90 protein-coding genes, 11 tRNA genes, 3 rRNA genes and 2 other annotated features (2 of these 106 only partly in view) are annotated in these 115,343 nt (G+C 47.8%); of the genes, 9 read left to right on the forward strand and 95 right to left on the reverse strand.

Annotated features, from left to right (window positions below; genetic code table 11):
- The 64 genes from tgt to MKX75_RS23050 form a co-directional block, all read right to left on the reverse strand.
- Positions 1 to 488: the beginning of a tRNA guanosine(34) transglycosylase Tgt gene (gene tgt, locus MKX75_RS22735; protein ID WP_036616872.1), read on the reverse strand. Its footprint begins 649 nt before the window's first position; the window shows 488 of its 1,137 coding nt (coding positions 1–488); it begins with the start codon at positions 486 to 488; its stop codon lies off the left edge, out of view.
- Between the two features lie 83 nt (positions 489 to 571).
- Complete coding sequence (gene queA / locus MKX75_RS22740) at positions 572 to 1,600, reverse strand: tRNA preQ1(34) S-adenosylmethionine ribosyltransferase-isomerase QueA (RefSeq protein WP_339166950.1); 1,029 nt, start codon at positions 1,598 to 1,600, stop codon at positions 572 to 574.
- Positions 1,601 to 1,607: 7 nt separating this feature from the next.
- On the reverse strand, positions 1,608 to 3,692 hold the full coding sequence (locus MKX75_RS22745; protein WP_339166951.1) for a SpoIID/LytB domain-containing protein: 2,085 nt from the start codon (positions 3,690 to 3,692) through the stop codon (positions 1,608 to 1,610).
- Positions 3,693 to 3,799: 107 nt separating this feature from the next.
- Positions 3,800 to 4,810, reverse strand: a complete 1,011-nt coding sequence (gene ruvB / locus MKX75_RS22750; RefSeq protein ID WP_062836164.1) for a Holliday junction branch migration DNA helicase RuvB — start codon at positions 4,808 to 4,810, stop codon at positions 3,800 to 3,802.
- A 54-nt stretch (positions 4,811 to 4,864) separates the two neighbouring features.
- On the reverse strand, positions 4,865 to 5,479 hold the full coding sequence (gene ruvA, locus MKX75_RS22755) for a Holliday junction branch migration protein RuvA (RefSeq protein ID WP_036616866.1): 615 nt from the start codon (positions 5,477 to 5,479) through the stop codon (positions 4,865 to 4,867).
- On the reverse strand, positions 5,476 to 5,979 hold the full coding sequence (gene ruvC, locus MKX75_RS22760) for a crossover junction endodeoxyribonuclease RuvC (RefSeq protein WP_017686765.1): 504 nt from the start codon (positions 5,977 to 5,979) through the stop codon (positions 5,476 to 5,478). Before ruvC ends, ruvA begins: the two co-directional genes overlap by 4 nt.
- A 306-nt stretch (positions 5,980 to 6,285) precedes the next feature.
- The gene (locus MKX75_RS22765; protein WP_339166952.1) at positions 6,286 to 6,978 is read right to left on the reverse strand and encodes a BofC C-terminal domain-containing protein; all 693 of its coding nucleotides are present in this window, start codon (positions 6,976 to 6,978) and stop codon (positions 6,286 to 6,288) included.
- Between the two features lie 202 nt (positions 6,979 to 7,180).
- Positions 7,181 to 7,254, reverse strand: a tRNA-Pro gene (locus MKX75_RS22770).
- A gap of 7 nt (positions 7,255 to 7,261) precedes the next feature.
- Positions 7,262 to 7,340: transfer RNA gene (locus tag MKX75_RS22775), tRNA-Leu, on the reverse strand.
- Between the two features lie 16 nt (positions 7,341 to 7,356).
- A tRNA-Arg gene (locus MKX75_RS22780) sits at positions 7,357 to 7,433 on the reverse strand.
- Positions 7,434 to 7,439: 6 nt separating this feature from the next.
- Positions 7,440 to 7,514 (reverse strand) — tRNA-Gly (locus tag MKX75_RS22785).
- A gap of 24 nt (positions 7,515 to 7,538) precedes the next feature.
- Positions 7,539 to 7,616, reverse strand: a tRNA-Asp gene (locus tag MKX75_RS22790).
- Positions 7,617 to 7,643: 27 nt separating this feature from the next.
- Positions 7,644 to 7,717: transfer RNA gene (locus MKX75_RS22795), tRNA-Met, on the reverse strand.
- Between the two features lie 17 nt (positions 7,718 to 7,734).
- A tRNA-Val gene (locus MKX75_RS22800) sits at positions 7,735 to 7,810 on the reverse strand.
- Positions 7,811 to 7,817: 7 nt separating this feature from the next.
- Positions 7,818 to 7,889: transfer RNA gene (locus MKX75_RS22805), tRNA-Glu, on the reverse strand.
- A 4-nt stretch (positions 7,890 to 7,893) separates the two neighbouring features.
- Positions 7,894 to 7,969, reverse strand: a tRNA-Asn gene (locus MKX75_RS22810).
- A gap of 84 nt (positions 7,970 to 8,053) precedes the next feature.
- Positions 8,054 to 8,170: ribosomal RNA gene (gene rrf, locus MKX75_RS22815) — 5S ribosomal RNA — on the reverse strand.
- Between the two features lie 138 nt (positions 8,171 to 8,308).
- A 23S ribosomal RNA gene (locus MKX75_RS22820) occupies positions 8,309 to 11,234 on the reverse strand.
- A gap of 311 nt (positions 11,235 to 11,545) precedes the next feature.
- Positions 11,546 to 13,098, reverse strand: a 16S ribosomal RNA gene (locus MKX75_RS22825).
- Together the 16S, 23S and 5S rRNA genes with 9 tRNA genes alongside form the textbook arrangement of a ribosomal RNA operon.
- 539 nt (positions 13,099 to 13,637) lie before the next feature.
- Positions 13,638 to 15,266: a LysM peptidoglycan-binding domain-containing protein gene (locus tag MKX75_RS22830; protein ID WP_339166954.1), complete on the reverse strand. Its 1,629-nt coding sequence runs from the start codon at positions 15,264 to 15,266 to the stop codon at positions 13,638 to 13,640.
- 194 nt (positions 15,267 to 15,460) lie between these two features.
- Positions 15,461 to 16,345, reverse strand: coding sequence for a branched-chain-amino-acid transaminase (ilvE, locus tag MKX75_RS22835; protein WP_017692630.1), 885 nt, complete (start codon positions 16,343 to 16,345; stop codon positions 15,461 to 15,463).
- Between the two features lie 148 nt (positions 16,346 to 16,493).
- Positions 16,494 to 17,366 (reverse strand): prephenate dehydratase, encoded by an 873-nt coding sequence (gene pheA / locus MKX75_RS22840; RefSeq protein ID WP_339166955.1) that lies wholly within the window; start codon positions 17,364 to 17,366, stop codon positions 16,494 to 16,496.
- The gene (gene thrB / locus MKX75_RS22845; protein WP_339166956.1) at positions 17,363 to 18,331 is read right to left on the reverse strand and encodes a homoserine kinase; all 969 of its coding nucleotides are present in this window, start codon (positions 18,329 to 18,331) and stop codon (positions 17,363 to 17,365) included. Before thrB ends, pheA begins: the two co-directional genes overlap by 4 nt.
- Positions 18,328 to 19,398: a threonine synthase gene (gene thrC / locus MKX75_RS22850; RefSeq protein ID WP_036605915.1), complete on the reverse strand. Its 1,071-nt coding sequence runs from the start codon at positions 19,396 to 19,398 to the stop codon at positions 18,328 to 18,330. Before thrC ends, thrB begins: the two co-directional genes overlap by 4 nt.
- Before the next feature lie 115 nt (positions 19,399 to 19,513).
- Positions 19,514 to 20,800 (reverse strand): homoserine dehydrogenase, encoded by a 1,287-nt coding sequence (locus MKX75_RS22855; protein ID WP_062837793.1) that lies wholly within the window; start codon positions 20,798 to 20,800, stop codon positions 19,514 to 19,516.
- A 58-nt stretch (positions 20,801 to 20,858) separates the two neighbouring features.
- The gene (locus MKX75_RS22860) at positions 20,859 to 21,296 is read right to left on the reverse strand and encodes an ACT domain-containing protein (RefSeq protein WP_017692625.1); all 438 of its coding nucleotides are present in this window, start codon (positions 21,294 to 21,296) and stop codon (positions 20,859 to 20,861) included.
- A 229-nt stretch (positions 21,297 to 21,525) separates the two neighbouring features.
- Entirely contained in the window at positions 21,526 to 22,836 is a 1,311-nt protein-coding gene (obgE, locus tag MKX75_RS22865; protein WP_062837794.1) for a GTPase ObgE, read from the reverse strand.
- Between the two features lie 17 nt (positions 22,837 to 22,853).
- Positions 22,854 to 23,651 carry a Spo0B domain-containing protein gene (locus tag MKX75_RS22870; RefSeq protein ID WP_339166959.1) on the reverse strand — a complete coding sequence of 266 codons (798 nt, stop codon included), beginning with the start codon at positions 23,649 to 23,651 and terminating at the stop codon, positions 22,854 to 22,856.
- A 90-nt stretch (positions 23,652 to 23,741) separates the two neighbouring features.
- Positions 23,742 to 24,053, reverse strand: coding sequence for a 50S ribosomal protein L27 (gene rpmA, locus MKX75_RS22875; protein ID WP_017692622.1), 312 nt, complete (start codon positions 24,051 to 24,053; stop codon positions 23,742 to 23,744).
- 23 nt (positions 24,054 to 24,076) lie between these two features.
- Positions 24,077 to 24,406 carry a ribosomal-processing cysteine protease Prp gene (locus tag MKX75_RS22880; protein ID WP_036605912.1) on the reverse strand — a complete coding sequence of 110 codons (330 nt, stop codon included), beginning with the start codon at positions 24,404 to 24,406 and terminating at the stop codon, positions 24,077 to 24,079.
- Positions 24,407 to 24,420: 14 nt separating this feature from the next.
- Positions 24,421 to 24,732 carry a 50S ribosomal protein L21 gene (gene rplU / locus MKX75_RS22885; RefSeq protein WP_062837795.1) on the reverse strand — a complete coding sequence of 104 codons (312 nt, stop codon included), beginning with the start codon at positions 24,730 to 24,732 and terminating at the stop codon, positions 24,421 to 24,423.
- 14 nt (positions 24,733 to 24,746) lie between these two features.
- Positions 24,747 to 24,831 (reverse strand) — a sequence feature (ribosomal protein L21 leader region).
- Between the two features lie 56 nt (positions 24,832 to 24,887).
- Positions 24,888 to 26,138, reverse strand: coding sequence for an Rne/Rng family ribonuclease (locus MKX75_RS22890; RefSeq protein ID WP_076333695.1), 1,251 nt, complete (start codon positions 26,136 to 26,138; stop codon positions 24,888 to 24,890).
- A gap of 106 nt (positions 26,139 to 26,244) precedes the next feature.
- Complete coding sequence (locus MKX75_RS22895; protein ID WP_076333696.1) at positions 26,245 to 27,105, reverse strand: M50 family metallopeptidase; 861 nt, start codon at positions 27,103 to 27,105, stop codon at positions 26,245 to 26,247.
- Positions 27,098 to 27,946 (reverse strand): M23 family metallopeptidase, encoded by an 849-nt coding sequence (locus MKX75_RS22900; RefSeq protein ID WP_076333697.1) that lies wholly within the window; start codon positions 27,944 to 27,946, stop codon positions 27,098 to 27,100. Before MKX75_RS22900 ends, MKX75_RS22895 begins: the two co-directional genes overlap by 8 nt.
- 148 nt (positions 27,947 to 28,094) lie before the next feature.
- Positions 28,095 to 28,889: a septum site-determining protein MinD gene (minD, locus tag MKX75_RS22905; RefSeq protein WP_053783092.1), complete on the reverse strand. Its 795-nt coding sequence runs from the start codon at positions 28,887 to 28,889 to the stop codon at positions 28,095 to 28,097.
- Between the two features lie 3 nt (positions 28,890 to 28,892).
- The gene (minC, locus tag MKX75_RS22910; protein ID WP_017692615.1) at positions 28,893 to 29,555 is read right to left on the reverse strand and encodes a septum site-determining protein MinC; all 663 of its coding nucleotides are present in this window, start codon (positions 29,553 to 29,555) and stop codon (positions 28,893 to 28,895) included.
- 74 nt (positions 29,556 to 29,629) lie between these two features.
- Entirely contained in the window at positions 29,630 to 30,163 is a 534-nt protein-coding gene (gene mreD / locus MKX75_RS22915; protein ID WP_062837799.1) for a rod shape-determining protein MreD, read from the reverse strand.
- Complete coding sequence (mreC, locus tag MKX75_RS22920) at positions 30,163 to 31,035, reverse strand: rod shape-determining protein MreC (RefSeq protein WP_076333698.1); 873 nt, start codon at positions 31,033 to 31,035, stop codon at positions 30,163 to 30,165. Before mreC ends, mreD begins: the two co-directional genes overlap by 1 nt.
- Before the next feature lie 186 nt (positions 31,036 to 31,221).
- The gene (locus MKX75_RS22925; RefSeq protein WP_024633969.1) at positions 31,222 to 32,256 is read right to left on the reverse strand and encodes a rod shape-determining protein; all 1,035 of its coding nucleotides are present in this window, start codon (positions 32,254 to 32,256) and stop codon (positions 31,222 to 31,224) included.
- A gap of 183 nt (positions 32,257 to 32,439) precedes the next feature.
- Entirely contained in the window at positions 32,440 to 33,129 is a 690-nt protein-coding gene (gene radC, locus MKX75_RS22930; RefSeq protein WP_036673540.1) for a DNA repair protein RadC, read from the reverse strand.
- A gap of 40 nt (positions 33,130 to 33,169) precedes the next feature.
- Positions 33,170 to 33,781 (reverse strand): Maf family protein, encoded by a 612-nt coding sequence (locus tag MKX75_RS22935; protein ID WP_076333699.1) that lies wholly within the window; start codon positions 33,779 to 33,781, stop codon positions 33,170 to 33,172.
- Positions 33,782 to 33,875: 94 nt separating this feature from the next.
- A complete protein-coding gene (locus MKX75_RS22940) occupies positions 33,876 to 34,118 on the reverse strand; it encodes a DUF4321 domain-containing protein (RefSeq protein WP_047841183.1) in 243 nt (80 codons plus the stop codon).
- 145 nt (positions 34,119 to 34,263) lie between these two features.
- On the reverse strand, positions 34,264 to 35,493 hold the full coding sequence (locus tag MKX75_RS22945; RefSeq protein WP_076333700.1) for an SPOR domain-containing protein: 1,230 nt from the start codon (positions 35,491 to 35,493) through the stop codon (positions 34,264 to 34,266).
- Positions 35,494 to 35,610: 117 nt separating this feature from the next.
- A complete protein-coding gene (gene murC, locus MKX75_RS22950) occupies positions 35,611 to 36,930 on the reverse strand; it encodes a UDP-N-acetylmuramate--L-alanine ligase (RefSeq protein WP_062837803.1) in 1,320 nt (439 codons plus the stop codon).
- Between the two features lie 56 nt (positions 36,931 to 36,986).
- Positions 36,987 to 38,363 (reverse strand): folylpolyglutamate synthase/dihydrofolate synthase family protein, encoded by a 1,377-nt coding sequence (locus MKX75_RS22955; protein ID WP_076333748.1) that lies wholly within the window; start codon positions 38,361 to 38,363, stop codon positions 36,987 to 36,989.
- Positions 38,364 to 38,441: 78 nt separating this feature from the next.
- A complete protein-coding gene (locus tag MKX75_RS22960; RefSeq protein ID WP_076333702.1) occupies positions 38,442 to 41,108 on the reverse strand; it encodes a valine--tRNA ligase in 2,667 nt (888 codons plus the stop codon).
- A 60-nt stretch (positions 41,109 to 41,168) separates the two neighbouring features.
- Positions 41,169 to 41,450: a binding site (T-box leader), on the reverse strand.
- 155 nt (positions 41,451 to 41,605) lie between these two features.
- Positions 41,606 to 43,147 carry a LysM peptidoglycan-binding domain-containing protein gene (locus MKX75_RS22965; RefSeq protein WP_339166963.1) on the reverse strand — a complete coding sequence of 514 codons (1,542 nt, stop codon included), beginning with the start codon at positions 43,145 to 43,147 and terminating at the stop codon, positions 41,606 to 41,608.
- A 364-nt stretch (positions 43,148 to 43,511) separates the two neighbouring features.
- Positions 43,512 to 44,417, reverse strand: coding sequence for an RluA family pseudouridine synthase (locus tag MKX75_RS22970; RefSeq protein WP_339166965.1), 906 nt, complete (start codon positions 44,415 to 44,417; stop codon positions 43,512 to 43,514).
- Entirely contained in the window at positions 44,414 to 45,718 is a 1,305-nt protein-coding gene (gene hemL, locus MKX75_RS22975; RefSeq protein ID WP_076333705.1) for a glutamate-1-semialdehyde 2,1-aminomutase, read from the reverse strand. The genes MKX75_RS22970 and hemL overlap by 4 nt, the downstream gene beginning before the upstream one ends.
- Before the next feature lie 26 nt (positions 45,719 to 45,744).
- Positions 45,745 to 46,746, reverse strand: a complete 1,002-nt coding sequence (hemB, locus tag MKX75_RS22980; RefSeq protein ID WP_076333706.1) for a porphobilinogen synthase — start codon at positions 46,744 to 46,746, stop codon at positions 45,745 to 45,747.
- A gap of 224 nt (positions 46,747 to 46,970) precedes the next feature.
- A complete protein-coding gene (gene cobA / locus MKX75_RS22985; protein WP_062837809.1) occupies positions 46,971 to 48,533 on the reverse strand; it encodes a uroporphyrinogen-III C-methyltransferase in 1,563 nt (520 codons plus the stop codon).
- A gap of 4 nt (positions 48,534 to 48,537) precedes the next feature.
- Entirely contained in the window at positions 48,538 to 49,494 is a 957-nt protein-coding gene (gene hemC / locus MKX75_RS22990) for a hydroxymethylbilane synthase (protein ID WP_062837810.1), read from the reverse strand.
- A 2-nt stretch (positions 49,495 to 49,496) separates the two neighbouring features.
- On the reverse strand, positions 49,497 to 50,147 hold the full coding sequence (locus MKX75_RS22995) for a bifunctional precorrin-2 dehydrogenase/sirohydrochlorin ferrochelatase (RefSeq protein ID WP_076333707.1): 651 nt from the start codon (positions 50,145 to 50,147) through the stop codon (positions 49,497 to 49,499).
- Between the two features lie 5 nt (positions 50,148 to 50,152).
- Positions 50,153 to 50,941, reverse strand: coding sequence for a cytochrome c biogenesis protein CcsA (gene ccsA / locus MKX75_RS23000; RefSeq protein ID WP_062838042.1), 789 nt, complete (start codon positions 50,939 to 50,941; stop codon positions 50,153 to 50,155).
- A 53-nt stretch (positions 50,942 to 50,994) separates the two neighbouring features.
- Positions 50,995 to 52,380, reverse strand: coding sequence for a glutamyl-tRNA reductase (gene hemA / locus MKX75_RS23005; protein ID WP_076333708.1), 1,386 nt, complete (start codon positions 52,378 to 52,380; stop codon positions 50,995 to 50,997).
- 586 nt (positions 52,381 to 52,966) lie between these two features.
- Positions 52,967 to 53,470 (reverse strand): non-ribosomal peptide synthetase module, encoded by a 504-nt coding sequence (locus MKX75_RS23010; protein WP_339166967.1) that lies wholly within the window; start codon positions 53,468 to 53,470, stop codon positions 52,967 to 52,969.
- Between the two features lie 266 nt (positions 53,471 to 53,736).
- Positions 53,737 to 54,396: a ribosome biogenesis GTP-binding protein YihA/YsxC gene (gene yihA, locus MKX75_RS23015; RefSeq protein WP_062837814.1), complete on the reverse strand. Its 660-nt coding sequence runs from the start codon at positions 54,394 to 54,396 to the stop codon at positions 53,737 to 53,739.
- A 156-nt stretch (positions 54,397 to 54,552) separates the two neighbouring features.
- On the reverse strand, positions 54,553 to 56,892 hold the full coding sequence (gene lon, locus MKX75_RS23020; RefSeq protein WP_339166969.1) for an endopeptidase La: 2,340 nt from the start codon (positions 56,890 to 56,892) through the stop codon (positions 54,553 to 54,555).
- Positions 56,893 to 56,978: 86 nt separating this feature from the next.
- Positions 56,979 to 58,733: an ATP-dependent protease LonB gene (gene lonB, locus MKX75_RS23025; protein ID WP_062837816.1), complete on the reverse strand. Its 1,755-nt coding sequence runs from the start codon at positions 58,731 to 58,733 to the stop codon at positions 56,979 to 56,981.
- 167 nt (positions 58,734 to 58,900) lie between these two features.
- On the reverse strand, positions 58,901 to 59,998 hold the full coding sequence (gene ispG, locus MKX75_RS23030) for a flavodoxin-dependent (E)-4-hydroxy-3-methylbut-2-enyl-diphosphate synthase (RefSeq protein WP_017692591.1): 1,098 nt from the start codon (positions 59,996 to 59,998) through the stop codon (positions 58,901 to 58,903).
- 121 nt (positions 59,999 to 60,119) lie between these two features.
- Positions 60,120 to 61,373, reverse strand: a complete 1,254-nt coding sequence (gene clpX / locus MKX75_RS23035) for an ATP-dependent protease ATP-binding subunit ClpX (protein WP_062837817.1) — start codon at positions 61,371 to 61,373, stop codon at positions 60,120 to 60,122.
- A 12-nt stretch (positions 61,374 to 61,385) separates the two neighbouring features.
- Positions 61,386 to 61,976, reverse strand: a complete 591-nt coding sequence (clpP, locus tag MKX75_RS23040) for an ATP-dependent Clp endopeptidase proteolytic subunit ClpP (protein WP_062837818.1) — start codon at positions 61,974 to 61,976, stop codon at positions 61,386 to 61,388.
- A gap of 378 nt (positions 61,977 to 62,354) precedes the next feature.
- Positions 62,355 to 63,695, reverse strand: coding sequence for a trigger factor (tig, locus tag MKX75_RS23045; RefSeq protein ID WP_062837819.1), 1,341 nt, complete (start codon positions 63,693 to 63,695; stop codon positions 62,355 to 62,357).
- A 138-nt stretch (positions 63,696 to 63,833) separates the two neighbouring features.
- Positions 63,834 to 64,673 carry a hypothetical protein gene (locus MKX75_RS23050; protein ID WP_254847978.1) on the reverse strand — a complete coding sequence of 280 codons (840 nt, stop codon included), beginning with the start codon at positions 64,671 to 64,673 and terminating at the stop codon, positions 63,834 to 63,836.
- Positions 64,674 to 65,000: 327 nt separating this feature from the next.
- Here MKX75_RS23050 and MKX75_RS23055 point away from each other — a divergent pair.
- A tRNA-Arg gene (locus MKX75_RS23055) sits at positions 65,001 to 65,074 on the forward strand.
- A 643-nt stretch (positions 65,075 to 65,717) separates the two neighbouring features.
- The gene (locus tag MKX75_RS23060) at positions 65,718 to 66,947 is read left to right on the forward strand and encodes an MFS transporter (RefSeq protein ID WP_339166970.1); all 1,230 of its coding nucleotides are present in this window, start codon (positions 65,718 to 65,720) and stop codon (positions 66,945 to 66,947) included.
- Positions 66,948 to 67,072: 125 nt separating this feature from the next.
- Here the strand turns inward: MKX75_RS23060 and MKX75_RS23065 are convergent, their stop codons facing one another.
- The 3 genes from MKX75_RS23065 to MKX75_RS23075 form a co-directional block, all read right to left on the reverse strand.
- Entirely contained in the window at positions 67,073 to 71,005 is a 3,933-nt protein-coding gene (locus tag MKX75_RS23065; protein ID WP_339166971.1) for a S8 family serine peptidase, read from the reverse strand.
- Between the two features lie 378 nt (positions 71,006 to 71,383).
- Positions 71,384 to 72,157 carry a class I SAM-dependent methyltransferase gene (locus MKX75_RS23070; RefSeq protein ID WP_339166972.1) on the reverse strand — a complete coding sequence of 258 codons (774 nt, stop codon included), beginning with the start codon at positions 72,155 to 72,157 and terminating at the stop codon, positions 71,384 to 71,386.
- A 291-nt stretch (positions 72,158 to 72,448) separates the two neighbouring features.
- Positions 72,449 to 72,522, reverse strand: a tRNA-Arg gene (locus tag MKX75_RS23075).
- A gap of 292 nt (positions 72,523 to 72,814) precedes the next feature.
- Here MKX75_RS23075 and MKX75_RS23080 point away from each other — a divergent pair.
- Positions 72,815 to 73,108: a DUF4870 domain-containing protein gene (locus tag MKX75_RS23080; protein WP_062837822.1), complete on the forward strand. Its 294-nt coding sequence runs from the start codon at positions 72,815 to 72,817 to the stop codon at positions 73,106 to 73,108.
- Positions 73,109 to 73,282: 174 nt separating this feature from the next.
- Here MKX75_RS23080 and MKX75_RS23085 read toward each other — a convergent pair whose 3' ends face one another.
- Both MKX75_RS23085 and MKX75_RS23090 read right to left on the reverse strand, forming a co-directional pair.
- Entirely contained in the window at positions 73,283 to 73,639 is a 357-nt protein-coding gene (locus MKX75_RS23085; protein ID WP_339166973.1) for a hypothetical protein, read from the reverse strand.
- A gap of 31 nt (positions 73,640 to 73,670) precedes the next feature.
- Positions 73,671 to 73,970 (reverse strand): hypothetical protein, encoded by a 300-nt coding sequence (locus tag MKX75_RS23090; protein WP_339166974.1) that lies wholly within the window; start codon positions 73,968 to 73,970, stop codon positions 73,671 to 73,673.
- A 193-nt stretch (positions 73,971 to 74,163) separates the two neighbouring features.
- Between MKX75_RS23090 and asnB the strand changes: the two genes are divergently transcribed.
- The gene (gene asnB, locus MKX75_RS23095; protein WP_339166976.1) at positions 74,164 to 76,008 is read left to right on the forward strand and encodes an asparagine synthase (glutamine-hydrolyzing); all 1,845 of its coding nucleotides are present in this window, start codon (positions 74,164 to 74,166) and stop codon (positions 76,006 to 76,008) included.
- A gap of 124 nt (positions 76,009 to 76,132) precedes the next feature.
- On the opposite strand, the gene MKX75_RS23100 is transcribed toward asnB, so the two are convergent.
- From MKX75_RS23100 to MKX75_RS23140, 9 genes are all read right to left on the reverse strand, one after another.
- Positions 76,133 to 77,827: a methyl-accepting chemotaxis protein gene (locus MKX75_RS23100; protein ID WP_339166978.1), complete on the reverse strand. Its 1,695-nt coding sequence runs from the start codon at positions 77,825 to 77,827 to the stop codon at positions 76,133 to 76,135.
- A gap of 335 nt (positions 77,828 to 78,162) precedes the next feature.
- Positions 78,163 to 79,026 carry an STM4011 family radical SAM protein gene (locus MKX75_RS23105; RefSeq protein ID WP_339166979.1) on the reverse strand — a complete coding sequence of 288 codons (864 nt, stop codon included), beginning with the start codon at positions 79,024 to 79,026 and terminating at the stop codon, positions 78,163 to 78,165.
- Complete coding sequence (locus MKX75_RS23110) at positions 79,023 to 80,411, reverse strand: STM4012 family radical SAM protein (RefSeq protein ID WP_339166980.1); 1,389 nt, start codon at positions 80,409 to 80,411, stop codon at positions 79,023 to 79,025. The genes MKX75_RS23105 and MKX75_RS23110 overlap by 4 nt, the downstream gene beginning before the upstream one ends.
- A 47-nt stretch (positions 80,412 to 80,458) precedes the next feature.
- Entirely contained in the window at positions 80,459 to 81,244 is a 786-nt protein-coding gene (locus MKX75_RS23115) for an STM4013/SEN3800 family hydrolase (protein ID WP_074096266.1), read from the reverse strand.
- Entirely contained in the window at positions 81,237 to 82,511 is a 1,275-nt protein-coding gene (locus tag MKX75_RS23120) for an STM4014 family protein (RefSeq protein ID WP_339166981.1), read from the reverse strand. The genes MKX75_RS23115 and MKX75_RS23120 overlap by 8 nt, the downstream gene beginning before the upstream one ends.
- Positions 82,512 to 82,514: 3 nt before the next feature.
- Positions 82,515 to 83,357 (reverse strand): STM4015 family protein, encoded by an 843-nt coding sequence (locus tag MKX75_RS23125; protein WP_339166983.1) that lies wholly within the window; start codon positions 83,355 to 83,357, stop codon positions 82,515 to 82,517.
- Between the two features lie 317 nt (positions 83,358 to 83,674).
- Positions 83,675 to 84,298: an XTP/dITP diphosphatase gene (locus MKX75_RS23130; RefSeq protein WP_339166985.1), complete on the reverse strand. Its 624-nt coding sequence runs from the start codon at positions 84,296 to 84,298 to the stop codon at positions 83,675 to 83,677.
- A 1-nt stretch (position 84,299) separates the two neighbouring features.
- Positions 84,300 to 85,055, reverse strand: coding sequence for a ribonuclease PH (rph, locus tag MKX75_RS23135; protein WP_339166986.1), 756 nt, complete (start codon positions 85,053 to 85,055; stop codon positions 84,300 to 84,302).
- 300 nt (positions 85,056 to 85,355) lie between these two features.
- Positions 85,356 to 86,411, reverse strand: coding sequence for a GerMN domain-containing protein (locus tag MKX75_RS23140; protein WP_062837832.1), 1,056 nt, complete (start codon positions 86,409 to 86,411; stop codon positions 85,356 to 85,358).
- A 192-nt stretch (positions 86,412 to 86,603) separates the two neighbouring features.
- Here MKX75_RS23140 and MKX75_RS23145 point away from each other — a divergent pair, with 192 nt between their 5' ends.
- On the forward strand, positions 86,604 to 87,170 hold the full coding sequence (locus MKX75_RS23145; RefSeq protein WP_339166987.1) for a phosphatidylglycerophosphatase A: 567 nt from the start codon (positions 86,604 to 86,606) through the stop codon (positions 87,168 to 87,170).
- Positions 87,171 to 87,335: 165 nt separating this feature from the next.
- Here the strand turns inward: MKX75_RS23145 and MKX75_RS23150 are convergent, their stop codons facing one another.
- From MKX75_RS23150 to MKX75_RS23170, 5 genes are all read right to left on the reverse strand, one after another.
- On the reverse strand, positions 87,336 to 87,989 hold the full coding sequence (locus tag MKX75_RS23150) for a ferric reductase-like transmembrane domain-containing protein (RefSeq protein WP_339166989.1): 654 nt from the start codon (positions 87,987 to 87,989) through the stop codon (positions 87,336 to 87,338).
- A 31-nt stretch (positions 87,990 to 88,020) separates the two neighbouring features.
- The gene (locus MKX75_RS23155; RefSeq protein ID WP_076333723.1) at positions 88,021 to 89,064 is read right to left on the reverse strand and encodes an FAD:protein FMN transferase; all 1,044 of its coding nucleotides are present in this window, start codon (positions 89,062 to 89,064) and stop codon (positions 88,021 to 88,023) included.
- Positions 89,061 to 89,477, reverse strand: a complete 417-nt coding sequence (locus MKX75_RS23160) for a hypothetical protein (RefSeq protein WP_062837836.1) — start codon at positions 89,475 to 89,477, stop codon at positions 89,061 to 89,063. Before MKX75_RS23160 ends, MKX75_RS23155 begins: the two co-directional genes overlap by 4 nt.
- A 197-nt stretch (positions 89,478 to 89,674) precedes the next feature.
- On the reverse strand, positions 89,675 to 90,658 hold the full coding sequence (locus MKX75_RS23165; RefSeq protein WP_339166991.1) for an MBL fold metallo-hydrolase: 984 nt from the start codon (positions 90,656 to 90,658) through the stop codon (positions 89,675 to 89,677).
- A 32-nt stretch (positions 90,659 to 90,690) separates the two neighbouring features.
- The gene (locus MKX75_RS23170) at positions 90,691 to 91,434 is read right to left on the reverse strand and encodes a class I SAM-dependent methyltransferase (protein ID WP_145151420.1); all 744 of its coding nucleotides are present in this window, start codon (positions 91,432 to 91,434) and stop codon (positions 90,691 to 90,693) included.
- 240 nt (positions 91,435 to 91,674) lie between these two features.
- Between MKX75_RS23170 and MKX75_RS23175 the strand changes: the two genes are divergently transcribed.
- Positions 91,675 to 92,550, forward strand: coding sequence for a DUF72 domain-containing protein (locus tag MKX75_RS23175; RefSeq protein ID WP_339166992.1), 876 nt, complete (start codon positions 91,675 to 91,677; stop codon positions 92,548 to 92,550).
- Positions 92,551 to 92,736: 186 nt separating this feature from the next.
- On the opposite strand, the gene MKX75_RS23180 is transcribed toward MKX75_RS23175, so the two are convergent.
- The 8 genes from MKX75_RS23180 to MKX75_RS23215 all read right to left on the reverse strand — a co-directional run bounded on the left by MKX75_RS23180 (position 92,737) and on the right by MKX75_RS23215 (position 107,098).
- Positions 92,737 to 94,914 carry a glycoside hydrolase family 88 protein gene (locus tag MKX75_RS23180; RefSeq protein WP_339166993.1) on the reverse strand — a complete coding sequence of 726 codons (2,178 nt, stop codon included), beginning with the start codon at positions 94,912 to 94,914 and terminating at the stop codon, positions 92,737 to 92,739.
- Between the two features lie 57 nt (positions 94,915 to 94,971).
- Positions 94,972 to 95,793 carry a polysaccharide deacetylase family protein gene (locus tag MKX75_RS23185; protein WP_339166995.1) on the reverse strand — a complete coding sequence of 274 codons (822 nt, stop codon included), beginning with the start codon at positions 95,791 to 95,793 and terminating at the stop codon, positions 94,972 to 94,974.
- Between the two features lie 32 nt (positions 95,794 to 95,825).
- Positions 95,826 to 97,442 carry a glycoside hydrolase 43 family protein gene (locus tag MKX75_RS23190; protein WP_339166997.1) on the reverse strand — a complete coding sequence of 539 codons (1,617 nt, stop codon included), beginning with the start codon at positions 97,440 to 97,442 and terminating at the stop codon, positions 95,826 to 95,828.
- 12 nt (positions 97,443 to 97,454) lie between these two features.
- Positions 97,455 to 100,769: a glycosyl hydrolase gene (locus MKX75_RS23195; protein ID WP_076333730.1), complete on the reverse strand. Its 3,315-nt coding sequence runs from the start codon at positions 100,767 to 100,769 to the stop codon at positions 97,455 to 97,457.
- A 237-nt stretch (positions 100,770 to 101,006) separates the two neighbouring features.
- A complete protein-coding gene (locus MKX75_RS23200; RefSeq protein WP_339166998.1) occupies positions 101,007 to 102,512 on the reverse strand; it encodes an extracellular solute-binding protein in 1,506 nt (501 codons plus the stop codon).
- An 18-nt stretch (positions 102,513 to 102,530) separates the two neighbouring features.
- A complete protein-coding gene (locus MKX75_RS23205) occupies positions 102,531 to 103,418 on the reverse strand; it encodes a carbohydrate ABC transporter permease (RefSeq protein WP_017692544.1) in 888 nt (295 codons plus the stop codon).
- A gap of 12 nt (positions 103,419 to 103,430) precedes the next feature.
- Positions 103,431 to 104,345 carry a sugar ABC transporter permease gene (locus MKX75_RS23210; RefSeq protein WP_062838045.1) on the reverse strand — a complete coding sequence of 305 codons (915 nt, stop codon included), beginning with the start codon at positions 104,343 to 104,345 and terminating at the stop codon, positions 103,431 to 103,433.
- Between the two features lie 347 nt (positions 104,346 to 104,692).
- Positions 104,693 to 107,098 (reverse strand): AraC family transcriptional regulator, encoded by a 2,406-nt coding sequence (locus tag MKX75_RS23215; protein WP_339166999.1) that lies wholly within the window; start codon positions 107,096 to 107,098, stop codon positions 104,693 to 104,695.
- Positions 107,099 to 107,338: 240 nt separating this feature from the next.
- Between MKX75_RS23215 and MKX75_RS23220 the strand changes: the two genes are divergently transcribed.
- From MKX75_RS23220 to MKX75_RS23230, 3 genes are all read left to right on the forward strand, one after another.
- On the forward strand, positions 107,339 to 108,694 hold the full coding sequence (locus MKX75_RS23220; RefSeq protein ID WP_339167000.1) for a dipeptidase: 1,356 nt from the start codon (positions 107,339 to 107,341) through the stop codon (positions 108,692 to 108,694).
- Positions 108,695 to 109,679: 985 nt separating this feature from the next.
- Positions 109,680 to 110,315: a TetR/AcrR family transcriptional regulator C-terminal domain-containing protein gene (locus MKX75_RS23225; RefSeq protein WP_339167001.1), complete on the forward strand. Its 636-nt coding sequence runs from the start codon at positions 109,680 to 109,682 to the stop codon at positions 110,313 to 110,315.
- Between the two features lie 154 nt (positions 110,316 to 110,469).
- Positions 110,470 to 112,056, forward strand: a complete 1,587-nt coding sequence (locus MKX75_RS23230; protein ID WP_339167002.1) for an oleate hydratase — start codon at positions 110,470 to 110,472, stop codon at positions 112,054 to 112,056.
- 530 nt (positions 112,057 to 112,586) lie between these two features.
- Here the strand turns inward: MKX75_RS23230 and MKX75_RS23235 are convergent.
- From MKX75_RS23235 to MKX75_RS23250, 4 genes are all read right to left on the reverse strand, one after another.
- Complete coding sequence (locus MKX75_RS23235) at positions 112,587 to 112,958, reverse strand: hypothetical protein (protein WP_076333741.1); 372 nt, start codon at positions 112,956 to 112,958, stop codon at positions 112,587 to 112,589.
- A 164-nt stretch (positions 112,959 to 113,122) separates the two neighbouring features.
- On the reverse strand, positions 113,123 to 114,343 hold the full coding sequence (gene nagA, locus MKX75_RS23240) for an N-acetylglucosamine-6-phosphate deacetylase (RefSeq protein ID WP_339167003.1): 1,221 nt from the start codon (positions 114,341 to 114,343) through the stop codon (positions 113,123 to 113,125).
- Entirely contained in the window at positions 114,340 to 115,068 is a 729-nt protein-coding gene (nagB, locus tag MKX75_RS23245) for a glucosamine-6-phosphate deaminase (RefSeq protein WP_026081489.1), read from the reverse strand. Before nagB ends, nagA begins: the two co-directional genes overlap by 4 nt.
- A gap of 3 nt (positions 115,069 to 115,071) precedes the next feature.
- Positions 115,072 to 115,343 carry the end of a MurR/RpiR family transcriptional regulator gene (locus MKX75_RS23250; protein WP_339167006.1) on the reverse strand. It continues 592 nt past the right edge of the window, so the window shows 272 of its 864 coding nt (coding positions 593–864); its start codon lies beyond the right edge, outside the window; its stop codon occupies positions 115,072 to 115,074.

Genomic DNA, 115,343 nt, shown 5'->3' on the forward strand with positions numbered 1-115,343 from the left:
GATTTTTTGACATATTCATATTCAGCCGGATACGGTGGGCATTCATCAAAAGCCATCATAATATCAGAGCCAAGCGCGTTCTGGATTTCCATGGCCACTTCAGGTGAAAGGAACTTCTTGTCTCCATTCAAATGGGAGCGGAAGTTAACGCCTTCCTCCGTAATTTTGCGCATCTCGCTGAGCGAGAATACTTGGAATCCGCCGCTGTCCGTCAGAATTGGACGATCCCAGTTCATGAACTTGTGCAATCCGCCAGCTTCGCGAATGATTTCATGTCCTGGTCTCAGAAACAGATGATACGTATTACTCAAGATAATCTGAGCATCCATTTCTTTCAACTCTTCAGGGCTCATTGTTTTGACAGTCGCCTGTGTACCTACAGGCATAAAGGTTGGTGTCTCAATAATACCGTGAGGTGTATGTACACGTCCCAGACGTGCACCGGATTGTTTACAAGTTTTGATATGTTCATACGTAATTGCTGCCATTGGTTTTAATCATCCTCTAAAGTTAATCGTTATTCTAATGAGCAATTTTATAATATCTTTAGTAGTGAGTTATAAAATTGCTTCTAATATATCAACATGGCATCGCCGAAGCTGAAGAACCGATATTGCTCTTGGATGGCTTCCTCATATGCCTGCATAATATGTTCCCTGCCTGCTAGTGCACTAACCAACATAACCAACGTGGATTTCGGGAGATGAAAATTCGTAACCATCCCATCGATCACTTTAAAGGAATAGCCTGGATAGATGAAAATGCTGGTCCATCCGCTGCTCGCTTGCAGTATTCCATTTTCAAATTTGCTGCCTACCGTTTCCAAAGTCCGGCAGCTCGTAGTCCCAACCGCAAAAACGCGGTGTCCATTCTCTTTGGTCTGGTTAATCAGATCTGCTGTTTCTTGTGACAAGGAGTAATACTCCTCATGCATGACATGATCTTCTACAACGTCTACCGACATCGGTCTGAACGTGCCCAGTCCTACATGAAGCGTGATGAAGGCGACATTAACGCCCTTTGCACGAATCTGATCCAACAATTCATCCGTAAAATGTAGTCCCGCTGTGGGTGCAGCCGCTGATCCTTCATGCTTGGCATACACGGTCTGATACCGTTCGCGGTCATCCAATGTCTCTTTGATATAAGGTGGCAATGGCATCTCACCCAGACGGTCCAGAATCTCTTGGAAGATTCCATCATACGTAAACGTAAGTGTACGTGCACCCATCTCGCCCTCTTCTTCTATAATCGCCTTCAGTTCATCACCGAATACGATGATCGAACCGGCTTTCAGTTTTTTACCTGGCTTAACGAGTGCTTCCCACTTGTCGCCTTCCACATTTTTAAGCAATAACACTTCTGCTTTTGCTCCGGTATCTTCTTTCGTACCGAACAGACGGGCTGGAAGAACACGTGTATCATTCAGAATCAATATATCGCCAGAATTCAGAAAGTCGATAATGTCAGGAAACGTTTGATGATTAATCTCACCACTATCTTTGTTCAAAGTAAGCAACCGAGATGCCGTGCGATCAAGCAGCGGCGTTTGTGCAATCAATTGCTCTGGTAATTCAAAATCATATAAGTTCACATTCATTTTAGTCTCATTCCTTAACAATAGTCGCATTTTGATAATAGTGTTTCAATATTGCCTGGTAATCATACCCTTCATCTGCCATGCCTTTGGCTCCCCATTGGGACAAGCCTAATCCGTGGCCATTACCCTGACCGATGAACATGTAGGTCTGACCCTGCGTTACCGCTCTCGCTTGACCATCACCACTCATAACCACGAGTGCATTACCGGATGACGTTCCTGTGCCAGAAGAAGACAATACAGAGGCACCATTTGAGCCGGTTTTACTGGCTGTTTTGCCGTCAGCGCCTAATACAGTATAACTTCCGGTCCCTGCAATATCAAATAAAGTGCTCGGTAATCCACCCAGCGCAGAGCGGTAGGTATCAGCATATTTCACCGTCATAGCCTGTCCGTTGGCAGTGACTTCAAGTGCTCTTCCGGAAGGTCCACGCTTGGTTACTTCCAAGGTTGAAATTGAAGCAGGAACAGATGCTGTCGTTTTACCCTGAAGAGATTTAACCAACTGAGCTGAAGTGAAAGGTCCTCTCACCCAGGCGTAGTCATTGGATTGAGCCACTTTTGCCAGTACAACAGCTTCGTTACCTGGATTCATTTTGGCTACGGGTTCAACGGTGGATTGAATTAACGGAATGGCACGTACATTGGTGTTCTGAGCCGTTACCGTCACTTTGGCCAGTCCCGCATTGGTCTTGGTCGTTAATTCTTTGATGTTATCCTCACGAATGTACCCGCTAACGCCTGAACTCAGCAGCACATGGTACCACGTATGTAATCCTGCCTGGGCTGATGTATCCCCTGAGCTAACGACATTGGTGAACACACCTGCTCCGCCGTTCCATACCTCAGAAGGATGAGCCGTCTGTCCGCCCGCATTGGAGGAGAACACAGCTTCGATGATTTTACCACCGCTCTTGACCACTTCTCCAGCCGTTGCATCTACTGCACTGGTTACTTTATCGTTTTCCGAACCAATCCCGTTATAGGCTTGGCTGAGAGTTGTATCCACGACATTGGCAATTTTGAAACGTTCACCCTGTTGAAGCGCGTAGGATCGAGCAGCTACGGCTTGAACTTTAAGAGCCTCAGCAGGCCAAGAGGAATACACCTCTGCCCCTACAACAGAGTACAGGTATTGCTCCAGTGGAACGACGTTGACCAACGCCAGATCACCGCTCACGATACTGATTTCCATATCTCCACGATACGTTCGCTGGGAACGCTCCACTACTTTGATACCATTGCTATTCCCTTGTACCAATGCTTTGGAATCAGTACCTGCAATGGTGTAATGCGGAGCTGTTTTGAGTGCATCCGTACTTAATCCGGCATCCTGACGGATGATGAGCCCTGCACTATTGTTGACAGGTGAAAGGCTTACCCCCGGAGCTTTGGCTTCCACACTTTTCTTCAATGTGGATAATTCCGCATCCGTAGAAGCTTCACCCACCCATACCGCATATGCTTGACTTCCCCCACTTAATTGAAGGACTGGATAGGCACTAACTCCTGTTGATAAAAGGCTGGCTTGTGCTGCCTCTGCTTCCTGAATCGAACCATAGGTTCCAGCAGACAGGCGTTTACTTCCCGTTACAGCTGGCTTTTGACCAGCCAATTGAGCTGCTGCTACCTTTTGTACTCGTGTAACAGCTTGTCCTGCCAGAGCCTCCGTTGCATAGTTACCTGTGTAGAGCTGGTAGATCGCATTTCCATTTAAAGAGGTTGTGAACAGCAACGGCTTATCCGCGGTTGCCTGCAACAATTTTGCTGCTGCGGATGCCGCCTTAAAGTCCGCAGTTTCCAACACCTTCACTCGGAATCCATCTGCACTGAAACGGACTTGCCCTGCCGGGAGACTTACATTTGCGCCACTCTCCGATTGGATGCTCCATTGTCCCGTCGATTCAAGCGTAATGAGTGGTGTAGTTGATTTATACGTACTACCCAGATTCGCAAACATGGCTACCCGGATCGTCTGTCCGTCATTTCCTGCTGCAAATGCAGGCACTTGCAGACAACCCACTGTCAAAAGAGCTGCCGCCAGTACCTTCAATCGACGACTCCACTTCTTCGTTCGTATTGCTTTTCCCACAATCAGACTCCTCTCCATGCATTTCCTTCACTTTTATATCGGGTTAACACGTGATTATTTCAATGTTTACGGTGAATGTTCAAATCATGAATGTTCACCAGGTTTGATTATTTCCCGTCTCTTGGTGGAACAGGCAGACCCAAGTGATGATAGGCGAGGTCTGTTACAATCCTCCCCCTTGGTGTACGCTGAATCATACCAATCTGAAGCAGATACGGTTCATATACATCTTCGATCGTTTGACTTTCTTCACCGATTGTAGCAGCAATGGTATCCAACCCTACCGGGCCTCCCCGGAAGCTGTTGATCATCGATTTGAGCATCTTATGATCAATCTCATCCAAGCCACGTGGATCAATCTGGAGACGTTGCAGCGCTTCTTCCGCCAGTGTCTGCGTTATAATTCCATCACCACGCACCTGTGCAAAGTCACGTACCCGTTTTAGCAAACGGTTCGCGATCCTCGGTGTCCCACGCGAGCGCAATGCAATCTCTTCCGCAGCATCTCCCACAATCTCCACACCCAAAATTTCGGTAGAGCGTGAGACGATATAAGCCAGCTCATCAACCGTATAGAATTCTAATCGACTGATAACACCAAATCGGTCTCGAAGTGGCGCAGACAGCAAACCAGCACGCGTTGTAGCCCCAATCAGAGTGAATGGTGGCAGATCCAGCCGAACGGAACGTGCACTCGGACCTTTACCAATCATAATATCCAATGCCGAATCTTCCATAGCGGGGTACATAACTTCTTCAACCGTACGATGCAAACGATGAATCTCATCAATAAACAGGACGTCACCTTCCTGCAGATTGGTTAACAATGCTGCAAGATCACCCGGGCGTTCAATGGCCGGGCCCGACGTCGTTCGTAAGTTAACGCCCAATTCGTTGGCAATAATATTGGCAAGTGTTGTTTTACCAAGTCCAGGTGGTCCGTATAACAAAACGTGATCCAATGCCTCATTACGAAATTTGGCAGCTTCAATATATATCTTTAAATTTTCCTTCACCTGATTCTGCCCGATATATTCATTTAGATACCGAGGACGAAGGCTCAACTCAACATTCTGGTCCTCCATCATCAGGTTCGCGGAAATAATCCGATCATCCATGTTCATCCCTACCTTTTTTGCAGGCTACAGCTATATTATAATATGCAAATTGTATTATCCCGTAAACAGCATTTGCAGCGCCTTTTTCATTAACACATCAACGGAATCCGCTGTAGTAACATCCTTTTTCAATTTGAGCCATACTTTATCAAGCTCACTGTCAGTATAACCAAGTGCCTTAAGACCTTCACGTGCCTCATCCCAGGCTGAACCACTTCCCGACTCTTCCGATGGAGGAGCGAACAAACCTGTTGCATAGGCAGCCGCGCCAAAACTATCCAGCTTATCCTTGAGATCCAGGATCATGCGTTGTGCAGTCTTCTTGCCGATACCTGGCAATTTGGTCAAGAACGTCAGATTCTCCTGGTAAATCGCCGTAACCACATGTTCTGGTGTACCTCCAGCGAGTATGCCCAGCGCCACTTTGGGACCGATACCAGATACTTCAATCAGTTTACGGAATAAACGCTGTTCATCCCGTGTAACAAATCCAAACAGCAACATCGCATCCTCACGCACATGATGATGAGTGTACACCGTAATTTCGCCTTCTTGCTTCGCAAACGCAAATGGATTGGGACAGAAAACGCGATACCCCACACCATGAACATCCAGCACAATATAATCATTCTCTACATGAATGAACTGTCCTCTTAGAAAATCAATCATTTTCGCAATACCTCATTCAACTTGGAATTTAATGTATAAGAGTGTGCGTGGCACACAGCTACAGCCAATGCATCCGCTACGTCATCCGGCTTAGGTACGACTTGAAGACGCAAGAACATTTTGACCATCTCCTGTACTTGCTTCTTCTCCGCTTTACCGTACCCAACAACGGCCTGCTTGATCTGCATTGGCGTATACTCTGCAATAGGCAAACCCTTCTGCGCGGCAGCGAGTACCATAACTCCTCTGGCCTGACTGACAGACATTGCTGTTGTAACGTTCCGATTGAAAAAAAGTTTCTCCAGAGCTACTGCGTCCGGTTTGTATTTATCAATCAATTGCACCATACCTTCATATACGTGAAGCAACCGTTCCTCTTCAGGGGTATGAGCTTCCGTCTGAATACATCCATATTGTACGGGTACCACCTTACTGCCGATTTTATCCACAAAACCAAAACCAACAATCGCAATCCCCGGGTCAATTCCCAAAAAACGCAAAACCATCTCTCCCTCACAAAAGCGAACATATGTATCGTTCATTTCATTATAACAAAAGATAGACCCTGCGGCAGGAAAAACTTTGTCTAACTGATTACTCGTCTTTATTCGTGAATTTTTTACATGTTTATACGTATTTTCATGTATTTCAGTTTAAACGACAAAAAGGACATCTCTTCGATGTCCTTCATCACATTCCACATATTTTGGGGTTTATCCCTTAGTTTCACAAACCCCCGATGCTAATGCTATACACCATTTTTTCAGTACTACAGTATCTTATTGCTGTAGGTGAGAAGGATTGGATTACCCACCATTGCGGATTAGATGATGGTCCTCATCAACTGCATAGTCACTAAACGTAGAAATTACGCTATCATATTCATCCTTGTCCTGAATCCGAATACCCTGCTGCAATTGCTCCAGTACGCCTTCAGGTAAAGAACTCTCCAACGTCCCAACATCCAATTGAAAGAATGTACGAATGACCTTCTCTTCTGCTGGCTTACCCTCATACAAATTAAGATTACCTACAGCATCTATGCTGATGTACGCCTGCTGTTTACAGAGCGGTGAGAGGTCATCTACACGTTGCTTCAAGTGAAGCTCGTCTTTTGTTCCAACCGTAGCATCCCATTCCGGATGTTGAGTCAGCAGCATCTTCAATTGTGGTCTAGCCATCTTGCCTAACTGCTCTGTTTCCACTCCGCAGATGTACTGTGTTTCCAGAACCACACTCGTTAAATGATTCGGATCAGCATCAAGTTGCTCTACTAGCGCCTGAATCTCCTGTTCAGATCTTGTTTCCTGCGTAACAGGTCCCATCACACTGGTTGCCTCACTGAAATTAGTCGTCAGTAAACGTTCAATCGTAGATGAGATAGGCAACCCGCTATAAGCCAATATGGTAACTGCAAGTAAAGCCGCGGTCATCCATAATGTTCTTTTCCACCGTCGCCAGCGTCTCTTGAATTGTTTTCTGAAGTTAAACGTGTTCACATGAACCCCTTCTATCACTTTTTAACCCTATTGTGACCTAAAGAACGAGGCTTTATGCAATCTAACTCGTTGTCTTGTGAGGGAACTCGCATGTGTTATGTTAAAGCACATAATTTGATAGTATCCGACTTGTATTGATCGTAACTTATAAAGATAAACATAAAAAAAGTACCATCTAATTATAGATAGTACTTTTTCGAGATCGGGATGACACGATTTGAACATGCGACCCCCTGGTCCCAAACCAGGTGCTCTACCAAGCTGAGCTACATCCCGTTATATATACCGGCGAGAGGACTCGAACCTCCACGGTTTCCCACTCGATTTTGAGTCGAGCGCGTCTGCCATTCCGCCACGCCGGCAAATTTGAAGTTATAATGGCGCGCCCTGAGAGATTCGAACTCCCGGCCTTTTGATTCGTAGTCAAACGCTCTATCCAGCTGAGCTAAGGGCGCAAAAATTGGAGCGGAAGACGGGAATCGAACCCGCGACCCTCGCCTTGGCAAGGCGATGCTCTACCGCTGAGCCACTTCCGCATGCGGTACTAATAAGTATAAAAATGGCGGAACCGACGGGATTCGAACCCGCGATCTCCTGCGTGACAGGCAGGCATGTTAGGCCAACTACACCACGGTTCCAGATCACTTTCTCAAAGGAAAGTATAATTGCGGGGGCAGGATTTGAACCTGCGGCCTTCGGGTTATGAGCCCGACGAGCTACCGGGCTGCTCCACCCCGCGTCGTTATAAAAGTTATATGGTGGAGGCTGAGGGGATCGAACCCCCGACCCTCTGCTTGTAAGGCAGATGCTCTCCCAGCTGAGCTAAGCCTCCATCTATATGACCCGTAGGGGATTCGAACCCCTGTTACCTCCGTGAAAGGGAGGTGTCTTAACCCCTTGACCAACGGGCCTTACTGGCTCCCCGAACAGGGCTCGAACCTGTGACAACTCGATTAACAGTCGAGTGCTCTACCAACTGAGCTATCAGGGAATAATATGCATTTGCACTGCAAATGCAATTCATCGTACAACGTCCACATGCAGAGCCTGTTTTCTATGTATGATGAAAGAGTTCGCTTGGCGGCGTCCTACTCTCCCAGGACCCTGCGGTCCAAGTACCATCGGCGCTAGAGGGCTTAACGGTCGTGTTCGGGATGGGTACGTGTGGAACCCCTCCGCCATCGCCACCAAACGAGCATTTGTGTAACAAATGCGTTCGCGTTCCATTCGGTCCGCCACTACTGTGTGGATGAATGGTTCAGCGCATATTCAGAGATCGTTCTCTGAAAACTAGATTCGAAACGAAACACGCGAATTACAACTTGCATATTTGGATAAGCCCTCGACCGATTAGTACTGGTCAGCTCCATGCATTGCTGCACTTCCACCCCCAGCCTATCTACCTCGTCGTCTTCAAGGGGTCTTACATACTGGGAAATCTCATCTTGAGGGGGGCTTCACGCTTAGATGCTTTCAGCGTTTATCCCGTCCGTACATAGCTACCCAGCGGTGCTCCTGGCGGAACAACTGGTACACCAGCGGTACGTCCATCCCGGTCCTCTCGTACTAAGGACAGCTCCTCTCAAATTTCCTACGCCCACGACAGATAGGGACCGAACTGTCTCACGACGTTCTGAACCCAGCTCGCGTACCGCTTTAATGGGCGAACAGCCCAACCCTTGGGACCTACTTCAGCCCCAGGATGCGATGAGCCGACATCGAGGTGCCAAACCTCCCCGTCGATGTGGACTCTTGGGGGAGATAAGCCTGTTATCCCCAGGGTAGCTTTTATCCGTTGAGCGATGGCCCTTCCATGCGGTACCACCGGATCACTAAGCCCGACTTTCGTCCCTGCTCGACTTGTAGGTCTCGCAGTCAAGCTCCCTTATGCCTTTGCACTCTTCGAATGATTTCCAACCATTCTGAGGGAACCTTTGGGCGCCTCCGTTACTCTTTAGGAGGCGACCGCCCCAGTCAAACTGCCCACCTGACACTGTCCCCGCACCGGATTACGGTACCAGGTTAGAACCTAGATACGATCAGGGTGGTATCCCAACGTTGCCTCCACACAAGCTGGCGCTCATGCTTCAAAGGCTCCCACCTATCCTGTACAGATCGTACCCAAATTCAATATCAAGCTGCAGTAAAGCTCCATGGGGTCTTTCCGTCTTGTCGCGGGTAACCTGCATCTTCACAGGTATTAAAATTTCACCGGATCTCTCGTTGAGACAGCGCCCAAGTCGTTACGCCATTCGTGCGGGTCAGAATTTACCTGACAAGGAATTTCGCTACCTTAGGACCGTTATAGTTACGGCCGCCGTTTACTGGGGCTTCGGTTCACAGCTTCGGATTGCTCCTAACCACTCCCCTTAACCTTCCAGCACCGGGCAGGCGTCAGCCCGTATACTTCGCCTTACGGCTTCGCACAGACCTGTGTTTTTGCTAAACAGTCGCTTGGGCCTTTTCACTGCGGCCCCCTCGTGCTATTCACACTACCGGGGCACCCCTTCTCCCGAAGTTACGGGGTCATTTTGCCGAGTTCCTTAACGAGAGTTCTTCCGCGCGCCTTAGAATACTCTTCTCGCCTACCTGTGTCGGTTTGCGGTACGGGCACCATCACCTGGCTAGAGGCTTTTCTTGGCAGTGTGAGATCATGACCTTCGCTACTGTAATTTTCACTCCCCATCACAGCTCAGCCTTACAATGTGCGGATTTGCCTACACATCAGCCTTACTGCTTAGACGGACATCCATCAGTCCGCGTCACTACCCTACTGCGTCCCCCCATTGCTCATAACGGCTTACGGTGGTACAGGAATTTCGACCTGTTGTCCTTCGACTACGCCTTTCGGCCTCGCCTTAGGTCCCGACTTACCCTGAGCGGACGAGCCTTCCTCAGGAACCCTTAGGCTTTCGGCGGATCAGATTCTCACTGATCTTTTCGTTACTCATACCGGCATTCTCACTTGTATAATGTCCAGCGCTCCTTACGGTACACCTTCAACCCTTATACAACGCTCCCCTACCCCTGATGCAAAGCATCAAGCCATAGCTTCGGTGGTGTGTTTAGCCCCGTTACATTTTCGGCGCAGAGTCACTCGACCAGTGAGCTATTACGCACTCTTTCAATGGTGGCTGCTTCTAAGCCAACATCCTGGTTGTCTGTGCAACTCCACATCCTTTCCCACTTAACACACACTTGGGGACCTTAGCTGATGGTCTGGGCTGTTTCCCTTTTGACAATGGATCTTAGCACTCACTGTCTGACTCCCGGAAGTAAGTCTATGGCATTCGGAGTTTGACTGAGCTTGGTAACCCTTGCGGGCCCCGCACCCAATCAGTGCTCTACCTCCACGACTCTGTTTTCCGAGGCTAGCCCTAAAGCTATTTCGGGGAGAACCAGCTATCTCCGAGTTCGATTGGAATTTCTCCGCTACCCCCACCTCATCCCCGCATTTTTCAACATGCGTGGGTTCGGGCCTCCAGTGCGTGTTACCGCACCTTCACCCTGGACAGGGGTAGATCACCCGGTTTCGGGTCTACGTCCACGTACTAAGTCGCCCTATTCAGACTCGCTTTCGCTGCGGCTCCGGCTCTTCACCTTAACCTTGCACGGGAACGTAACTCGCCGGTTCATTCTACAAAAGGCACGCCATCACCCCTAAAACGGGCTCTGACTTTTTGTAAGCACACGGTTTCAGGTTCTATTTCACTCCCCTTCCGGGGTGCTTTTCACCTTTCCCTCACGGTACTGCTTCACTATCGGTCGCTAGGAAGTATTTAGCCTTGGCAGATGGTCCTGCCGGATTCATACGGGGTTTCACGTGCCCCGCACTACTCGGGATCCGTCTCGGAGGGAACAGACTTTCAACTACAGGGCTTTTACCTTCTTTGGCGGGCCTTTCCAGACCTCTTCGCTTAATCGGTTCCTTTGTAACTCCATGTGAGACGTCCCACAACCCCAAAGAGCAAGCTCTCTGGTTTGGGCTTCTCCGCGTTCGCTCGCCGCTACTGACGGAATCACTATTGTTTTCTCTTCCTCAGGGTACTTAGATGTTTCAGTTCCCCTGGTATGCCTCTACATAACCTATGTATTCAGTTATGAGTAACTGGAAATTACCCCAGCTGGGTTTCCCCATTCGGACACCCCCGGATCAAAGCTTGCTTACAGCTCCCCGAGGCAGTTTCGTTGTTCGCCACGTCCTTCATCGGCTCCTAGCGCCTAGGCATCCTCCGTGTGCTCTTAGTAGCTTAACCATATTGCTCCGGTTTTGACTGCTCGCTTCCCTTGTTTTGGACTACGTCCAAAGCCAAAAGTCGCTCCCACCCAATACCATCGCAAAAGCAATTAAGTACCAATTTATTAAACTTGTTTAACACAAGTTCAGCTAAAAAGGAATGTTCTAATTCGCGTTTGTTTCGTTTCGATATCTAGTTTTCAAAGAACAAGCTCCATGCAAAAGCAAGCTGTTTGAGAGTTTGAGCTCTCAAAACTGAGCAACGAGTGAGTGTTTTGTAGCTTAGCTACATATTTGAATGTTTCCGTTGCAGGAAACGATTCTCCATAGAAAGGAGGTGATCCAGCCGCACCTTCCGATACGGCTACCTTGTTACGACTTCACCCCAATCATCTATCCCACCTTCGGCGGCTGGCTCCTTGCGGTTACCCCACCGACTTCGGGTGTTATAAACTCTCGTGGTGTGACGGGCGGTGTGTACAAGACCCGGGAACGTATTCACCGCGGCATGCTGATCCGCGATTACTAGCAATTCCGACTTCATGCAGGCGAGTTGCAGCCTGCAATCCGAACTGAGACCGGCTTTGTTGGGATTGGCTCCATCTCGCGATTTCGCAGCCCGTTGTACCGGCCATTGTAGTACGTGTGTAGCCCAGGTCATAAGGGGCATGATGATTTGACGTCATCCCCACCTTCCTCCGGTTTGTCACCGGCAGTCTATCTAGAGTGCCCACCCGAAGTGCTGGCAACTAAATATAAGGGTTGCGCTCGTTGCGGGACTTAACCCAACATCTCACGACACGAGCTGACGACAACCATGCACCACCTGTCTTGAATGTTCCGAAGAAAAAGTACATCTCTGCACCGGTCATTCAGATGTCAAGACCTGGTAAGGTTCTTCGCGTTGCTTCGAATTAAACCACATACTCCACTGCTTGTGCGGGTCCCCGTCAATTCCTTTGAGTTTCAGTCTTGCGACCGTACTCCCCAGGCGGAGTGCTTAATGTGTTAACTTCGGCACCAAGGGTATCGAAACCCCTAACACCTAGCACTCATCGTTTACGGCGTGGACTACCAGGGTATCTAATCCTGTTTGCTCCCCACGCTTTCGCGCCTCAGCGTCAGTTACAGCCCAGAGAGTCGCCTTCGCCACTGGTGTTCCTCCACATATCTACGCATTTCACCGCTACACGTGGAATTCCACTCTCCTCTTCTGCACTCAAGTCACCCAGTTTCCAGTGCGATCCGGGGTTGAGCCCCGGGATTAAACACCAGACTTAAATGACCGCCTGCGCGCGCTTTACGCCCAATAATTCCGGACAACGCTTGCCCCCTACGTATTACCGCGGCTGCTGGCACGTAGTTAGCCGGGGCTTTCTTCTCAGGTACCGTCACCTTGAGAGCAGTTACTCTCCCAAGCGTTCTTCCCTGGCAACAGAGCTTTACGATCCGAAAACCTTCATCACTCACGCGGCATTGCTCCGTCAGGCTTTCGCCCATTGCGGAAGATTCCCTACTGCTGCCTCCCGTAGGAGTCTGGGCCGTGTCTCAGTCCCAGTGTGGCCGATCACCCTCTCAGGTCGGCTACGCATCGTCGCCTTGGTGAGCCGTTACCTCACCAACTAGCTAATGCGCCGCAGGCCCATCCCCAAGTGACAGATTGCTCCGTCTTTCCAGTTCTCTTCAGGCGAAGAAAACAACTATTCGGTATTAGCTACCGTTTCCGGTAGTTGTCCCAAACTTGAGGGCAGGTTGCCTACGTGTTACTCACCCGTCCGCCGCTAACCATCAGAGAAGCAAGCTTCTCATCAAGTCCGCTCGACTTGCATGTATTAGGCATGCCGCCAGCGTTCGTCCTGAGCCAGGATCAAACTCTCCAATAAAGTATTGAAAAGAGCGATAAGCTCATTTTGAATCTGACGAGATTAAAAATCTCATTTGTGCTTCGAAATCATACAGTCCGAAGACTTGTAAAAACTTCTCAGCGTCGATCTTGCAAGCAAGATCGTTACTCACTCGTTGTTCAGTTTTCAAAGATCAAACTTGTTTCTGTTTCCCGTGTCAGCCGTGTGTTTCAGCGGCGACTTAAATAATATATCATACGGCTGAATCTAATGCAACAGTTTTTTTATTTCTTTTCTTTCGTAGTTTTGCACACCAGCAAAGGCTATCGTATGGGTACCCTAACTTGTCTATCATAAATAGTGTGCTCATAGGGTACAAACATATTAACACAATCATGAAAGGGTTTACAATACTTTAGCAATAAAATGCCTTTATCAATCCTAAACAGCCATATCTCCGTTATGCTTACGTGAGTCAATCTATACTCAAACAAACGATAAGCCAGCTCTCTATTACAGAGCTGGCTTCCCGCTGATATAACAATTCCCCTGCTTCTTCAACAATCGCAAACTCTAAGTTAGTTTTGTATCCATGGATTACGGCGCTTTTTATTGGATTTCCGCTGGTTGGAAGTAGTGGTACTCTCTCTGGATGTTTTCCCAGACACGGATACCTTGGATTTATTCTTCAAAGGAGCCTTGGTTGTTCTACGTTTCGCAGCGGTCGGCTTATTCCCGGCTTGCTTGGACTTCGCCTCTGAATCCGCTCCAGCCTCTTCAAGCCCTACCTGACTTAAGTTAGCGTCGTCACGCCCCCCTTTTTTACCACCCTTACCTTGGCCTTGTGGAGGGTACAATTCACCGAAAGCACCAAGCGGGGACGGTGGGACCATATTCTGGGTAGGGTACGGGTTCTGATAAGCATACTCGATAGGCTGGTTTGGCATCGTTGATGTGGACATTTCAGGCGGCATACCGTACGAAGGACCGTACATATTCCAAGCTGGATCCTGATAACCATGTGAAGGATAAGTATACTGAGGCACATGTGTATGTGAACCACATCCGCATGGAGGGTAAGGAAGCATCGAATATGGGGATATAAAAGGTGGCTGATGATTCATATGACTAGGTGCGACATACGATGGAAATGGACTATTCACATGGCCAGCTGGCGATATTGGAAATGAATTGTTTTGCATTTCTGGGGATAAATTTGGCATAACGTTGTTGTGATTATGGCTCTGCTCCGCCCCAGTCCAAGGACTGTTCGGCAGATCACTGCCACTGTAAGGACTAACTTCCGGAATCCCCGGGAACGGTGCATTGTTGCTCGCTCCTGCCGTGTACGTGTCTTGCTGAACACCATACACCTCTTGTACAGGGACAGGGATTTGAACATAAGGATGCTCTGCTGGCGCATGATGCAACTTATTACCACAACCGCAAGGTTTTTTCGTTGCTGGTGCAACCTCAGCTGGAGATTTTGTATTTGGCATTACAGGCAAGGGCATAATTTCAGGCGAAAGATTGGGCATTGTGTATTTCTTGGATTCTGCTACCGGTTTTACGTTAACTTCAGGTTTAACCTCTTCTTTTTTGTGCGTTTCCTTTTCAGGCTTCACTTCAGGAAGTACAGGCAACTGTGGCAGTGCCTCCAGTTCAGGCTTCACATTTGGCTTTTCCGGATTGGCTGGTGGTGGTACAGGAACTGGGACCGGAACTGGAACCTCTGCTACCGGAGCAGGAGGAACTGGTGCAACTGGCGCCGGTGGTTCCGGTTCTTTGACTCCTGTGTATTCCTTACCTTCTGGCGAAAGCTTTTCATGCGCAGCAATGTTGCTGGCACCCGTATTAGACGTGGTGTTTCCTTGTGTATGCATCGAGGGAATGTAGACCGTTTCCCCCACCAGCAGAGCGTTCGGATTTTTCAACTGCGGATTGGCATTGATCATATCTTTTAAAGGAACTCCCCAAGCTTGTGACAACTTCCATAACGAATCTCCTTGCTGAACCTTGTGACTGTGCAGCACTCCTTCAGGTTTCGGTGTTACTGGCTCTGCAGGGATTTTGACCTTCATGCCAATATCCAACTTGTCGGGATTTGTGATTTGCGGATTAGCCGCGATTAATTTGTCCAGCGCTACATTGTATTTTTGGGACAGCAGATATAATGTGTCGCCTTTTTTCACCATGTGTATTTTCACAGGGAACTAACCTCCTAGACGTCATACTTGGGCAGTACATTCGCCCATACCGTTACTACATCCTATGCAGAAACCGGGCTAATGACATCAACTAAACAAAAAAAATCCTCCTGCCTCTAAAATTCCCATACGCCAGGTATGCTGAATTTTATCGGACAAGAAGGATTCCTGTTCCCTATGCTATTCGCTCAATCTTAAGATTCCCACACTTTATAGCCATCTTTGTCAACAATCTGACGGAATGCTTCAAGCAGTCTCAGCGTTACCGGACCTGCTACACCCGTACCAATTGTTCTTCCATCGACTTCATATGCAGCGATAACTTCTGCAGCTGTCCCGGTGAAAAAGACTTCGTCTGCGATATACACATCATGCAGGGTGAATGGCACTTCTTTTAATTCAAGCTCCAGTTCGCCACATAGATCGATAATCGCTTGACGTGTAATTCCTTCAAGTGCTCCGAGATAACAAGGGGGCGTGTACACTACACCATTTTTGATGATGAAGATGTTATCACTTGAACCCTCAGTTACGTAACCTTGGGAGTTCAGCATAATCGCTTCACCAGCACCTGAATAGTTAGACTGGATTTTAACCAGGATGTTATTCAGGTAGTTCAACGATTTAATTTTCGGATTCAATGCGTCCGGAATGTTTCGGCGTTGGGATACAGACACTGCTTTCAATCCAGTAAGATATGCTTCCTCCGGATAGATCGCCAATTGCTCCACAATGATGATTACAGATGCCTTAGGGCAACGTAGCGGGTCCAACCCCAGATTACCAGGGCCACGCGATACAATAAGACGAATATAACCATTACGCATATCATTACGGCGTACCGTTTCAGCCATGACTTCCAGCATCTCATCAATGGACAGCGGGATGTTCAAACTGATGGATTTCGCTGAATCATACAAACGATCCAAGTGGGCCTTACATCTGAAAATGTTTCCGTTATAGATCCGAATACCCTCGAAAATCCCGTCTCCATACAAAAATCCATGGTCATATACCGAAACGGTTGCGTTCTCCTTGGTCACATACTGACCATCTAAATAGATCCATTGTTCTGCCACCGATGACTGCACCTCCATAAAATATCCATTCCTTAAACTCCGAAACGTTATTAACCCGTCCATTGTACACCAAATGACAAGCGAATACTCGCTCATTCTACCCCGACTTATGACAACCTTCTAACATTCACAACCACCATCAGGTCGATTACCTCGAAGGATATGTATAACAAGGATAGCTACCCAGAACGCGCACCTGACAATTCAATGCTTCAATCTCGGACATGGCTGCGGTCAGCAAAACCGAATCGACCGTTTCTACAACATCAATGTAAAAATAGTAACTGCCCAATCGTTTCTTCGTTGGACGTGATTCAAGACGGGTCAGGTTCAGCTTCCGCCAAGCAAAAGCCGACAATACCTGATGCAACGCACCCGGTGCATCTTCTGGCAACGTCACCAGCAAGCTGGTTTTCACATGATCCGGTTCACGCGGAATGTTCACAGGTTCATGACCGATGAGCACAAAACGCGTATAGTTGTTGTCATGATCTGTAACTCGTTCAGCCATAATGTCCAGGCCATGCTTCTGAGCAGCAAGCTTTGTACCGATCGCCACCCAGCCCTTACCTGGATTTTTTTTCACAATTTCTACAGCTTCGGCTGTACTGTTCACGCCTTCAAGGTCTGCCCCAGGCGAATGCAGGCGAATAAAATTCTGACACTGTGGAATAGCCACAGGATGGGACATGATCTTGGTAATTCTACCGAAATCATACTCGCCGCTCTCCGTCTTAAATTCCGAGCCATGTCCAATCACATTCTGGATGGATGGGTACACCCATTCCGCTTGCATCGGAATGTCCACCTCGTTCACAAGCCAGTCCATATGGAGGCTAACAGAACCTTCAATTGTATTTTCAATTGGGATAACACTGTATTGTGCATTCCCGCTATCCGTTGCTCGAAAAACATCCGAAATCAGCTTGGAGTGAAGCAAATCTAACGATTCACCGTTAAACAGGAAATCAATCGCTTCATGAGAAACTGAGCCTTCAGGTAATACTGCAATTCGTTTCATGCATTAACTTCCCCTTTGATTCTGTCCAAAAATGGACGTTCGTCTTGATCAGGCAGCACGGTTACACCGTCCAAATCCGGATCGAGCCACAGTGCTGAAGCAGATATGCCCTCCCGCTCCATGGTGTCCAGCAAATATTGTTCCAATTCCGCTTTTCGTGTGTCATGACGATCTACCAAAGTCAACACAGTTGGCCCAGCTCCGCTCAGTGCAGCTCCCAAAGCTCCATGATCGACAGCGTGTTCCAATATTTCAGCCATGCCTGGTACCAATGATGCCCGGTATGGTTGGTGAATTCGATCTGACATCGCCTTCTGTATCATATCCAGTCGACCACTTGCCAAAGCTGCAACCAGCAGCGAGGATCTGCTAATGTTATGCACGACATCAGACATGCCAAATTGCTCTGGAATCACATTCCTTGCTTTTGAAGTAGACAGCTGAAATTCAGGTACAATAACCAAACCTTGCAGATCTTGATGTGGCTCAATGCGAATATGATCCACCCGCTCACCATCCCATGCAGCTGTAATAATACCGCCATATAGAGATGCACCCACATTATCAGGATGTTTCTCAAGGGATGTGGCCATATCCAAGAGCTTGGCATCGGATAATGGAGCGCCAATTAATGCATTCGCTGCCGCCAGTGCACCAACGATGGCCGATGCACTGCTCCCGAGTCCCCGTGTAAGCGGAATATCGGAATACATGGAAATCTCCAATTCAGGTACAGACACCCCAGCTTCATTGAATACCATCTGTGCAACTTCGTAAATCAAATTCGATTTATCTGTTGGCAGGCCTGTCAAATGATTGCCATGAAGATGAAATGTCGTCTGCTCGGCAGGTTTCATTTCCAACCAGGCATACAAAGACAATGCCATGCCCAGGGTATCAAACCCCGGACCGAGATTGGCTGTACTTGCAGGTATTTTTACGGTTACCTTTTCACGCAAACTCATACAGATTGCTGCTCCAGTTGTGCAATGGCCGCCATTACTGCTTCTTCCGTATCTTCAACAACAAGTGGCTCAGTCGCTACCGTTTTGATTGCAATATTAGGATCTTTCAGGCCATTACCTGTCAACACACAAACGACAGTCTCTCCGCCTTTAAAGTACCCTTCACTCTTCAGTTTGTATACACCGGCAAGGGAAGCCGCAGAAGCAGGTTCTGCAAAAATCCCTTCACGAGAAGCAAGTGTACGATACGCTGTCAGGATTTGTTCATCAGTTACATAGTTAATCTGTCCGCCAGATTCCTCAGCTGCAGCTACTGCTGTTTTCCAGCTTGCCGGATTACCAATTCGAATCGCTGTTGCCACCGTTTCAGGTTCAAGGATCGGCTCACCTTTGACAATAGCCATCGCACCTTCAGCTTCGAAACCAACCATGCGTGGCAACGTGTTAGATTTACCTGCCTCTTTATATTCTTTGAAACCTTTCCAATAAGCCGAGATATTACCCGCATTACCGACTGGAATAGCCAGAACGTCCGGTGCTTCGCCAAGTTGTTCAATAACTTCAAACGCCGCTGTCTTCTGTCCTTCAATCCGGAACGGATTTACGGAGTTTACAAGTGTGATCGGATGCTTGGCTGTGATCTCACGCACAATCTCCAGTGCTCGGTCAAAGTTACCATTGATCGCAATCACTTTAGCTCCATAGATCATGGCTTGGGCCAGTTTACCCAGTGCAATGTTGTTATTCGGGATCAGCACGATACAATTGAGACCACCACGTGCGGCATAGGCCGCAGCAGCTGCTGATGTGTTACCTGTAGATGCACACATGATCGTACGGCTGCCCTCTTCCATGGCTTTAGCAACAGCCATAACCATTCCGCGGTCTTTGAAAGAACCCGTAGGGTTCAAGCCTTCATACTTGAAGTAAACATTTAAGCCGAGTTCCTCAGACAGATTCTCTGCATGAATCAAAGGTGTGTTTCCTTCCTGAAGCGTAAGCAGGGGTGTATTTTCGTTAACTGGAAGGTGCTCTCTGTATGTTTGCAAAAGTCCTTGATATCTCATTGTGGGTAAACTCCTTTATGTTTTAATAATCTGAAATGATGACCTGTTGTACCGGATATGATTAACTTGTACGTTATAACTGAACTAATTGAGATGCCGTACGGGATACGAACAACTATCCTTCCACCCGATACACACTCTTAATGCGGCGAATGACACTGAGTGATTCAAAGTGTTTCAACACTTTATCCATGCTTGCCTTACTTGCATTATGTGTAACGATAATGATCTCGGCATCCGGGTTGTGCTCATTCGGCTGTTGAACAACCGAGGCCAGACTGACATCATATTCTGCGAAAATTTGTGTGATTTGTGCCAATACACCGGCTTTGTCGTCAACGTGTAGTAAAATAAAGTTTTTCGACACGATCTGCTCGTCGCTTTGCAGTCGCTTCGTCTTATAAGGCACAATCGCTTTTAGACCGTTTACGCCAAGTTTAAGGTTTTTGGTAACCGCCACAATGTCAGCTACAACAGAAGTTGCCGTTGGGAGTTCTCCCGCACCTGCACCGTAGAACATCGTCTCCCCTACAGCTTCGCCGTGTACATATACTGCGTTGAAGACACCGTTGACTGAAGCAATCGGGTGATTCTGTCTAACCATAGTCGGCTGAACGCTAATCGTGATCTCATCGTCAATACGGTCCGCAATACCAAGCAATTTCATCTCATATCCAAGTCTTCTGGCATACGTAATGTCTTCACGGGTTACGGAGGATATGCCTCTGACAGTTACATCCTTCAACTCCACATTGGTGCGGAAACCGAGTGTACTCAAGATCGCCATTTTGCGAGCTGCGTCAAGTCCTTCTACATCGGAGGTTGGATCCGATTCAGCGTATCCCAAAGCCTGCGCCTCGGCCAGCACCTCTTCATAGGATGCACCTTCCTGACTCATTTTCGTCAAAATAAAGTTCGTTGTTCCGTTCACAATACCCATAATGCGGGTAATTCGATCGGAAGAGAAACCTTCAATCAACGTACGAATGATTGGAATACCACCCGCAACACTCGCCTCATAGAAGACATCACATTGTTTTTCCTGTGCCTTCGCCAAAATCTCCGTACCGTGCAGGGCCATAAGATCCTTGTTCGCAGTTACGATATGCTTCCCCCGTTCCAACGCTTCAAGAATATACTCCTTCGTCTGATCAATACCGCCCATGACTTCAACGATGACATCAATATCCGGATGACGAATGACTTCCCAAGGATCTTCCGTAAGTTTGGCACGATCTACAGCAATGACACGGTCTTTCTCTGTATTTTTCACTGCGATCTTCTCGATGACAATCGGCGATCCAACCTGACTGCTCAGATCCTCCTGATTTCCTTCCACAATGCGAACGACTCCCGTTCCGACAGTTCCTAGACCCAACAATCCGACTTTTACCGGTTTCACTAACGATCTACCCCCTAATGTCTATTCTTGTCCGTCAGTCCTGTATGTTAAAGCCTAATTAACCTTGGCCTACAATACGCGTGCGCCTTACTCCAGGCATATCTTGCATTCGATCCAGCATTTCACCAATTTCGCCATGAAGATGTGTTGTTTCCACCGAAATGACCACATTGGCCCTTCCCTGAAGCGGGATACTCTGATTAATGGTAAGTACATTGGCCCCATAACCAGCTACATGTCCAAGCACACGAGACAAGATACCCGACTGATGCTCCAGATCAATGGAGATGGTTACAATTCTCTCGCGCTCAAGCTGGTTGATCAGATGAATTCCATCCTTGTACTTATAAAAGGCACTCCGGCTTAATCCGACCTGCTCAACCGCCTCATGCACTGTTTTAACATCACCGGAAGCCAGTAGCTCTTTTACCTGCATGGTCTTCACTACAGCCTCTGGTAAAATATCTTCCCGTACTAAGTAATAGCGTTCGTTCACAGAACGTCCTCTCCTCAAAGACTCATGTATTCATATAGTGGACATTATATAGGATCTATGCCAAAAGGGCAATACATGACACGCCTATTTTTTGAAATACGTTCCTCACAGTATACAAGTTTATCCCTCTCCCATGTCAGAAAAAACAAAAAAAAACGCAGAGCCGTGGGTCAACTTCCCACTTCTCTGCGTCCATATATTAATCTGTCTCTCCATGGAAGACGGCTACTTAGTAGTAACTGCTGCCTTCCACGAATTCGAATTCAAAGTCTCCGATGCGCACGATGGTTCCTTCTACAGCTCCGCGCTTACGCAACTCAGCATCCACACCCATATAACGCAGTGTACGTGCGAGTTTCAGTATAGCCTCATGCGAGTTCAGTTGCATCCGTTTCATCATGCGGTCAATCTTGGCACTTTCGACAACGAACATTTCATTCTCACGCACAATTTTGAAACCATCGTCTTCTTTTTTGTCCAGACTATATACTTTACGTTCAGATACATCTGCTACCTCTTCAACCACTCGCTCGTCTGGAGCCTGATCCAGCAGATCAGCTGCACGATACAGAAGTTCTTGAATCCCTTTCCGGGTCAAGGATGAAATTGGCATCACTTCAATATCAGGTTGAACTTCACGAACTTGCTGTAAGAATTGCTCCAGGTTCGCTTCAGAGTCTGGCATATCCATTTTGTTAGCTGCGACAACTTGCGTTCTCTCGGCGAGAAGCGGATTGTACAACTTCAATTCGTCATTGATTTTCTGCCAGTCTTCAAAAGGATCACGTCCTTCTGAACCCGACATGTCCACCACATGAATAATAATACGGGTACGCTCGACATGACGTAAAAACTCATGTCCCAGTCCGATTCCTTCATGTGCGCCTTCAATCAGACCAGGCAAATCGGCCATAACGAAGCTACGACCTTCACCTACACCAACCACACCCAGATTCGGTGTAATAGTTGTGAAATGGTATGCACCAATCTTTGGCTTGGCTGACGAAACGACAGAAAGCAATGTGGATTTCCCGACACTTGGGAAACCAACCAAACCTACATCCGCCATAACTTTTAATTCGAGCACGATGTAACGCTCTTGTCCTTCTTCACCGTTCTCAGCAAGTTCAGGCGCAGGATTGTTCGGTGTGGCAAATCGGATGTTACCCCGTCCGCCCCGACCACCACGAGCAATAACAACCTGTTGACCGTGACGTGTCATATCCGCCAGTACTTCTCCACTGTCTTCATCCAAGATGATAGTTCCTGGTGGAATGCGCACAATCATGTTCTCCGCGTTTGCACCATGCTGACTTTTATTACGTCCCTTCTCACCACGTGGGGCCTTGAAGTGACGCTGGTAACGGAAATCCATCAACGTCCGCAGACCTTCATCCACACGGAAAATGATGTCAGCTCCTCTGCCTCCATCGCCCCCGGCAGGTCCGCCGTTTGGTACATACTTCTCACGACGGAACGAAATAATTCCGTCCCCTCCGTCTCCGGCTTTCACATAAATCTTCGCTTTATCTACAAACATTGGTTAACCCCTTCTTCCTATATTCCACACGGCATTCTGAATTGTATAAACGTATCCTCAGACGGAAGCTGCTCCGTTCTGACTTTTTTTCCTTTGAGTACGGCAGTAAGCTGCCGCAGTGTTTCCGGATCGGGTGTTTGATCCCCATCCAGTCGGACAACTACATCTCCATGATCCTGTCCGAAGTTCAAGGTCAGTTTGCGAACCTCTCCCCAAGAAGACCGGCCGCCGCCATATTGATAGGCCCTGATTGCATCCGCAATCGCCCCGGTAAGTGACTCGCCATCCTCGGGAGAGACCAGAGCACTAAGCTGCAACTCATCTTCTATTTCCACATGCAATTCCAGCGCGATTCCACTGGCGCGAAATGACTGAAGATAAAATACGAGGGAAGGAATACCCAATCTGGAGATTCGGCTTTCTTCTGTAACCCGCTCTTTTATTCTTTCCACACATTGCAAGGATTTATCAAGTTTGCCCAGCCGAAGATATCCATATAACACCTGAAGGTCGTTCATCCAGTCGTGTCGATGATGATTTAATGAAGCATTTGCTGTCTTTTCCATGGATTGTATGATGGCTCTGCGTTCCGCCTCCGCCTGTTTCTTCATCGCATTCACAGAAATGAGCAATACTGCGACGGACCACAATGCGCACACAACGCTTGAGATCATCGCCGGATACAACATAACGAAAACCAAAGGAATCAGAAGTGAACATGCCGCAATCCACGGCACTCTTTTCCAAGATTTCATGGCTTCTCCCCGTTCTACAAAACTCGGTTGGTCTACACCCACCGTAACCAAGTATAACATGTCTTTTCTGCCAGTTCATTATCGAATAACCGTTGAATACAAAAAACCTCCGGCAAAAATGCCGAAGGCTCCTTAGGCGGAATGCCGATATTACGCTTCTACTGCAGCTGCTACAGGAGCAACGTTAACAGGATAGATGCTTACTTTTTTACGATCGCGTCCCCAACGTTCGAATTTTACAACGCCGTCGATTTTCGCGAACAAAGTGTCATCTTTACCGATACCAACATTAGTTCCTGGGTGAATTTTCGTTCCGCGTTGGCGAACGAGAATGCTACCACCAGTTACAGTTTGACCATCAGCACGTTTAACACCCAGACGTTGAGCATTACTGTCACGTCCGTTCTTCGTGGAACCTACACCTTTTTTCGATGCGAATAACTGAAGATTTAATTTCAACATGATTGGTTGTCCTCCTTCTTTGCTTATTTGAATTGCTGTATTTTAATATACTTCCCGTATGACTCTGCAATATTAGAGAGCATAACCACCATGGATTCGAGTAACAATTGTACCTGGGACCAGGTTTCCCCTCTCTCCAACAAAGGTAAAGAACCACTTAAAAAGCCATTCTTCATCTTGGCATCCATTTCGACACCGGTCAATGTTTCAATCGAGTTCACCGTACCCACTGTAACAGCGGATACCCCGGCACATACGATGTCTTCTCCCCGCTTGGCAAAATTAGCATGCCCTTCGATGGAAAAGCGTTCGATGTTCCCATCCTCATCACGAAAGATTTGAACGATAATCACTTATCGCACCTTCTTTACGCTTTGATTTTTTCGATAGTTACTTTAGTGTACGGTTGACGGTGACCTTGCTTCACATGGTAGTTCTTTTTAGGTTTGTATTTGTATACGATAACCTTTTGTCCTTTGCCATGTTTCTCCACTTTAGCCGTTACAGTAGCTCCGGAAATCAATGGTGTACCTGCTGTCAAACCTTGTTCGTTAGATACAGCCAGGACACGGTCGAACGTTACGCTTTCGCCATCGTTCGCAGTCAATTTCTCGATGAACAGAACATCGCCCTCTTGGACTTTGTACTGTTTGCCGCCTGTTTCAATAATTGCGTACATTTGCCTTGCACCTCCTCATGTCTCAGACTCGCCCGTTCTCAGGTGACAGTGTCCTTTCGGAACTGTTCTTATACCCGGCCAGTGCGGTTACAGCATGTGCAAGACCATTAGGCTAAACACATACTTGAAGATTATATCACGCAATATATCAAAAATCAATGCAAAGGTGAAATATATCTTTTTCCCGTACCATGACAGGAAGAACACGGCTCCACATAGGGTAACGTGCTCTCTTCCCGCACTTTTTTGCGTGTCAGTTCTAGCAAGCCCAGCTTGGTCCAGCCCATCACGAACGCTTTGGTCCGATCCTTCTTGAGCTCACCCTCCAAGGTCGCCGCCACTTCATGCCGATTCGAAGCTTCCTCCATATCAATGAAGTCGACAATAATCATGCCACCGATATCTCGCAGGCGCATCAGACGGGCAATCTCCACTGCTGCCTGCATGTTCGTCTCTGTCACGGTCTCTTCCAGACTGTCACCGCCAGCTCCCGTATATTTGCCTGTGTTCACATCCACTACAGTCAGAGCTTCGGTATGATCAATGACGATATATCCGCCTCCAGGCAACCACACTTTCCGGGCAAAATCCTTGTTCAACTGCTCCTGCACACCATAAGCAGCAAAGATGGACTCTGTTCCCCGATACACCTGTACTTTGGGTTGATGACCGGGACTTATCTCTTCCAGCAACGCTTTTACCTCGCGGGCTTGTCCTTCACTATCAGTGATGACTTCGTCACTGCCTGGCGTATACACATCTCTGATGATTCGCTGTACCATGCTATGATCCCGATGCAATAGGCTCGGGGAAGGCAAACTGTCCGCTTTTTCGCGAATCAGGTACCACTGCGCACGTAATGTTTCCAAGTCTGCCTGAATGGCTTCATGCTGTTCTTCTGCAGATACGGTTCGGATAATAAGCCCTTCTTCATCCCGTCTCAGTTGCTCTCCAAGCGCCTTAAGGCGGGAACGATCACCCTCCCGGGCAATTTTCTTGGATACCGCCACATAGTCGGCAATAGGCATGTAGACAAGCCAGCGGCCCGGAAGTGAATAATGAGTCGTCACCCGGGCTCCCTTGCCTCCTACCGGTTCCTTCAGAACCTGAACAATGACTTCCTGACCCGGACGAAGCAACTCCGAGATGGAAGGCTTCACCTTGGGCTGCTTCTCCAGATGGGGATGCAACACATCGTCCACATATAGAAACGCATTCTTTTTCTGACCGATATCCACAAAAGCAGCCTGCATACCCGGTAACACATTCACGACCCGTCCCTTGAAAAAGGAACCCAGCAGTCCACGCTCGCGTGTACGTTCTGCCGTGAATTCCACAGCTTTGCCTTCTTCCAGAAGCGCCATTTGCATGAGGTTATGTTCATTATGTACAATCATTTGTTTCATGGCTTCACCTCTAGAAGACAATTCAATTCATCCACATCCATTTCAGTATCTTTACATTTCTCATTGTACATGTATTAACCCATTTCAGAACAGGTCCACCAGAACACTACAACTTATCGCCATTTTGTTGAAAATAGGAACCGATAATGCGTTGTTCAGGCAATACTGCCATAATTCGTCCCTGTCTGTTCATCACGTATACCATATGGTATCTTTCTCTCTTTAATAGACGCAAAATAGTGTCCAAAGGTTTCGCTGGAAATGAGATTATTGGCTGCGCCAAACTGCCAGTAGCCGCATGCCGAGCGAAAGCGCCCTCCCGATTCATGAGAAAACGGATAAAGCGATAGGGCACATTTCGGTAATCCGTCAGGTTAGAATAGAACAAAAAAAGACCGATTAACAGAATGTTGAGCGGTAGGCCGTAATCTCCGGTAAGCCATCGGCTGATGGCAACCAAAATTACCCCTACACTACAGAGGATGCTAATTCTGTAAGTCCACATTAATGTTGTATAGTAGGGTGCCCACAGACTGACAAGCGCCTGCACAATTTTACCGCCGTCCAGAGGCAGTACGGGTAGCAGATTAAAGAGGGCAATGAGCAGATTCCCCTGAATGATGTAGTTCAGAAAAATAGGATCGCCCAGATTGCCATACTGCAGCAGCCATACCACGCCTACCATTAGCATGTTTTGCAATGGACCTGCCAGAGCGATCATGATTTCCCGGAAGGCCGTGATGTTGCCTCCATCTTCAATAACCGCCACCCCTCCAAAAGGCAGCATCTGGATGGATACGACACGACAGCCCAGAAGGGCCGCCGCCGCAGCATGTCCACATTCATGAATGAATACGATGGCAAACAACGTAATGAGTTCAATGAAATGTCCAGTCAGAAGAGAAGCCATCATGATAATTACAAAAAACGGGTGAAACGTAATACGCACTCCCCAGACCCTAATCAAGGGCAACGACTTCCGCTGGGTCTACGTACTCCTCACCCTCTTTGACCGCAAAATAGAGCGTGGCCGGTTGTTCACCACCCGTAGTCTTGAGACTCCCTACTGCATTCCCCGCTTCAACCCAATCGTTCACGTTCACTTCACTTTCGTTCAACCGACCGTATATTGCCGTGACATTGCCTGTATGCTGGATGACAACCGTGAATCCACTTGCTGCATCTCCGATAACCTCCATGACACGCCCTGCATCCGAACTGGCGACCTGTATAAGTTCTGCACCTGCGGCATCCGGAACGATCTCAATTCCCTTCATGCTCAGCGCAAATGGCTGAACCACTGTGCCCGAGATCGGTTTGCCCAGTAACTGCCGAATACCGGAACCATTGACAGCATCCGTTGTATGTCCGAGAACCGGTAGAAACGAAGGCGTTCCTCCAAAGTGCCGTTCATACCAGGCTGCAGCAGAGGCAAAATCCATATCTCGATGGAGTGCATCGGTAATTACTGTTTTGGGTGATGTGGTCCACGAGGTATCCAATTGAAACAGCCCCCATACTCCGCCAAATATCAAAGCACTAATGGCTGTCCGCCTTAAAAGTGACTTGAACAGGTTGAATCTCGAATGCCCGCCTGGAACGAAATGACCATTCTCTTTTTTCCATAACCATTCCGGGTCTCTTTCCTGCATCCCTTCGCTAGACGTAAACGGCTTCCGGTGTATGATCTCATTCTTGTCCAATAGTGAACCTACTTTTTGCTCCTGCAAGACTTCCACAGTCGCACCGTCCATCAGTCGCCGAATGCGTTCTTCTCGTCTCTGCTTGATTCTGAGTTTCGTGTTCATGGAATGTCCTCCCGCCGAGGCTTGTTTACTACATCCTATGAAGAGGCGGTTGATAATATGAACAAGCCTGACGGCAGGCAACAAAAAAAGCCGGGCTATAAGCCACGGCTGTCATGTATTCAGGTGATGAATAAGTTCGTTTAACGAATTAACCCATTCCGAAGAACTTTTTGAAGCGGGTAAAAGCACCCTTTTTCTGCTCCAGCTGCATCAATGGGACCGTATCTCCCAAAATGCGTCGTGCAATATTTCTATACGCAATCGCTGCAAGTGAATCCGGATTCATGACCGTAGGTTCTCCTGAATTGGCCGCTTTGATGACCAGTTCATCATCAGGTACGATACCAATCAGGTCAATATTAAGTACTTGTAAAATACCATCGATATCCAGCATGTCACCCGATTTAACCATATTATTGCGAATTCGATTCACCACCAGCTTCGGTGATTGAATGTGTGAACTCTCCAGCAGCCCGATGACACGATCCGCATCACGTACTGCAGCATTTTCCGGTGTAGTGACCACGATGGCCTGATCTGCTCCTGCTACCGCATTTTTGAAACCCTGCTCTATACCGGCTGGGCAATCAATAATGACGTATTCAAAATCTTTTTTTAGTTCAAGGATAATATCCTTCACCTGTTCTGGCGACACCGAGTTTTTGTCTCTCGTCTGCGCCGCAGGCAACATATATAATTCTTCGAAACGCTTGTCTTTGACCAAAGCCTGATTCAGACGGCAGCGGCCGTCCGCAACGTCGCACAGATCGTAAATAATACGGTTTTCGAGTCCCATCACGACATCCAAATTACGAAGGCCGATATCGGTATCTACCAGACAAACCTTTTTGCCGAGCAGCGCCAGCGCTGTCCCGATGTTTGCCGAGGTGGTTGTTTTACCCACGCCGCCTTTACCCGAAGTGATCACGATCGCCTCTCCCATGAGCTACACTCCTTTAAACACATTAAAATCTCGGCGCAACCGAACGATATTGCTCATCTTGTCTATCTGCATCTGATTGTCCTGTAAGTAAGCAAATTCCATTCCGGTCTCTCGGCTCTCCCATTCATCGGGAGGACGACTGATGATATCCGCAATCCGCAGCTGCGTCGGTGCAAACACCGAAGCGGCAATGATGGCTTCTTCGTCCCCGCCAATTCCGGCATGAGCCATACCTCTGAGTGAACCCAACACATATATATCTCCGGTACACGTCACCGTGCCCCCCGGATTGATATCCCCAAGAAACAGGAGATTTCCTTCATGATGAAGCACCTGGCCTGAACGCACCATACCACACATGGTTACAATCGGCGGCGGTCCTTTAACCTCCGGTTGGAGTGCAGGTGAGTCAATGGATCGAATAAGCAGATTCCCTTTTTGCTTCAATATATCGAGGATCGCTTCTTTCTGGTCCTCTGTCACTTCGCGGGCACCCAACTTGATATCCACATGAACAATCGGTCCGGTCAAAATATTTTGATGGCTGTGTTCCAGCTTATAGCGGAGCTCATAGAGCAATTCCTCGAATTCACATTGATCGTCCAACAGGAAAACCAGGCCGTCTCGGATGCCTTTAATCGTTACGTGATTCGATTTTACCGTCATAAGCCTGTCCCTCCCATCTCATTACATTTCGTGCCCGGGGCCCCAAGTTCCTGCTTTGCGCTCCATAAATGTATTTAAGAAGCTTCTTCTGTCTTGCTCCGTCTCTTGCCGATCCGCTCCAGTTGTTTCCGAAGCGGGACATAAATGATCAAGGCAAACACAAAATGAACGAACAAATTAGGAATCATGTATTCAAGCAACGCCCAGTCAAAGGTCACATGGTTAAGTTGGAAGAGCTTGTACAGGAAGAACAGCATGGTGTCATTAAGCAGACTTCCCAAAATGACAACCGATACCATAACCGGCAGAGGTGCACGCGGTGCTTGAAAAATGAGTCCCATCATGTATGCCGATAATCCCATGGAGAATCCGTAAGGTCCAATCATCTCGCCGTAGAATACGACGTCATGTAATAGTCCAAAAAATATACCGAGCACTAGTGCTGTGTGCCGATGATGATATACAGCGATAAACAAAATTACGATATAAACCAGATTGGCAGAAATACGCATCTGCCAGCCAGAAGGAATGAGCAGCGGTAAAATCGTGCCTTCCGCAATGAACAAAACGAATAACAGCAGGAACAAGACTTGCTTGCGCGTCACCATTATTCTTTTACCTCAGGCGGGATAATGACAATCAGCTCTTTCCAGTCAAGGAAGCTTGCATACGGGTCAATTGTAGCTGTTTGCGTTAAACCATATTCACTTTTCTCTACACTCTTAACTTCGCCAATCCGCATATACTTGGGAAAGTTATTGATGATCCCTGAAGAGATGATCTCATCACCCTTTTGGATGTCAGAATCCTCTGAAATCTTGGTCATTTTGAGCATGCCCGTCTTCGGATCGTAGCTCTCAATCATACCAAACACTTTCTCCTTACCTACTGCCGTTGCTGCGATGGCATTGGATGTTGGATCATTGGCGTCCATGGACGTTAACAGATTAACCGTTGATGTATATGAGCTGACATGACTAATTACGCCGACCAGCCCTTCCTGCGAGGTAACGGCCATCCCAGGCTTAATTCCCGCATTTTCACCGATATCAATGTTAATGGTTCTGCTGTTTGGATCGGAATTGGCACTGATAACCTGAGCAATTCGTGAACCATAATTATACCGATTCTTCTGTTCTTCGGTGAAATTGAGCGCTTTCTGAAGCTGCTCATTCACTTGCTCCATATCATTGTACTTCAGCCGATCTCGGGTATAGTGCCCCATCGCGATACGAAGCTCTTCATTCTCTTCATATACCGTACGCATGTTCGCTACATCTTTGAAAAAGCCCGCTACATAGGAAGCGGGCTTGTAAAATACGTATTGTACAAATCCAACTGAATCCTTCAGGAATTTCTCCGGCCAGGATAGAGTGGTTCGCGGACTGAGCGTAAAGCCCATTAACGCGATAAATGTAACAAGGCCCACCAGCAAAACAAAAAGTCTTTTGTTGCCTAGCAGTTTAAACAGTTCGAACACCCTCTAACATCCATTATTCTCTTCCGAGCCATGCCCGGCGGGGAGACTGTCAGACCTGTAGTCCCTGCGAGAATATCAGCTGATCCTCCCCTGTTAAGCGGGTAATAGCTCATCCCCGGGGTTAACCGGGTACTCTATAACGATACCTTGCCACTTAGTCGCAATGCCAAGTTAGGCAAATACCAATTAACGTTTGGAACGAACTGCCGAACTGCTTCTGCTTTTGAACAAATGAATATTCTCTAGCGCTTTACCTGTTCCGATCGCTACACAATCCAACGGGTTCTCAGCCACAATGACAGGCATTCCTGTCTCACCAGCAAGAAGCTTGTCCAGATTGCGGAGCAGTGCTCCACCACCTGTAAGAACGATACCGCGGTCCATGATATCGGCTGCAAGTTCAGGCGGGCATTTTTCGAGTGTTACTTTTACCGCTTCAACAATCGCATTCACGGTATCAGCCAGCGCTTCGCTGATCTCGTCCGAAGTAATCGTGATCGTCTTCGGCAGACCTGTAACGAGGTCACGTCCACGAATTTCCATCGTTTCTACTTGCTCCAGTGGCATTGCTGATCCGATGTCCATCTTCAATTGCTCTGAAGTACGCTCACCGATCATCAAATTGTATTGGCGTTTGATGTACTGGATAACGGATTCATCCATCTCGTCACCCGCTACACGAACCGAACGGCTCGTTACAATACCGCCAAGAGAGATGACAGCCACTTCCGTTGTACCTCCACCAATATCGACAACCATACTACCCGTTGGTTCCCATACAGGCAGATCTGCACCAATTGCAGCTGCAAAAGGCTCTTCAATCGTATAGGCTTCACGTGCTCCAGCCTGTTTGGTTGCATCTTCAACCGCGCGTTGTTCTACTGCCGTAATCCCGGATGGTACACATACCATCACATTTGGATGACGCTGGAACATGGAGCGTTGTTTTTGCGCCTCACGGATGAAATATTTGATCATCGTTGCCGTTGTATCAAAATCGGCAATAACGCCATCTTTCATTGGACGAATGGCACGAATGTTACCTGGTGTACGACCAATCATTTTTTTGGCGGCTTCACCTACTGCCTCGATGCTTTTTGTATCTGTCCGTATAGCGACAACGGAAGGTTCCCGCACCACAATTCCTTTTCCTCGTACATAAACCAACGTATTTGCTGTCCCCAAGTCAATACCCAAATCTTTCGTAAAACCACCAAACATAACATAATCTCCTTTTCTGCCTCATATAGCCGCTCTATTCTGATCCAGAGCGTAACAATTTCATTCCCACGCAACACGTGGAGCTAATATTCGCATTTGTTTTTTTGCATTTGTAAAGTGAACCTATCTTTTACGGACAACGCCGTTAACATTCATAGGAAAACATCAACGCCAACCATTATATTATACTAAGCCCTTCTCCTTCAAACTTACGTACGTTCCATCTCCGATAATAATATGATCAAGCACGTCAATGCCGACAATAGCACCTGCTTCAATCAGTCGCTTGGTTATTTGGATATCCTCCGGACTCGGCGTAGGATCACCACTGGGATGGTTGTGTGCGCACACAATCGATGCGCTGCTGCATTTGATGGCAGCCCGGAACACTTCACGCGGATGTACAATCGAAGCGTTAAGGCTGCCCATGGAGAGTGTTTCCTGGGCAATAATATGATTTTTGCTATTCAGAAAGAGACACACAAAATGTTCTTTCTGCAAGTAACGCAATTGTTCCATCAGGATGTCAGCTGCATCACGCGGTGTACGGATTGAAGTCGACTGTGTGAGTCTGCTCTTGGCAATCCGATGCCCCAGCTCAATGCCGGCTTTCAATTGCACAGCCTTGGCATTGCCAATCCCTTTCATCGCAGTCAATTCTTCCAGGCTCAGATCCATCAACGAGCGAATGCCACCCGCTTCGGCGAGAATCCGCTGTGCCATATGCACCGCGGATTCCTGTCTTGTGCCTGTTCGAAGTAAAATCGCCAGTAATTCAGCATGGCTTAAGGCGCCCGCCCCGTATTCCATCATGCGTTCTCTCGGGCGTTCTTCCTGGGGGATGTCGCGCATCATGTATTGAGGCGACTCCATATGTTCCCTCTTTTCAGTTCAAAACGTCAGTTGGCTTAACTCAAGTTCGCGGCAACACATGGACGCCAAACCCATCCAACATATCACTCAGCAAGGATAAGGGCAGGCCAACCACATTAAAATAACATCCTTCAATACGGTCGATCAGTGAAGCGCCAATGCCCTGAATGGCATAAGATCCTGCCTTATCCGAAGGCTCTCCTGTCTGCACATAGGCACGGATGGTCGCATCCGACAGTTCTTTCATCGTTACATCGGTTTGACGGTAATGAACAACCGACTGTCCATTGCCTGCATCAATACAAGCTACGCCGGTAAAAACCCGATGTACACGTCCCTGTAGACGGCTTAACATACGTTCAGCATCCGCTTCGTCTACGGGTTTGCCTAGAATCTCACCATCCAGAACGACAACGGTGTCACTACCAACAATAATGGCTTCCTGCTCACGGCCTTCAAGCCCGCGATACACGGCAAGTGCCTTGCGCAAAGCAAGCTCCTGTACCGTCTGTTCAGGAGTCCACTCTGGTGGTGTGTCTTCATCGGCATGACTTGGTATTACATCAAACGCTAAGTGGAGTGATGCGATCAGTTCTTTGCGCCGAGGCGATGTGGAGGCCAGAATAATAGGGCGCTGCTGATTGTTATCCATAATGAACGGCTCCTTATGCTACGGCAACATCCTGTCCGGATCACGATAATAGATGTCACTGATTTAATTTTTTTCGTCATAACTCGTCATTCTCCTACAGTCTGCGATACAGCCACACAGCGGCAATCATACCGATCAGACTAAGAAGGCTCATTTGAAATTGAAGTGAAATATCATAACTGATAATGTCCAGATCAGCCTGTGGCGACCAACGTATGGTCGTGGCTTTCGTAAGAAAGGCTACTGCCTTTACAGGCTGCAGTGCCTTGGCGATCCACGCTCCGGCCATCCAGCCGAGCAGCAGAAACAGCAATAACATGCCGAAGTTTTTTTTCATCGGTAATCTTCCCTCGCCATTTTTTGACACCCACATTATTATACGGGGTTTTGTACGTCAATACAAACACAAATCCGGCAAGGGGAACTATTTCCAGTTCCTTGCCGGATAGGTATTTCCAAGCGTTGTTATGGGAATCAGCGTGTTACTGCTTTATCGCTTCAAGCCATTTCTTCTGCTGCAGTACATATTCCATCAGATCGGATTGTACGGACCACATGTGCACATCATCCGGATTTTTGTTGTACTCTGCGATAGCCGTAATTGCACTGTTCATCGATTTCTCCATACCGCCGATAATAGGTTGTACTTCTGCGGTCAGGCCGGGTGAAAGACTATTCAAACCGGTCATCCATGACTGGTGTTTATTCTGGATCGCGGTCATCGTTTCTGCAGAGACTGCTGCCGGAGCAGACTGTCCCAGCTGCTGAATGGACAAGGTAGACAATTGTTCGACCAATGCAGAACTGTTCGTAAAGAAAAGCTGTACATCCTCTTGCTTGCCACCAAATATAGCCGGATTGACCTCAGGGTTCACGATCTCCTTAACGTACAGTTCAACTCCCTGAGCTTTAAGTCTGGTGCTAAGCAGCTTAGCCTCTTCACGATCAGCCGAAATGCCTGCATATACCCGATTGCCATCTTCAGGATCAGAACCTGCGGCTATACCTGCCTGTGCCAACTCAAGCTTGGCCTGCTCCGCTCGTTCGGGGGAACTGAACACACCGTATTGAAGTGCATAATACGTACTGCCAGTTGCAGCTGTCTGGAGCTGTTGTTCTGTGCCTGTACCGCCTTCCTGACCTGTCGCGGTGGAAACCGCCTGATTGACGGGAAGAAGATCGCCTGGTTTCGCGGCTCCTTCTTTATTGAAAAAGGAAAGAATAACCATGCCAAAGAGTGCTCCTGTAACGAGTGCCCCGGTGATTGAACCAATCATTTTCCAGCCCCTTGGGGGGCGATTGCGCTTATAGGAATAGTTCTCTGAATCTGCAAGCCAGTCGTGGGCTTGATCATCATGCGTATTGGACAGATCACGACGCTCTTCTTCAGGATCTCCTGAATGATTATAAAAACCGTAACCGGATCGGTTCCCAAGATAATGGGCCTCATCCAAGTTCAAGTTCGAATCATGGCTCGCTCGCTCATCAGGTTCAGGTACAGTAGAGCTTGTCAGCACCGTCTCTCCCCAGTCTCCGGGGATATCCTCTGGCGTCCAAGACGGGGTTGTATCCATCCGCTTAGACATTAGCGGTTGATTGTTCTGTAAATCTTCACTCAACGTCACCAATGGACTGGACGCGGACATCCCCTTGTTTTCAGGCTTGTCCGACTCTTGATCCCCGAAGCGAAACGTCATTCTAGCATTGCTCACCCGTACCCTCTCCTTTGTCCCATTTATATCAGCTATATGCAGAGACGGGAGAATACATTCCGTATAACGCAAAAAACCGCCTGCTTCTTATCGAAGACAGGCGGTTTCTCAATTGATTTATTTCAAACCTTTGGCAAGTGTATCGCCAACTTTCCAGATATCACCTGCGCCCATGGTAATCACAAGATCTCCTGGCTGCAGACGATGCTGCAGATCAGCCACAACTTCCTCTTTCGTTGGGAGGTAACGTGCAGAAGCATTACTGTTTTGAACGATCAGTTCAACCAGTCTGGCTGAGGTTACTCCTTCAATCTGTTTTTCGCCCGCAGGAGAATAGATATCCGTAATAAGCACCTCATCCGCTTCCGCAAAAGCACGACTGAACGCATCCAGCAGGAAGAACGTCCGCGTATAACGCTGTGGCTGGAATACTGCAATAATGCGTTTGCCTGTTGCTTTGGCGGCACTAATCGTAGCTTCAATCTCAGTCGGGTGATGAGCATAATCATCAATGATGAGCATATCACGTGCCTCGCCCAACACCTGGAATCTGCGTTTGGCTCCGTGGAACTGGATGATAGCTGCCACAATCTTCTCAAATGGAATGCCTGCTTCCAGACAAGTAATCACCGTAGCCATCGCATTATAAACGTTATGCTTACCCGGCACTGATAATTCCACCGTACCCATAGCAGCACCCTGATGATTCATCGTAAAGGAGATACGGCGATCGCCCAGTACAATATCCGTTGCCGTATAATCCGCAGCACGATCAATACCATACGTTGTAATCCGTGACTTGAGTTCTGGCAAAATCGCTTGAACATTCTCGTCGTCAGAACATACAATCGCTGTTCCTTCCGGACGAATTTGGCTCAAGAACTGCACATAAGCCTTTTTGAGCTCCTCAAAATCACTGTTGTAATTCTCCAGATGATCTGCCTCAATATTGGTTACAATACCGAGCCATGGATGGTACTGCAAAAACGAACCATCGCTCTCGTCCGCTTCAGCGACTACCCAGTCGCCTTGACCGGCCTTCGCGTTGGTACCCACATTCATGATTTCTCCGCCAATGATATATGTCGGGTCCGTATCACATTTATCCATAACAAGTGCAATCATGGATGAAGTGGTTGTTTTACCATGCGCTCCGGCCACAGCCACACCTTTACGTTCGTTCAACAAACGTGCAAGCATCTGCGAACGATGCAGAATCGGAATGTTCAGCTCTGCAGCTGCTACCCGTTCCACATTATCCGCAGGCGCTGCAGTAGAGTAGACAACCAGGTCTGCTCCAGTGACGTGCTCTGCCGTATGTCCGATATATATTTTCGCTCCCTTGGCTGCCAACTTCTCGGTCAACTCTTGTGAAGCGACATCCGATCCGGTAACGGTGTATCCCATTTCCAGCATAACTCTTGCGATGGCACTCATGCCATATCCGCCAATCCCTATAAAATGAACGTGTTCCGATGTATTTAACAAAACTTTCACCAACCTTTTTCAGAATCGGTTTGATGCAAAAGGGCTGCCCGCACATCCGCAATCAGGTACAGTGTGCCGGAGACCACCCCCAGATCTTCCGCTTCCGTCCGTGACTTCAATAGATCAAGTGCCTTTGCCCATTCGGGCTCGACGATGATTTCCAGCTCCTGCTTCGCAATGGCGGAACGTACCCGTTCGACAATTTGCAGCAATTCGGCTGCATCCATTTTGCGTCGGAAATCTGGCTCGGTCAGGATCAGCGTATCCACTAGTGGCAGTATATGCTGCAAATACGCTTCGTGATGCTTATTCGCCAACATACCCATCATCAAAATTAACTTGTTGTAAGGATAAACTTCTCTAATGCTCTTGGCCAGCGACTCAGCCCCCTCCGGATTATGTGCTCCATCGAGCACAATTCGGGGTTCATCGACGACTTTTTCGAATCTCCCTGCCCAGAATGCATTCTCCAGTCCAAGTGCAATATCGTTGTCATCCAGCATAAACGCCATGTATTGTCTGAGCAATTCAAGCACCATCAGTGCAGCCGCTGCATTGTCACATTGGTGTGAGCCCTGCATGCGGATGCGAACGTCCAGGTCACGAAACGGTCCTGTAAAATGGAAAGATTGTCCGCTCTCATTACTGTCCAGTCTATGATAAGAGAATTGATCTCCGGCCAAATACACGGTTGATTGAAGCTGCTGTGCTTTCTCCTGAATCACTTTCACAGCTTCGGGTTGAGTCGCGCAGGTCACCACAGGTACTCCCGGCTTGATAATGCCTGCCTTTTCTCCAGCAATCAGCTCAATCGTATCTCCAAGCACATCCGTGTGATCCATACCAATGTTGGTGATGACGGACACAACAGGTGCAACAATATTCGTTACGTCCATCCTTCCCCCTAGCCCCGTCTCCCATACCACAACGTCAGGGTAGCATTCTTCTGCATAATACAGAAGCGCGAGAGCCGTGGACACCTCAAACATCGTTGGTGATCCAAGCGGAGTGGAGGCCATTTCCATGACCAGTGGACGTAACCGGTTGGAGAGCTTAAGCAGAATCTCTTCGGGAATATCCTCACCGTTGTATTGAAAACGGTTCGTAAACTTGGTGATATAAGGCGACGTAAAGGTGCCCACATCGTATCCAGCCTGAAGAAGCACTGACGTCAAAAAAGCGCAAGTCGAACCTTTGCCGTTCGTTCCCGCGACGTGAATAAATTTGAGACGTTGGTGTGGATTGCCTAACATGGACATCAGACCCTCGATTCGTTCCAATCCAGGTCTTATGCCAAAAGGAATAAGGCCATTGATCCAGTCCACGGCCTCGTCATACGTAAGTAAAGGAGCTGCTGCATCTGTCCCGTCTAATTCCGTCATCTGATTCACCTTCGGTCCCGAGTTTGATTGAAAAAAGCGGCCGGATGGCATACTAGCTCTCCATCCGACCCAGATATATTAACCTTTGAGTTCCTTGATTCGTGCAATCACTTTATCCCGTTTGTCGGAATAATCTGCTTGCTTGGCGCGCTCTTCCTCAATAACCTTGGCAGGAGCTTTGGCAACAAAGCCTTCATTCGCCAGCTTTTTCTCCACACGGAGTACTTCTCCCTCAAGGTTCTGCAACTCTTTCTCCAGGCGAGCCACTTCCTGTTCGATATCAATAAGACCTGCCAGTGGCAAGTAAAGTTCTGCCCCCGTAATGATCGCAGTCATTGCCTTATCCGGTGAGCTTAGATCCAGCCCACTATCGAACTCGGACGTATTACAGAAACGTTTGATGTAATGGCTGTTACGCTGAATGATGCTGGACGTCTCAGCACTATTAGCTTTGACCATCAACTCGATCTTTTTACTCATCGGCACGTTCACTTCTGCACGAATGTTCCGAACTGCACGGATGGTATCCATGAGCAGGTTCATCTCGGCAACAGCCTCTGGGTTCTCAAGAGCAGGATCGTATACCGGCCAAGATGCCAGCGTAATCGTCTCACCTTCATGCGGCAGATGCTGCCAGATCTCTTCGGAGATGTATGGCATGAACGGATGAATCAGGCGCATGGTCTGATCGAGCACATAAGCCAGCACGGATTGTGTCTTCTTCTTGGCAACCGGATCTTCGCCATAGAAGGACAGTTTCGCAAACTCAATATACCAGTCACACAGGTCATCCCAGATAAAGTTATACAGTACACGGCCCGTTTCCCCAAATTCATACGCTTCGATTAGACGCGTAATATCGCGGGAAGTTTCGTTCAGACGGTGCAAAATCCAATAATCGGCTGTACCAAGCTCTCCGCTAATGTCACGTTCCTCATAGGTGAATCCTTCCAGATTCATCAATGCAAAGCGCGAAGCATTCCAGATCTTGTTGGCAAAGTTACGAGCCTGCTCCACCCGTTCCCAACGGAAACGCAGATCCTGACCTGGCGTGCTGCTGGTTGAGATCATGTAACGCATTGCATCTGCGCCGTATTTCTCAATAACATCCAGCGGGTCTACACCGTTGCCCAGTGATTTGGACATTTTACGTCCATCTGCGTCACGAACAAGACCATGCATCAGCACATCCTTGAACGGAATCTCATCGGTGAATTCCAATGCCGTGAAAATCATACGTGCAACCCAGAAATATATGATGTCATACCCTGTCACAAGTACACTTGTCGGATAATAACGTTGCAGGTCTTCCGTATCTTCCGGCCAGCCCAATGTGGAGAACGGCCATAAACCAGAGCTGAACCATGTATCGAGTACGTCTTCGTCCTGTCTCAACTTGCGGCCAGCATTCTCTGGCAGCGTCGTCGGATCTTCAGCAGATACGATGATTTCACCCGTTTCCTCATCATACCAAGCAGGAATACGATGTCCCCACCACAGTTGACGGGAAATACACCAGTCACGAACGTTCTCGATCCAGTTCAGATACGTTTTCTCGAAACGGTCTGGAACAAAATTAACCCCTTCGCCGCTCTGTTGCTTCTGAATCGCTCTCTCCGCAAGTGGCTTCATCTCAACAAACCACTGTGTAGACAGATACGGCTCGACAACAGCTCCGGTACGTTCACTGTGTCCAACCTGATGCGTATGATCCTCGATGTTGATCAATACACCCTGTTCTTTCAAGTCAGCAACAATCTGCTTGCGGCAGTCACTGCGATCCAGCCCTTGATACTTGCCGGCCTCTGCATTCATTGTGCCGCTCTCATCCATTACCGTAATTTGAGGCAGATCATGACGAAGGCCGACTTCAAAGTCATTCGGATCATGCGCAGGCGTGATTTTAACTGCACCACTTCCGAACTCTTTATCCACATAATCATCGGCGATAATTGGAATTTCACGTCCGATGATAGGCAGTACAAGTACTTTACCAATCATATCTGCATAGCGCTCATCCTTCGGATGAACAGCAACCGCGGTATCGCCCAGCATCGTTTCAGGACGTGTCGTTGCCACGGTAACGTAGCCACTTCCGTCTTTAAGCGGATAACGCAGATGGTACAAGTGACCCTGAACCTCTTTATATTCAACCTCAATGTCGGACAGTGCTGTCCGGTTCACCGGGTCCCAGTTAATGATACGTTTGCCTCGATAAATAAGGCCTTTTTCATACAATTGAACAAATACTTTGCGTACCGCTTGGGACAGACCTTCATCCAGCGTGAAACGTTCACGTGAGTAGTCAAGCGACAGTCCCATTTTGCCCCATTGTTGACGAATGGTAGTGGCATACTGATCTTTCCAGTCCCATACCTTCTCCAAAAACTTCTCGCGTCCCAGATCATAACGAGTCAGACCTTCTTCACGCAGCTTCTGCTCTACCTTGGTTTGGGTAGCAATACCTGCATGGTCGGAACCCGGAAGCCACAGCGCATCATAGCCCTGCATCCGTTTCGTGCGGATTAGTATATCCTGCAGTGTAAAGTCGAGCGCATGCCCGATGTGCAGCATCCCGGTCACATTTGGGGGTGGAATTACAATTGTATACGGCTCGGCATCCTTACGTTGACCGGCTTTGAAATAGCCGCGCTCCATCCAGGTGGAGTACCATTTGTCCTCTGCCGCCTTGGGATCGTAAGTGGTCGGCATTTCTGTTGCAGCTGATTTTTTTTCTTCAGACATGTGTCATTCCTCCGTTACTTCATCATCTTCGCCAAAAAAAACAAAAAAACCTTTCATCCATCAAAGGACGAAAGGTTAGCTTTCGCGGTACCACCTTTGTTTCACGTCGACAGCAAGATAGACTTCACCCTCTGTACATAACGTGACACTTCAAGCAGATAACGGCTGCTACCGGCCCATCCTACCTCAGCAATAAATGACGATACATCTCATTCATCCCTTGTATTCAAACAGGCAACTCCCGGGCGACTTCGATCAGTTGGTTCCTGCGGAATCTCACAGCGTTGCAATTCCACTCTCTGAAAGGTCATACTGTCTACTACTCCCGTTCCACGTTGTTCTTCAAAAAACCTACACACATCATACCTTGCTCGTGCGCGATAGTCAACCTGACAACAGCGGATAAAGAGCGCTGGAATGCAGGTTCAGGACGAATCATGCAAAAACCCGCAATCCTCAAGGGGATCACGGGTCGTAACGAAGGCTTTAACTACGGATTAAGGGATGTACAATATCTGACCTTCTTCCACAACCTGTTCAGATAATCGGTTATACAACTGCAGTTCCCTCGTGCTTAATTGATATCGATCAGCAATGGCATCCAGTGTATCTTCGCGCTGAACGATGCACAGTTTCACCTTGCGGAATGGGGTCTGGTCCACGATCGTTCCCAAGAACAAATTCTTCCATTCCACATCATCAGCCGGATACGTTTCTTCCTGTACTACACCAGCAGGAACCTCGTCGCCTCGCTCCACTTCAGCATCCCGTGCTGCTCTGCCAGAGGATAACAAGGAAGAGATACCTACGCCCTCCTCTTGCCGTGGTGCAGATTCTTTCTTGCTGCCAAAAGCAACCTTCAGCTCCGGCTTGTCTTCCGTCTCAGCCACAGGTTCAGGAACAAATGCTTCGTTCTGCACGAACTCGTCTACCCCAGCCGCTTCAAAAGACGGTCGGTCTTCCTCAGCGCTGCCTGGTTCGGACGAAGCGAATACCCCCTGCCAGTTCTCCGCCTGTGGTTCAACTGGAACATCGGCAACTGCCTGATTCTCCTGCTGAGGTACAGATCTCGCGGATTCGAAGCGCCATACGTCCGGTGCGTCCGGTACATCTGGTGCTGCTAACTCATTAGATGATTGAGCAGTAGGCTCTGAGACTGCTTGATCTGAGCTTCTCGGGTTGGCAGGCAATGCATCCACGGAAGGCTCGGACCACGCAGAAGGCTCTTCCTCCAGAGGCAGCAATGGTTCCGACTCAGGGTAAGAAGCTAACCGATCAGCGGTCTCGGCCATAAATGACGAGATGGGAGAAGGTTCGCTGTATTGCTCATGGGATGCCAATTCATCTCCATTCGCTGCCAGAGATGCAAGATCTTCGTTTGCATCAGGTTGTCTGTTTTCATTAGCGTACTCCGCACTTTGCTCCTCGGACTGAAGTGGCTCGGCCGAAGACGCATTCGCATAATCCTGCAGATCAGCGAATTCCGGGGCACCGTATGCAAGTTCTGCTGCATTCGCAAGTCTCTCTTCCTCACTCCGCTGGAGCAGATACTCTTGTGCAAATGCATTGGGATCGATGGCGGGCTGTTCTGATTCCTCGGAACGATTGGATTGCTGAATGTCAGGTGAGTGAACAACTGTAAACTCATCTGCCGACCATACTTGAGGCTCCTCAACAGGAAAGCCCTCGATGCCTCGCAGTGATAACACGCCTGTAATGTTCAGACTGCGATTGGATAACAGATCCACGTCAAAATTTTCGATCTCGATGGAAATATCATCAATCGATCTGACCCGGTTCAGCGGCACCGTGATCTCCACAGGAATGAAATGTTTGAGCTCCTCTGAAGCCTCATTCTCTCCTCTGTACGCACCTGTAAGTAAAAGATGTCCTCTTAACGTAGCATGATCATCCTGTCCTATGACTTGAATGCGCGGGTATAGTTCAATTTCCTCCAATTCCTCAATTCCAGGGACTCCCTCAGACAAATGAACGCGCTCATAAATATCGAACCGCAAACCATAAGGTTGATTCAACAAAGGTGGCGTCCTCCTTTCGGCATATGTTCACCATGATCCTTCTCATGGGACTGATCCATGGTCCAAATCCTTCGTTACCCCATCTATATGCCTTGAATGAGATGAGCATGCCACCTTTTGAAAAACCTTGCTATATATGTTCAACTCATGGTTATTTCCACTGTAACTCCAATGACAGAATAACCTCTGATCGCTGTTATCCCAAGATTTTTTCCATTCCTTTTTATAAAAGGGAAAATCCAGGGATAGCTTATGCTTCCGAAGCAGCTTTCTTTCAGAAAGCTTTAAAGCGAACGCTTTGCTTCTTCTGGTTGTTTCTGTCCTTTGCGTTTTCGTGTAAATAGTTAATCGAACATATAGAGTACTAGTAAGACCCCTCGCGCTCTGCCAATTGTGTAAAATCGGACGGCCAAGGATCATTCACTTCAATCACGGCTCCAGTTAACGGGTGGCTAAACTTAAGCACCTCTCCGTGAAGTGCCTGTCGCCCAATGACATCCGTTCTCCCACCATACAACTCGTCACCAATAAGCGGATGTCCTACATAACTCAGATGTACGCGGATTTGGTGTGTTCGTCCTGTATCCAGCTTTAATCGTACAAGGGTCGCTCGTTCCCACACTTCGCCGATCTCCACATGGGTAACCGCTTCCTGTCCACCTTCCGAGACACGTCTGCGCTGTTTGTGATGTCTATCCTTGCCAATCGGAGCATCAATTTTGTCGAGTTCAGGGGATAATTGTCCCCCAGCAATGGCTATATAATGGCGACCAATCTCTTTGCGGCGCATTGCTTCATCCAGTTTGGCGAGGGCAAACGCATTTTTGGCATACAGGACAGGCCCGGTTGTATCCTCATCCAGTCGATGAACATGGCGTACGCTCGCCTGAATTCCGTTCATTTCATAATACGAGGCAACCGCGTGATCCAGCGTGATGGCCTGATCAGCACGGCTTCCATCCGGATGCAGTTTCATGCCTGCCGGTTTGTGCATAACCAGACAAAAATCATCCTCATACAATACATCTACCTCAGCCCAGCGTGGCTCAACATCGATTGGCTGGGACGCAAAAAGGGCCAGCCGAAGCCGGTCCCCTGCGAGTTGTATTCCTCGGTTTGTTTTAAGCTGACGGAGCAGTTTCTCCGGAAACTGTAGCTCAGACAATAGCCACTGCTCTGCGGCCATCGGTTTGTCCGAACTGCCTGTTACGGCTTTCCCTGGCATCAGCTCAAGCCATTCCCCGCGGCGTTTCCAACTTTTGATAGTCATAGCGATTGAAGAGCCTTCCGGTTCGCCTCGATTGTATCGTCAATGTCCTGCTCCGTGTGCACACCAGAGACAAACATGCCTTCGTATTGCGAAGGCGCAACACTCACACCTTGATCAATCATGGCCGCAAAATAACGACGGAATTGATCCAGATTGCTTTCTTTGGCAATATCATAATTGGTTACGGGAACGGCACTGAAGAATGGACAAACCATGGAACCAACACGGTTAATGGTTATCGCAACACCCGTCTCCGCTGCATTTTTCTCAAAGCCGGCTTGCAGACGTGCAGACAGTGTCTCCAGACGGTCGTAGACCTCTGGTGTTAACAATTTGAGCGTCGTATATCCTGCGGCCATAGCCAACGGGTTCCCGCTCAGTGTACCTGCCTGATAGATCGGACCTGTTGGTGCAATCTGTTCCATCAGATCCCGGCGACCACCATAAGCACCAACAGGGAGTCCGCCACCGATAACTTTACCCAGACAAGTCAGGTCAGGCGTAACCCCAAACCGTCCCTGAGCACAGTTCAACCCTACGCGGAAACCGGTCATCACTTCGTCAAAAATAAGCAGGCTGCCATATTGCGTCGTCAAACTGCGCAAGCCTTCAAGGAAACCGGAAGCCGGAGGCACAACCCCCATGTTACCCGCCACAGGTTCCACAATAACAGCGGCCAGTTCTTCACCATAACGTTCAAAAGCAAGCGTCACGGACTCCAGATCGTTATAAGGTACCGTGATGGTATTTACAGCTACCCCTTCGGGCACTCCCGGACTATCTGGCAGACCCAGCGTTGCAACACCTGAACCCGCCTTGATCAGCAAGCTGTCTGCATGTCCATGATATGATCCTTCAAACTTCAGGATTTTACTGCGTCCAGTTACCCCGCGTGCCAGTCGAATGGCACTCATTGTTGCTTCCGTACCGGAATTCACCATCCGTACGATATCGATAGAAGGTACACGCTCACAGACCAGTTTCGCCATCTCGGTCTCCAGCAGAGTCGGCGCACCAAAGCTTGTTCCTTTCAGAGCTGTCTCACGCAAAGCTTCTACAACATCAGGATGTGCATGTCCCATGATGAGTGGACCCCACGATCCCACATAGTCAATAAAAACATTGCCATCAATATCGTAGATTTTGGACCCTTCACCGCGTTCTGCATAGATCGGGGTAAGTCCCACCGATTTGAATGCGCGTACAGGGCTGTTCACACCCCCGGGTATGTACTGCTTCGCTTCTTCAAACGCGCTGCGTGAGCGCTCATCATTGCGACGATTACCTTGTTGTGCAGTCATGAATATCCTCCTCAATGTAATTTATTTTATTGCTCAGCCAACCAGCGTGAAGCGTCTTTTCCGTAGTAGGTAATGATCATATCTGCACCTGCGCGTTTCATGCTGAGCAGGATTTCCATGGCAACTTTTTTCTCATCGATCCAGCCTTGAATCGCCGCCGCCTTCACCATGGCATACTCGCCACTTACATTATAGGCAACAAGCGGAAGATCAAATTGATCCTTAATGGTGCGCATAACATCCAGATAGGAAAGGGATGGTTTTACCATCAACATGTCCGCTCCTTCGAGCACATCCGTCTCTGCTTCACGCAAGGCTTCACGTGCGTTCGCCGGGTCCATCTGATATGACTTGCGGTCTCCGAATTGTGGTGTGGAATCCGCAGCTTCACGGAATGGACCATAGAATGCGGATGCATATTTAACAGAGTAAGACATAATCGGAATGTGACTGAATCCATTCTCATCCAGCCCCGCGCGGATCGCTTGTACAAATCCATCCATCATGTTGGATGGTGCAATAATGTCCGCTCCTGCTTTGGCTTGAGACACTGCCGTTTGCACGAGCAGATCAAGTGATTCGTCATTTAACACATCTCCGCAGATGTGACCGTCAATCTCCACGGTGTGTACCATACCGCAGTGGCCGTGATCCGTGAATTCACACAGACAAGTATCCGCAACAACCAGCAGCTCCGGGTACCAGGATTTGATCAATCTCGTCGCTTCCTGCACAATGCCATCTTCAGCAAAACCAGATGAACCCACACTGTCCTTAGTCTCCGGAATACCGAACAATAGCACAGCAGGAATTCCCAGCTCAGCAATTTCCGTTACTTCCTCCTGAAGACGATCCAGCGAGAAGCGGAATACGCCAGGCATGGATTTAATTTCAGATTTTACATTTTCTCCATACGTAACATAGATTGGTTGAATAAAATCATCTACGGTGAGATGGGTCTCTCTGACCATATTACGAATACCTGTGGATTGACGTAAACGGCGATGCCGTACAATTGGAAAACTCATACGAGTAAAACCTCCTTGAAAAAGTTAAATAGAGCAAAAAGGGAAGCGCGCTGGTATCCTATCGAATTCAGCACGCTTCATATGTTGACATATTACATGGATCAATTTCATAACTCGCTAAAAATGGATTTCGTAACTAAATATAGACAAATTGAATCGTTTTGATCTATATCTAGCCTTGATTGAAGCAGCTAAAGGTATTATGAAATTGATTCCCATGTGTATTAATTCCGAAGGACACCTTCTTTGGTGCCTGTCCGTTTCCAGTCGCATAGAACGGTGATCAGACTATCCATCGTTGCTTCCTCTGCCATCAGTGTAACATGTAGTCCAGCGGCCTCTGCCGTCTTCGCTGTAACAGGTCCGATACAAGCAACCTCCACATTTTTCAATAAAGGCAGTGGATCCTGCAATCCCATCCGTTTCAACATGTTCATGAAGTTGGTAACCGTCGATGAACTTGTAAAGGTCACCGCGTGAATACCGCCTTCTTCAAGCAGCTTGAGCAGTTCGTCATCATCCTCACCAGCGAGGATCGTATCATAGATGATAGCCTCGGTGACTTGAAGTCCTCGTTCTCTCAGCTGGTCACGTAACCACGTACGGGCAAGATCGCCGTGCGGAAGCAGTACTTTCTGGCCTTCCTTCAGCTCACTTTCAAAAGCCTCAAGCATGCCTTCGGCCTGGAAAGGACCTTTGACAACCTCTGCAACGATGCCATGTTTACGTAAAGCGTCTGCTGTAGACGGTCCTACGGCAGCAATTCTCGCTTGATGAATCGAACGAATGTCCTTGCCTTCCTGTTCCAGATGACGGAAGAAAAACTCCACCCCGTTCACACTTGTGAAAAACACCCAGTCATACGTATTTAAAGCACTAAGGGCGTCTTTGACACTTTGCTGCGCAGATTCACTGGACGGCATAACCGTCTCAATGACCGGAAACTCATACGGTTCCCCGCCGAGTTCCTCAATGCGATTCACAAGTTCACTCGCCTGACTGCGAGCACGTGTCACCAGAATTCGTTTGCCAAACAGCGGCAGCGCTTCTGCCCATTTCAATTGTTCCCGTTGATTCACGACATCCCCCACCACAATAACAGCTGGCGGTTGGAAATTGGCTGCGATCACTTTCGCCTCTATATCTTCAAGGGTACCTGTAATGGTATCCTGTTCCGCTCGTGTTCCCCAACGAATTAGAGCTACTGGTGTTTGCGCTGGACGACCATGACGAATCAATTGTTCGCTGATATATCCAATTTTGGCAACCCCCATCATAAATACAAGTGTGCCCGTTGCATTCGTCACTTTATCCCAATGGATGCTGCGATCAAGCTTGTCCGGACTCTCATGCCCCGTAATGATAGAGATAGAGGACGCATAGTCACGGTGAGTCACAGGAATTCCGGCATACGCAGGCACACTTATTGCAGCTGTAACCCCAGGTACAATCTCAAACGGGATTCCGTTTTTGTGCAGCAAATCCGCCTCTTCGCCCACGCGTCCAAAGATAGTTGGATCGCCACCCTTAAGCCGAACTACAACCTTACCTTCCAAAGCCAGATCAACCAACAGTTGATTGATCTCTTCCTGTTTCATCGTATGCCGATCAGGGCGCTTGCCCACGTAAATCTTGACCGCACCGGGTTTCATCTGTTTTAACAATCTCGGACTTGCCAAACGATCATAGACTACAGCATCGGCTTTACCGATGGATTCCCATCCTTTTACCGTAATTAGCTTCGCATCCCCAGGACCTGCTCCTACCAAAAAGACCTTTCCCACCATGTCTTCATCCCCTAACTTCTGCCAGTATCTGCTCTGCTCCCCGTTCAATCAATCTCCAAGCCACTTCTTCTCCCAGACGAACCGGATCTTTGCCAGTCAGAGCTTCCTTAAGAATCAGTCCACCATCTGGCGTGCCAACCATACCTGTTAATTGTAACGTGTTTTCTCCATTCAGGGAATCCGCATCTTCCTGAGGCAGCCATACCGCATGAGCACCAATTGGAACCTGACAGCCCCCATTCAGTACACTGAGAAAACGGCGTTCCGCCTGTACGGGAAATGCTGTCTCCGGATCGTTATACAGCTGCAACAAGTGCAATAGCTCCTCATCGTCTTCACGACATTCGATACCAAGCGCGCCCTGACCCACGGCCGGAAGACAAGCTGTTTCGGTCAAGTACTCGGTAATCCGGTCTTCCCAGCCCATTCGATACAATCCTGCCGCAGCCAAAATAATTGCGTCGAGTCCTTCAGTCTCCAGCTTCCGCAGACGGGAATCAATATTGCCGCGAAGTGATTCCAATTGTAAATCTGGGCGATAGGCCTTCAATTGACTGGATCGGCGCAAACTGCTTGTGCCGACTCTCGCTCCTTCTGGCAGTTGATCGAGCGTAAGTCCACCATTGGAAATCAATGCATCCCGTGGATCTGCACGCCGGGGAACAGCCCCATTAATTAATCCTTCGGGTAACTCGGAAGGCATATCCTTCATGCTATGCACAGCCATATCAATGGTACGATCAAGCATCGCCTGTTCAATCTCTTTGACGAACAAACCTTTGCCCCCCACTTTTGACAAGGTTACATCCAGAATGAGATCTCCCTTCGTAACAATCTTATGTACTTCAAAGTCAAAAGCTAATCCTTCCCGCTCACAAATATCGCGTAAATCCTGAATAACATGGCCTGTCTGGGTTAGCGCAAGCGCGCTCTGTCTACTACCAACTTTAATTGTACGCATGTCTACACTTCCTCCTGATTACGGGATATCCAGTCCCCGATTTCTTCTTCCGTCCACCACCGGAAATGGCCTGTACGAATATCTTCTAATATGTTCATTTCAGTTAATTGTCGGAGCAACGTGCTTCTGAGACTCGGTGAGGATACACGTAACTTTACCTCAGTCCTCATCTGGTGCAAAAACTCCAGATACGTCTCATACTCATCACCGAACTGTTCTTCAAGTGTAGCACGTATCTCAGCTGCTGCTGTCGGCCCCGCTCCTGCTGTGGATATCGCTATGCTTAATCTCCCACGCCTGACCACGCTTGGCGTAATAAAGTTGCTGTACTCGGAAGACATCGCATCATTCACCAGTATGCCCGCGGCCTCAGCCTCCCGAACCACAGTTGAATTGACCTCTGAACGGTCAGTCGCTGCATATACGAGAAAGGCCCCCCGCAAATCTCCATTGCGGTAGGACCGGTCTATCCATTGAATTCGGGATTCATGATGCAGTTGTTTTAATACGGGAGTAAGCTCCGGACTAATGACCGTAATCTGTGCCTCGGCATGCAGCAATCCCTTTATTTTACGCTCGGCAACACGTCCACCGCCAACCACGCAACACTTCTTGCCAGAAATATTCACAAATATCGGCGTGTAGCGATCCATCCCCTTCACTCTCCCGTCCAACGATGAAACGCTGAATACGCATTGGATAAAAAACTTATTATGACAAATCCGTATCCGATCAGTGTCCATCTTGCCATAATAATCGTTGAGAACTGTTTCCTTCTCTTGGATACGAAGTAACCCACATAGATGGCTATAGCAAGGCCTGTGGCAATAACTTTGAGATCCAGAAGCAGTGTCCAGCGTGTTTCCGCCACAATGGATAATACCGCAAGCATCACAGAAACACCAAGGAGCGGTGTACCAATCAAAGTAGCACCATCCATGTATTTGCCGATCACTTCCAGGCTCGGCATCCGCCGCATTGTATCATTCCACTTTTTTTTCTTCAGCTTGTGATGCAGGAACAGATATAACAAGGCAAATACCGTACCAACGGTTAACGCCGCAAAACCGAGATTTGCCAAGGTAATATGCATAATAAGTAGTCCATGTACGGTTTGCCAATTGTGCAGTGATATCTCTCCAGCCGTGAACCATAGTCGGTTCAATACAGTTACGGAAAAACCAACAACATTCAGCAACAGAATCACAAATTCAGAACGCTGGATGCGAGTCATGGCGAGAGACATCAGCACGATACTGAATGAAAATATAAACAAAAAATCAAAGGTCGTGTAGATTGGGAAATGGCCCTCGGTCCACATCCGCAATATGACATGTGTGACCTGTAGCCCCCAAACAACAACAAGAAACCCTGTGCCTGTCCGCTTCGCCCCCGCATTGCGTCGAATGCAGTCCGAGAAATAGAACAGTAGGCTCAGGGCATACATATAAATTAGAGCTTCATAGACTTGTTCAGCAAGGGTCAAGCTGCCCACCCGCCTTATACGCCTGCCGGAGCATAAGCCGGCACGGGGTCTTGCCGGTTTTCGTTAAGGTGAGCGGCTGGTTTACCCAGAGCCGTGGCATCACTCTGATTTACTTTTTCAGCAGCCGTCTCTACTGCATCTTCCAGAGCAAAAATCTGAGTAAACATGCGCAGAGCTTCATCACCTTGCTTCGTACCTGCCATTTCTTTGATCCGGTTAATCGGATCTGTCGTCATTTGATTCACAATACTCTTGGTCAAACGACGAATGACTTTACGTTGATGTTCATCGAGCTCAGGCAGTTTATTGAACAGGCTATCCATCGTTTCTTCATGAATGGAGACACCTTTTTCCTGCAAAGCACGAATGACGGGACGAACGCCCAACGTTTTGAGCCAATGGTAATAATCCTCCATCTCAAGCTCAATCATTCTCTCAATCTTGGCAGCTTCCACCTTGCGCATCTCCAGGTTGCTCTCCACGATTCCTTCCAGATCATCAATATCGTAGAGGAAGACGTTGGATAATTCAGCAATCGCCGGATCAATATCGCGCGGAACTGCAATATCAATCAGGAACAATGGACGAGATTGACGACGCTTCATACTCTCCCGTACCACTGCTGCATCCATGACATAACGCTCAGCCCCAGTGGAACTAATAACAATGTCAACTTCAGTAAGTCGCTCTAATGCCTGTTCCATGGTACAAGGTGTTCCCCGGAACTTGGCTGCCAATTCTTCGGCTCTTGCGAGCGTACGATTTGCCACGATGACTTCGGATGCTCCGTTGGCATAGAGATGCTTCACGGTCAGTTCACTCATCTTGCCGGCACCCAAAATCAGTACCTTCTTGTCTGTGAACATGCCAAAGATCCGCTTGCCCAGCTCAACAGCAGCATAACTGACGGATACGGCGCTCTCCCCGATGGAAGTCTCCGAATGTGCCCGTTTACCCAACGTAACTGCCTGTTTGAACAGCATATTAAACCAAGTACCTGTTGATTTCTCTTCCTGAGCTTTAAGAAAAGCCTGTTTCACCTGTCCAAGAATCTGAGTCTCACCAATGACCATGGAGTCTAGTCCGCAGATCACACGGAACAAATGGCGCATGGCTTGATCATCTTCATATATATATAAGTGTTGCGTAAATTCTTCCCGTGGTACATTAAACCATTGTTCCATGAATGTTCGAATAAAATAACCACACATGTGAAGACGGTCTACCACAACATACAACTCGGTACGGTTACATGTGGCCACGATTACACCTTCCAATACACTCTTGGTCAGCTTGAGCTGCTGCAGCGCTTCAGACAAGTCCTTTTCTGCAAATGTGAATCGTTCCCTAACCTCTACAGGCGCCGTGCGATAATTCAAACCAACGACAACGATGTGCATTGCAAGTTCACCTGCCTAATAAATTTCCAATCAAAGTGCTTACTGCATATGTCTATCCATTTATGATTGACATGGTTAATTATATCACACATCATAGCCGTGACCGGGTCATTTTTATGAAATGTTTATGAAATCACCATGTTCATCATCATATGCACTGTCATTTATTGTAGTGTCTCACCAAAGTTCACCGTTATGCGTTAAAAAGTGCTTAATATGAATATTCATAACGATTCGGATATTTAAAACAAATAGCCATGGAATTATTCCATGACTATTAAAATTTGGGATGTTATGGGACAGATCGAGATTAAAAATAACATTGAATCAGAGTGAAATCAACCCTTTTCCAGAAGATTGTAAAATAAATATGTCCAATTCGGAATATTCGATCTCTCATCAAAAAATCCCCTGCAAACTCCGCATTGGCGAGTGCCACTACCCGGAAGAAACAAGGGAATCTCATTACATTCATATACGTATATAAGCATACAACTTCAGGTTAATAAGCCTCAAACTCAAACAATCGTTTTTGATAACGTGCAAGGGTCTCATCAATTTGATGGAGCTGATCAGCAGTCGCATCTTATCTAGTGTCCAGCAGTGAATCAATCTCCGCATACACACGGTTAATTTCGCGTTCTACATCTCTGGCCTGGAACAGATGTTGCAATTCAAGCAACGTATTTTTGTATTCATAGATCACTCGGGTGTTCTCCCCGGTTTTCTCCACAATTTTACGGACAGTGCCTTGAGCATAAACATACGTCATGGTGAACCCTTTATAGATCCGATGAACGACCCCGTCGCCCTTAAAAGTCATAAAGAGCTTCCGGACAACGTTAGTCAGATGCAGATTCACCAGGCGGCAAGATAACTCACAGATATAAAACCCTTCTATACGGTCAAAAGGGAAATGAACTTCTTCTCCACTTATATCCCCCAGCACAACCTGCTGACAACCATTGTCCAACACCTTCACCCGATGATGGAGTCTGCCGTCTTCTGTCATGCGCAAAAACTGATGCATCTGGGGTTCTGACAATTTCATAGTGGCCTTGACGTACTCTGTGGCTAACCGCTGAGCCATACAAATCCCTCAATTCTTTCCCGATTGTTTTGCCTTCCTGCACATGTAGCAGTCATCTCAAAATTCTTCAGGCCGGCAAGACCGGTATTTTGGTACTGTTGGCAATATGCACCTATGCTCATTATACACTACCATAACGTTAATTCGCTCCAGACCCACATGATGAATTCTCACGAAATTCCATTAAAAATCGGATCAATCTTGATCTTATCAACAATTCACTTAGCATGCTCACTTTCCTGCACTCAAACGGTATGATATCTCGGTTATCCGTTAATTCCGTTGGTTTCTTTCTCTTCAGAAGCATTCTCTGCATCCAGTACTTCTGGTGCATACTTATCTATGCGGGCATGGCGGGTAATGATGTCCCATAACTCTTCTTTCCCCAATCCCTCTTCGGATGAGAATGGTACAAACAAATCCCCTGAGCGAAGACCCAGTGATTCCTTGATGACTTTGATATGTTTGGCTCTGCGTGTTTTTGGAATCTTGTCCATCTTGGTTGCGACTACAACCAAAGGCAGTCCGTTATGACGAAGCCATTCATTCATCATCTTGTCATCCTTGGATGGCTCATGTCTCATATCCACCATCTGCATAACCAGTTTCAATTCCTCACGTCCGAGCAAATATTTCTCCATCATTTTGCCCCAGGCAAAACGCTGCTCTTTAGAAACTTTGGCGTAGCCATACCCTGGGAAATCGACGAAGTAGAGATCCTGGTTAATTTTATAATAGTTCAGTTGCTGGGTCTTACCCGGTGTTGAGCTTGTCCGAGCCAGATTTTTACGATTGATCAAACGGTTGATCAGGGAAGATTTCCCCACATTGGAGCGTCCCGCCAAAGCAATCTCTGGCAGACCGTCCTCAGGGTATTGTTCAGGCCGAACGGCACTGATAATAAATTCAGATTGATTTACTTTCATAATTGTATCTTTCCTCTCTTGAACGCTGTGCTAAGCATAACCTGTTGATGGTATTATGCCATGGATTGTTCTATCATACCAAAAAAACCGTTCCAGCGGACGCCGAAGCCTCCGCAGAACGGTTTACTCTTCATACGAACCTTTCGGATATGTGGATTACAGGTGAATTCCTGCCTGCTCAACAAGTGCATGCTGCAGCACCTGATCCATATGGGCTACTGGGACAAATTCCACATCTTCCTTGATGCTGTCTGGAATGTCACGCAGATCCCGTTCGTTATCCTTAGGCAATAATATTTTTTTATAGCCGGCACGATGGGCTGCCAGTGATTTTTCTTTCAGACCACCAATCGGCAGTACACGCCCACGCAACGTGATTTCACCAGTCATGGCGATATCCTTCGAAACATGTTTGTTCGTCAAGGCTGAGATTAACGCTGTTGCCATCGTAATCCCCGCAGACGGACCATCCTTCGGAATCGCTCCTTCCGGAACGTGGATGTGGATATCGTTCTTCTCATGGAAGTCTGGTGCAATCCCGAGCTGCGTAGCTTTGGAACGGGTGTAGCTGAATGCGGCTTGAGCCGATTCCTTCATGACATCCCCCAGTTTACCTGTGAGGGTCAATTTACCTGTTCCAGGTACGACAGTCACTTCAATGACAAGAGTATCTCCACCCACTTCAGTCCATGCGAGACCGGTTACGGTACCAATCTGATCTTCCAGCTCGGCCATGCCATAACGGAACTTGCCAGGTCCAAGGTAGTCTTTGACCGCATCTGATGTGATGTTGATCTGACCTTCCACACCGGATACGATGTTCTTGGCCGCTTTCCGGCACAACGAAGCCATCTGCTGTTCCAGATTCCGTACACCGGACTCCCGTGTATATTCACGAATTACACGCAACAGTGCGTCATCCGGGATTTCCAGTTGCTCTTCTTCCAGACCATGGTCCTGCTTCTGTTTGGGCAGCAAATAGTTTTTCGCAATTTGCAGCTTCTCCAGCTCCGTGTAACCAGGGATGTTGAGCATTTCCATCCGATCCAGCAAAGGACGCGGAATGTTGTGTACGGTGTTGGCAGTTGTTATAAACATAACGTTGGATAAGTCAAACGGCAATTCTACAAAGTGATCACTAAACGTATTATTTTGTTCCGGATCAAGCACTTCAAGCAGTGCTGCGGAAGGATCTCCGCGGAAGTCTGAAGCCATCTTATCAATCTCGTCCAGCAGGAATACCGGATTGAGTGAACCTGCCGTTTTCATCCCCTGGATGATACGCCCAGGCATGGCGCCTACATAGGTACGGCGGTGACCACGAATCTCCGCTTCATCCCGCACGCCGCCAAGAGATATTCTTACAAATTCCCGTCCTAGCGATCTCGCGATCGAACGGGCAAGTGATGTTTTACCGACCCCTGGAGGTCCAACCAGACAGAGAATCGGCCCTTTGAGCTTCTTGACGAGCTTCTGGACAGCCAGATATTCAAGCACACGCTCTTTGGGCTTTTCCAACCCGTAATGATCTGCATTGAGCACGTCCTCGGCTTTTTGGATATCCAGATCATCTGCTGTCATCTGACTCCAAGGAAGTCCAAGCAGCCAATCCACGTAGTTACGAATCACTCCACCCTCGGCTGAACTTGCAGGCATTTTCTCCAGTCGATCAATTTCTTTCTCGACCTTTTCTTTCACCTTGTCCGGCAAGCCGAGTTCTTCCATCTGAGTACGAAGTTCCTCGACCTCACCCGCACGGCCTTCTTTTTCACCCAGTTCTTTCTGGATCGCTTTCATCTGCTCGCGCAAATAATATTCCTTCTGCGTTTTCTCCATCTGTTTCTTCACACGTTGGCTGATCTTACGTTCAAGCTCCAGCACTTCGCGTTCGTTGTTCAGGATGTCCAGCAATTTCTCCAGACGTTCCCGAACGTCGATGGTCTCCAGAATTTCCTGTTTATCCTTGATCTTCAAGGACAGGTGACTTGTAATGACATCGGCCAGGCGCCCCGGTTCTTCGATGTCGGACACTGCTGCAAGTGTCTCGGGTGTCACTTTTTTGGACAGATTAATATAATTCTCGAACTGGTTCAGAACGGTACGCATCAAGGCATCCGTCTCCGGATGAGTATTCTCCTCTTCAGGCAGTTCTTGTGCCAGCACTTCGTAATATTCCTCGTTGTCCGTATATTCAATAATTTCAGCCCGTTCCAAGCCTTCCACGAGTACACGAATCGTACCGTTCGGAAGCTTCAGCATCTGTCTGACCTTGGCCACGGTTCCGATTCTGAAAATGTCCTCTTGTGTTGGTTCCTCAATATTTACTTCGGCTTGGGAACATAGGAGAATCAAATGTTCTTCTACCATCGCTTTTTCTAAAGCCTTGACCGATTTCTCCCGGCCCACATCGAGATGCAGTACCATACTCGGGTAGACGAGAAGTCCTCTTAAAGGCAGTAAAGGAAAACGACGACCTTTCGCTTTGCTCGGTCCCATCGCTTTCGCACCTCCAATGGCTCTCAGGTTGTAGTCATTCATTATTCTATCAAATGTTCACATAAAAAACCAATGAAGGGAAGCGCTTAGCAGCTTCCCGAATCTGTAACCTGTCCTGGGCGAGGCACGTCCGCACGCAAATAGGAAGCGGATGCCGGTGGAAAAATCTCCGTTGCAGGTGCAATCGCCTCATCTGCAAGCTTCGTTTGTTCCATCTGTTGCGATTCCGGAACCCAGGCGAACACTTCACGGAATACGTCCTGTACCGTATCTACCGGAATAACGCGCAAGCCCTCCAGATTCTCAAAAATGGACTGCCAGTTCTCCGCCGGAATAATAACGGTCTTCGCTCCTGCCTGAAAAGCAGCCTCCACCTTGGCCAGTACGCCGCCAATGGGCTTCACCCGACCATGGATACTGATCTCGCCAGTCATCGCTGTCTCATGATCCACAGGGCGCCCCTGAATGGCTGATGTAATGGCAGTCGCCATAGCGATCCCGGCGGATGGACCATCAATAGGCGTCCCGCCCGGGAAATTCACGTGTAAATCGTAATCATTCGGACGAATACCCATGGCTTTTAATACGGTTAACACATTTTCAACCGAGCCTTTAGCCATACTTTTTCGCCGGAGTGTACGTGAACCGCCTCCAATCTCTTCTTCATCCACAACTCCTGTAATGTTGATTCGGCCTTGATCTTTGAGAGCCGGAACAGCAGACACTTCAATTTCCAAAATGGTTCCCATATTCGGTCCATATACCGCCAAGCCGTTAACAAACCCCACCTGCGGCTGTGAAGGGACCTTGCGATCAGGCCGTGGCTGAATCTGACTGCTACCCGCCACCCACTCCACATCGGACGCCTGGAGTGTCTCACGTTTCTCTGTTAGCGCAAGCCCAGCAGCGAGCTGGATGATATTGACCGCTTCACGTCCATTGGTTGCATATCGCTTGACCACATCAACGGCATCCGGACATGGACTGAACCCAATTTTCTGCACAGCGTCTTCTGCAATTCGCCCGATCTCCTCAGGCAATAAAGGACGGAAATAGACTTCCATGCAGCGGGAACGTAAAGCTGGTGGCAGTTCATGAGGCGAACGTGTTGTTGCTCCAACAAGGCGGAAATCGGCCGGCAGGCCATTTTGAAAAATATCGTGGATATAAGCAGGAGTATGCGTGTCTTCCGAGTTATAGTACGCACTCTCCAAAAACACCTTGCGATCCTCCAGCACTTTCAACAGCTTATTCATCTGAATCGAATGCAATTCACCAATTTCATCAATAAAAAGCATTCCCCCATGCGCTTTCGTGACAGCGCCCGGTTTCGGTTGGGGAATACCTGCAACGCCCATGGCTCCTGCTCCCTGATATATCGGATCGTGGACCGAACCAATTAAGGGGTCCGCAATTCCACGCTCATCAAAACGGGCTGTTGTTGCATCCAGCTCTGTGAATTTCGCGTCTGGCTTGAAAGGAGAAGACGGATTCTTCTTGGCCTCTTCCAACACAACCCTTGCGGCAGCTGTCTTCCCGACTCCGGGAGGGCCATAAATAATAACATGTTGCGGATTCGCACTGCATAATGCAGCTTTAAGGGCACGCAGCCCGTCTTTTTGCCCAACAATATCGTTAATGGTAGCTGGACGCGTCTTCTCCGACAACGGCTTGGTGAGTGAGATTGAACGCAGCTTGCGCAGCTTCTCCAGTTCCTTGCGAGATTCTCGCTCAACGGCACTGCGGTTCGTTTTCTGACCACGTAGCAGGTTCCAGAAATACAAACCAATCACCACTCCAAAAAATAACTGAATCAACATGATGACCATACCAAATTCCATGTCTTCACATCCTCCTATTTTGTCGCTATTCTCATATGAGATCATGCTAATACTTGGTAGTATAGCCTTTTCAACGCGACGTAAACGGGCGATGCGGAATTTGTATGCTAGAAAATAAAAAGCCCACCATCGCTGGCGGGCTGTTACGAAAACTAGATATGAATCAATCAGTGCGAACGACCAGGAATAACACCTGTCTCTTCATAGGCTTCGACGATTTTGTCGATCTCTTTTTTCAATTCCTCAACCATGATTTCTTCAGGCACTTTACGGATCATCTTACCATGGCGGAATAAGAGACCTTCTCCACGAGCACCGGCAATGCCGATATCCGCTTCTTTGGCTTCACCTGGGCCATTAACTGCGCAACCCAGCACCGATACTTTAATCGGTACCTTAAGTTTGGAGATATACTCTTCCACTTCGTTGGCAATGGAGAATAGATCGATGTCCAAACGTCCACACGTCGGGCAGGAGATCAATGTAGCTGCATTCGTAATGAGTCCAAAAGTTTTGAGCAAATCACGAGCAACCTTGATTTCTTCCACCGGGTCCGCACTAAGCGAGATTCGCATTGTTGAACCAATACCCATGGACAGCAAGGCTCCCATACCTGCAGAGCTTTTGATCGTTCCAGAGAACAGTGTACCTGCTTCGGTAATCCCGAGATGCAACGGATACGGAATAATTTGAGCTGCTTTGGTATAAGCTTCAATCGCCATCGGCACATCGGATGCTTTGAGGGACACGATAATATCATGGAAATCCAGTTCTTCCAAGATACCAATGTGATACAATGCACTTTCTACCATAGCATCAGCTGTAGGATACCCGTACTTCTCAAGCAGATGGTTTTCAAGTGAACCTGCATTTACCCCGATCCGAATTGGAATACCGCGATCTTTACAAGCCTTAACTACTTCTTCGACTTTAGCACGTTTACCAATATTACCTGGATTGATCCGCACTTTATCAATGCCGTTCTCAATTGCAAGCAATGCCAGCTTATAGTTGAAATGAATATCTGCTACGAGCGGTATGTTGATGCGTTTTTTGATTTCCTTGATAGCTGCAGCAGCTTCCTCATTATTTACCGTTACACGTACCACTTGACAGCCGGCTTCTTCCAGTCGCAGAATCTCTGCAACTGTTGCCTCTACGTCTGCCGTTTTGGTTGTACACATACTTTGAATAATGACTTCATTACTGCCACCGATCGTTACGTTTCCCACTTTCACGGGACGTGTATCTTGTCTTAAATACATGAGTGATTTCTCTCCCCACAACGTCAAAGCTCCACCCTGACAGAGACATGAATTCGCCTTCTGCCAAAGTGGAGAACTGACAAGTCTATATTTCAGAGTTCAAACAGGTTTCAGGCTTTCATTAGGCGCTTTCTTCCTGCTTATCGTCCTTCGATTGGCTTAGTTCAGGCACGACTCTTTTCTCAACGACTTCTTCGGTAATGACACAGTTCGTAACATCTTCACGTGAAGGCACTTCATACATGATTTCAAGCATGATGCCTTCAATGATGGCACGCAAACCACGTGCACCTGTATTACGTTTGATTGCTTCTTTTGCAATCGCGAGCAATGCAGCTGGTTCAAATACCAGATTTACATTGTCCAGCTCAAGCAGTTTTTGGTATTGTTTGGTAAGCGCGTTTTTCGGTTCGGAAAGAATCCGTACCAACGTATCTTCATCCAGTGGCTCCAACGTGGAGATGACTGGCAGACGGCCTACAAATTCCGGAATCAGACCGAATTTCAGCAAGTCTTCCGGCAATACCATGCCCAGATATTCACCTGGTTTCAGATCTTGTTGCTCAGCAACAGTGTTGAAACCAATGACTTTTTTACCGATCCGACGTTTGATCATTTGCTCCAGACCATCAAAGGCACCACCGCAAATGAACAGGATATTCGTTGTATCGATCTGGATAAATTCTTGATGAGGATGTTTACGACCACCTTGTGGTGGTACAGAAGCCACGGTTCCTTCAAGAATTTTCAAGAGTGCCTGTTGTACACCTTCACCCGATACATCACGAGTAATGGATGGGTTTTCGGATTTACGCGCTACTTTATCAATCTCATCGATATAAATAATGCCACGCTCTGCTTTTTCCACATCATAATCAGCAGCTTGGATCAGCTTCAGCAGAATGTTTTCTACATCCTCACCTACATAACCCGCTTCTGTTAATGAAGTAGCATCAGCAATAGCAAAAGGTACATTCAGAATTTTTGCCATCGTTTGCGCAAGCAACGTTTTACCAGAACCCGTAGGTCCTAACAGCAAAATGTTACTCTTCGACAACTCAACATCTTCAATCTTGCTTTGTGTGTTGATCCGTTTGTAGTGATTATACACTGCAACAGACAATGACTTCTTCGCTTGTTCCTGACCAATAACATATTGATCCAGGATATTACGAATTTCTTTCGGTTTTGGAATATCTTTGAGGTCTACTTCTTCATCATGACCGAGTTCTTCCTCAACGATTTCGGTGCAAAGTTCGATACATTCATCACAAATGTACACGCCTGGTCCAGCGACCAGCTTACGTACCTGTTCCTGAGATTTACCGCAAAAAGAGCATTTCAGTTGCCCTTTCTCATCGTTAAATTTAAACATGAAACCACCCCTTTAGGAATTGATCGGTCTACTGAGCACCTGGTCAATAATGCCGTACGTCTTAGCTTCGTCAGCGCTCATGAAAAAGTCACGGTCCGTATCCCGCTCAATTTTCTCAAGAGACTGACCCGTACGATCGACGTATATTTGATTCAGTTTCTGACGTGTTTTAATAATCCATTCTGCGTGTATCTTAATATCCGCAGCCTGTCCTTGAATACCGCCAAGCGGCTGATGAATCATCACTTCGCTGTTCGTCAGCGCATATCTCTTGCCAGGCGCACCGGCTGTCAGCAATAAAGAACCCATGCTTGCTGCCATTCCTACGCAAATGGTAGATACATCCGGCTTGATATATTGCATCGTATCGTATATACCCATCCCTGCGGTGACAGAACCACCAGGTGAGTTAATGTACAAGCTGATATCCTTTTCAGGATCGTCGGCTGCCAAAAACAAAAGCTGCGCTATGACAAGATTGGCTACATCGTCATCAATCGCACTGGTTAGAAAGATAATGCGATCCTTCAGCAAACGCGAATATATATCGTAAGACCGCTCGCCTCGATTGGTTTGTTCTATAACCATTGGCACCAGACTCATGAGACCAACCTCTTTTCTACATGTAATTAGACATAGGCCACCTGTAAAGCAAACCCAAATTCATTCTAACACTTTCCTGTGACAATGTCATTTTTCACAAGTGTGTCAGACATCAGTTCGTTTACTTTTTTGCCTGATCATATTTAACCATGTTTTCTATGTATGTGCAAATTGAAGCCATCCTATGCCGTATTGCCATTTTTTATTTGCACGAAGTGTCATAGGTATGTAAAAAGTGTACACCGATCAATAAAATTAGTATCCATCCATATTATTACTTCATTTTCTATAAAATGGATGTCATAATTTAAAAATAAGGCACGCAATAGTTCACGTGCCTTATCGTTTATTCAACTGACAAGTTGATAACAGCTTGTCTTATTTTTCGTCAGCTTCTGCAACAACTTCTTCAGCTGGAGCTTCAACTGGCTCAACAACTGTGCTGTTCTCAACAAGAACGTCAATCGTTTTACGCAGTTTAACTTCATCGCGAAGGCTGTCCAGGGAACCATTACCCTCGAGGATGCCACGGATCTCTTCAGCAGGACGCTTGTAAGATTCAGCCATTTTTTCGAGTTCTTGATTCACTTCTTCGTCAGATACTTCAATGTTTTCCGCTTTACCTACAGCTTCAAGCACCAGGTTATTGCGAACACGTTTGGAAGCATCTTCTTGCATTTGTCCTCTCAGGTCAGCTTGAGTCTGGCCAGAGAAGCTCAGGAACATTTCAAGGTTCATACCTTGGTTGCGCAGACGGTTGTCGAAATCACGCATCATGTTTTGTACTTCGCTCTCAACCATTGCAGCAGGAATGTCCACTTCAGCGTTCTCAGCCACTTTTTCTACAACTGCATTTTCTTGAGCAGCTTTGGCTTCGTCAGCTTTACGGGATTCCAATTGTGTTTTCAGGTCAGCTTTGTACTCTTCCAGTGTGTCGAATTCACTAACATCTTTAGCAAACTCATCATCCAATGCAGGAAGCTGTTTGCGTTTGATTTCGTGAATTTTCACTTTGAATACCGCTTGTTTGCCAGCAAGTTCTGCTGCATGGTAGCTCTCTGGGAAAGTCACTTCTACGTCTTTGAAGTCGCCTGTGGAAAGACCCACAACTTGCTCTTCAAATCCAGGAATGAATGTGTTGGAACCCAGTTCCAGGGAATAACGCTCAGCTTGTCCACCTTCGAAAGGTACACCATCAACGGAACCGTCGAAGTCGATTACTGCAACGTCGCCGTTTGCAGCGGAACCTTCGTCGATTACAACGAGTTCAGCGTGACGTTGTTGAAGACGCTCAAGTTCTTCAGTCACTTCTGCGTCAGTTACTTCACCTTTTGCTACAGCAACTTCGATTCCTTTGTAGTCACCCAGGGTAACTTCAGGTTTCACAGTTACTTTCGCTTTGAACTTGAATGTTTGTCCTTTAGCGAATTGTTCAACATCTACGTCAGGACGATCAACCGGGAAGATATCCGTTTGGTCGATTGCTTCTGTATAAGCTTCAGGAAGCAAAATGTCGATTGCTTCTTGATAAAGGCTCTCTACACCAAAACGTGCTTCGAAGATGGAACGTGGTACTTTACCTTTACGGAATCCAGGTACGTTTGCTTGTTTTACCACTTTATTAAAAGCTTTGTCGAGTGCTGCAGTTACACGATCTGCATCCACTTCAACCTCAAGAACCCCAAGGTTCTTCTCTATCTTTTCCCAAGTTGCTTTCATTGTATACTTTCCCCTCCAAAATTCACATGTTCACGTAGGCAATCACGTACAAAATAACCATTTTAGTATAAACAAGATTAGATTCTTTTTCAAGGGGAATCCCTTGATACAGTTTAAGGAAAACGTTTCCGGCCTCGATTAACCGTCCAAACCGGCAGATACAAACTGTTTCATCGAACGATAAGCCTGCTCCAGTCGAAAGCGCATCGCGCCTGTCACAGCATACATTGAGCGGGTATTTTCCTCATCATGCGAGCCACCCAGACTGTCTGCAACGGTCATATGTAGAGCTGCTGCCCATATATCTGTCATGGAATCATTTTCTTCCAGCATCGATATATAATCACGGGTTCCATACACCGCCATCACATATTGTATCCACAGTTCCTGGGCAAAATAAAAGAGCGTAGGTTCATGAACCTCCGTTTGATCAGCTACTCGTTCCAGAATCTGAACGATTTGGAGCGGGAATTCTTCTGGTTTAAGAGGCACGGTATCAATCTCGACCTCTACCTGCTCTTCGCCTCTCGTAAACAGGATCATACCTTGAACACCTCGGCGACGCAAGGTTTGCAGCACCCGGAATTGAAGTAAAGGGTGAAGCGACTTATCTTTTAACCAACTCGTAAGTGCCTCGTCAATCTTCGGCAGATCAAGATAGGCAAGCTGCTCCAAAGCCAGCATCGTCTGTTCAGACAGTGGCTCTTCCATTACAGTGCGAAGCATCTTATCTGCATAGCCATCATCCTGTTCAAGCTTCAAACGGGCATGCTGCCTCGCCATGTCTTCCTCACTAACCTCTTCCTCTTCCCGTTCCTCATGAACGGCAGGCGAAATTTCTTCATAATGAGGGAACGCAGCCTGAAGCCATTCGAGCAGGGCCCGCCATTCATCATAGTGGCGCTCTTCCTGTCCCTGACATTGCAGCAAAAAGTGAAGCAATTTCATCGCTTCACCATACCGTTCATTTTCAAGCATCACTGTCAATTGAATCTGGTAATAGTCCAGCGTCTTAGGAAACAGCACAATATTGTTGTTGTGCTCGGTTTCCGGGGTCGTGGATTCCTTAATGGGAGCACCTCCTCTATATCCTGAATCTCCAGTCGGAATCAACATAAATAGATGTATATATTAAAACGATTGTCGATCTATTTTCTGAGTTCTCCTGATATTCTAACATAACCTTAAATATAATGAAAAAAACGTTACTGCCGCCAAATATCATATACGAAAAACAGTTTAAAATAAAACGCTTGATATTCCTGTTTGTATATGATAAAATCAATTTTGCTTGAAAAAATTCATGTCTCAGTAGCTCAGCTGGATAGAGCAACGCCCTTCTAAGGCGTCGGTCGGGGGTTCGAATCCCTCCTGGGACGTAAAAAAAAAGAAGCTTCCCTCGGGAAGCTTTTTTTCGTACTTGGGATGAGAACCCCAATGGTTCGTCGGAGCATCCACTTCGTTAGCACCACTTCGCAGTCTCGACTGGAAGGAGAGTATCCCTCCTGGGACGTATTAAAAAGAAGCTTCCCTCGGGAAGCTTTTTTGCGTTCTAGGGATAAGAACCCCAATGGTTCGTCGGAGCATTCGCTTCGTTATGAGCTCTAACCCGCTCCATTGGAGCATCCGCATTTGCTCACTCCACGAGCGAAACGTCGCAGTAACGAATGTTCTAATGAACATAGGGCACTTTATTTACTCCAAAATCAGCATTATGGAATTCTAACTGAATCTTATAGAGCTTATTTCAACATTTCGAGGTTGATACCACAAATATATGCAGTAAGTTGCCTGATTAACGTTGCTGAGGTTCGTTAGAATCCGAACATGGCGGTTATCCGCTTAATAAGACCTCTTAGATTCGTTAGAGCTTATCAGGTCAAAGGTAGTCAATGCGTCCGCGTTCCAGTGGGGGCTTTTTTTCATTTCATTGCTCAATATTGACAACGAATGTTATGCTTGCGGAGTGGATAATGTAACAATCCATACATATTAACTCATTAGGAAACAGGAGATTTTATCATGTCATCTTCAATACAGCAGCACTCATCTATCCAAGCCCAAGAAGAACATTCTTCGACATCCAAAAGATTCGGCCTGTTATTGGCAGGCATTATCGTCATCGCCGCTACCATGCGTTCACCGATCACGGCGACCGGTCCCGTCGTGGAGATGATCCGCTCGGATACAGGTATCGGCCATACAATGGCGGGGCTTCTAACCTCGCTTCCTTTGCTTGCTTTTGCAGCAGTCTCTCCGTTTGCACCACGTCTTGCGAAACGTTTAGGACTTGAATCAGCCTTGCTGATCGCTATCATCATCGTAACTCTCGGGGTGGCGTTACGTTTATCGCCATCTGTCTTGGCCTTATACACAGGAACCGCAATATTGGGATGCGGCATTGCGTTAAGCAACGTGCTTTTACCCAGTTTGATCAAACGCGATTTTCCACTGCGTGTTGGTATCGTGACCGGACTATACTCCGTATCGATGAATATATTTGGCGCCATCGCCTCAGGCATGAGTGTGCCAGTAGCAGGAGCAACTTCTATAGGTTGGCGCGCTTCTCTGGGGATGTGGGCCTTGTTATCCATTCTCGCACTACTCTTGTGGCTCCCCCAGGTCGCTGCGGGACGCCAGCGAATGTTATATGTTGCCACCCAGAGTGAAGGGACACCTGTGCGTCTACGGACATCATCCCTGGCCTGGTTCATTACATTATTTATGGGTCTGCAATCTCTAATCTTCTATACGACGATTACCTGGCTTCCCGAGATTCTCGCCGAGCAGGGCTTCAGCCCCACCTCAGCAGGCTGGATGCTCTCCTTAATGCAGATGGTTAGCGTACCCGTTACCTTTATCGTTCCGATCCTCGCTGGTAGAACGAGAGACCAGCGTATGCTAACCACGATAACGTGCTCCTCTTTAATTGTCGGGTATGCTTTATTGTTAAGCGGACTCCCTTCGCTCGTTACCATCGGCGTCACGCTGGCTGGAATAGGTGCCGGCGCTTCGTTTGGACTGGTAACGATGTTCTTCGTCCTTCGTACCAAAGATGCCAGACAAGCTGCCAGTTTGTCCGGTATGGCCCAGTCATTCGGTTATATGCTGGCGGCAGTGGGACCTCTGCTGTTCGGCATGCTTCATGACTGGACAAAAGGATGGACCCTTCCATTGCTGATACAGGTTCTTCTGGCCATCGCTTTACTCATCGCAGGTATCCAGGCCAGCAAAAATCGAATGATCGGTTAGTCATACAATTCGTTTATATAGAAAGAACAACATGAAACGGCCTCCATCCTGCAAAATCAGGATGGAGGCCGTTTGTGCATTGAACAATTCCTTCATTAATCTAATCAGCTTCAATGAGGAAGAACTTACTTCACTTTTACCGTGATCGTATCTGTGCTGGTAACTCCGGCTGCGTTAATTAACTCAGCTCGATACGTGTACGTGCCCGAAGCTTTCCCGGACAGTGTACTCACAGCGCTTTGAGCAAGAGGTGTAACCGCACGGAGTTCTTGCGTGTCGATCAATTCATCATTTTCATAGAGACGGTACTCAGAGGCATTCGTCCCCCACCACAGGTTCATGGTTACCTTATAGTTGCCGTCGCCATCCCAGTTATCCTGAGAGAGAACTGCTTTGCCAGGCGTTGCATTGGTAACCTGAACAGTCAACGTCTGACTCCGTGTTGTTCCCTTGTCATTCGTTAACTCGGCCACATACGTATATGTGCCGTTGGCTTTGCCCGTGATCTTCGTCTGAGCAGACTGCGCTGAAGGCGCGTTATAAGTCAACTTCTGCGTATCAACCAAAACCCCGTCTTCATATAACTTGTAGCTGGTTGCGTTCTCGCCCCACCACAGGTTCATGGTAACGATATATGAGCCTTCTGGCAATCCGTTGCCTACCCAGTTATTGTGAGACAATACAGGCGTGCCTGGGGCCTTGGTGGCCGGAGTTTCAGGTTCGGTCTCCACGGCTTCCAATTTCAATGCCGTATTGGCTGTACCCGAAAGCCCCTGTTGGTCTTTTACCGTAAGTTCAACATTGTATTCCCCTGCTTCGATCCCTTCCAAAGGAAGGCTGAAGGTGCCATCCGCTTGTACTTCAAAAACACCTTCTTTTTGAATCGAACCATCTTCTTTTTTCACAACATACGTTGCTTCCAAGGAAGCTGCCGGATCAAACGCAATGTCCCATCCGCTCGCAAGCGCAGGAGCAACTCGGAAGTACAAATCTTCCACGCTACCATTAAGAACAGCAGATTCATCCACTGTGAACTCCAACGCTTCTGGTGCAGTTACAGCCGGAGCTGTCTTTTTCACCAAAAATGGAGAAGTATCTTCCTTATATGTTTTGCCGTCCGTACCAATGGTAGTGATATCAACGGTGTATAAACCATCTGGAATCTCTGTCACTTCATCGGTTGTGTAGTCCGCATAAGTGCCGTTCCAAGCAAGGTTATATCTTGCATTTGCACTAAAGTTAAAATAGTTACCGAAAATGGAACCGATATATCCATCTTGATAATAACCACCTTCTGGGTTAAGGCCATCATAAATCTCGATCAGGGCGAAAGTCATTGGATTATAGAATTCCATCGCTACATTCAGCGTATCCAATGTACCATCAGCCTTCAGTGGATAGTGGAATGGATTTTTTTCAGTACCTTTTACCGTTTCAATATATTTCACTCCACTCAACGTAACGTTGAAATGAGCAACATATGGCACAGTGAAGGTATTGGTTCCGTTCGACAACTCAATGTATCCTTGAGCTTCTGTAACCGCGGTAACCCCTCGTGGAACAGTGATTGTCACTGCAAGTTCTTCCTCACCATTCAGTGTGAACGAACTCTTGTCTACCGCAACGGATACACCAGCGACATTACGCGTCGGATTCACATTTACGGTGTAATCTCCACCAGTACCATTCAGTGCTTCAACTTTGATCGTTTTGGTGATCGTCTTTTCGTCTGTGCTCAGGAAATTACCGTAATTGATGCTTCCGGTGATATTTTCCTTTTCAACAACAGAGCCACTCTCTGTGTATTGAGTAACATCAAGCACTTTCACAAAAGCAGCAGGATCGATGGTGTTCACAGCCTGAATGCGCCCTGCACCTTGATCAAATACATCAAACTTGGTCGTATCCAGCACTTTACTATTGTTCATGAGCGCTACTTTGATATCAAATGGCGTCCAGTCCGGATGCTTCTCAATCAACAGCGCAATCAAACCTGCTACATGAGGTGTAGCCATACTTGTACCTGTTTTACGATCATAAGCTTGTGCGTAATCTGCGTCTGGCTCATCCTTGCCGTAGGCAGGAATCGTAGACAGAATGCTTGTACCTGGTGCCACAATATCCGGTTTGATATCCAGCGTTACCTTTGCAGGTCCACGTGAACTGGATGAATTCATCTCATCGCCCGGAGTTTGGGAACGTTCAAAGTCACTAAAGCTCACTTCAACAGTTTGTCCTGCGTCCAGCTCAGCCTTGATCACATCTCCATCTTCCTTGGACATGCTCAGTGTCGGAATGAGTTCAAAGTTATCGCCCAGACTTACACCGATCGGACCGGGAATGTTGTTATATACAATAACAGCCACGGCTCCAGCCGCTTTTGCATTGGCGATTTTCTCTACAAATGCGAGTTCACCACGCTGAATCAATGCTACTTTGCCTGTAAAATCCTTGCCTTCAAAATCAGCTGGTTTACCCAGTGCTGCAAATTCAAGTCCAAATTTTCCTGTCAAAACAGTTTCAGGGTCTGCTGACAGGCTCCAGCCCATCAGATCCAGACGGTAAACCGACTCTGTAATAGACAGTGGAGCTTCAGTCGGAGCAATTACAGACTCTTCTTCCACAGGAGCAGCTTCAGGAGAAACTTCAACTGGTGCAGAAGTATTTTCTTCTGTTGTAGCTTCTTCTACAACTTCTTCAGAAACCACGTCCTCCAGAGCTGCAGCACTTTCTTCAGTAGCAGTTGCGGGTACGCCTTGTTCTGAAACTTCAGGTGCTTCTATTCCAGGTGCTGTCCCCAGTTCAGGAGATTGATCAACCTCTGGCACAGGTTGTTGTTCAGGCAACACTTCTTCGCCTTCTTCACCAATCCAGAAGTGAGTATCAGCTGTAATAAGCTGGCTAGGACCTGTAGAGTTACCTACGGTAATGGCCATGGCAGATGCACCCGGAGAACCGAGTGTATAACGGTTAGGTCCACTGTTACCACTTGCTACAACCGCTGTCACACCTGACAACATCGCATTGTTAAGGGCAACCGAAGTAACATAACTCGGATCGTTGGCGGCGTTACCCAACGAGAGATTGATCACGTCCATGCCATCTTCAACAGAACGATCGATTCCGCCGAGTACCCATGACGTTTGACCACTACCATACGGTCCAAGTACACGGTAAGCATAGATATCTGCTTCAGGAGCAACACCAACAATGCCGTAGTCCCCTGCTTCACGAGCAGCAATTGTACCGGCTACGTGCGTACCATGGGATGTGTAATAGGCACTTCCATTAGCATTAAACTCAGGTTCACCTGACACTTTCCATTCTTGATATGTTGCTTCATACGGATCGCTATCATTGTCAACAAAATCCCATCCACCCTTATAGGCTGGCTGTAGATTAGGATGCTCATAGTCAATCCCTGTATCAATGACACCCACTTTGACGCCATTTCCTTTGTAACCCAGATCCCATACTTCAGGTGCACCAATAAAAGGCGCTGTGTCTTTCATATACGGGTTCACTTCATCTGTCTCGGGAGCTATTGTAACTTCAAGGTCAGGATATACACTGACCACGCCTGGTATCTGCAGCAATTGTCCCACTTGGTTTCCTTTGATCTCAATGGCTACACCATTCAGGGCGTATGCATACTCTTCCAATACTTCATGTTTGATTTTCTTCTGAGTGAGGCTATGTACAAATGACTCTTGTTGTTGCTCAACTTGAGTCACAGCCTTTGTTTCCATAGAGGAGGTAAATGATTTTCCTGAGAGGGTTGATTCACCTTGCGCTACTGCAACAGGTTTATTCGAAAGCTCAACGATAACTCGGGTGTTTTCTCCACCCAGGCCTTCCAAACTTTTATCCAAAAATGGATCTGCGGCAATTTTTGCTTCCCGCCCTGCAAGAATCTCTCTCCATTGTTTGGCTTCGGCTGCACTTGGTAGGTTCTCAAGCTGAATAACTGAATCTGTGGGAGCGGCTCCAGCCGCTGGGAGAATAATGGAAAAGACCATCAGAACACTTAATAACGTGGATATCAATCGTTTGCTCAAGGCTATGCCCCTCCTTTTAAATGTGAGTACCTCACCAAATGATGGGTTCCTGCTATTCGCACGTACTGCAATACCTGCTCAATTTCACCACCTATCTGCAAGAAGATTGACCCTTGGTAAATTATTCTATCAAAATACCACATTTTCCTTCTAAATACTTACAAATATGATATAGAAATTACTTATATGGGTCTTGAGTATGATAAAAATATTCATTTGTAATTATTTGTCGTTTGAATATCTTATTTTTAAAATAGCGCATCAAAAAAAGACCCAGATCCTCTTTATTAAAAAGAGATTCTCGGTCTACATGTGAAGAATAGTTGTTAAAAAAAGACCACTATAATTCTTTTAACATTGACAAAACAATATTACGATTCAACTTTCTGGTTTCTCAGCCTCCATACGCAGGCGCTTGTAATCGGCATACATCGCATCTTCTTTCCAAAGATGAGGCAACACGATCTGACTGGTTTCATGGCAGATTTTTTGTATCTCATCATGGCTGATACCTGCGAAATAGTCGCCTCCAAAATGAGCCAACCAGCCTACTATACCCTGCTCACCATCTGCCAGTCTGGTAGGACGGTCGTAGTGATAGGCCTGTCGAACCACAAATCCACTTTGCTCCAAAATATAGCTATATTCTCCGATCGAAGGAAAGTACCAAGGATTGCGTTCCGATGCACGAATGCCCGTGTTACGTTCCACGACCTCCTCTAGTGCATTCACAATGATCTGCACGTTCCCTTTACCGCCGAATTCTGCGACAAAACGCCCTCCGGGCTTCAGAGACTTCCAGATACTATCCACCACTAGTCGCGGATTTCTCATCCAGTGCAGCGCCGCATTGGAAAAGACGGCATCATACGGTCTATTCGTCTCAAACTGATGACCGTCTCCTTCCACGAATTCAATATCGGGGAATTTCTCCTTCGCACGGCGAATCATGTCCGGAGATGCATCCATGCCAACAACCTCAGCTTCGGCCAGAGAAATTTCATACGTCAAATCTCCCGTTCCACAACCCAGATCAAGGATGTATTCCCCTTTCTGGGGTTGAAGCCATGAGATCAGGTTTTTACCGTATCCAGACACAAATGCCAATTGGTTGTCATACTCATCTGCTCGCCATTGATTTAATGATTTCATGAATACCACCGTCGCTTTCATCGTTAATAACCACATTGTGACATAGAATCATTTATTGTTTAAATATATAAATTCTATTTATTCAATAGGTAAAACCAATAAATAACTTTATTTTAAACGCAAAAAAACTCCCCGAAGGAAGCTTTCTTTAATACGTCCCAGGAGGGGTACTCTCCTTCCAGTCGAGACTGCGAAGTAGTGCTAACGAAGCGGATGCTCCGACGAACCATTGGGGTTCTCTTCCCCTGAACGAAAAAAAGAAGCTCCCCGAAGGAAGCTTCTTTTTTTTTACGTCCCAGGAGGGATTCGAACCCCCGACCGACGCCTTAGAAGGGCGTTGCTCTATCCAGCTGAGCTACTGAGACAAATATGTATAATAAATTTTCGGCGCGGTTCTTATTATACTCTGTTTTCTATATTTTTCAATAGTTTTATAAAAAAATTAATAATTACACTTAAATGCGGGTTCAACAACGTACTTTTCGGTGTTATTCTCATACTCCATTACCTTTAGGAATATGATAGCTTGAACCAGGCTATATTGAGGAGATTGGAACAATTAGAGCCGGATTAACATAAGACATGTTCAATGTCAGAATTGCTGGGTAATCTTTTGCATACATACATTTCAGTGTTCCATTGAAGGAGAGAATCGTCATGAGACAACTTTTATCAGCCCTATCCTATTTTAGTATTTTCTTTGCCCCGTTCCTGTTTCCGATCATTATATGGATTGTTGCCAAGGATGCTTACATTGAGGGACATGCGAAACGCGCTTTATTCTCACATGTATTCCCGTTTCTCGCTGCCATTCCGCTATTTTATTTTTTCGTGACTGCGCATAGCCTGGGTTCTGCCGTCGGGTTTGTCATTCTATTCTTTGTGATCTACGGATTAAGCTTTGTGTACAACGTGGTCAAAGGTATTCAAGTGCTGCGTGAGTATGCTTAATCACAACTCCACCTGTTCTGACTCTCGCGTAACAAACCCCGCCGTTCAACAACGGCGGGGTTTTCCAGTTACAGATGCATTTGCAGCTACAATAGCAACAGATCACTCTCTACGTATAGCTCAACATTGAACCCTACCCCGCTGGCAACACATACGGTACTGTAGCATTCCTTCTTATGCCTGCCCAACCAGATAACGCTGAAGTGTGGGACCCAGCAAACCAAAAGCAAACAGTTCACTTTGAAACCGAGCCTTATCTTCTTCGGCAGTGATGCCTTCGCTGTTCTCAAACGCGGCTTCTGTCGCCTCTTCAAATGCGGTATGCATATTATTGTTATACCAGTCGATCGCTGAATCGGAGTGATTGCGTACAATTCGAACGACTTCCAGCGAATTGCCCGGCTGCGTGGAGGCCACGTATACAAGTAATGACGGGTCTCCAGCATTTCCAGGCTGCACTTCAACCTCTGCACAGGACAATCCATCTACCTCGGTTAATCTGCGTATTTTGGCATCTTGAATGGCATACATTCGTCATCGCGCTCCTTTTCCTATGTGCTTATCATGTACTTTGTTCAATCTGATATCGTGTCTCTGGTGTCCCCAATCGATAAATCTCCCGATACACCTGTTGTAATACCGTTTCATACGCCCGGTTTACGGACTCCTCCGGTGTATCTGGCCATGGGAATACCATGCCAGGAAAGGCCTCTTCCTCCTTTTCCTGCATGAGATTGAGCATTCCCAGCAATTGCTCCGCTTCCTGTGGCGTAGCCTGAATGATCCATTCATATGATGTTACAGATGGATTCGGAATAACGGAGCGGCCCATGACAGACACATAATACTTCATACTGTCCATTGCATGTTCTCTCCTTCACAGGCATGTTGAGGCCGTTGTCCCTAGAACTAGTTTCCGAAGAGGACAGACATTTTATGCCTGCTTTCGGCATATATTTGTTACGACTTCTGACGAAAAAGACAACATTTGCTGGCTGTCAGTAATTCTGCAGCCATACGGATGAATGACTCGACCAAGAAAGGATGAACAAACCATGTGCGGTATTACCGGCTTCATACAGTGGAATCGGGATCTGACCCAGGAATCAGAGCTGCTAGTCCGTATGACGGACAGCTTGTCGAACCGGGGGCCCGACGCTTCAGGTACATGGATCTCCAATCCTTGTGCCTTTGGACATCGGCGTCTTAGTGTAATGGACCCCGAGAACGGGGCACAGCCCATGCATGCGTTACAAGGAGATACCTCCTATACCGTCGTGTATAACGGAGAACTATACAATGCACCCGAGTTGAAAAAGGAACTTCTCCAGCGGGGGCATCAGTTCCGTACGCAATGTGATACGGAAGTGTTGCTCGCCTCTTATATTGAGTGGGGACCGGCATGCGTTGACCGGTTTAACGGGATTTTCGCTTTTGCCATATGGGATGGGGGACGCGAACAGGTTTTTATCGCACGGGATCGCCTTGGTGTGAAACCTCTGTTCTATAGCAATGCCAAAGACACACTCGTATTCGGCTCAGAGCCCAAAGCTCTGCTCATTCACCCGGATGTGGAAGCCGCTGTTGGCCCGGAAGGATTGGCCGAAGTTTTTATCGTAGGGCCTGCACGGACACCAGGACACGGCGTATACTCTTCACTGAACGAACTCAAGCCTGCACACGCGCTCATCTACAACCGAAACGGGATTCGAACCTATGCCTACTGGAAACTGGAAAGCCAGAAACACGAACATAATCTGGAAGAGACCGCAGCCGAGGTGCGAACCCTCTTGCAAGATACACTGGAGCGCCAGCTGGCATCGGATGTTCCTGTATGCTCTCTTTTATCAGGAGGACTCGACTCCAGCGCCTTGTCTGCGTTAGCCGTGGATTATTACAACCGGACGGGGCAAGGCCAAGTCAGTACGTATTCTGTCGATTATGTGGATAATGCCAAGCATTTTCAGGCGCATTCCTTTCAGCCCGGTGCAGATGGGCCCTGGATTAAGCGAATGGTGGATGAACTCAAGACAGACCATCACTGGATCGAAATCGAGAACGGTGAACTTGTTCATGCATTGACACAGGCCATGCTTGTGCGGGATCTACCAGGCATGGCGGATGTGGACTCCTCACTCTATCTGTTCTGTAAAGAAATCAAAAAAGGAGCTACGGTTGCCATTTCGGGTGAAGCGGCGGATGAAGTGTTCGGCGGCTACCCCTGGTTCCATCGCGAAGATATGCTGAACTCTGGTACGTTTCCATGGTCTGTAGCACCTGATATGCGAGCAGCGCTGTTATCTCCGGACATTCGGGAATGGATTCGACCACTCGACTATTTGGCAGACCGTTATTCCGATGCAGTGGCTGAAGTGCCTCTTCTGGATGGAGAAACAGGCAAAGCTGCACAAATGCGAGTAATGTCCTATCTGAATATTACACGTTTCATGCCTACACTTCTGGATCGCAAAGACCGGATGAGTATGGGGGCAGGATTGGAAGTACGGGTACCCTACTGTGATCATCGTCTGATCCAATATGTCTTTAACATTCCTTGGGAAATGAAAATAACGGGCGGGCGGGAAAAAGGCATCCTGCGTAAAGCACTCGAAGGTGTCCTGCCAGACGATGTGTTATATCGCAAAAAGAGTCCGTATCCGAAAACACATAACCCACAATACCTGGCCGCGGTCAAACAACAGGTACTTGATATTCTGGATGACCCCACTTCGCCTATTTTGCCTTTGATCGACAAAACTCAGATCCGTAATCTTGCATCTTCACCAGATGCAGCTTCCAATCTTCCCTGGTTCGGACAGTTGATGTCGGGTCCCCAGCTATTTGCATATCTGACTCAGATCAATACCTGGTTGCGGACATATAAAGTCGCTATTCGTTAAGATGACCATGTGATGGCTCATTCATCAAAAAAAGGTGTTAGGATAACAGCATAAGTGCTATTATCCTGACACCTTCTTGTTATTCAAATTCATCTATGCTGAATTTCACGCTGACCATCCATCATCACACTTTAAATTGACTCAGTGACTGTTGTAACTCTTCTGCCATGGACGAAAGATCATTAGCCGCTGAAGCAATCTCTTGCATCGCAGACAGTTGTTCTTCTGATGTTGCACTGACTTCCTCTGTTCCAGCAGCCGCATTCTCTGTTACTTCCATAATTGTCTTCATCGACACATTAATCTGTTCTACACCCGCTGCCATTTGCTCAATGGATGCTGATACCTCCTGAGTCTGACCAGCGACATTGCTAACAGCTTCACGGATCTCCTCGAAAGTCCCCCCTGCTTTTCGGACAAGCTCTATACCTTCCTGAACCTCTGAAGTTACTTCTCCCATGGATTGTGATGCATTATTCATCCCTTTTTGTATAGCAGCTACGAGTACACTGATCTGTTCGGCTGATTTCGCCGATTGGTCCGACAGCTTGCGTACCTCTGTAGCAACCACCTCGAATCCACGACCATGTTCGCCTGCTCTTGCAGCTTCAATGGCAGCATTCAGAGATAACAGATTTGTCTGAGCAGATATTTCGGATATACTCTCAACCATGAGTCCGATCTCCTGAGAGTGATTGCTCAGTTCTTCAATGACTGCAGCAAGGGTCTGTACAGTCTGATGAATAGAATTCATCTGTCCGACAGCGGATTGAACTGCCTCGTTACCAGACACGGTTTTGGCTGATGCATTGGTCGCTTCATCTGACATGTTCTGCGTGTTCTCCGTCATCTGCTGAAAACCTGTGGATAATTCATTGATCGTATGGAATCCATCTCCAACCATTCTCACCTGTGTATCCATACCAGTCGCAATCTCTTCCATCGTAACAGCAACCTGTTCAGTCGCCGAGGCGGTCTGTTCTGTACTTGCCGTTAACTCCTCGGAAGAAGCCGCAACCCGATCCGCATTGTTCCCCACCTGATGGATTAATTGACGCAAGTTAACCATCATATCGTTAAAGGATTGTGCCAGATCCCCGATCTCATCTCGGTTACGAACCACAATAGCCTCGCCTGTCAGGTCTCCATCTGCAATCTGCCTAGCAGATCTGGCTACATATGCAACGGGTCTGGATATAATTCTGCCCATGAAAAGTGCGATTGCTGCTCCCAGAACAATCGATGCTATCCCGATCATCACAATATACCGGAGCACATTATGAATGAGTTTATTAGCATCCACGATTCCGGCATCCAACGCGCTTTGCTGATGCCGTTCCAAAGCTTCGATACTCTGCTCAAATCTGGACACAATTTCTGGACCTGTTTCGAGTATTAACCTTGTAATCTCATTGTTTCTCCCTTGTCTTTTTAAATCCATCACATTTTGAGCATAGGCATAATATTCTTCTGAAATCTCGCTTGAACGATCCAGAAGATCAATCATCACTTCGGTTGTAACTTCCGCTCGTAATGCATCGCTTATTTTTTGATAATCTTCATAAAAACCCTGAAAATCCTGCGCACTTTTATCATTATCTTCCACCACGAAATTTCGCAACTCCACCTGCAAGGATTTCACATCAATAACCATATTTTTAATAACAAGTAGTTTAGCTGTACGGTCTTTGATTAAATCTGTATAAGTTTTTTCCACTGAACGAAATTGCGTGTACGAGATCACAACCACAGCTACCAATAAAATAAGTACCGATAAAAAACCCAACAGTAATTTACGACTAATGGAAATCCTCTTCATTTCATTTCCCCCGTGTGCTTAAAATGACTTGCATTCTATGATTTATGTAGTAAATAACTCTTTGAAGATCTCCCCTCCTTTTGCGGAATATAGAATTGGTTAAATTTGAGACTATTTAAAATATGTTAGCACATTCGCACACTCAAAAATAGGTCTTTAGTATCTACCAATACTATATTTCAAGGTTTTTTTATATAAAATCGACAATATACTACATTCCTTATATCCAAAATTAAATAATTTGAATCTTTAGACCTAAACAAAAAAAGACCTTACCCAGGAACATCTGCTGGTGTAAAGTCTTTATCCATTTAAAAATAATATATTTGTTATATCTAACGGTTGATTAATACCGGATTTCGTTCAAGCAGCCCACTGCCAAAGGTTTCCCTGAACGGGGAATCCTCCATATGAATATATCCAATGTAACAACCGCACTTTTTCATGCGACAAGGCCGATCCGCGGCCAAAGCTTGTAGACCATCGCGATACAGATGCCCAATGATCCGGCGATCCTTATAACACCGCTTCACATGACCGGACCCTTGTACATAAAAGACTTCCGAACCGGCAGCACATCGTTTGCCCAAGCTCTCATAATCCTGCAGATTACCTTCAAAAAGCGGATCAAGCCCACGTAAAAACTGAATCTCTTCCGGCATGTAATACTTGGGCCGATCTTTGAAGGCATTAACCCACATATATACATCCTCCGGCAAAGCCTGTCTCATCGACTCAATTGCGGGGAATGCACTGCGGAGTCCGACAGTACCAACACTAAATGCTAGCCCCATCTGACGCAAAGTTAGGCATTGTTTTACAAAAGAAGCTTCTTTCGTCTCACGAGGATGATACGTCGCCCAAAAGGCTGCTTTATTCGCATCCAGCTCCCTTGCCCAGTCCAGCTTAACCGACAGGTTGGTTTGGATCGCAACTTTATCCACATGTGGCATATGTGACAGCTCAACCATCGCTTCCCGGTACCAACGACGAACCAATGCTTCACCATAGGGATTGAAGAAAATCGAAAATTGGTGCCCTTCAACTTCCTGCTCCCTCACCCAGTTCAGAAATTGACGCAATTGTTGTTCATCCATTTCCAACGTCTCTTTGGAATCCACAGTCTTGCTAAACGGGCAGTATGGACAGTCGTAATTACAGGAAGACAACTTCCCCCGATAATACAAAGTCGCTCTCATGAGAAAACAAACCCTTCCATCTGTTCACGAACTTCGGCAGATATAAGCCAATCTCCAATCGCATCGGAGTAGCCAAGTCCCTCTTCTGTCAGACGCAGTATCTGCTTGCCCTCATCGTTCTCCAGCTGCGCCATGCCCTCTGTCAGCAGTTCAGTCAGCCAGACATAGTCGGACATCACATCAGTACCGAAGCGCTGATGGTAGTCAGACAACGTTAATCCCTCCCGATGTAGCAAGGCCTTCAGAATAAAGCGACGTCTTTGTTCTTCACGGCTTAACACGATACCATAATCAGCCACATCATAACGCTCGGTCGCCACATAATCGGCAATGATGCTCTGTGTGGCCTTGTAACTCACGCCGTACTTGGAAGCATAGTGTACTTCACTCGTATACGAGCGTGCGCCGCATCCCAGACCAACCATGCCTTCCTCCTGACAGCTATAAGGCAGAAGCACTTTGGCGGACGACTGTTCCTTGGCAAATCTGCGCATCGAATATTGCACATAACCTTTACTTTTCAAAGTCTCACGTGCTGCCTTATACAGCTCCATCCGAATATCAGGTCCCTGACGGAGAATATCATCAGGCTTCACGATCGTATTTTCCCGTGTATACAAGGGATAGATAAAGATTTCGCCCGGCTCGTAGGCTAACACTCTTTCCAGTGAATAGAGCCACGATTCAACCGTTTGCCCTGGCAGACCATAGATCAGATCCAGATTCAACAATGGGAAATCATAACGAGTAAGCTTCTCAAGCGCTCGTTCAACCTCCTGCGGTTTTTGCGGACGATAGATGGCGGATGCTTCAGCTTCAATGAAACTCTGAATCCCCATACTGACACGATCTACACTTCGTTCCTTCATAATGGATAGCTTAGCTTCCGTAACGGTATCCGGCGACGTCTCCACTGATATTGATGCTTGCGAGGGATCCAGCCCCATCACATGTTCAGCAATATCAAACAGACGGTTCAACTGGACCTCATTCAATAATGTAGGTGTTCCCCCACCAATCGCGAACCGCGAATACGGTCTTCGAGATGTAATAGGTGCCCACTGCTTCGCCTGACGTTCCAACGCATCCACATAGCGTTCATGCGTATCATCTCGACGATCCGGCAGTGTGAACAGATTACAGAATCCGCAACGAGCAGCGCAAAAGGGAATGTGCATATATAAAAAATACGTATCGGTATTCTCTTTTTCCCACAGTGACTCCAGTGGCAACGGTGGGTCCAGCTCCCGATATGCCGTCTTGTGTGGGTAAGAGTATAAGTAAGAACGATAGGGGAATGCCAGTACTTCACTGAGACCTGTAGTTATATTGGATCCGGACTGTGTGGAATGGCCTGTTGTCGTATGTTGTGATTGTTTATCCATCGGTTTCCTCCTGTCTCCGGTTGTTGTCATCATAAAAGCAATACATTCTATACTAAAAATTCACGGTAAGGCACCGTCCATACGACATCATGTGCAAGCCGGTGTCCTTGATACCCATCTTCGCCGTAAGCTGTACCATGATCGGAAAAAGCCAGGCAATACGCTGGGCGGGCGCGTTTTCGCATCGCCTCGAACAACGGCCCAAGGGCCTCGTCTACATATCGAAGTGCAGCCCGTTGGGTCTCCACCGAGTCCTCCTTGGCTCCTTCTACAAAGTACCGATTTGGACCATGAATGGCAGACACGTTCAAAAACATAAATATCTTTTCATCCGGCGCCGTCTGCTCAAGCAGCTTTAATGCATGCTGTACCTGATGTTCTGTCGATTTGGGGTTGGTTACCCCAAAGTTCATTCGCCAGTAGCTCTGTTGAAAATAGCCGGGCAATACTTTCGCAAGTGGGTTTTTTTTCGTAAAAAAGATGACGCCTCCAATGCAAATTGTACGGTAACCTTCAGCTGCGAACCCGGATACGATATCTGGTGTGTCGAACAGCCAGGTGTGCGGATGTGTCTTGAGTCCGGTATTCCGGGAATGAAACAGCCTTACATGAGATGCCTTATCTGTATTGGCAGGTGTAGGCATAAAACCACCAAAAAAAGCATGGTGCGCCGCGTATGTAAAACTGCCCGGGGTATGACGCTTCTCCCACGGACCCGAACCACACAGATTTGGACAGTTTTCCTCTTCCAGCTTGGCTACGTCATATCGTAACGTATCCAGCGTAATCATTAACAAGTCATGGGAGCCCACGATGGTGTTCATATCAGGCATGTTGAATAGGCTCCTTTCGTAAAAGTTCCATTTCCCACTCATAGGTTCCGAGGCCATGATGCTCGACCCTATATAACAGATCTCCAAACGGATTCACATCCAGCACATAGGCACGTGGATTCGCACCACTCGTAAGCATCACATCAATCCCGGCTGACCACGAATTGGGAAATGAAGACATGGCTGCCTGCGCTGCCGTCCGAACTAGCGACATCCGCTGTTCATCCAGCCCTGCTTCAGCAGGCAGCATACGCTCATTGCGCAGATGCAGATTGGTAATCGGAGTACGGCTCAGCCGCATAATCGCGTGACCTGCCTGTCCACCTGCAACCAGTTGGCGAATATCATAGGCCCGTTGATCAAGCGTGGCTTTGGGCATCCACCGTTCAATCTGTGCACCTTCTGCACATAACCAGTTCATCAGCGTAGCAATCTCTTCACTGCCGGTATACTTGCGTAGACGTCCTTCATTGAAGAAAATTGTCTTGCCCTGTATCAGTTCCATCCCCATCGTCGTTACAGCGATCTCATCACCTGTTCGGGGATTGACTTGATATGCGACAACGCCTGAGGCTCCTGAGCCACTCGCGAGCTTTACAAATACACGATTCATACCAGCAGATTGCATAGCCGTACGTAGATTGGTGTAACTTCGAATCGGCTGTGAAGAAGTTAGCACCGGGGGGATTTGAACCCCATGGGAAGATAAATGATGTTGGCACTGTCTTTTATCAAACATCAATTGGATATCACTGGGATCATTCATAAATCGGACTTCAGGCCACATTTCCCGAGCTTCATGGCCGATTCGATCCAAACATGCTTTCCAGCCACGAAACCACTGAGCAGGTGCGTAAATTCTTCCCCACTCTTGTTCCAGCGAAAGTGCCTGTTCTGTGGAGAATGCTTCTGCTCCCATTCCATCCGTTAATGTTGTCGTATCGTTCATAGCTCCAAGGAACAGTAACTCACGTTCCACTTCCCAATCCTCACCAGGCGCATCAATTCGAATCAGGGGTACCGGCAGATTGGAATCTACAGTATCAGCAATCGTTCCGCCGTGTCTCCAGTTCTGAAGCAATTGAGCATATGGCAGTACAACCGCAGGTTTCAAACCCAATCTATGCCGGGCCTCTTGCATCCCTTGAGTTCGTCGGTTATCGGGGTTTCCAATCAATAATAAGGGTTGATCTCGTGTTGGATCAGGTACATCTATCGGTTGATGCAGGCTTTCTTTTATTTCTTTTATTTCCTTTACGCCTGACATTGTCTACTCCGTTAACGACGGGTAACGCCAGTCATCCTCATCACTCTGTTGCTGGTCGCTAACATCTACGGATATACCCGAGTGGTTCCAGCGGCTAATCATTTCATTGGTCATGTAATGGTAACTTAGATCAAGATGCTTCAGCTTCTTAATCCGTTCACTGGCTAGTAGTGCTTCTGCTCCTTCATCGGACAACGTCCCTTGCGATAGATCCAATATTTCAAGTTGATCCAGAATATGTGCATCAGCTGCTGCTTTGGCAATCTCATCCTGAATTTCACTGTCTTTTAGACCCAAGTAAACCAGCTGTGGAAATAATCCTTGTTCCAAAAGGGGAAGCACATCTTCAAGTGAACCATCGAAACCATAATTATCCACACCCAGATACAGTTCCAATTTACGCAATTCAGGCAACTCGGCGTGGGTGATCGAAGATAACACGTCTTTCGGGAGACCACCACAAATAATAATCAATTCTTCAAGCTTGGCATGCTGAAGTGGTTCCAGACTAAGACCGCTACTGCCCATTACAGAGAATGATTTTAATTCTGGAAAAGCACCCAACAGCGGGGTAAGATTCGTCTGAATAATCCACGACACTTCGCACTCTTCGTATCCCATATCCCCGATGAACAGTTTCTTCAATGACGGAAAGCTTGGAGCTGACTCGACGAGTGTGCTCATGAACTCGTCAGGCGAATTTTCATAAGCCTGTCCCCAATCTCCGATGACCAGACTTTCCAATGAGCTGGCCTCCGGTTTAGCTGCCAGTTCCTTAATTAATTTTTCCATACGAATGCCGTCCTCATAATCATCGTAGGATACAACAAGCTTCACTTCTTGCATGAGCAAATCCCTCCGTTTAAGGTTCATATATGATTCGTTAATTTGAATGTTAACCTATACCACACAAGGCTTGCAACTTCTTCCAACTCCAGTCCCAATGAGATTCCCAATCGTGCAATGTTAACCATTTCTGACGTAGGTACAGGAACACACGTTCTGTATTATGGTCGCAGAAATAGCCATCCTCATTTAGGTATATGGATGGACCTCCCCAAACCTCACTCAAACACTTCATTGCATAGAAAAAAGCGTTAATGGCGAGTGAACCATTCCATCGGAATGCTTCTATCCTTCCATTAACGCTTTGATGTTTAATCTTATCCTTCAAGTCTGGATACGAGTGCTCTCAGCGCATGACCACGGTGGCTAATCGCCTGCTTTTGCTCGAGCGTCAGCTCCGCCATCGTCATCTCATATTCAGGTACATAGAAGAGTGGATCATATCCAAAACCGCCAGCACCTGCAGCTTGAGCCGTGATCCAGCCTTCCGCAGTGCCTTCCGATTCATACTTATCACCAGTTGTCGGATCGTACAGTACCAGCGCACAGACGAAACGAGCTGGACTTAGTAGCGGTTGCTCGGTGTCCTCACCGGATTTCAACGATTCCAGCCTCTCCAGCAACTTCGCATTATTCTGTGCATCCGTTGCTCCTTCGCCTGCATATCTCGCTGAATATACGCCTGGCTCACCGTCCAACAGATCTACGCAAAGTCCCGAATCGTCTGCCAGAACGGGCAAACCAAGCGCATCACCAACCGCTTTGGCTTTCTTCCAGGCATTCTCCGCGAACGTTACGCCGTCTTCCACCACATCCGGCAGCTCCGGATAGTCAAACATGCTCTTAACCTCTTTGCCAAGCGGTGCGAAAGCATGAGCGAATTCACGGACTTTACCTGCATTGCGGGTTGCGACAATGAGAATTGGGCTGTCCAAACTCATCTTACGCTTCCCCTAATCCACGTGCGCCGATCTTGAGCGCAATCGGTCCAAGTACTTCTTTTTGACGCTCGATCATCTCCAGAATTCCCTGCTCGCCCAGTTCCAACATGGCGTTCAGCTCACGGCGATCAAATGGTGCTTCCTCGCCTGTTCCCTGTAACTCAACGTATTTACCTCCACCTGTCATCACCAGGTTCATGTCTACCTTGGCTTTGGAATCTTCATCATAGTTCAGATCCAGTACAGGTTGTTCACCCACAACACCCACGCTTACCGCTGCAATGAAATCCGTAATCGGAAATACTTGCAGTTTGTGCTGTTGGGAAATCTTGTTTACGGCAAGCGCCAGCGCTAAAAATGCACCGGTAATGGACGTTGTGCGTGTGCCTCCGTCGGCTTGAATGACATCACAGTCCAGCGTAATGGTACGCTCACCAAGAGCCTGCAAATTCACTACCGAGCGCAGTGCCCGACCAATCAGACGCTGGATTTCCATCGTGCGTCCAGTTAATTTGCCACGATTGGCTTCACGTTGGTTCCGAGTATGTGTTGCACGTGGCAGCATGGAATATTCAGCCGTTACCCAGCCTTTACCCTGCCCTTTCATAAAGGGAGGAACACGTTCCTCTACTGTCGCTGTACAGATTACTTTTGTATCTCCAACTTCAATCAGTACAGAGCCCTCGGCGTATTTATTCGTGTTCACTGTTAAATTCAGCGGGCGCAGCTGTTCGCTGGTTCGTCCGTTTGATCTCATTTTTTCTGCCTCCTACGACTTAAGCATCCTGTAATGTTGAGCTTGTTCACACTTTTAGAGATTGTTCAAAAAGCTCGCTTTTGATTACGAAAGATGCCTTAAGGCATCATCAGCATCGAATATGGAATTCAGCCGAAATGTCCGTTGCTCACGTAGTTTGTCTACGCTCCGCTACTCCATTTCTAGCTTCATCCCATCTTCTCGGTCCTGAAAACCGATCTTTTTGAACACGTATTTTACGAATCCCTTATATTTTACCAAAGAGTTCGGTTAAAAGCATCCTTAAGCATTTCCCGGTCATTAAATCGGAATTTCGTTGATATATTCAGGCTTGGAAACAGGCGCACTGTAATCTCGGTTGTCGTCACCCATGACCGTTTTTTGGCCGTTCCATTCGATCTGCACTTTGGCATCCTTGCCGGCTGTATTCTCCGCAGTCGTTAATACCACAGACTGTAACAGCTCACTTGGTACGATATCCCCTTCGGCAAACATATCATCTTTCAGCGCAACTGTTACTGTGCCATCCTCTGCTGTTTTGACCGATTGCAGTTCCGTTCCGCCTGTCATGACCTCTTCCAATTCGCCGCCTTTGTCAGGTCCCTTGATCAGCTCATTCAATGCTGCCTGCACCCGATCCTCACCAGGTGTGACCAGACGTGTAACCGGAACATAATATTGGATGCCCGCTGGCGAAGCAGCGGAGAAATAGACCGTTACCGGACTGCTGTTGGTCACAAACGCATCACCCAGATCCAGATTGATTCCTACAGCCCGATTCAGCGGTTCAGGCAACGGCGTGCTGTTTACCGGCATTTGAGTTAACTTTTTACCATCGACCCAGATCTGTACATTCTCCACATCCGGGGTTCCCGTCAATGTCCACGTGACAGCTTCTAGCATTTTCCGTTCTTCCTTCGCATCATACTTGGCAAAATTACCCGAGAACTCCACGACCGCCAGCTTGTCATCCGCATGGATCGTTACATTTTGCACAACCGTTCCCTGTGGAAGAACACCCTGGAATCCTTCAGGCAACATCCCGGCATAGGCCCCGCCTGTGACAAGTGTATCCAGAGCTGTCTTCGGACTGCTGGCATCTGTTCCAGAAGGAAGGGTCAGGGATACCGGAGCGAGCAGCCCCTGCTGGTCTTGCAGATATACCGTCGTTAGTGGAAGCGTTGCGAGTGCCCCATTTCCTTCGGCTGCCTGAATCATGGCTGCTTCCTGAATGGGCGGTGGTGGATCAACAGCTTCGGAAGACTGTGCTCCAAACATGCCGCAGCCTGACAACACCATAGGAATGCTCAGCAGCGCAGCTGCCGATACCGTACGCAAAGATTGGATCTTTCTCATGATCACGTTCCCCCTCATCATTTTTACAGTTTGTACTACCATGTATACGAGCCTTTGTCCAAAAAATAACTAAAAGATAATCGCTTCGCTGAAAACTTATAAGTTCTATTATCTTAAAGAAACGTAAAACAGGTTAATACGTATTAGGAAGCAAGAGTAGGGACATTGCTAACTTCAGAGGAGGAATCGCCCATGGAACATCCTGAGCAAGAGAAAATCCCTTATAGCCTGAATAGCCGCAAAGTCGCGGAGGCAACAAGGGAATGGCTGCATAAGCGGGGCGTCACGATCCCTGAGATCGCAGAACTGGTCATGTTATTGCAGAAAAAATATTATCCAGGTCTTACGATAGAAGAATGTATCGAAAATGTGGAGATGGTTCTCCGTAAACGCGAGGTACAGAACGCTGTCCTGACCGGTATTCAGCTTGATATCCTTGCAGAACAGGGTCAGCTCATATCTCCTTTGCAGGAGATGATTGAGAACGATGAAGGCCTATATGGCGTGGATGAGATTTTGGCATTCTCCATCGTCAATGTATATGGCAGCATTGGATTTACGAATTACGGTTATGTGGACAAGCTGAAGCCAGGAGTGCTCGAACGACTAAACGACAAGAGCTTGGGCCCTGTCCACACGTTCTTCGATGATATTGTCGGTGCGATTGCATCGGCAGCGAGCAGCCGGATCGCCCATCGCAAACAATCCGAGCTTGAAGAAGCGCTGGGAGAAAAACCTGTCAGCGATGACACGGTATAACGTGTAACTCGTTTCATATCTGAAGTCATACCGAACATTGGACATGTGTGTGCATGTTTGGTGAAATAACTGTTCAATAAGAAGATATCTGCACATGCAAAAGAAGCGGCCTGATGGCCGCTTCTTTTGCATGTGCACGATACATATTGCATGATTCACACGTTATTATTTCAGATGCTTAGGTCGTACCGTTCCGACCAAACCAAAACCTTCAATCCGCTTCTGCTCAGCAGCTGGCTCAGATGGTGTCCATTTCGGTCCAATCGTGATTTCCGGGCCTTTTCGCTCTCGCAACATGCCACGCAGCACCGTGATACCGAGGATGCTGAGTCCCGTAAATACATACATCATCCGCATGATGATATTGCTAGAATCCGTCCCGGTAACCATGCCGTGAACCAACAGACTAATGAACACCGGATAGGACAGCATGTGGAACATGAACCACCATTTACGGCCCAGCTTGTTCCGCAGATCACTGGATAACAGGACGATCACTAATCCGTAGAAGGCTAACGTTCCCAGACCACTGCCGATCGGATGCACAGAGGCGGTAAAAGGAATCAGAAGTTCTCCCCAGGTAAACGGGCTGTAGTGATCAATATATAACGTTAACGCATGCACGAGTCCAAGTCCGAAGGCGAGCCAGGTCGTTCGTGTATGCCATTTGAACATGGCTGCTTTCGGTTTACCTTTGGCCATAGGCATCCCTTGCGCAATACCCAGAAATACTCCGGCAAAGAGCAGCACATAAGCAGCAATCCCACTAATTCGAATGATATTCCACGTCGGCAGGTAATCTACAATCCATTGTGCCATAACCGGCTCCCCCATATCTGTTAGACTTGTCCTATATTAGACTGAAGCGATGATCCGGATCAAAACCGGGCCAGTGCTCAGCGAGCGTATCCGTATTCCCTCTAAAGTAAGTACTCCCATCCCGTGTCATCCACAGGACGTCATGCCGATCATAATGTCGATTTAACCAGCCCACCGCTTCGGCACTTCCCAGAATGCAGACCGTCTTGGCAATAATCTCGCATTGTGACGCATGCTGTCCGAGAACGGTACACTGTAGCACATCCGTATCCGCCGGTTCCATCGTACGGGGGTCAATGAGGTGATGTGCAAGGCTACCATCTGCATTCTGCCATTGTCTGCGGGAAATACCTGAAGTGGCAACAGCTCCTCGCTGTACACGGACCGCACCTGACACATTCCCCTGATCCTGCAAAGGATCAGCTACTTGCAAGGTCCACTGTGGGTGGTCTGGTGTACCCCATACTTGAATATCTCCACCCGCGTTAATCAACCCGGCCGGAATATGCAATGTTCGCTGTAACCAGTCTGCGATGCGCTCCACTGCCCAGCCCTTAACGATTCCTCCCAGGTCCAGCTCAGCTCCGGGGTCCAGATGAACCATCCGGCTGCCTTCCCGCTGAATCCAACTCGGACGGCTGTGGTCATATCGATCTTCTATCAATCCTGAACCATCAGGTGTTTTCGTTCGCAATATGCGTTCAAGCAATGGACGTTGCGATTGTCGTTGTTGCACCTTCTCAAAGCTTAGATCGTATCCCGAAGCCTGAAGAGCCTGCGAGATGCCCGGTTGAAAAATCCCTTCGGTCAGCCCAATATATCCGTAAGCCAGACTCAAAACCTCATCCATTGCAGCAGAGATCGGCATCCATCCGGTCGAACCATTCAGACGATTCAGTTCACTGTCTGCCACAAATCGGCTGAAGCGCTGCTCCTGGGTCTCAAACCAATTCTTCACCAAGGTTGCTGCATGTTCAGCTTCTTCCCGTCCAGCGGACAGTTGCACTTCAACATCCGTGTTCATCGCACGGAATTGAAACCGGAGCGGACGAGTGACTTGCTCCGTGCGGCTCATGATGCACCTGTACGTGACTGATAGTTGCCACTGCTGTACCCGGAGTCAGTACCCTGGTTATTTTGTCCATAACGCTGAGAATCTGAATAACTTCCCTTGTCAATCATGCTTTGGTCCGCCCCAGCGGATTGTGTGCTATCAGATGTTCCATTATCTTGACTATCATTATTGTCATTGTCCTGCGTATTCCAGTTGTGGCTGTCCGTTGTGCTACTGATCCATTCATCCATCACATCATCACGCGTATCCACCTGACTTGAAGCAGTAACACTTGTGTCTGCGCCATTCGCTGCTGCATAAGCCACATCAAAGGCATCCGAAGTTCTTACATATTGAAAGAGTGCAGCCACGGTCAACGTTGCTGCCGCTGAAGCTTGCCATTTTCTCCATTGATTCCGTTTTCTTCTGGTCATCGCTCTTCCCTGCTTTCTTTAGGGTGTGTCTCCAAACGCTCCCTAGCGAAGTTCATAGATGTATCATAGGCGCGCTGGCTTAAAAATAGATGAATGAACCGTTAAGAGAGGCTAAAAAGGCCCAGAACAGGTGAATTTCCTGTCCCGAGCCTCTATATAGGATCGCATTATGATTTCATATCCATATCATCATTCCGTTAGAATCGAAAATAGAACGTGCCATCCGGTTGCTTCTCTTGCTTCACTACTTTGCGTCGAATTAACTCCTGCAAATGGGCCAATGTCTCACTCATGGCAAATCGCAGTTGATGGGTGCCAAGTCGATTGCCAAACATGTGCACACAGATGTCATAGGCATTCGCCGGTGACTCCTGAATTCGCTCCGTCATCTTCTGAAGGCGTTCCTCGTGATGAGCGAGCAGATGAACTGTCCGTTCATTGAACTGTGCAAAAGGATTCCGATGCCCCGGATACGCCTGCTTGACATTCAGAGCCCCGAGACGATGCAATCCTTCCATATAAGACAATAAAGGCTCAGGATCACTGCCCGGTTGCAGACTGATATTCGGTGAAATCTGGGGCAATACGGCATCTCCGCACAGAATCTCCATGGACTCCGGGGCATAAAAGGATAAATGACCGGGGGCATGTCCACCCGTCTCCACAGCAACCCAACGTTTCCCGCCCATATCGAGCCACTCACCGTCTTCAATAGGTGTCACCTTCGGAAGTGGTGTGATCTGTGAAGTAAATGCCTTCATATGTTCATGCATCTGCTCTGTCTTGTCTTCCGGCATTCCGTGGCTTCCATAATAATCAGGTAATAATATATTAATATGTGAATCAGGTCCCCACATATAATCGGCCTCTTGGCGGGATCTTGCGGACATTCGAACGGCTGCCCCCGTCATCTGTTGCATCCAACCTGACAACCCAAGATGATCCGGGTGATGATGAGTCAACACAATTTGATGGATATTGTCAAAGGACAGACCGAGATCTGCCAGCGCTTCATGCCACTCCAGTTCCGTTTCCGAATTACGCGGCCCCGGGTCTATAATCGTGATCGTTCCATCTGGTTGAGACAACACATAACTGTTGACCCATCGCAAGGGAAAAGACATGGTAATCTTGACCCGGTGTATGCCCTCTGTCATGGACATCTCTTCTGTTCGCTTCATCTGTCCCCATTCCCCTTCCAGACTATCTTTGTTCACTCCACAGGACGATGACCTACAAAAATCATGCGTGGAGAAGCCTGCTCGTCATATTTCTCTTCATCATAACCGCCATGGACCTGGTCTACCCGCAGTCCGGCTTCACTTAACATCTGACTCAGTTGATCCCGTGTGTACAACTTCACACGCTCCTGATATACCCGCGGTTCATCTCCGGATGTAGTATCCGTAATGCGAATTTCCTTTTGCACAAATCCATCCTCAATCTTGCGGAACTCCTCAATTCGCTGCCCTTCATCCTCTCGAACCGAGTGCGGCACCAGATGACGCGTCACATATGCCGTGTTCATAAAATCAATAATATAGCTGCCACCCGGGCGAAGCATGCGATGAATGGCACGTAATACTTTCAATTGTTCTCCGTCCTCCAGGAAATAACCAAACGATGTGAACAGATTGACTACGGCGTCGAAGCCACCTTTCAGCGGCAGTTCACGCATGTCCGCATGACACCAAGATACTCGGTGTTCGTCATCCATTAGGCGGGCTTCACGCAAAAGCACATCGGACAGATCGACTCCGGTCACTCGTAACCCTGCATCAGCAAGTGCCAATGAGTGCCGTCCCATACCACAGCATAGATCCAATACTTCAGAATCGGGCTTAAGCTTCAACCAATTGATCATTTTATGTACTTCCTGATAGGCACCCTGCACATCCCGGTGCTTGTATACGAGAAGATAATCTTCTCCAAAACTCTTTTCATACCATTCCGTCATCCATTCTCGCCCTCCACATGGTCATCGGCCCCACTGTCCGTCATACGCTGTCGTTCAGGCCTGATCATTTCCCCTAAGCTTTAATTTATTGTAACGTCTTTATCCTGCAAACTCAAAAAATTCCAGTAAGTCACCCGCATTGAAGAGCCAAAATGCACACGATATAATGTTAAACATACGCATACCCTGCGAATCGGTTAAGTATAAGAGGTTGTTCAAAAAGCAACAGGAGGTGTTCTTATGATTCACATCGGACTTACCGGATGGGGGGATCAGGAAGATCTCTATCCGAACCGTACCAAAGCCAAAGACAAGCTTAGTCTATACGGACAATACTTCTCCACCGTGGAGGTGGATAGTTCCTTCTACGCTGTTCAGCCGCGGGATCGAATGGCACGATGGGCTGCCGAGACGCCCGAATCCTTTGCTTTTATCATCAAAGCCTACCAGGGAATGACAGGACATCTGCGAGGCAAGCCCTACTTCACGAGCACGTCGGAGATGTATAAGGCTTTTCGGGAATCACTGGAGCCTGTGATTGAAGCTGGCAAAATGCAGGCGGCCTTGTTTCAATATCCGCCATGGTTTGAATGTAATAAAGACAACGTGAAAGAGCTTCGTGAAGTGAAACTTCGAATGGAGGGTATTCCGTGCGTCCTCGAATTCCGTCATCGCAGCTGGTATGAAGATGGCATGCGAGAGCGGACGCTTGCGTTCCTGAAAGAACAAGGCTGGATTCACAGCGTCTGTGACGAGCCTCAGGCGGGTCCAGGTTCCATTCCCATCGTGCCACAGGCCACAGATCCGGAGATGACGCTGGTACGCATGCACGGACGCAATGTGTCCGGGTGGCATCAGAATGGTGCGCCCAATTGGCGCGAGACCCGTTATTTATACCGTTACAACAAGGAAGAATTATTGGAGTGGAAAGAATATCTGGAGCAATTGCAGGAGCAGAGCAAGGATGTCTATGTTATTTTCAACAACAACTCCGGTGGCGATGCAGCGGCAAATGCCCAGATGATGATGGACCTGCTGGACCAGCCGGTGAAGCCTTTTCCTGACCGTACTGAACCAGAGCAGGAAGAAGGACCGGAGCAGCTGGAATTATTTTGATCTGTGTTCATGATGCAGTTATTCATATTATTGGGTGAAAGTAAGTGTGTTTTTGCTATCATGCTGATCAGATTCGGGATTGAAATCACACTAAAAGCGGCAAGCCTGAGGGCATTGCCGCTTTCTTTAGCTGGTTATCTACCTATAGAAGGCTATCCCCATACATCCGTTCCGTTGCGTCAAACATCAGCGCTGCGCGGCTGTAACCGAAGAATCGAAAGACACCTCGCTTAGCTGCTGGTTCATTTTATGCGCCTCAATGCCAGCCAAGAGCACAATGCCGATTCCATGGGTATCGTTCAGATTCCACCCCAGATCATCGCGATAATACAAGGCGGTAAACGAGTACCCGGAGCCCCGGCATACCCCATATATATTGCCTTTGTAATCAATCGACAAGCGCGTCATGCCTTCCCATCCTTTGCGTACGGCCTCCAGATAAGGCTCCGGCTGTTCCAGCCAACCTTCACGAATGCCACGTGCATAGGCGTAGATGAACATGGATGTGCAGGAAGTCTCTTCATACGAATCCGGGCGGTTCAAGACCTGATGCCACAGTCCATTTTCCCCTTGCAGCGCCAAATAACCTTGACTTAAATCACGATAGAAACTTAGCAATTCCGGCCGTTTCACATGATCACTCGGTAGGATGGATAACAGTTCGGTTAATGAGAATAGCACCCAGCCGTTTCCCCGTCCCCACGGAATACCTGTCGCCCGACCACGCACAAAATCATACACATGGGACATGATCTGTTGTTCAGGAAGATAGAGGTACTTACGGAACATCAGGAACTGATTGACCGCATCATCCCAATACGCCCCATCACCTGTCAACTGACCATACCGCATCAGAAAAGGTGTACTCATGTATAAGTCATCACACCACATCGTCTCCTGACGCATCTCTCCACTGCCACGAACCCGGTAAAAGGCACCATCTTCCAGACGTTCCTGCTCATCCGTAATGTAGCCCGCAATCCGATCCGCGGTATCTCTTCCCCCACGAATATCGCCCAACTCCATCGCAGCAAGCAGCGTAGACCCAAACGAACCGCAATCATCCAGACTGTCGATGGCAGACAGTTGATTATTAATCCCTGCCGCACCGTACCCTTCCCGATCCCATAGACCATAGCGATCAAATGAAGTGCTCAGTTCAATATGTTGCCGCACGTACTGCATGTAATCATCCCGACCCAATTCCTGTCCCGTTTGGAGAAGTCCAAGCAAGGTAACACCGAGCGGATAATTCCACTTTCCGTAATGTGTATTCTCCAGATAGGGACGAACATGTGTATTCGGAAGATCTACCCGCCAATATACACCTTGGGCGCCATCATCGAACACAGTATCCGTGCTCACAATGTCCGTGTGGGATGGTTCAGCACCGGGAGCAAACACACCTGAGTACAGCCAAGGGTCAGAACATCCAGCAACCGGATGAGGAGGTTTCAGTCTCCAGCCTGTGGAATCCAAATGCTCGGCATCTTCCAACGTGAATCCCCAGGAGTCACCAACTGCCTGGATTACACCTTTCGCGACCAGATCAGATGAACCGTAGCGGCGCGGGAGTTCAACGCGGAAGTTACCGCTACTTTCAGCAGAGTATACTTCCGTGCCATCCACATACAGGGTCAATGCTCCATCATGACGACCTTTTAAAATAACTGGTGATGTTCCTAGCAAGGTTACATCCAATCTGGACCATGCGTAGGCCACAGCTGGTTGTTCCGTGCCGAAGATGCGGGCAAAAGAACCCACGCTCTGCTCCTCATCTGTCCACGCCTTGCGCGGATACCAGGTAAGACCTGTTTCTTCTTCCGTCATGCCGTCACGAGGAAGAGATAGTACAGGTTCATCTACGGGGTCCGAATATAACCAGCCCTCCTGTCCCTGACGATCTGCCCCAGGAGTGAGGAAGTGCAGCGGGAAATTTTTGAACGAGGCTGTTCCGTAGATACCGCCGAATCCCACTTCTGTTTTGACAAAACATAGCAACACATCATTCCAGCCATAGTTCACGGAAATCGGAATCTGGGTTCTTCGCTCGGGAAATAATTCCTGCAACAACTCAGACTTGAATACCTCTTCACCATTCACATAGATCGTCACCGGACTATAACAGTTCAGGCCTGTATTTAACGTTGCATTCTGCTCGCTCCATAATTTGCCCCATACATATACGTACTGCCCCGCATGAGCCTCTACGCATTTCTCATTCAAATTCAGGTCGTAGCGATAATCCCCTAGCCTGCGAAAACCTCCCTGATGATAGGCTCTGAACAAAAAGGAATGTTTCGGATGATCGCCGATATAACGCTGAGCCACCGTTGTCAATATATCCGGAATTGAATCGTACACCTTGCCTGCAATCGCCTCGTTCTCATGAAAATAACGAATGATCGTCAGCTCCCTTCCTTATACCTTGATTCGTTCGCTTAGCCGCAATGTCTCTCCGCCTTGCACTTCAACAATCTGCTGATCTGCCGCGAACCAAACCGGGATGGCAGACGGATTATGGATGATGGATCGATCAGCTGAACACTCCAGTCGTTGCACCGCTTTCCAGTAGGCAATCACTTCGATGTTCGTCGCGTACCAGATGTCGTTCCTGCCGCCAATCTGCTCACCGAACTGTTCGATGATCTCCCAGTTGCCGTTGTCATTGAACTCATAGCTGTGACCCCAGACATAGAGTAATAGTGGCGTACCTGTTTTGGAATGTTGGATAAAACGCTCGGCATGTGCCGCCAGATCATGGTTATGATGGCAGGTCGGATGCCATTCAAGGGGACGGTCTGGCAACGTGTATCTGCCATGTGATTCAACGGTACGAGCATAATCGATACCAAGCCACTCCAGCTTTGTACTTAGCGCACGGTCATACCCTCCATTGGGATAAGCCATGCCTCGTACCGGATAACCGACAAGCTGCTCCAATGCTTTTCGGTCCTCCATAATCTCTTCGGTCAGGAGTTCATTCGGAACATAAGGCAGCGTAGGGTGAGTAACCGTATGAACGGCCACTTCATGCCCCGCATACAGTTCAGCGACTTCCCCCACCTCAATGCGACCTGGATTACCCAGGGTACCGGAGTTCAGATTAAATGTTCCCCGCAGGCCATACCGATTACAGATTTCCACCAGTCTGCGATCATGTACCACTCCATCGTCATAACTGAGCGTCAGCGCTTTCATCACACCACCTGGATAACGGTCAAACTGAATACGATGTCCCATCTTGCTCCTCCTCCTGCTTCTTCCCTTGCTCCCTAATCCCGAATTTCCTTCACGTTAAAATAACGAAAAACACCCTGACCTCCACGATTCGCGAACCGTGTGTTTACAGCAAAGATCCCCATTTTTGCACCAACCCAGAGGGCTGTTGTGGCGTTAAACGGTGTACCGATCGGCTGAAACTCCGCTCCGTCCTCACTCCAACTGAACTGGCACAAGCCCGGTTCTGTCAGGGTAAGCCGAAGATGAACGGTCCAGCCGGTTACCTGCGAACCATCGCCCTCCCAGTCCAGTCCCGTTTCCTCCCATTCATCTGCATGCAGATGGCTGTCTGCACGTTTGGCTCCACGAATCAACGATAACCGAATGGTGCCGTCTTCTGTCTGTAACAGACACAGGCTTGCATACGAATCACCAAACATGATGAGACCTGACTGATCCCCTTCCTGTCCAGGGAGGAACGTGAGCTTGGTCGTCGCCACAAATTCAGATGCGGGCAGCTTCTGCAAGAGAAGATGAGGTGTACCAAACAAAGACTGAATGCCCTCCGGGTATGGATGAGCAGGTAATACCAGTCCTCTTTCCGTACCTACATCAGCCCACTCGGGACGGGAGTTCGCCTGCCATTGCCATTGCAACCCCAGATGATCAGCCTGAAAATTATCGGATACATCAGGTACATTAATAGGATAGACTGCTCCTACATCCGGTTTGACGTGTACATCCACAGGTTCACCCGTTCCATGACCTTCACGGTCTATTCCAATAATAGGCCAGCCGTCTTCCGTCCACGTCATCGGCTGAAGATGAACAATTCGCCCATAGGCATCCCGATCCTGAAAATGAATAAACCAGGACTGCCCCGATACCAGCTCCACGTATCCTCCCTGATGAGGTCCATTGACCGACGAAGCTCCCTGATGTATAACAATTCGATCCTCATAGGGCCCAAATACCTGTTGGGAACGCAAAACCGTCTGCCACCCCGGCTTCACGCCTCCAGCCGGAGCAAAAATATAATAATACCCCTCGCGCTTGTAGAACTTAGGCCCTTCAATGGTCGGATGATGTTCGGTCCCATCAAAGACGATCAACCCTTCGTCCAGAAGTTTCCTTCCATCCGCAGCCATCCGGCACACCTGAATTTTGCTCTTGATCCCACTGCGACTATGGGCAAAAGCATGAACCAGATAGGCTTGCCCATCCTCATCCCATAAAGGACAAGGGTCAATCCAGCCCTTCACTTCATGAACGAGATGCAGCGGCGACCACTCGCCCTCAGGGTGATCGGCCGTGGTCATAAAGATGCCCTCATCCGGTGTGCTGAAGAAGATCCAGTACTTTCCGTCGTGATACCGAATGCTGGGTGCCCATACGCCTTTGCCATGAAGAGGTACATCATATCCTGGCAGATCCAGCCGATCTATGGCATATCGGACAAGCCGCCAGTTCACCAGGTCCTTCGAATGTAAAATCGGTAGCCCCGGGGTATGCGAGAAACTCGATGCCGTCATATAGAAGTCATCTCCTACACGAATCACATCCGGATCCGAATAATCCGCATGCAGAATCGGATTGCGGTATGTACCGTCTCCCTGATCCGCGACCCAGACCGGGTCCAATCTTTGTTGTTCTGATTGTGTTGTACTCATACGTTCACTCCTTCATCTCAATTCTTCCGCAGGTACATGACCTGCATCCTGTAATCGATGATGTTCCGAATCAAAATACGTACCTTCCAGCAGGCCAATCAACGTGTTGGTAATGCGAACTTCAATGTCGTTATCCCCTGGACGAAGCCAGGAGGCTTCTCCCTTCCAGCGATACGGAGACCAGCATCGCACACCAAGACTATGTCCGTTCACCCGCACTTCCGTCACATCCTGCACCCGCCAATCGCTAAATTCCAGTTCAAATGTGGCAACATCTTTCCCCGGCTCATCTAGCCAGAACGTGCGTTTATAACTTATTTCCCCGGCAAAATGGGGATACAGCGGCTGCGGTTCAGGTCCGATGCGAAGGGCCGTGTCCGGTTCCCGCACGAGCGAAGCCAGGCCTTCATGATGGAACTCCACGCCGAATCTACCTTGTAGATACAAGGGATCAACGATGCCATCCTCATCTTTCGTTACCTGCACAATCACCGTCATTTCGTTGAGACCGCTGTGCAGTAGCTCCGTGATATCACAAGCGATGTTATTGTGGTCGGTTATTTCGATTGGATCGAATTGTTCTTTTCCAAGTGGATGCCCATTAATCTCCATGGACCAGCTGCCCGAGATCGCCGCTCTGTCCATGAATAACAGGCATGCAGGCAAAGCTGTTCTCAGCTCAAATGTGCTCGTATATCTGCACTCGATCGGGTAAGCAATAGATGCTTTTTTCGGTGTGCCAAATACCTGATTAAACTGGACTGGCAGAGGATACTGCTCCGATAATTCTGCCGCCTGATCTATAAACGGTTTCACAGCTACATGCTGGCTTTCCAGAATTATTCCGTTAGCATTGGAGGCCTGAAGATGGAATTGTCCCATTCGCAAAATGTTAGACTGCACCGTTTCTAGTCGCCATGGCCCTTCCGAAGGAACTCTGATGAACGTCGAACCCGTTTTGTCTGCTACATCCAACTTCGTTGTTAATGCCTCTGCCTTCGCAGCTTGTAAAGTAAGGCGTACAGCATGCGCTTCGTATGGCGCCAGCGTTAGTGAAATACACCATTCCCCGCCACTGCTCGTATACGGCAAGGCTTGAAGCTGCCCTGTCTCCAGATCGAGTCGTTCTGCCACGAGACAAGCACCCTCTGCCAGCTCCGTTCCATCCCACAGCTGTTTGGCGACCAGCTTCAATTGCCCCTTCAGGTCCTGACCCTCTTGATTGGTCAAGAAAACCATATGCTCTCCAGCCGACAATTCACGAGTGTGCATTAGCAGAGATGCACTTTCCTCCTCCATGATCCAGCAGATGGGTTCGGGCAATACCTGATCGAGCAGGAGTGAGATCAGCTCCAGCGAAAAGTCATCTCCTTGCCCTGTTCCTGCGGGTAGAAAATAGGCATTCCCCTCACCCTGATGCCACATGGTTTCACGGTTATCGTGATCTGTTGTCATGCTACGGCCCCAGTACACCTCTTGCGGCTGCTCGCCCGCACCAAAGAACTGGGTAGCTTCATCTCCCTCCGGACTTCCCGACTGAATCGCAATATGCGGAGGCATCCCAACAGAGATGACCGTTCCTCCCTGCCGAACAAATCGCTTCACCTGTTCCCAGGCCGCGGCCTCCAGATTCAGCATCGGTGGGAGAATCAACACCTCATAACGGGCTATACCGATCTGAATAATGCCATCCGTTAAGTCAGCTTCCGCCAACAATTCGGGATCAAGGTGGTCATAGTCACGTCTGTTTTCGAGCAGTTGGGTAGTAATCCTCATCCAGTCCTTCGTCAGGCGTTCCAGTTGCACGCGTTCTAATTCGTCCTGGCCGCTATACTCGAATCCATGCAGCGGATTACCCATCAGACTCCAGAATGTCGTCGTTGGATCAAGCACAGCAATTCGAATGTCTGCTGCTCCCGTGCTCATGAGATAGCTCAACCGTCCGGTGTAATCCCCCAACTGCCGGAAATGCTTCCAGTAGGGATTCTGCAAAAATTGAGACGGCGGTGCATCATGCTTCGCAAGCCCACCAATCGTATAGAAAAAGGCGTGAAAGTTATAGAAATTGGTGCCCATAGCGGCCATGCGATCAATCATCCACTTGGCATCCTGTAGCGTCATGGACCAGCCTACACTGTGAAAACATTCAATCAGATTGCGGCCTCGGCCCAATTGACGGGCAAGCGAGCTGACCATCTTGGGGTTGTCACGCATTTTTTGGCCGTATCGTTCCAGTATCCACGATAAGGACCGTCCGATTTTCTCATGTGCCGAATCACCACCTGGCATATGGCTGAACAACTGGGTGGTCATCCGTACGCCAGGCACCTCAGCCGCATACTGAATCCCTGCTTCCTCACACCAGTCATGCACCTGTTTGTGATAGGACTCCCTGAGAAGCAGATGCAGTGACTGATAGTAGTCATACCGAATCCGATGCGCGTCTGGAACATCACCGTATAGCAGGGCCGGTAGCGAATCGATCAGACTATAACCACAACGCTCACTGAAATAACGGGGAAGTTGTGGGGACCAGGGAAGACGGCCCAGCGGTGCAATCTCATCCGAGAACATACCTTTGATCACGCTTTCAAATTGATCTCCAACCGCTGACTTATAACGCTCATGTGTCAGTTCAATAAATCGGCTCATCGCTTCCTTGTGGCAAGGGTCAACAAAGTTGCCGTAATATTTGAAATCGTCGATCTCTTTTTCCTGAAATATAATCAACTCCCAATCACCCGCGGGAACATCCCAGAGCAAGCGGAACGCTGTTCGGTAGGTGAAGAACCGCTTGCGGTTATACGATGTAAGCCCGGTCTCCTGATAGACCTGATCGGTCTGGATATTGCCGATTTTGCTGCGCAGATCGATGGAATCTTGCCACAGACGCTTGCCTTCGGAGTCCTTGGGAATCGCTTTGGCAACCAAGACTCGTCCCCATGGCAACTCCAGATCCACAGCTTCTCCGCCCTGAACCACCAACTGATGATGCACGAGCTGACGCTGCTTCGCTTCAGGAAAATCAAGGGTCACTTCCCCGCCAGCCATTCCACTCGGATAGGGATACTCGTCATATAACCATACCTGCATACCATGATCGGCAGCTGCCTGCACTGCAATCCGCACCTTATCAAACCACGCTTCCGACAGATAGGGAATCTGTAGTCCCTGACGTGGACAGATGAAGAATCCACCTACACCTTGCGCCGCCATCTCAGCCACTTGCCGCTTAATCTGTTCTTCTTCCATATCCCCATTCCAGAACCAAAAGGGATGAACCCGATACTGCGCCTCAGGATTGTCAAATGCATCCCCGTTCCACATGTTGCCTTCCTCCCTGCCTGTTCAAGAGTGGTCATCCAGCTTTACCAATAACGTTCATTTCAGTTCAAATAGGTTTGTTTTGTTTTGATTATACATCAAAAACCATATTCAGGAAGTCACATTTTCCAGAAAGTTGGATGAAGTTTGGTTCGCGCATCTAGTCATTACAGCGATAAGAAAAAGCCCGGCTGTTTCCGCTACACTGAAAGCACGGCTGCCGGGCTCTGGCTTATACGACTACTTCAATGCAGCGTACAGTTCATTAACTTCTTTGACATAATCGTCTCCGCCATTGTTCTTCCACAGAGCAACAGCATCTTCGAACCCTTTCTCATCAATCTGGCCTACGATATATTTAATCCGTGCATCGTTAATGATATTGTCCAGCTGTGGTCCTTTCTGGGCGTAAACATCAGAGATCAGCGGTTCACCAGGATTGGCGATGACAATCTCTTCGTTGGCTTTCTGCACCTGTGCAACCTTTTCACGGACAGGTGTCTGTTGGACGCGAAGCGTCCTGTCTTCTGGCACAAACATCAAAATCTGATTTAAACCCTGCAGGTCGCGGAGCGCAAGCTTGTCAGTGCTCGGTATGATGTAGTCTTCTTTTTTCTCATACTGCTTGCCTTCAAGTCCGTTGTACAACAATGCCTGCAATTCCGGTTCATTCAACTGATCCAGGAAACTCAGCACCTTCTTCAGGTCCTCTTCCGTTTTGACACTGCTTTTGGAAATGGCAATCAGGCCGGAGTAGCCAGACGTTGGCATATCACGCAGTCCCTTTGGACCTTCCATCGCTTGCAGCACATCCACACGTCCTGTCGCATTAGGGTCTTTATCCAGTATTTTCTGATCCATGCGCTGCGCATTATCTGCCACATCCACCATGATACCCGCTTGCCCATTTACAAATGGATCAGGCAGTTTCGTCGCATCCATCACGGCAAAGTCCTTATTCACCAGACCCTCGCTATAGATTTGACGGAAAAATTTCAGTGCTTCCATGTATTCTGGTGTCTCATGCGCCGGGATCAGGCCTCCGCTGCCATCATCTCCCCATTTGTTCGGTGCACCAAACCATACCTGCATGTTATCCCACGGGCCTGTGAATTTGCTGGCAACCAGACCGTACGTATCATCCTTGCCGTTACCGTCCGGATCATCCTTCGTGAACGCTTTCAATACATTGTAAAATTCATCAATCGTCTTCGGCTCTGCCAACCCCAACTTCTCCAGCCAATCTTTGCGGATTGTGACCCCATTACGTCCCAGGGCGCGCGCCCGGTAGATGCCATAGGTTTTGCCATCGATTGACGCATTGTTGGTGATGATTTCATTCATTTGACTCAGATTCGGATAGTCTTTCAGATAAGGACCCAACTCCCAGAATGCTCCGGTTCGGGCAGCATTGATAAAACTTGGAGACTTCCCTAACACCACCATAATCTGAGGCAGTTTTCCCGAGGCCAGTGTGATGTTGAATTTGTCTTCGTACGAGCTGCTCGGCACCCACTGCAAGTTCACATCCACCTTGGTCAGTTCTTCAAGCTTCTGGATGACTGGACTGTTCTCCGGCGGATTCTCCGCTTCGAAGTTCGGAAGCATAATGGTAATTTCGTCGGTGCCACCCGTAGCGGATCCTGAACCTGCTTTTTCCGTGGAGCATGCGCCCAGAATCGTACTCAGTACCAGTGACGCAGAGAGTAACAATGCACCTTTTTTGAATCCCGTTTTTTGTCCCATACGTTCTCCCCCTTGGCTTTAGCCTTTGATTGAACCTAACATGACACCTTTGGCAAAATGCTTCTGCAAAAACGGATACACCAGCAAAATCGGAATGGTACCTACAACGATTACCGCCATTTTGATCGACTGCTCTGGTGGCTGAACAAAATTGGGGTCCATGTTCGCCATATCTCCGACACTGGCCTGCGAGAGCAATACGATTTGTCTCAACATGACTTGTAGCGGCCATTTGTCACTATCGGAAATGTACAGCAGTGCCGAGAAAAAGTTATTCCAATGTCCCACGGCGTAGAATAACGCGAACGTGGCAATCACCGGCTTCGATAAAGGCAGAACGATTCGCCACAGCACGCCGAGATCCGAACAGCCGTCGATGCGGGCCGCTTCCTCCAGCCCGGGCGGCATTTGCTGAAAAAAGTTTTTGACAACAATTAAGTTAAAAGCGCTGATCGCGCCAGGAAGCATAAGTGCCCAGTAGGAATCAAGCAGTCCCAGTCCACGAATGACGAGATACGTTGGAATCATACCACCGCCGAATAACATCGAGAAGATCACCATGTTCATCATGACGTTACGGCCCCAGAAGTCACTTCTGGATAGTGGATAGGCCATCGTTAATGTGAAGAACAGATTGACCAGTGTACCTGCCACCGTGATGAAAATGGAAACGCCAATGCTGCGAAAGATCGTGGACGAAGAAAAGATATACTCATACGCGCTGAAGGAAAACACCTTCGGAATGAGGAAGAAACTGCGTTCGGTAATCTCGGCTTCCGTTGCGAAAGAATTCCCTATAATATACAGGAAAGGAAGGACGGTTAATATGCCCAGAATCCCCAGCATGACGTAATTGAAGATATCAAATACCTTGCCGGCAGGGCTGTTGTATAGACGGCTGTTCATGGGCGCTCCTCCTTAATAAATTCCGGGGTGACCGAATTTTTTCGCAAGTTTATTACTGCCAAGCACCAGAATGATCCCCACTACAGACTTGAATAGTCCAACAGCGGTACTGTAACTGAATGCACCTTGCGTAATCCCCACCGTGTACACATACGTATCAAATACGTCAGCGACATCCCGGTTGAGAGAGTTGGTCATCAGATAGATCTGCTCAAATCCGGTATCGAGGAAGTTCCCCAGTCTGAGAATGAGCAAAATGACAATCGTCGTACGAATCGCGGGAAGCGTGATATGCCACATCCGCCGTAACCGTCCTGCGCCATCCACAATGGAGGCTTCATATTGTTCCGTATCTACACCTGCGAGGGCTGCAAGGAAAATGATTGTTCCCCATCCCATCTCCTTCCACATCATCTGAACAATAATGAGCGGACGGAACGAACCCGGACTGGAGAGTACATCAATAGGCTTGCCTGTAATCCAAGCGATCAGGTCGTATAACACCCCGCCTTGCGGGGTCAGGAACACATACGTGATACTGGCGATAATCACCATGGATACAAAATGGGGGACATAGACCAGTGTTTGAATCGTTCTTTTGAAGAAAGCGACCCGAATTTCATTTAATAACAAGGCGATAATGATCGGTGCCGGGAAAAAGAAGATGAGATCATACAGGGCCAGGACCAGCGTATTGCGTAATAGTCGAAAGAAGTCCGGGTTGGAGAAGAAGTTCGTAAAGTTCTCTAGCCCAACCCAGCTGCTCTCCCGGATGCCCAGGAAAGGCTGGTAGTCCTGAAAGGCAATGACGATCCCCCACATGGGCAAGTATTTAAAGATGACAAAGTACAAAAAGCCGGGAAGCACAAGCACATATAACCATTTGTTTCGTTTGATCTGCCTTTTCCAATTTGACTCTCGTCTCATGGGCCTTGTGGCCCTATCCGCTTGGGTGGTTGCAGTGCCGTTGGTATTCCAGTCCGTCTTCCCGTTCATCATGTCTCCCCTTCCTTAGCAATGTAAGCGTTATCAATTAACCTGATACTCAGACTATACAGACGCCTGGTTTCCGGCAACCTTCATTTTTTGCATTGCTCCGGCACATTGGCCGAAAAGCCCGCTATAACGCCATTCTCACAAGAAATTGAACATAACGTAGTAGGTAGAATTGCACATTTTTGCGGGTTTATCTTTCTTTGTATCAGGGTAGAAAAAGAAACAACCGGCATCCGCTAAAGCCGGATGCCGGTCAGAAATGACAGACGTATGAACGGTTATTGTGCAAACCATTGATCGCGATATTGACTCGGGGTAACTCCCTCCTGTTTCTTGAAGATCCGATTAAAATAACTGTGCTGATATCCCACAGCCGTCGCAACATCATTAATTTTCATCGTTGTCTCCCGTAACAATTGCTTCGCCGCATCCATTCTCACACGTGTCAAATAATCAATAAAATTGATGCCCGATACCTGTTTGAATACCTTGCTCAGTGCATAGGGTGTCATCTGCTCCTCGTCAGCACAGTTTTCCAGCGAAATGTCGTTGCGGTAATGCGTATCGATATACAACATCGTTCGTTCCACCACCAGCTTCAGCGGTTCCTGCGATCGTACCTCAACCTCTTGTATATAAGGTAAGAACACCTCATTCATCATCCATTGCTTCATCTGTACAGGTTCACGAATTCCGGATAATCGCTCATACATATTGCTACCACCAAACAGCTTATAAGGTGTGACCCCTGTTTGCAGCATCATGTGCTGAATACTGCCGAGCAATTGCAGCATCATCTGCTGAACTTGTAATTCGGTACTTCCTGCCCGCGTAATCTCACTCATGAATTGCTCCAGCACACGTTCCGCTTCGGCTTGTTTGCCCAGTCTGACCGCCTGTAGCAACTCACGTTCCAACCCGAGCGGATAGGAAGCTGCTTCATTACTGCGGAAACACGCCTCATCCTCCAGATCGAGAATCTGACTTCCTTCCTCCACACTTCGATAAGCCACGGCCTGTTCCATTTCGACGAATCGTCCGGGCAGTTCCTGAAGTGAAGCTGCTGGGCGGCTGATCATCAAAGTCACCTTCAGTTTGAGTGTTCTTCCGATGACCTCCACAAGCTCCTGCCCCCATAACAAGGCTTGTGACTTCACAGGTTCATCCTGAGGAGCAATCACAAGCATGGCTGAAGACAGGTCGTGAAAGTTCATAACACTGATCTGCCTGAAAACATTTTTGGCGACTTCCTGAGTGATATTCACTGCTGCAAAAGTAACCAGTCCCGTGTCCTGGCTTCCGAATCTGCCTTGCAGCTGCTCATATCCTGTAAAATACATCTGCACCAGCAAAAACTGCTGGCCCTCCAGTTCAAAGCCGAGATGACGCATCCGCTTCCGAAGATCCTGCTCGTTATAGGCGTATAGATGCCCCTGCACAAGTTGTAAAACAAAGCTGTCACGCAGATGAGGAAGCTGCTCCTGTAACTGGCGATGTGCCGTGACACTGCGGGAGGTCAGTTCGTTCCACTGTTGCTCCAGCAGCTCAAACTCGTCCAGCTTGGCATCGGTTGGTGTTGTTTCGTTTCGGCCAGGTGTAAGGAGATGCAGCATCCGGGCTACAGGCGAATAGATACGGCGTGAAGCAAACCAGGATAACACTAATCCCAGGATGAGACTGCCTATACTGGCAATGACGATGATTTTGGATACCAGCTTGACTGGCGAAGTAACTGATGTCAAAGGCGCAGCGGAAACATAGGTCCAGTCCGAATCAATTCGACTCAATGAGCCGTACGAGACGGAATAGGTCTGATCCTCATATCGGAACAGGAATGAGCGGGTGTCCGCATGCAGGGCCACTTCATCTTTTAGCTGCTGCTCAAAAGCAGAAGTCTCTCCCGCGGTTCCCGGATTACCGGTAACCAGTGTGTTTCCTTCCTGATCCATAAGGAACGTTAAGCCTTCATCGTATGGAGTAAGCGTTTTCAACAAACTGGCGACTTTCTCGTTATCCAACGTAATAATCAGTGCCCCAAATGGATTAATACTCTCCCCCGGAATCTTATGTACAAGAACCAGTGCATTGCCTGCATCCGTATGCAGTAGACTGTCGTTGGTCGAAGGTGCTGTATCTCTGTTGATGCTGGAAACCCAGTCTGTCCAGTACACGTGGTTGCCCATGGAGAGGTATCGATCATATGCCTGTATCTTGGCTTCATCTTTCAATTCGGTATAATCCCGATTAAACAAGATCGGCTTCGGCTCCTGCAAATACAGCTGTGCTGACTTGATCAGCGGGTGGGAACCTTGCAATACATATAATGTAGTGACAATCTCCTGCGTTTCATTGAAATAATATACAAAATCCAGCGTCCGCAAAGCATTGCCAAACCTCGGCTCAAATGCCCAATGGGATAAGTTCATCTCCAGATAAGCCAGCTGATCATCCACATTACGTGCCCGGTTCTCGATCTGGTTCTGATGCATCCGATTGAATTCGGTCTCCATCCGTCCAACCACCTGTTGATACATGACGATACCTGTGATTAGCCCGGGAATGCTGGCAATGAGTAAAATCAACATGAGGCTGTTTCGATAAAATCGTCCTTTATGTCTTCCTGCCTTCAAATCGGATAACCGCTTGAATCTGCCAAATATTCGATCGCTCCTAGTCGGTTCCATCGTTGCTCACCTGCCTGCTTGCATCGGGTCTGACTGTCATGGAAACTTCCTCAACTCCCCTTGTTGAATGAATGAAAAATACATATGAGAATATATGGATGAAATCCTTTTCTTGTATTATACGCACAATCTACAGGTGAATGAAACGATCTGTAACCGATCATTTTTTTAACCAATGTTTTATTAACATGACAAAATGGATTACAATGAGATAAAGCAAACATGAAGGAGGCCTTTTTAATGAAAGAACAGACTTATTTTGAACAAAATAGAGAAAAACACCTGGCAGAACTGAATGAATGGTTGTCCATTCCGAGTATTTCCGCCATTTCCGAGCATAAAGAGGATGTTAATCGTGCAGCACAATGGGCAGCAGATGCACTCACACGTGCAGGTATGGAAAACGTAGAGGTCATTCAAACAGCGGGACATCCGATTGTCTATGCAGATCACCTGCATGCACCGGGCAAACCGACAGCTCTGATCTATGGACACTATGATGTTCAACCTGTTGATCCGCTTAATCTGTGGGAGACACCTCCTTTCGAACCTACTGTTCGTGATGGCAAGCTGTTTGCCCGTGGTGCAACAGATGATAAAGGACAGATTTTCCTACATATCAAGGCAGTAGAAGCCATTCTCGCCGAAAACAAAGAACTTCCGGTTAACATCAAGTTCTGCATCGAAGGCGAAGAGGAAATCTCCAGCCCGAACTTGCCCATCTATCTGAATGACAATACGGACAAGCTGCGTGCAGACATGGTATTGATCTCGGATACATCTCTGCTTGAAAAAGGTAAACCGGCGATCTCCACTGGCCTGCGCGGCCTTTGCTCGCTTCACGTAGATCTGAACACAGCCAATACCGACTTGCACTCCGGTTCATTCGGTGGCGGTGTACCTAACGCACTGCATGCACTCGTGTCCCTGCTCGCTTCGCTGCATGATGAGCAAGGTCGTGTGAGTGTAGACGGTTTCTACGACGGCGTTCTGCCACTGTCTCCTGAGATGAGAGAAGAATTTGTGAAACAAGGCTTCAATGAAGAACAGCTTCGTCAGGACCTCGGACTGGAGCAATTGTACGGCGAAGAAGGTTACTCGTTCGTGGAACGTGTAGGCGCTCGTCCAACATTGGAACTGAACGGCGTATGGGGTGGTTTCCAGGGCGAAGGTAGCAAAACGGTTATTCCGAAGGAAGCTCACGCCAAAATTACATGCCGCCTTGTTGCGGATCAAGATCCACAGCATGTCTTGGATCGTATCGAAGCACATCTGCATGCTCACGTTCAACCGGGTGCAACGCTGCATGTGAAACAGATCGAGAAAGCTTTTGCTTTCAATACCGATCCTTCCAATCCCATTCTGCAAAAAGCGGCAGATGCGTATGAGCACGTGTATGGCGTTCGTGCCCTCTTTACCAAAGATGGTGGCTCCATTCCGATTGTTGAGAAGCTCTCACGTGTACTCGAAATCCCTGCTGTCATGATGGGATTCGGCTTGCCGGATGAGAATCTGCATGCTCCGAACGAGCACTTCAACCTGGAGAACTTTGATAAAGGGTTGTTGACGATTGTGCAGTTCTTGAAGAGTTTGTAATCATCGTGTTTAAAACCAGTTCATGCTGAGAGCGTGCTGAGTGGACGTTCCGGGGCCGAATCGTTCTTTCGATCGCTGTTATCCCCGGATTTCCTTGATTCCCTTTTTCAAAGGTGAAATCCGGTGATAAAGGCGAACGCTCCGCTTCTTCAGAATCGATTTCGTCCCCTTCACTACGTTGCAGCTTCTCGCAGACTGATTTTAGGATTGACCTAACTATTGAATGGTTAGTGTAATTAGGAGAACAAAAGGACGGCCTTCGGGTCGTTTTTTTGTTATTTATTTTATTTCTTTGGTTCTTTGTTTCTTTGGTGAAATTGTGGTTTTTTCGTGGCTGCTTTTTATGAATGGAGACGATGGAGACTTACTTTTAAATAGGTTAGCGTATTAGAGATAACATCATGATGACTTATAGGCCGTTTCTTTAAATTTATTTTGTATCGATCATTACGTACAGCTTGCTTTATCATGGCTGCTTCGAAGGAATGGGTCTAACTTGGATGGGTTAGTGTGATAGATTACCTTAACGATGAGCTACTGAACACTTTTTCGTTTTTTTCGTTTTTTTCGTTTTTTCTCGATAACTTCGTTATCGTTCTTCCTATGACTGATTTTATAGACGGGGTCTCGGTTTTAATGGTTTAGTGTCATAGAGATAATATACGCGACCTTATCAGCCGTTTTTTTAGATTAAGTACGTCTCCTTCATAAGTTTCAGGCTTTTACCATGGTTGCTCTATTGTGACTGGTTTTAGACGACGGCTAACTTTTAAGGGTTTTGACAGTGATAACACAAGCGGTGGCCTTTATAGATTTGTTTGAAGCGATTGATATTTAATATTTATGATGCACCCTTATGGAGTATGATGTGGATCGGGTAACGAAGATGTTGCTAACTACAGGGGGATTTATGGATGGGAGGATCTTTTGGGATTCCTTCGTTTTGACTTGCTTGTGCTTAAAACTTCGCTGCGGGGCTTTTGCCATGAGTGTTCACCTGCTGTTGCGCCCCAGCAAGCTAATCCAAAATGATGAGGTGACTGTTGTGTCTGCTTCTCACCTGACCAAAAATGCGCTGGCTCACTCGCTTAAATCACTTATGGAGCATACTCCACTGAACAAGATTACGGTTAAACATTTGGTGGATCATTGTGGCGTGAACCGGCAAACCTTTTATTATCATTTTCAGGATATTTACGCGCTGCTTGGGTGGATCTATCAGACTGAAGCGGTGGAAAGTCTTACGGAGTACCGAAGCTACAGCACATGGACGGACGGATTTTATAAAATCTTTTGCTACATCGAGAACAACAAAACGTTCTGTTGCAACACACTCGACTCGCTCGGGCGTACCCATCTGGATGTATACCTCTATGAAGTAACCCATGATTTGATTATGGGTGTTATTGATGAGCTGGCCTGTGGGATTAAGGTCCGCGGTGAAGACAAAGAGTTTGTCGCCAACTTCTATACCTTGGCCTTTACTGGGCTGATCATTCAGTGGATGAGGGGCGACATGCAAGAACCGCCAAAACAAATTATTAAGAAGCTGAGTGAGCTAATCGAAGGTAATGTCCTGAGGGCACTGCACAGGTATGAGAATAAGCTGCCATCCACTTAAGGATGCGCGGCTTTTTTACATGTGGCCTAACCCTAGGTTTTAGACACTTTTCCAAAAGTGACCAAAAATTGGACACTCCCGTTCTTTTGATCATACCTTACGGAACCTGCAAGGTTTACATTAAGAATGTGATTACAGTACCTTTTGGAGGCGAATGATCGTGAAGAAAGAACATGGTAATAAACAGGTCTATTTTGTAGGCGGCGGCATTGCATCTTTGGCGGGTGCGGCTTATCTGGTCAGAGATTGTGGCTTTCCTGGAGAACATATTCATATTATCGAAGAAATGCCGATTCTCGGCGGCAGCAATGACGGAGCTGGTAATCCCGATCAAGGATATATTATCCGTGGCGGGCGGATGCTCAATGACGAGGCCTATGAGAATCTGTGGGAGTTGCTGGCTTCCATCCCTTCTATCGACCGTCCGGGCATATCTGTCCGACAGGAAATCACCGAATTTGACGATGCCAATCCCACACATTCCAATGCGCGGCTCATCAACCGTGACGGCCAGGTCGAAGATGTGCTCTCCATGGGTTTTGATATGGCGGACCGGTTGGCGATGGGCAAGCTGATTATTACGCCTGAAGACACGCTGGGTAAATTGCGAATCAACGACTGGTTTGGCCCTCATTTTTTCCAAACGAACTTCTGGTATATGTGGGCGACCACTTTCGCTTTCCAACCTTGGCATAGCGCCGTGGAATTCAAAAGATATATGCTCCGCTTTTTTCACGAATTCCCAAGAATTCAGACGTTGGAAGGTGTTACCCGCACACCGTTCAACCAGTATGACTCGATCATCCTGCCACTGCATAACTACCTAGAACCGTTTGGCGTAGATTTCACGCTGAAATGCACGGTTACGGATCTGGACTTCAAAGACGGCGACGGCATTACGGTGAGTGGGATGCATGTTCGACGCAACGGTGCCGAGGAGATTATCGACATCAACGAAGGCGATCTGGTCATTGTCACAAACGGTTCGATGACCGAAGGGGCCGATATTGGCTCGATGACCTCCGCACCGAAACTGAACGGTAAGGGCAGCTCATGGAAACTGTGGGAGAACATTGCTGCCAAAAAACCGATGCTAGGCAACCCTTCTTCTTTTAATGATCATGTGCATGAGTCCAAATGGGAATCGTTTACGGTCACCTTCCAGGATTCGGTCTTCTTCGATCTGATGGAGAAATTCACACGCAACCGGGCAGGCACCGGGGCTCTGGTTACTTTCAAGGATTCCAGCTGGTTCATGTCTGTTGTTCTGGCCTTTCAACCGCACTTCCGCGGTCAGCCGGAGCATGTAAAAGTATTCTGGGGATACGGATTATACCCGGATAACGTGGGCGACTACGTGAAGAAAAGAATGTGCGACTGTACCGGGGAAGAGATTATGCAGGAGTTGATTGGCCATCTTCATTTCCAGGAACATCAAGAGGCTATCATGGCTACCGCCAACTGCATTCCTTGCATGATGCCTTACATTACAGCGCAATTCATGCCTAGATTGAACAGCGACAGACCAAAGGTTGTGCCTGAAGGCTCCACCAACCTGGCCTTCATCAGCCAATTCTGCGAGATTCCCGATGACGTGGTATTCACGGAAGAATATTCGGTCCGGGCAGCACGGATCGCTGTCTATACCCTGCTTGGAGAGAACCGTCCAATTGAGCCGATCAACAAGTATCAGTATGATATTCGGACGCTGTTCAGTAGTTTTGTGACTTCATTTAGATAATTGCTTTATGTAGAGAATGTGTGTTGTTGAATGAATAGTCGTTGTAGTATAAAGCAAATAAAGAGAGTTCTGTCAGCGATGACAAGACTCTCTCTTTCGTTAAGTATTAATTTGCACACATAACCTTCATCGAGATTGCCAACGATCGTCTAAAGAACCTCACAAGCCTTATTGCTCGAAATTTTGCAAGTTTGAAAATCTAACGAATCGTAGACGCCTTATTTGTGCTGTAAGCATGTTTGGGCAGCAGAATATCGCTAAATTGCATTAAATAGCGTGTCTGAGATTCGTTACATTTTCTATGACTGCAAAATCATTGAAATAAGGCTTCACAGGTTCGTTAGCGCTATGCGGCCTACGGAGAAGACTACTTATGAGAATGGAATCGTAGTGATATGTTATTCTCAATATCCTAGTCCATTCTTTCTTGAAACTTCACTTATAACTCTTCCTAGTTACTCATGTATACTCTGGTGGTTGTTCTTATTGTTCTTGGTGTTACTTTTCATTTTTGCGTTGTTACTCATCGCTTATGTGCGGAAAGTCGTAAATTTCAGCATGTGCACTAGCTTGGATAAATGTGCGATCTCCTGCTGAACTCCAGAGGTGTCCGTACCTGCCATTGCCTGATTCGCCCGCAGCGTTCTACGTGTGTTCAGCATACCTTCAATCAATTTCATGACCGTGTTGCGTCCACGATGATCCACAATCATATACTTTTTGCGTGCATCCAGCTCTACCCATACGATGTTGCTGAATGATGTGAACAGATGCTTGCGGTACTGCTCCATATCGGTCTCATTGTAATGCTCGCCATAAAAGGCATAATATCCGTGTATGTGCAACTTCTCCGCCAACACTGTGATGAACGGATCATGTTCGAGCATAGCGTTACGTTCCATGTTTCACGCCTCCGTTATGCGTGATCCGCAGATCCCGTCTTTTTGAGATCTATTTTAACATATTGCGCAAGGTGTTGCCTCTCCACAGATAGAAGCCAAGTTTTAACTCCGAAAACCGATGCATCACAAATGAGAGTTATTAGCACGATACTAATTTTCTAAATCTAATATGACTCACCGATCCGTCTGCCCTTTACCCACACACCCTCAATATCCAGCTCCGCATTCAGCAAAACGATATCTGCCTGTTTTCCTTGGGATAAGGAACCTGTCCGGTGATCAATGCCCAGCAGGCGTGCCGGGGTCAGACTTGCTGCACGTGATGCAGCGTTCAGGCTCAGGCCCACTTCCTGTACCAGGTAACGGAAACCACGAATCATCGTCAGTGTGCTTCCCGCCAATGCGTCGCCGTCCTTCAGTCTGGCCTCGCCATGCTTCACGATTACGGGCAGGTCACCAATCTTGTATTCCCCATCATCCAATCCCGCAGCAGACATGGCATCTGTGATCAAAACGAGTTGATCATTATGTTGCTTCAGCTGAGCCAGAATCGAGATCGCCGCAGGATGCACGTGAATGCCGTCGGCAATCACCTCGGCGCTGATGCGTGAATCACTCAGCACGGCTCCCGCAGCCCCAGGTAGACGGTGATGCAATGGTGTCATGGCATTAAATGTATGTACCGCATGATGCAGTCCGGCTTCTACTGCTCGCTCCACCTCTTCATAGGTCGCATCTGTGTGGCCGAGTGCTGCTGTAATCCGTTGTTCACGCAGCCATGAGATGACTTCCAGCGCGCCTTCACGTTCCGGTGCCAATGTAACTTGCCGGATCAGGCCAGGATATTGCTTCTCCCATGCTTCGAGCCAAGATACATCAGGCAGAATGATGTGTTCTGGATTTTGCGCGCCAGGCCATTTCGGACTAAAAAACGGACCTTCCAGGTGCACACCCTCAAGCTGTGCATATGGCATTTCACTCGAACGATAGCGGTCAACTTCAGCAAGTACGCTGTCCAGGCGCTCTTTTGGAGCGGTCATGGAAGTCGCAAGCATCGCTGTTGTACCCTGCGTACTATGGAAAGAAGTGATCTTGTCCAACACCTCAGGGCTTGCATCCATAAAGTCTTCTCCGTTCCCACCATGCACATGGATATCAATGAATCCAGGCACAATGAGACCACGTTCCGGTACTGACAGCAGCAAAGCCTCGCTCCGAATCCGTTCAGGAAGACCTTCCGGTATCCCGGCATAGAGGATTTTCCCATCCCTCCAGGCTATTACACCGTCTTCCAATATTTCATCTGCAAGGAGCAGCTTGCCCCGAAGAAGCGAAATATTTTCATTACGCTGGCTCCCACTAACACGGCTATTCTCCTCGGTCATCTCACCAGCCTCCCAGCTGCACGGTCCAGCAATACCACCACATTCGGATGACATTGCAAAAGCGATGCTGGACAGGCCGTTGTGATTGGCCCCATGAAGGCTTCCCGGATAATCTCGGCTTTTTCCTCTCCACGGGCAATGAGCAGAATCTGTTTGGCTTTTAAAATGGTACCGACACCCATCGTAATCGCCTGAGCCGGAACCTCATCGATGCTGTCGAAGAAACGTGCATTTGCCTTACGCGTCTCGTCTTTCAGATCCACGACATGCGTTCGTCCTGTAAGTTCAGTTCCCGGTTCATTGAAGCCAATATGACCATTATGTCCGATGCCGAGCAGTTGAAGATCTACCGGTCCACGATCGTCCAGCCGCTGTTCATAGGAGTTACATTCCTGTTCCAAATCGGCAGCCTGACCATCAGGCACATGAGTTCTGGCAAGATCCATATCAATATGATGGAATAATTGTTCATTCATAAAACTGCGGTAGCTTTCACGATGCTCTGTTGGCAGTCCGACGTACTCATCCAGATTAAAAGAAGAAGCCTGTGAGAAGCTAACCAGCCCCTTCTGGTACAACGTAATAAGCTGTTTATATATGCCCACAGGAGAACTTCCTGTCGCGAGCCCCAATACAGCCCGTGGTTTGGTCTGCAACAAGCTGGCAATGAGGCCAGCACCTGTGGCGTTCAAATCTTCTTCATTTTCAAAAATGCGGATATTCATCTGTCAGGCACCTCCGTTGTGTTGGACTCGATAAGATTGCACATTATGATAGGATTGTTCCAGTCTAGGGATAAAACGGTCGAAGTCGGCACTGACCATGCCTGTGAACAAAATATCGACCACATGCAGCAGTGCAATACGTGAAGCCATATCTCCACGCCGCATGCCTTCTTCCAAAGAAGAGGCGAACAGTGGGATATCCGATACCGTTGCGAGTGTGTTACTTCCGTAGGAGGTCAATGAAATCGTAGAAGCTCCGGCCTCTTTGGCACAAT

The sequence above is a fragment of the Paenibacillus sp. FSL R5-0341 genome, from assembly GCF_037975235.1.
GTDB classification, from domain to species: domain Bacteria; phylum Bacillota; class Bacilli; order Paenibacillales; family Paenibacillaceae; genus Paenibacillus; species Paenibacillus amylolyticus_A.

Excerpts from the sequence above, each read along its gene's own strand:
- queA (WP_339166950.1), bottom strand. The coding sequence starts at position 1,600 with ATGAATGTGAACTTATATGATTTTGAATTACCAGAGCAATTGATTGCA.
- ruvB (WP_062836164.1), bottom strand. The coding sequence starts at position 4,810 with ATGGATGATCGGATTATTTCCGCGAACCTGATGATGGAGGACCAGAAT.
- ruvA (WP_036616866.1), bottom strand. The coding sequence starts at position 5,479 with ATGATTGATTTTCTAAGAGGACAGTTCATTCATGTAGAGAATGATTAT.
- pheA (WP_339166955.1), bottom strand. The coding sequence starts at position 17,366 with ATGAAACGAATTGCAGTATTACCTGAAGGCTCAGTTTCTCATGAAGCG.
- thrB (WP_339166956.1), bottom strand. The coding sequence starts at position 18,331 with ATGAGTTTGCGTGAAAAGGTAACCGTAAAAATACCTGCAAGTACAGCC.
- thrC (WP_036605915.1), bottom strand. The coding sequence starts at position 19,398 with ATGAGATATCAAGGACTTTTGCAAACATACAGAGAGCACCTTCCAGTT.
- obgE (WP_062837794.1), bottom strand. The coding sequence starts at position 22,836 with ATGTTTGTAGATAAAGCGAAGATTTATGTGAAAGCCGGAGACGGAGGG.
- MKX75_RS22870 (WP_339166959.1), bottom strand. The coding sequence starts at position 23,651 with ATGTTATACTTGGTTACGGTGGGTGTAGACCAACCGAGTTTTGTAGAA.
- rpmA (WP_017692622.1), bottom strand. The coding sequence starts at position 24,053 with ATGTTGAAATTAAATCTTCAGTTATTCGCATCGAAAAAAGGTGTAGGT.
- rplU (WP_062837795.1), bottom strand. The coding sequence starts at position 24,732 with ATGTACGCAATTATTGAAACAGGCGGCAAACAGTACAAAGTCCAAGAG.
- MKX75_RS22890 (WP_076333695.1), bottom strand. The coding sequence starts at position 26,138 with ATGAAACAAATGATTGTACATAATGAACATAACCTCATGCAAATGGCG.
- MKX75_RS22900 (WP_076333697.1), bottom strand. The coding sequence starts at position 27,946 with ATGAACACGAAACTCAGAATCAAGCAGAGACGAGAAGAACGCATTCGG.
- minD (WP_053783092.1), bottom strand. The coding sequence starts at position 28,889 with ATGGGAGAGGCGATCGTGATCACTTCGGGTAAAGGCGGCGTGGGTAAA.
- minC (WP_017692615.1), bottom strand. The coding sequence starts at position 29,555 with ATGACGGTAAAATCGAATCACGTAACGATTAAAGGCATCCGAGACGGC.
- mreD (WP_062837799.1), bottom strand. The coding sequence starts at position 30,163 with ATGGTGACGCGCAAGCAAGTCTTGTTCCTGCTGTTATTCGTTTTGTTC.
- MKX75_RS22925 (WP_024633969.1), bottom strand. The coding sequence starts at position 32,256 with ATGTTTGGTGGTTTTACGAAAGATTTGGGTATTGACTTGGGGACAGCA.
- radC (WP_036673540.1), bottom strand. The coding sequence starts at position 33,129 with ATGGAGTCGCCTCAATACATGATGCGCGACATCCCCCAGGAAGAACGC.
- MKX75_RS22935 (WP_076333699.1), bottom strand. The coding sequence starts at position 33,781 with ATGGATAACAATCAGCAGCGCCCTATTATTCTGGCCTCCACATCGCCT.
- MKX75_RS22940 (WP_047841183.1), bottom strand. The coding sequence starts at position 34,118 with ATGAAAAAAAACTTCGGCATGTTATTGCTGTTTCTGCTGCTCGGCTGG.
- murC (WP_062837803.1), bottom strand. The coding sequence starts at position 36,930 with ATGAGTGCCATCGCAAGAGTTATGCTGGAAATGGGATACACCGTTACC.
- MKX75_RS22955 (WP_076333748.1), bottom strand. The coding sequence starts at position 38,363 with ATGACGGAATTAGACGGGACAGATGCAGCAGCTCCTTTACTTACGTAT.
- MKX75_RS22960 (WP_076333702.1), bottom strand. The coding sequence starts at position 41,108 with ATGTCTGAAGAAAAAAAATCAGCTGCAACAGAAATGCCGACCACTTAC.
- MKX75_RS22970 (WP_339166965.1), bottom strand. The coding sequence starts at position 44,417 with ATGACTATCAAAAGTTGGAAACGCCGCGGGGAATGGCTTGAGCTGATG.
- hemL (WP_076333705.1), bottom strand. The coding sequence starts at position 45,718 with ATGACTGCACAACAAGGTAATCGTCGCAATGATGAGCGCTCACGCAGC.
- hemB (WP_076333706.1), bottom strand. The coding sequence starts at position 46,746 with ATGAGTTTTCCAATTGTACGGCATCGCCGTTTACGTCAATCCACAGGT.
- cobA (WP_062837809.1), bottom strand. The coding sequence starts at position 48,533 with ATGGTGGGAAAGGTCTTTTTGGTAGGAGCAGGTCCTGGGGATGCGAAG.
- hemC (WP_062837810.1), bottom strand. The coding sequence starts at position 49,494 with ATGCGTACAATTAAAGTTGGTAGTAGACAGAGCGCGCTTGCGCTAACC.
- MKX75_RS22995 (WP_076333707.1), bottom strand. The coding sequence starts at position 50,147 with ATGGATCGCTACACGCCGATATTTGTGAATATTTCTGGCAAGAAGTGT.
- ccsA (WP_062838042.1), bottom strand. The coding sequence starts at position 50,941 with ATGTATGCCCTGAGCCTACTGTTCTATTTCTCGGACTGCATTCGACGC.
- hemA (WP_076333708.1), bottom strand. The coding sequence starts at position 52,380 with ATGCACATCGTTGTCGTTGGTTTGAATTATCGCACGGCGCCTGTAGAG.
- MKX75_RS23010 (WP_339166967.1), bottom strand. The coding sequence starts at position 53,470 with ATGGCTCAGCGGTTAGCCACAGAGTACGTCAAGGCCACTATGAAATTG.
- yihA (WP_062837814.1), bottom strand. The coding sequence starts at position 54,396 with ATGAAAGTAAATCAATCTGAATTTATTATCAGTGCCGTTCGGCCTGAA.
- lon (WP_339166969.1), bottom strand. The coding sequence starts at position 56,892 with ATGGGACCGAGCAAAGCGAAAGGTCGTCGTTTTCCTTTACTGCCTTTA.
- lonB (WP_062837816.1), bottom strand. The coding sequence starts at position 58,733 with ATGGAATTTGGTATGGTCATCATGTTGATTCAGTTATTTTTTGGAGTG.
- ispG (WP_017692591.1), bottom strand. The coding sequence starts at position 59,998 with ATGTATTTAAGACAAGATACACGTCCCGTGAAAGTGGGAAACGTAACG.
- clpX (WP_062837817.1), bottom strand. The coding sequence starts at position 61,373 with ATGTTTAAATTTAACGATGAGAAAGGGCAACTGAAATGCTCTTTTTGC.
- clpP (WP_062837818.1), bottom strand. The coding sequence starts at position 61,976 with ATGAGTCTGGTGCCAATGGTTATAGAACAAACCAATCGAGGCGAGCGG.
- tig (WP_062837819.1), bottom strand. The coding sequence starts at position 63,695 with ATGAAAGCAACTTGGGAAAAGATAGAGAAGAACCTTGGGGTTCTTGAG.
- MKX75_RS23050 (WP_254847978.1), bottom strand. The coding sequence starts at position 64,673 with ATGCTTGAAAATGAACGGTATGGTGAAGCGATGAAATTGCTTCACTTT.
- MKX75_RS23060 (WP_339166970.1), top strand. The coding sequence starts at position 65,718 with ATGTCATCTTCAATACAGCAGCACTCATCTATCCAAGCCCAAGAAGAA.
- MKX75_RS23070 (WP_339166972.1), bottom strand. The coding sequence starts at position 72,157 with ATGAAATCATTAAATCAATGGCGAGCAGATGAGTATGACAACCAATTG.
- MKX75_RS23080 (WP_062837822.1), top strand. The coding sequence starts at position 72,815 with ATGAGACAACTTTTATCAGCCCTATCCTATTTTAGTATTTTCTTTGCC.
- MKX75_RS23085 (WP_339166973.1), bottom strand. The coding sequence starts at position 73,639 with ATGTATGCCATTCAAGATGCCAAAATACGCAGATTAACCGAGGTAGAT.
- MKX75_RS23090 (WP_339166974.1), bottom strand. The coding sequence starts at position 73,970 with ATGGACAGTATGAAGTATTATGTGTCTGTCATGGGCCGCTCCGTTATT.
- asnB (WP_339166976.1), top strand. The coding sequence starts at position 74,164 with ATGTGCGGTATTACCGGCTTCATACAGTGGAATCGGGATCTGACCCAG.
- MKX75_RS23100 (WP_339166978.1), bottom strand. The coding sequence starts at position 77,827 with ATGAAGAGGATTTCCATTAGTCGTAAATTACTGTTGGGTTTTTTATCG.
- MKX75_RS23105 (WP_339166979.1), bottom strand. The coding sequence starts at position 79,026 with ATGAGAGCGACTTTGTATTATCGGGGGAAGTTGTCTTCCTGTAATTAC.
- MKX75_RS23110 (WP_339166980.1), bottom strand. The coding sequence starts at position 80,411 with ATGGATAAACAATCACAACATACGACAACAGGCCATTCCACACAGTCC.
- MKX75_RS23115 (WP_074096266.1), bottom strand. The coding sequence starts at position 81,244 with ATGCCTGATATGAACACCATCGTGGGCTCCCATGACTTGTTAATGATT.
- MKX75_RS23120 (WP_339166981.1), bottom strand. The coding sequence starts at position 82,511 with ATGTCAGGCGTAAAGGAAATAAAAGAAATAAAAGAAAGCCTGCATCAA.
- MKX75_RS23125 (WP_339166983.1), bottom strand. The coding sequence starts at position 83,357 with ATGCAAGAAGTGAAGCTTGTTGTATCCTACGATGATTATGAGGACGGC.
- MKX75_RS23130 (WP_339166985.1), bottom strand. The coding sequence starts at position 84,298 with ATGAGTTTGGACAGCCCAATTCTCATTGTCGCAACCCGCAATGCAGGT.
- rph (WP_339166986.1), bottom strand. The coding sequence starts at position 85,055 with ATGAGATCAAACGGACGAACCAGCGAACAGCTGCGCCCGCTGAATTTA.
- MKX75_RS23140 (WP_062837832.1), bottom strand. The coding sequence starts at position 86,411 with ATGAGAAAGATCCAATCTTTGCGTACGGTATCGGCAGCTGCGCTGCTG.
- MKX75_RS23145 (WP_339166987.1), top strand. The coding sequence starts at position 86,604 with ATGGAACATCCTGAGCAAGAGAAAATCCCTTATAGCCTGAATAGCCGC.
- MKX75_RS23150 (WP_339166989.1), bottom strand. The coding sequence starts at position 87,989 with ATGGCACAATGGATTGTAGATTACCTGCCGACGTGGAATATCATTCGA.
- MKX75_RS23155 (WP_076333723.1), bottom strand. The coding sequence starts at position 89,064 with ATGAGCCGCACGGAGCAAGTCACTCGTCCGCTCCGGTTTCAATTCCGT.
- MKX75_RS23160 (WP_062837836.1), bottom strand. The coding sequence starts at position 89,477 with ATGACCAGAAGAAAACGGAATCAATGGAGAAAATGGCAAGCTTCAGCG.
- MKX75_RS23165 (WP_339166991.1), bottom strand. The coding sequence starts at position 90,658 with ATGAAGCGAACAGAAGAGATGTCCATGACAGAGGGCATACACCGGGTC.
- MKX75_RS23170 (WP_145151420.1), bottom strand. The coding sequence starts at position 91,434 with ATGACGGAATGGTATGAAAAGAGTTTTGGAGAAGATTATCTTCTCGTA.
- MKX75_RS23175 (WP_339166992.1), top strand. The coding sequence starts at position 91,675 with ATGATTCACATCGGACTTACCGGATGGGGGGATCAGGAAGATCTCTAT.
- MKX75_RS23185 (WP_339166995.1), bottom strand. The coding sequence starts at position 95,793 with ATGGGACATCGTATTCAGTTTGACCGTTATCCAGGTGGTGTGATGAAA.
- MKX75_RS23190 (WP_339166997.1), bottom strand. The coding sequence starts at position 97,442 with ATGAGTACAACACAATCAGAACAACAAAGATTGGACCCGGTCTGGGTC.
- MKX75_RS23195 (WP_076333730.1), bottom strand. The coding sequence starts at position 100,769 with ATGTGGAACGGGGATGCATTTGACAATCCTGAGGCGCAGTATCGGGTT.
- MKX75_RS23200 (WP_339166998.1), bottom strand. The coding sequence starts at position 102,512 with ATGGGACAAAAAACGGGATTCAAAAAAGGTGCATTGTTACTCTCTGCG.
- MKX75_RS23205 (WP_017692544.1), bottom strand. The coding sequence starts at position 103,418 with ATGAACAGCCGTCTATACAACAGCCCTGCCGGCAAGGTATTTGATATC.
- MKX75_RS23210 (WP_062838045.1), bottom strand. The coding sequence starts at position 104,345 with ATGAGACGAGAGTCAAATTGGAAAAGGCAGATCAAACGAAACAAATGG.
- MKX75_RS23215 (WP_339166999.1), bottom strand. The coding sequence starts at position 107,098 with ATGGAACCGACTAGGAGCGATCGAATATTTGGCAGATTCAAGCGGTTA.
- MKX75_RS23220 (WP_339167000.1), top strand. The coding sequence starts at position 107,339 with ATGAAAGAACAGACTTATTTTGAACAAAATAGAGAAAAACACCTGGCA.
- MKX75_RS23225 (WP_339167001.1), top strand. The coding sequence starts at position 109,680 with ATGAGTGTTCACCTGCTGTTGCGCCCCAGCAAGCTAATCCAAAATGAT.
- MKX75_RS23230 (WP_339167002.1), top strand. The coding sequence starts at position 110,470 with ATGATCGTGAAGAAAGAACATGGTAATAAACAGGTCTATTTTGTAGGC.
- MKX75_RS23235 (WP_076333741.1), bottom strand. The coding sequence starts at position 112,958 with ATGGAACGTAACGCTATGCTCGAACATGATCCGTTCATCACAGTGTTG.
- nagA (WP_339167003.1), bottom strand. The coding sequence starts at position 114,343 with ATGACCGAGGAGAATAGCCGTGTTAGTGGGAGCCAGCGTAATGAAAAT.
- nagB (WP_026081489.1), bottom strand. The coding sequence starts at position 115,068 with ATGAATATCCGCATTTTTGAAAATGAAGAAGATTTGAACGCCACAGGT.